The following is a 115,343-nucleotide window of genomic DNA, read 5'->3' as shown; positions in this document are numbered from 1 at the left end:
GTCGCCACGCTCATCGGGTTCGTCGTCATCGGACCGCTCCTCGCGGGCGGTGTGGTGCGCGTCATCAGCGCCGTACTCCTGCGGATGTTCGGCTCGGTCGGCCGCATGGCCGAGCGCAACGCGCTGCGCAACCCGCGCCGCACCGGCGCCACCGGCGCGGCCCTGATGATCGGCCTCGCGCTCGTCGCCTGTCTGTCCGTCGTCGGCTCCTCGATGGTCGCCTCGGCCACCAGCGAGCTCGACAAGTCCGTCGGCGCCGACTTCATCATCGAGGGTCAGAACGGGCTGAAGCCGCAGGCCGCCGAGGCCCTGAAGAAGGCGGGTGAGTCGGGGTACGTCTCCCACGTCACGGAGGTCAAGTTCGTCAAGACGAAGCTGACCACGCCGGACGGCACGAAGGAGGACGAGGCGCTCGTCGCCGCGACGCCCTCGTACGCCCAGGACCTGCGGCGCGAGACGACCGCCGGTGAGCTGTCGGCGGCGTACGGGAAGAACGCGATGTCGGTCGGCTCGGAGTTCGCCAGGAAGAACCACCTCAAGGTCGGCGACACCATGAACGTCGCCTTCGAGCGCGGCCGCACGGCCCACCTGAAGATCGCGGCGATCACGTCGGACGACACGGCGTTCGACAAGGGCGCGATGTACATCAACCTCGCGACCGCGAAGCAGTACGTGCCCGCCGGCCGGCTGCCGCTCAACGGGATGATGTTCGCCAAGGCGGAGTCCGGCAAGGCCGACCAGGCCTACAAGGCGCTGAAGGCGTCGGTCGCGTCCGACCCGACGGTCCACGTCAAGGACCAGACCGACTACAAGCAGACCCTGAAGGACCAGATCGGCCAGCTCCTCAACATGATCTACGGCCTGCTGGCCCTCGCGATCATCGTGGCGGTCCTGGGCGTCGTGAACACGCTGGCCCTCTCCGTGGTGGAGCGCACTCGTGAGATCGGCCTGATGCGGGCCATCGGCCTCTCGCGCCGGCAGCTGCGCCGCATGATCCGCCTGGAGTCCGTGGTCATCGCCCTCTTCGGCGCCCTCCTCGGCCTCGGCCTGGGCATGGGCTGGGGCGCGACCGCCCAGCAGCTCCTCGCCCTGGAGGGGCTGAACGTCCTGGAGATCCCCTGGCCGACGATCATCGGCGTCTTCATCGGCTCGGCCTTCGTGGGCCTGTTCGCGGCCCTGGTGCCGGCGTTCCGGGCGGGCCGGATGAACGTACTGAACGCGATCGCTACGGATTAGCCGCGCGGGGCGATGCGAACGGGGGAGCGTGGGGAAAGAGCACGGCGGCCCCGGAGTGTCCTTCCCGGACACTCCGGGGCCGCCGTGCGCCCTGGGAACCATGCAAGTGATCCGCGAATGATGCGCACGCGGGTGTCGGCGGCACGTCGTAGTCTGGAAGACCCCCGGCCCGTTCGACGTGTCGGGCGGTTCGCGTTGCCCACTCCCCGGGATGGAAGCCCTTCATGAGCCTGCACGGTCTGCTGGACGCCGTAAGCCGAGACCCGGCGCTCGCCGAAGCGGTGAAGGCCGCCACCGACGGACACCGCCCCCACGTCGACCTGGTGGGCCCGCCCGCCGCCCGGCCCTTCGCCGTGGCGGCTCTCGCGAGGCGGACCGGGCGGACCGTGCTCGCCGTGACCGCCACGGGGCGGGAGGCCGAGGACCTGGCGGCGGCGCTGCGCTCGCTGCTGCCCGAGGACGGGGTCGCCGAGTACCCCTCGTGGGAGACGCTGCCGCACGAGCGGCTCTCCCCGCGCTCCGACACCGTGGGCCGCCGCCTCGCGGTCCTGCGCCGCCTCGCGCACCCCCGCGCCGACGACCCCGAGACCGGACCGGTGTCGGTGGTCGTCGCGCCCGTCCGTTCCGTACTCCAGCCGCAGGTCAAGGGGCTCGGCGACCTGGAGCCCGTGGCGCTGCGCACCGGGCAGAGCGCCGATCTGAACGAGATCGTCGAGGCGCTCGCCGCGGCCGCCTACGCCCGGGTCGAACTCGTCGAGAGGCGCGGCGAGTTCGCCGTGCGCGGCGGCATCCTCGACGTCTTCCCGCCGACCGAGGAACACCCCCTGCGCGTCGAGTTCTGGGGCGACGACGTCGAGGAGATCCGCTACTTCAAGGTCGCCGACCAGCGCTCCCTCGAAGTCGCCGAGCACGGCCTGTGGGCGCCGCCCTGTCGCGAGCTGCTGCTCACCGACCAGGTCCGCGAGCGGGCCGCCGCCCTCGCCGAGGAACACCCGGAGCTGGGCGAACTCCTCGGCAAGATCGCCGAGGGCATCGCCGTCGAGGGCATGGAGTCCCTCGCCCCCGTCCTCGTCGACGACATGGAGCTGCTGCTCGACGTGCTGCCCGAGGGCTCCATGGCCGTGGTGTGCGACCCGGAGCGGGTGCGCACGCGCGCCGCCGACCTGGTGGCCACGTCGCAGGAGTTCCTCCAGGCGTCGTGGGCGGCCACCGCCGGCGGCGGCGAGGCCCCCATCGACGTGGACGCGGCGTCCCTGCGGTCCATCGCCGACGTCCGCGACCGGGCGCGCGAGCTGGACATGATGTGGTGGTCCGTCTCCCCGTTCGCGGCCGACGAGGCACTCGGCTCCGACACCCTGAAGCTGGGCATGCACGCCCCGGAGTCGTACCGCGGCGACACCGCGCGGGCGCTCGCCGACACCAAGGGCTGGCTGGCCGACGGCTGGCGCGCCGTCTACGTCACCGAGGCGCACGGACCCGCGGCCCGCACCGTCGAGGTCCTCGGCGGCGAGGGCGTCCCGGCCCGCCTCGACCAGGACCTCACCGAACTCACCCCGTCGGTCGTGCAGGTCGCCTGCGGCTCCATCGACTACGGCTTCGTGGACCCGGCCCTGAAGCTGGCGGTCCTCACCGAGACCGACCTGACCGGCCAGAAGGCGGCGGGCAAGGACGGCCAGCGCATGCCGGCCCGCCGCCGCAAGTCGATCGACCCGCTCACCCTCGAATCCGGCGACTACATCGTCCACGAGCAGCACGGCGTGGGCCGCTACATCGAGATGGTGCAGCGCACGGTCCAGGGCGCGACCCGCGAGTACCTCGTCGTCGAATACGCGCCCGCCAAGCGCGGCCAGCCCGGCGACCGCCTCTACATCCCCACCGACCAGCTGGAGCAGATCACCAAGTACGTCGGCGGTGAGGCCCCGACGCTGCACCGTCTCGGCGGCGCGGACTGGACGAAGACGAAGGCCCGCGCGAAGAAGGCGGTCAAGGAGATCGCCGGGGACCTGATCAAGCTGTACTCGGCGCGCATGGCGGCGCCCGGCCACGCCTTCGGCGCGGACACGCCCTGGCAGCGCGAGCTGGAGGACGCGTTCCCGTACGTGGAGACCCCCGACCAGCTCACGACCATCGCCGAGGTCAAGGAGGACATGGAGAAGACGGTCCCGATGGACCGCCTGATCTGCGGCGACGTCGGCTACGGCAAAACGGAGATCGCCGTTCGCGCAGCCTTCAAGGCCGTCCAGGACGGCAAGCAGGTCGCGGTCCTCGTGCCCACCACGCTCCTCGTCCAGCAGCACTTCGGGACGTTCTCCGAGCGCTACTCCCAGTTCCCCGTCAACGTACGGGCGCTGTCGCGCTTCCAGACGGAGACCGAGTCGAAGGCCACCCTGGAGGGCCTGCGCGAAGGTTCCGTCGACATCGTCATCGGCACGCACCGCCTGTTCTCCTCCGAGACGAAGTTCAAGGACCTCGGCCTGGTCATCGTCGACGAGGAGCAGCGCTTCGGCGTCGAGCACAAGGAGCAGCTGAAGAAGCTCCGCGCGAACGTCGACGTCCTCACCATGTCGGCCACCCCCATCCCCCGTACGCTCGAAATGGCCGTCACCGGCATCCGCGAGATGTCGACGATCACCACGCCGCCGGAGGAGCGCCACCCGGTCCTCACCTTCGTGGGCCCGTACGAGGAGAAGCAGATCGGCGCGGCCGTGCGCCGTGAACTGCTGCGCGAGGGCCAGGTCTTCTACATCCACAACCGCGTCGAGTCCATCGACCGCGCGGCGGCCCGCCTGCGCGACATCGTCCCCGAGGCGCGCATCGCGACGGCCCACGGCCAGATGTCCGAACAGGCCCTGGAACAGGTCGTCGTGGACTTCTGGGAGAAGAAGTTCGACGTCCTCGTCTCGACGACGATCGTCGAGTCGGGCATCGACATCTCGAACGCGAACACCCTCATCGTCGAGCGCGGCGACAACTTCGGCCTCAGCCAGCTCCACCAGCTGCGCGGCCGCGTCGGCCGAGGCCGCGAGCGCGGTTACGCGTACTTCCTGTACCCGCCGGAGAAGCCGCTCACCGAGACCGCGCACGAGCGCCTCGCCACCATCGCCCAGCACACGGAGATGGGCGCGGGCATGTACGTGGCGATGAAGGACCTGGAGATCCGCGGAGCGGGCAACCTGCTCGGCGGAGAGCAGTCGGGCCACATCGCGGGCGTCGGCTTCGACCTCTACATCCGCATGGTCGGCGAGGCGGTGGCCGACTACCGGGCCGCCGTCGAGGGCGGTGTCGAGGAGGAGCCGCCCCTGGACGTCAAGATCGAGCTCCCGGTCGACGCGCACGTCCCGCACGACTACGCGCCCGGCGAGCGCCTGCGCCTGCAGGCCTACCGCGCCATCGCCTCCGTGAACACGGAAGCGGACGTCAAGGCGGTCCGCGAGGAGCTCACCGACCGCTACGGCAAGCTGCCCGAGCCGGTCGAGAACCTGCTGCTCGTCGCCGGCCTGCGCATGTTCGCGCGGGCGTGCGGCGTCGGCGAGATCGTCCTCCAGGGCAACAACATCCGCTTCGCGCCCGTGGACCTGAGGGAGTCGCAGGAGCTGCGCCTCAAGCGCCTCTACCCGGGCACGGTCATCAAGGCGGCGGCGCACCAGGTGCTCGTCCCGCGCCCGAAGACCGCGAAGGTGGGTGGCAAGCCGCTCGTCGGACGCGAACTCCTGGGCTGGGTCGGGGAGTTCTTGACGTCGATCCTCGGGTCGTAGCGGGGGAGCGGTTCAGCGGGTGGCGCCGGCCGGGTCCTCCCGGTGGCATCGCCTGAACGAGCGAATGCGCAGGTGACGGGGCGGCCGATGCGGGCTGTCCGCGTTCCGTGCGCCGGCTGCTTCCACGCGCCTCGGTGCGCCCGCGTGTCCTGCGCGCTCACCCGATACGGTGACACCCGAACCGGACTAGCAGGGGGGAGCGTCGTGATGCGAGGCGCTGGGCGGACAGTCGCCGCCGTAGTCGTGACCGTGGCCGTCGCCACCGGCTGCACCGTGGAGCAGCAGGGCGGGTCCGGGGCCGGGCCCGAGTACAAGGCGGGCAGCGCGCTCGACGCCGTGAACTCGCTGACCGTCAAGGGGCGGGCGCCCAAGACCGGTTACGACCGGGACCGGTTCGGCAGTGCCTGGGCCGACACCGATTCGAACGGCTGCGACACCCGCGACGACATACTCAAGCGGGACCTGACGGGTGTGAAGTTCCGCGACGGGCGGTGCACGGTCGTGTCGGGGACGCTCGCCTCCGACCCGTACACCGGCAAGGAGATCGCGTTCGTGCGCGGTCGCAGCCAGGTCGACATCGATCATCTGGTGGCGCTCTCCGACGCCTGGCAGAAGGGCGCCCAGCAGTGGGCGCCGAGCAAGCGCATCGCCCTGGCCAACGACCCGCTCAACCTCCTCGCGGTCGACGCCGGCCCCAACCGCAGCAAGGGCGAGGGCGATACGGCGACCTGGCTGCCGTCCCGCAAGGGGTACCGGTGCACCTATGTCGCCGGGCAGGTCGCCGTGAAGAAGAAGTACGGGCTGTGGGTGACGGCCGGCGAGCGGGACGCCATGAAGCGCGTGCTGTCGGACTGCCCGGACCAGGCCCTGCCCACGGGCGGCAACCCGACATCGGCGCCGGCGCGTTTCCACGCCGACTGACCGTCCGCACGGGCCTGTTCATCTGCGCGGGCCCGTTCAGCCGCCCAGCTTGTCCAGGTCGACGACGTCCTTGTCGGCCGGCGGCGCGGCCTTGACCGGCTTGTCGTAGTCGGTGAACGTGAGCGCGGCGGGCTCCTTGGCGGACTTGGTGACGAGCTTGAGCACGTACGGCTTGCCCTCGGTCGCGACGTAGAGCGTGTACTCGTCCTTGCCGTCGGTCTCGGTGACCGTGAACGCGGGCGTGCCGTCGACCGTCGTCGCCCTGCCCTTGCGGGCGAGGGTGTCGTTGCTCTTGAACTCGGCGAGCAGCGAGTCGAGGTCGCAGAACTCCGCCATGTCCTTGGCGTCGGGGCTGTCCGCCTTCGACTTCATCCAGCGTCCCGCGAGCATCTTCACGACGGCGTCCGTGTCCGCCTTGGACTCGCCCTCGCTCTGAGCGCGCAGGAACGCCTCGTCGGACTTGAGGTACACGGTCGGGCCCGTCTTGATCAGGTCGACCTTGCCCTGCCCGTTCATGCCCATCGAGCCGGTGCACTCGCCCCGTCTGTCGAGGGCGACGTCGAGCGCGATCTGTCCGCCGTCCCCGTCGGCGGCGTCGCCCTTGATGGTGAGGGACGAGGCGCCGCGGGTGGCCTTCATGGCCTTGTTGGCGATGTCCGGTCCTGACAGGTCGGCGAAGGGGGCCTTGGGCTTGTCGCCCGAGCCCGATGCCTCGCCGGGGCCGCCGGGCCCGCACGCGGTGAGGGAGACGGCGGCCGTGACGACGGTGAGGCAGAGGGCGGCAAGTGTGCTGCGGCGCATGGGAGTTCCCCGGGAAGTGGTTGAGACGGTGGTGGAGGCGGTGCGGTGGTGTACGGCCGTCAGAAGTTGCCGTTGGTGATGATCTCGCCGTCTGCGTCGTAGACCGTGACGAGGCCGTTCTTGCTGTCCTTCCAGTCCGCGAACGCGGAGGCGATCAGCTTGGAGGGGCCGGAGCCCTCGCCCATCAGGCCGCCGGTGAAGTCGGTGTAGACGTCGGCGCTGTCGAGGATGTCGTTCTGCTGGTCGGCGCCCTGGATCTTGAGGACGTGGGCGACGGCGTCCTTCTCCTTGGGTGTGCCGTTCTTCGCCACGAAGGCCTTGAACTGCTCGGCCTGCGAGGCCTTCGACGCGCCCTTGTCGCCGGACTTGTCGCCGTTACCGGCCTTGCCGGCCGAGCCGCCCGCGTTCTTGTCCGCGGCGGCGGAGGTGCCGCCGCCGTTCCCCCCGTTGCCGTCGTTGCCGGAGCCCGAGTTCGCCGACACGGCGCCGATGACGACGATTCCGACGACCGCACCCAGCGCGACCTTGGTCTTCATGCCCATGGCTGATCCCCCCACAGAAGGCGGCCCCTCGATTCCGGCGACCGCTCGTTTCGATGGGTCAATAAGAACAGAGCCTGTGAACCGAGTCAACACGGTTCACGAAGTTGAGTGTGTACACGGTCGTGAATGGGGCGCATACGCGTTCGCGGGTATGCTCGGCGCCACAGTCATGTGGGGGAGCCGAGGGGAGCACGCCGGGTGCAGGACAACGCCACAGAAGTGACCGCGGCCGGGATCGCCCGGCTCGCGGGGGTCGGCCGCGCCGCCGTCAGCAACTGGCGCCGCCGCCACCCCGACTTCCCCAAGCCCGTCGGCGGCACCGAGACCAGCCCCTCCTTCGCCCTCACCGACGTCGAGAACTGGCTCCGGGAGCAGGGCAAGCTCGCCGAGGTGCCCCTGCGTGAACGTGTCTGGCAGCAGCTCGCCGGACACCCCGCGGGCCCCGGCGTCGCCCTCCTGCACACCGGCTGCGTCCTGCTCCTCGTACACGACCGGCCCACCGACTGGCTCGAACTCGCCGCGGTCTCCGACGGGCAACTCGCAGCGCGCCTCCCGGGCGCCCTCGACGACGTCCTGACCCCGCGCTTCGGCCCCCGCGACGAGCGCGCCGTACGCCTGCCCGACGCCGGGCTCGCGCCCTCCGTCCCGCTGCTGCGCGGCGCCGCCGAACTCGCCGCGGAACTGGGCGCCCGCCAGACGTACGAGTTCCTCCTCGGCCGTCATCTCGACGCCAACCCGCGCCAGTACACGCTCACGCCCGCGGGCCCCGCCCAGCTCATGGCCGCCCTCGCCGGATCCGCCCGCACCGTCCTCGACCCGGCCTGCGGCACCGGCGCCCTCTTGCGCGCCGTACGCGACCTCGCACCCGAGCCGGACCAGCGCCTCTACGGCCAGGACAGCGCCTCCGACCTCGCCGCCCTCACCGCGCTGCGCCTCGCCCTCGGCACCCCGGCCGCCGACGGAACCACCGTGCGCACGGCGTCCGGCGACACCCTGCGCGCCGACGCGTTCCCCGACGTCCGCGCCGACGCCGTGCTCGCCCACCCGCCGTTCAACGAACGCAACTGGGGCCACGACGAACTCGCCTACGACGCCCGCTGGGAGTACGGCTTCCCGGCCCGCACCGAGTCCGAACTCGCCTGGATCCAGCACGCGTTGGCCCGACTGCGCGACGGCGGCACCGCCGTCCTGCTGATGCCGCCCGCCGCCGCGTCCCGCCGCTCGGGCCGCCGCATCCGCGCCGACCTCCTGCGCCGCGGCGCCCTGCGCGCCGTGATCGCCCTGCCCGCGGGCTCCGTCCCGCCCAACAACATTCCGCTGCACCTGTGGGTCCTGCGCAGGCCCGGCGCCGGCACCCCGCCCGCGCCCGAACTCCTCCTCGTCGAGACGACCGGGGGCACCCCGGCGGGCTCCGTCGACGGACGCGACAAGCTGCCGTGGGAGCAGGTCCAGCAGACCGTCCTCGACGCCTGGCGGCCCTTCGACCGCGACGGCACGATCGAGGAACTGCCCGGCATCGCGCGCTCCGTACCCGTGATCGAGCTGCTCGACGACGAGGTCGACCTCGCGCCCGCGCGCCGGCTGCCGCCCCCGGCCGCGGGCGGCGGCGCCGAGGAGCTCGCCGCGGTCCGCACCCGCCTCGGCGACACCCTGCGCCTCACCGCCGACCGCGCCCCCGACACCCCGCCCGCCGCGCAGCCCCCGGCCCGCTGGCCCCAGACGACGGTCGGTGAACTCGCCCGCGCGGGCGCCCTGTTGCTCCGCACCACCACGGCGACCCCGGCGGCACCGGGTCCCGCCGCCGGCGGCTCCGCGCGCGTGCCCGTCCTCACCGACCACGACGTCCTCGCCGGAACCGCGCCCTCCGGCTCACCGCAAGGAGGGGACGAGGAACCCGTACTCGTCGAAGCGGGCGACGTCGTCGTCCCCCTGGCCGGCGGCGGCGCGGTCGTCCGCGTCGTCGACGAGGCCACCGCGGGCGCCGCACTCGGCCGCGGCCTGACCCTGCTGCGCCCCGACCGGGCAGCCCTCGACCCCTGGTTCCTCGCCGGGTTCCTGCGCGGCACCGCCAACAACCGGCAGGCCAGCAGCTACGCGTCCACCGCCACGCGCCTGGACGTGCGCCGCCTCCAACTCCCGCGCCTCCCGCCGGCCGACCAGCGCCGCTACGGCGAACGCTTCCGCGCCCTGGCCGAGTTCGAGGACGCCCTGCGCCAGGCCGCGCGCCTCGGCGAACAGCTCGTACGGGGCCTGCACGACGGACTGACGGACGGCACGCTCGGCCCCGAGTGACGCGATCGACATCCGTACGACAACGGTTCCGTACAACCCCGCGCGGGTTGTCGGAGTCGGCCTATACGCTCGACACATAAAGGACCCGTCAGCAGGAGCAGCAGGAGAAGCCATGCACGGCCAGGGCTACATGCCACCGCCACAGCGCCCGTCGCATGGCGTGCAGATCGGGTTGCGCGTCCTGTTCGTGGCGCTCGCCGTGCTCAGCATCGGGTTCCTCGCGTGGACGGCGCTGCTCCGTCTCGCGCTGACGACGCGCAGCAGGACGGACTGGATCATCTTCGCGTCCGTCGCCGCGCTCCAGGCCGGCACGATCTCGCTGCTCGCCACGGACCCGGGCGTCGACGAGTTCACGACGTGGCGCGGCGACGCGGGCATGACGATCCTCCTGATCACGCTCGCCGGAGTCGTCTCGTACTACCTGGTGGCCGACATCCGCCACGGCCGCAAGGAGCGCCTCGCGTTCTACGGCGGTTACGCGAGCGGGTACCAGCCGCAGCAGCCGCCGCTCCAGCAACCCGCGTACGGATATCCGCAGCAGCCGCAGCAGCACTACGCGCCGCCCGTGCCGCCGACCGCGCCTCCGTCGACGCAGCCCGTGCACGACCAGCTCACCCAGACCGCGGGCCCGGCCCCCACACCCGTGCCCACCCCCGCACCGCAGCCCCAGGCGCCGCCCCACCGCATCGACCAGGTCCGCGCGGAGCTCGACGAACTCAGCGACTACCTGCGAAAGCACGAAGGCGGACGGTGACCCAACCCCTGAACGCGTCCGGCGGACAACTCGTCGCCGGGCGCTACGAGCTGTCCACCCTCATCGGCCAGGGCGGCATGGGCCAGGTCTGGACGGCGTACGACCAGCGGCTCGACCGGCGCGTAGCCGTGAAGCTGCTGCGCCCCGACCGCGTCGCCGGCCAGGAGGCCGACGAGCTGCGCCGCCGCTTCGTGCGCGAGTGCCGCGTCACCGCCCAGGTCGACCACCCCGGCCTCGTCACCGTCCACGACGCGGGCACCCAGGGCGAGGACCTCTACCTCGTCATGCAGTACGTCGACGGGGCCGACCTCTCCGACCACCTCGCCGAACACGACCCCTACCCGTGGCAGTGGGCGGTCTCCGTCGCCGCCCAGCTGTGCGCCGTCCTGTGCGCGGTGCACGCCGTGCCGATCGTGCACCGCGACCTCAAGCCGCGGAACGTGATGGTCAAGCAGGACGGCACGGTCACCGTCCTCGACCTCGGCGTCGCCTCCGTACTCGACACCGACACCACCCGCCTCACCCACACCGGCTCCCCCATCGGCAGCCCCGCCTACATGGCCCCCGAACAGGCCATGGGCGGCGCCGTGGGCCCCTACACCGACCTGTACGCGCTCGGGGTGCTGCTGCACGAACTCCTCAGCGGAGACGTCCCGTTCGCGGGCTCCACCGCCCTCGGCGTCCTGCACCGCCACCTCTACGAGCCGCCTCTGCCGGTCCGCCGGCTGCGCCCCGAGGTCCCCGAACCCCTGGAGGCCCTCGTCCTGCGCCTGCTCGCCAAGGACCCGCAGCACCGGCCCGCCTCCGCCCAGGAGACGTACGAGGCCCTGCTCCCGCTGCTGCCCGCGCGCGGCATACCGAGCGGCGGCCCCCTCGACCCCACCCGCCCCTTCCTGCGCCCGCACGCCCCCTGGCCCGACCGCGCCCGCACCCCCGCCCCGCAGCCCGCCGCTCCCACGCCCCACACCGACAAGCCGGACGTCGCGGGCGCCGTCGACGAGGTCAAGCGCCTCCTCGGCGAGGGCCGCATCACGCAGGCCGTCGACATCCTCGGCGCGATCCTGCCCGCCGCCGCGGCCCAGCACGGCGAGCACTCACCGGTCGTCCGGACCCTGCGCAAGCAGTACGCCGCGACGCTCATGGACGACGGCCAGTACCGCCGCGCCCTGCCCGAGCTGCGCCGCCTCGCCGACGAGCGGGCCGCCGAGGCGGGCCAGGCCGACCCGCAGTCCCTCCAGTTCCGCTACGAGGCCGCGCAGTGCCTGGAACAGCTCGGCGAACCGGCCGCCGCACTCGCCGAGTACCGCGCGCTGCTCCCGTACTACGAGAACCAGTACGCGACGACGGACCTCACGCTGCCCCTCGAAGTCCGGCGCCGCATCGGCCACTTGCTCCTCGCGCTCGGCGACCGGGCCGCCGCGCACGACACCCTCGTACGCCTGCTGCACGACGCGGAGCGCGTGCACGGGCCCGGACACCCGATCCCGGCCGAAATCCGCCGCACCCTGCAGTGGCTGGGGCAGGTCCGGGGCTGAGCCGGGACGGGCCGGGAGCGGGGGAGTGCCTCAACTCCCGGCGAATCGTTGGGTCGAATAGGTGGCCGAGAGCACGGCCACTGCCTAACATCGATCACCGCCGGACTTTGTGCGCCCGCCCGTCGCCCGACCACCGCCCCTGGTGGAGGCGCTGTGCGCCGCAGAAAGCCCACAAACTCCTCGCAGGGAGGCCCACCTTGCACGGCCGTAAGAGCAGCAACAGCCGCCGCACCGCGCTCGTCCTCGCCACCGCCGCCGTAGCCGCGGTCCCCCTCCTCACCGCCTGCGGCAACGACGCGCACCCTGGTGCCGCGGCCGTCCTGGGCAGCGACCGCATCACCGTCTCCCAGCTGGAGAACCGGGTGAACGAGGTGCGCGACGCCCAGCAGGCCGCCACCAAGGACGACCAGCAGTACGAGCAGGCCATCGCCAAGTCCGGCAACCTCACCCGGAACACGCTGAACTCCATGGTCTTCGACCGGGTGCTGCACCGCGCGGCCGCCGACGCGGGCGTCACGGTGACCCGCAGGCAGGTCCAGGAGCGGGAGGCCGCGATGGCGCAGCAGGCCGGCGGCGTCCGGCAGCTCGAGCTCGCCCTGCTCCAGCAGTACAACATCGCGCCCGAGCGCATCGCGGACAGCGCGCGTACCGACCTCGAGGTGATGGGCCTGGCCCAGAAGGTCGGCGCGAACATGCAGTCCCAGTCCGAGGCCGACCAGGCCCCCTTCTGGAAGGCGCTCGACCAGGCCTCCAAGGAACTGAACGTCGGCCTGAACCCGCGCTACGGCACCTGGGACATCGCCAAGAGCCACGGCCGCGCCGACGCGAAGACCCCGTGGGTGCGCGAGGTCACCTCCCCGAAGACGGGGGACCAGCAGACGGCGTAGGGCCTCTCGCCCGAGGCGCGGCCGGCGGCCTGGGTTACGTTCGAGACGTGAACCCTGAGAAAGCTGCGAACCCCGAGAACGCAGAGCACGCTGCCGACGCAGAGAACGCTGCGGACGCATCCGGACCCGCCGCCGCCCCGACCGGCCGCGTCGTCCTGCTCACCACGAGCCACCGTGTCGCGCCCGGCCTGCTGTCCTGGTCGGCCTGGCAGCTGCTGCACGCCGCCGACGACGTGCTGTGCGCCGACGCCGCACACCCGCAGCTGCCGTATCTGCGGGAGGCCGGCGTCGAGGTGCGGGAGGCGGCGCCGAGCGCCCACGAGCTCGTCGACGCCTGCGCCGGGGGCCGCACCGTCGTGGTCGTCGCCACCGCCGAGGGCGACCGCCGCCTGACCGACGGTCTGGCCACGCTCGCCGGGTCGGGCCGCGTCGCGATGCCCGACCTGGAACTGCTCCCGGCCTCCTACGACCTGCCGGGCGCCCGCCTCCTCGACCTGGTCCAGGTCATGGACCGCATCCGCCGCGAGTGCCCGTGGTCCTCGCAGCAGACCCACAAGGGTCTGGCGAAGTACGCGATCGAGGAGGCGTACGAACTCGTCGAGGCGATCGAGGACGGCGACCGGGACGAGCTGCGCGAGGAGCTCGGGGACGTACTCCTCCAGGTCGTCTTCCACGCCCGCATCGCCGAGGAGGCGTCCGGTGAGGAAGGGGACGAGGCGTTCTCCGTGGACGACGTCGCGGGCGGGATCGTCGAGAAGCTCATCCACCGCCACCCGCACGTCTTCGGCGACGACACGGCGCTCACCCCCGAGGACGTGAAGGAGCACTGGCTGCGCACGAAGGCCGTCGAGAAGCAGCGCGAGTCCGTCACGGACGGCGTGCCGGTCGGCCAGCCCGGCCTCGCACTCGCGGCGAAGCTGGGCTCCCGCGTCCGCACGGCAGGCCTCGACGTGCCGGCGCCGGGCGGCGAGGGCATCGGCTACGAACTGCTCGCACTCGCCCTGCGCGCCGAGGCCGACGGAGTCGACCCGGAGGCGGCACTGCGGGCGGCGGCCCGCGCGTACCGGGACGCGATCCGCGCAGCGGAGGGGCTGGGCTAGGGCCTCGGTGGGGTCCGGCAGGAGTGGCGCGCCGCGCCGGATACCGTCGACGCGTGACCGACAAGCCCGCGCAGCGCACCGCTCCCGAACTCTTCACCTGGGAGTTCGCCACCGATCCGTACCCGGCCTACGCCTGGCTGCGCGAGCACTCGCCCGTTCACCGCACCACGCTCCCCAGCGGTGTCGAGGCGTGGCTGGTCACGCGGTACGCGGACGCGAAGCAGGCGCTGGCCGACCAGCGTCTGTCCAAGAACCCGGCGCACCACGACGAGCCCGCCCACGCCAAGGGCAAGACCGGCATTCCGGGCGAGCGCAAGGCCGAGCTGATGACGCATCTGCTCAACATCGACCCGCCGGACCACACCCGTCTGCGCCGCCTCGTCTCGAAGGCGTTCACCCCGCGCCGGGTGGCCGAATTCGCGCCCCGGGTGCAGGAGTTGACCGACCAGCTCATCGACGAGTTCGCCGCCAAGGGTGAGGCGGACCTCATCCACGACTTCGCGTTCCCGCTCCCCATCTACGCGATCTGCGACCTGCTGGGCGTCCCGCGCGAGGACCAGGACGACCTGCGGGACTGGGCGGGCATGATGATCCGCCACGGGGGCGGCCCGCGCGGCGGGGTCGCCCGTTCCGTGAAGAAGATCCGGAACTATCTCGTCGAGCTCATCCACCGCAAGCGCGACGAGCCCGGCGACGACCTGATCTCCGGCCTCATCCGCGCCTCCGACCACGGCGAGCATCTGACGGAGAACGAGGCCGCCGCGATGGCCTTCATCCTCCTGTTCGCCGGTTTTGAAACCACCATCAACCTCATCGGTAACGGCACATACGCCCTGCTCACCCACCCCGAGCAGCGCGAGCGCCTGCAACTCTCCCTGGAAGAGGGCGAATCGGGCCTTCTGGCGACCGGCATCGAGGAACTCCTGCGCTACGACGGCCCGGTGGAGCTGGCCACCTGGCGCTTCGCCACGGAGCCGCTGACCGTCGGCGGCCAGGACATCGCCGCAGGTGACCCCGTCCTCGTCGTCCTCGCCGCCGCCGACCGTGACCCGGCGCGCTTCGACGACCCCGACACCCTCGACCTGTCCCGGCGTGACAATCAGCACCTCGGATACGGGCACGGCATCCACTACTGCCTCGGCGCGCCCCTCGCGCGCCTGGAGGGGCAGACCGCCCTCGCGACGCTTCTGACGCGCCTTCCGGACCTGCGACTCGCGGGGGAACCTGCCGATTTGCGCTGGCGCGGCGGGCTCATCATGCGGGGATTGCGCACGCTTCCGGTCGAGTTCACGCCGCAACAGGAAGGCCCGGTCAAAGCCCCGTAACTGACGGGTCGTCAGGACTGTGACTTTCACGTGATCTGCGCTGCATCGACTTGTGACAAGCGTTCGACTCCCGCTACGTTCACCAGTCATCGCGGCACCACCCGCCGCAGCATTCCCCGAGCCCCCGAAAGGCGCCTCCATGCTCACCGGGAACGGTCGTCACCGTCGCCCCCGCCAGGCTCCCGCGCTCATCGTCGCCGCGGGAGTGGCCGGCTCCGCCATCGCGATCCCTCTGCTCGGCGCGACCAGCGCGAGCGCCGCGTCGACGGCCACGTGGGACAAGCTCGCCGAGTGCGAGAGCGGCGGCTCCTGGAGCGCCGATCCGGGCAACGGCTATTACGGCGGGCTCCAGTTCTCCCAGGAGACCTGGGAGAACTACGGCGGCCTCGACTTCGCGCCGCGCGCCGACCAGGCCAGCCGCTCGCAGCAGATAGCCGTCGCCGAGAAGGTCCTCGACGACCAGGGCCCGCGGGCGTGGCCGGTCTGCTCGGTCACCTCAGGGCTCACGGCGGACGACGCCGCGGCCGAGGTCGACCCCGGTGCGGCCCTGCCGACCCCGTCGGCGTCGGCCGGTGACTCCGGGAGTGGCGAGGCGAAGGGCGACGCGAGCGATGAGCCGTCGGACTCCGCGTCCTCGGGCACGAAGGCCGACTCCCGAGAGAAGAATCGCGACAAGTCGGGCGATACCGTAGATAACGCCCGGGATGTCGATGCCTCCGAGGGTGACAAGTCCGGCCAGGACGGCTCGACTTCGACCCCCGGCGAGCCCTCACCGGAGGCCTCCACCGACTCGGACTCCGCCACGCCGCCCACCGCCGGCCGGCACCGCGGTGACGCCGCCGAGGACGACACCGCCGGCTCCTCGCGCGCCGACGACAGCGCGGGCCGCCACGCCTCGCGCGGTGACGAAAGTGGTCGTAAGGCCGCGAATCCGGACGAAGGTACCTATACGGTCCGCGCCGGCGACAACCTCTGGGACATCGCCGACACCCATGACGTGGACGGCGGATGGGCCGCTCTGTACGCCGGGAACGAGAAGACGGTGGGTGCGGACCCGAACCTCATCCTTCCTGGTCAGAGTCTGGATCTTGGGCTCGAATCGGGCGAAAAGTAACGGCAGTTCGGGATTAATGTCCGTTTTGGCGAGAGTGAGAGATGGGTCTCAAAGGCCCTGATCGTCTTTGAAATTAGGGCGATCCGCTGCTTACGGTCATCACCGCTCGCCACAGCGGGCCCCGTCGGATGTCACGCCGAATCCTGCCAATGTCCGTACGGGAACAGTCGTCGCGTAAGCGCCGTAGGCAGGAGCGGGGGACCCAAGGTAAGTGCCGGTCCCGGCCGTTGAAAGACGGCCGGACGACCGGCTTGGGGTTAAGTCGCACGCAAGACGTGCGACCGGGCACTCATCCGGCCCGAACCCGACAGCTCACCTCGTAGGCGTCGGTGAGGGGATCTCTCGATGCTGTTTTCCAGCAAGGGCAAGCACCGCCGCCCGTCCAAGGCCGTCCGTGTCGCCACGCTCGCCGGTGTCACCGGTGCCGCCGTCGCCGTCCCGCTGATGGGCGCCACCGGTGCCTCCGCCGCCACTGCCTCCGAGTGGGACGCGGTCGCGCAGTGCGAGGCCGGCGGCAACTGGTCGATCAACACCGGCAACGGCTACTACGGCGGCCTCCAGTTCTCCTCGTCCACGTGGGCCGCGTACGGCGGCACCGCGTACGCCTCCACCGCCGACAAGGCCTCCAAGGCGCAGCAGATAGCCGTCGCCGAGAAGGTCCTGGCCAGCCAGGGCAAGGGTGCCTGGCCGAGCTGTGGCGTGGGCCTGTCCGCCGCCTCGACCGGCTCCGCCGCCCCCGCCCCGGCCGCCCCGCAGCCGCAGCAGGAGCGCAAGGCCGAGCAGCCGACCACCCGCAGCCAGGAGCGCACGACGCCTGCCGCCCCGAAGCAGGAGTCGAAGAAGACCGTCGAGACCCCGGCCGGCAAGAAGGTCAAGAAGGGTGACGGCGAGTACAAGGTGAAGGCTCACGACACCCTCAGCACCATCGCCGAGGCGCACCACGTCAAGGGCGGCTGGGCGAAGCTCTTCAAGCTGAACAAGGACATCGTCGAGGACGCCGACCTGATCTACCCGGGCCAGCAGCTCCACCTCAAGTAAGCAGGAGAGGAGCGAGCGGCGAGCGGTAGCGCTCAGGCCGCTCGGGTGCCGGCTTTCGGCGGACGGCCGGTACCACGCCAGGTCCCCAAGGACTCCCCGCCCCGGGTGCGCATTCCCCCGTCGCGCCCGGGGCGGGGCTTCGGTGCGTGAGGGGTCCTGGGCTTTCGTCCGTTGTCGGCCGAGACTTTTTGTTCCGTTCGGAAACAATTCGCTCTCGGTTTTGTCCACGGGCCGGTCGGTCGGCAGGGCGATGCCCGGAGCCGGATAGGCTCAGGTGTTGCCGGACCATGCGGCCCGGCGTAGTTGCGTCACATCCCAGAAGGAGATGCTCGTGCCGTCCATCGACGTCGTCGTAGCCCGGGAAATCCTGGACTCCCGAGGCAACCCCACGGTCGAGGTCGAGGTCGGCCTCGACGACGGCAGCACCGGTCGTGCCGCTGTCCCGTCCGGTGCGTCCACCGGCGCGTTCGAGGCCATCGAACTCCGCGACGGTGACCCGAACCGCTACCAGGGCAAGGGTGTCGAGAAGGCCGTCCTCGCCGTCATCGAGCAGATCGGCCCGGAGCTCGTCGGCTACGACGCCACCGAGCAGCGCCTGATCGACCAGGCGATGTTCGACCTGGACGCCACCGACAACAAGGGCTCGCTCGGCGCCAACGCCATCCTCGGCGTCTCCCTCGCCGTCGCGCACGCCGCCTCCGAGGCCAGCGACCTGCCGCTGTTCCGCTACCTCGGCGGCCCGAACGCGCACCTGCTGCCCGTCCCGATGATGAACATCCTCAACGGTGGGTCGCACGCCGACTCCAACGTCGACATCCAGGAGTTCATGATCGCGCCGATCGGCGCGGAGTCCTTCTCCGAGGCCCTTCGCTGGGGCGCCGAGGTCTACCACACCCTCAAGAAGGTGCTGAAGACCAAGGGCCTGTCCACCGGCCTGGGCGACGAGGGCGGCTTCGCCCCGAACCTCGGCTCTAACCGCGAGGCCCTCGACCTCATCGTCGAGGCCATCAAGCAGGCCGGCTACGTCCCCGGCGAGCAGATCGCGCTCGCGCTCGACGTCGCCGCGTCCGAGTTCTACAAGGACGGCAAGTACGAGTTCGAGGGCAAGTCCCGCTCGGCCGCCGAGATGACCGAGTACTACGAGGAGCTCGTCTCCGCGTACCCGCTGGTCTCCATCGAGGACCCGCTGTACGAGGACGACTGGGCCGGCTGGAACGTCATCACCGAGAAGCTGGGCGACAAGGTCCAGATCGTCGGCGACGACCTCTTCGTCACCAACCCCGAGCGCCTCGCCCGCGGCATCGAGGAGGGCTCCGCCAACGCCCTGCTCGTCAAGGTCAACCAGATCGGTTCGCTGACCGAGACCCTGGACGCCGTCGAGATGGCCCAGCGCAACGGCTTCAAGTGCATGATGTCCCACCGCTCCGGTGAGACCGAGGACGTCACCATCGCCGACCTCGCCGTCGCGGTGAACTGCGGCCAGATCAAGACCGGCGCCCCGGCCCGCTCGGACCGCGTCGCCAAGTACAACCAGCTCCTGCGCATCGAGGAGATCCTCGACGACGCGGCGGTCTACGCCGGCCGCAGCGCGTTCCCCCGCTTCAAGGGCTGAGCCACAGGCTCCGCAGGAAGCGAAGCGTCGTACGTACGTCCCCGCACCCGGTCCCGTACCGTGTGCGGGGACGTACGCACGTAAAGGGGAGGCGCGAAGATGGCCGGGAGAGTCCGGGACAGGGAACGTGACCGGTTCTCCACCGCGACCCGGCTGCGTCTGCTCGGCGAGCAGACCGCCGAGCGCGTCTACCGCTCCCAGACCAGACGCCAGGCCCGCCGCTCCCGCCTCACCGGCCGCGCGGCGCTCCTCGCCCTGGTCCTGTGCACGCTGGTCGTCGCGCTCGCCTACCCCATAAGGCAGTACGTCTCCCAGCGCGGGCAGATCGCCGACCTCCAGCGCCAGCGGCAGGAAGCCCAGAGCAGGGTCGACAGGCTGCGCGACGAGAAGGCACGCTGGCAGGACGACTCGTACGCCGAGCAGCGGATCCGCGAACGGCTGCACCTGGTGATGCCGGGCGAGACCGGCTACATCGCGCGCGACCCCGACGCGGCGAAGCGCACCCGCTCCGAGCAGGGCGCGGCGGGCCGGCCCTGGTACTCGAACGTCTGGGACGGCGTCGACAAGGCCGACCGCCCCGACAACTGACCGGCCGCACCGAATTCCCCACCCCCTGAATTCCGTAGTACCCCACCGAAGTTCACTGAAGGAAAGCCCCCAGGCATGGACACGCCCCCGCCCCAGACCGAGCCGACCACGCCCACGGACGCCGACATCCAGGCGTTCAAGGAGCAGCTCGGCCGCCCGCCGCGCGGCCTGCGGGCCATCGCGCACCGCTGCCCGTGCGGCAACCCGGACGTGGTCGAGACGGCCCCGCGCCTCGAGGACGGCACGCCCTTCCCGACGACGTACTACCTCACGTGCCCGCGCGCCGCGTCCGCGATCGGCACCCTGGAGGCGAACGGCGTCATGAAGGAGATGACGGAGCGGCTCCAGACCGACCCCGAGCTCGCGGACGCGTACCGCAAGGCGCACGAGGACTACATCGCGCGCCGTGACGCCATCGAGGTCCTCGAGGGCTTCCCGAGCGCGGGCGGCATGCCGGACCGGGTGAAGTGCCTGCACGTCCTGGTCGGCCACTCGCTGGCCGCGGGCCCGGGCGTGAACCCGCTCGGCGACGAGGCGATCGCGATGCTGCCCGAGTGGTGGGCGAAGGGTCCCTGCGTGTCGGCCGCGCCCGAGGACAGCGAGTGACCCGGGTCGCCGCCGTCGACTGCGGCACGAACTCGATCCGGCTGCTCGTCGCCGACGCCGACCCCGTGACGGGTGAACTCGTCGACCTGGACCGCCGCATGACGATCGTGCGGCTCGGGCAGGGCGTGGACCGCACGGGACGGCTCGCGCCCGAGGCGCTGGAGCGGACCTTCGCGGCCTGCCGCGAGTACGCCGAGATCATCAAGGCGCACGGCGCCGAGAAGATCCGGTTCGTGGCCACGTCCGCGTCCCGCGACGCCGAGAACCGGGACGACTTCGTGCGCGGAGTCATGGACATCCTGGGCGTCGAGCCCGAGGTCATCACCGGTGACCAGGAGGCCGAGTTCTCCTTCACCGGCGCGACGAAGGAGCTGACGGGCCGGGCCGACCTCGACAAGCCCTACCTGGTCGTGGACATCGGCGGCGGCTCGACCGAGTTCGTCGTCGGCGAGGACACGGTCGTGGCCGCGCACTCCGTCGACATCGGCTGCGTCCGTATGACGGAGCGCCACCTGGTGGGGGAGGACGGCAAGGTCACCGACCCGCCGACGCCCGCGCAGATCGAGGCGATCCGCGAGGACATCGTCGAGGCCCTGGACCTGGTCACACAGCTGGTCCCGCTGACCGCGGCCCGCACGCTCGTCGGCCTCGCCGGTTCGGTGACGACGGTCGCGGCCCTCGCGCTCGGCCTGAGCGAGTACGACTCGGTGGCCATCCACCACTCCCGCATCTCCTACGAGCGGGTCGCCGAGCTGACGGACTGGCTGCTGACGTCCACGCACGACCAGCGCTCCCTGAACCCGGTCATCCACCCGGGCCGCGTCGACGTCATCGCCTCCGGGGCGCTGGTGCTGCGCCTGATCATGGAGTGGATCGGCGCCAAGGAGGTCGTGGTGAGCGAACACGACATCCTCGACGGCATCGCCTGGTCGATCGCCTAGCTCGTCCGTCCGGCTCCGGGGCCCTTCCCGCCCCCTTCCCGGCCGCCTCCTGCCCCCTTCCCGGGCCCCTTCCCGGCCCCCCTTCTGACGTTCCGGTACCGCCTGACGGCGACTCCGCTGAGCGTTCAGGACGTCGTCTGAGCGCGGTCAAGGAGGGGGGCGACACGCTCCCGCGACACCCCGTCGGGAAAGTTCGTGAAGTTCTTCACAAGGAATTGGTCCCTGTTGGGCGAGGTTCTGGGTCAGATGGCCCGCGGAAGGGGGTCCTGGGGCCCTGGCGGCTGACGTGCGGGGCGTTCCAGACTTGTTACGGACAGATGAACCGGGCGAGTGGTCCACCCCCGCCGAATGCCTGGAGCGGCAGCTCAACAGGGGTGCGGAACGAGCGGAGTTATACGGTGGTTCCCCGCCGGCGTCATGACCTCCGTCACGTGGGCGGCGAAGTGTAGCAGAGGCCCCACCCGTGCTTGTGAAGGGGCGCACGAGCGACCCCCTCGGGACAGGTGGATACTCGATGGCATGAGCACCACGGAGCGTCCCAGGATCCTCGTAGTAGGCGGTGGGTACGTAGGCCTGTACGCAGCACGACGCATTCTCAAGAAGATGCGTTATGCGGAAGCGACCGTCACGGTCGTGGACCCGCGCTCGTACATGACTTACCAGCCCTTCCTCCCCGAAACCGCCGCCGGCAGCATCTCGCCGCGCAACGTCGTCGTCCCGCTGCGACGCGCTGTGCCCGGAGCCGAGATTCTCACCGGCCGGGTCACCACCATCGACCAGGACCGCAAGGTCGCCACGGTCGCCCCGCTCGTCGGCGAGGCGTACGAGGTTCCCTTCGACTACCTGGTGATCGCGCTCGGCGCGGTCTCCCGCACCTTCCCGACGCCGGGCCTCGCCGAGGTCGGCATCGGTATGAAGGGCGTCGAGGAGGCCATCGGCCTGCGCAACCACGTGCTCGAGCAGCTCGACAAGGCCGAGTCCACGAACGACGAGGAGATCCGCCGCAAGGCGCTCACCTTCGTGTTCGTCGGCGGTGGCTTCGCGGGCGCCGAGACGATCGGTGAGGTCGAGGACCTGGCGCGCGACGCGGCCAAGTTCTACAAGAACGTGAAGCGCGAGGACATGCGCTTCGTGCTCGTCGACGCCGCCGACAAGGTGCTGCCCGAGGTGGGCCCGGAGCTCGGCCAGTACGGCAAGAAGCACCTGGAGTCCCGCGGCATCGAGATCTACCTCGGTACGACGATGCCGTCCTGCGTCGACGGTCACGTCGTGCTCAGCAACGGCCTCGAGGTCGACTCCAACACCGTCGTGTGGACCGCCGGCGTCAAGCCGAACCCGGCCCTCGCGCGCTTCGGTCTCCCGCTCGGCCCCCGCGGCCACGTGGACACCGCGACCACCCTCCAGGTGCAGGGCAGCGACTACATCTGGGCCGCGGGCGACAACGCCCAGGTCCCGGACCTGGTGGCCGTCAAGAACGGCACGCCGGCCGAGCGCGCCTGGTGCCCGCCGAACGCCCAGCACGCCATGCGCCAGGCCAAGGTCCTCGGCGACAACGTGGTCTCCGGCATGCGGGGCTTCCCGCAGAAGGAGTACAGCCACAGCAACAAGGGCGCGGTGGCGGGTCTCGGCCTGCACAAGGGCGTCGCGATGATCGTCATGGGCAAGATGAAGATCAAGCTCAAGGGCCGTCTCGCCTGGTACATGCACCGTGGCTACCACGGGCTCGCCATGCCGACCTGGAACCGCAAGGTCCGTGTGATCGCCGAGTGGACGCTCAACATGTTCCAGAAGCGCGACATCACCGCGCTCGGTGCCCTCGAGTCCCCCCGCGAGGAGTTCTACGAGGCCGCCAAGCCGGCTCCGGCGCCCAAGCCGGCCGCCGAGGCGCCGAAGGTCGAGGAGAAGGCCAAGGCCTCCTGACCTCGGTCCAGGAACACCGGTAGCACCAGTAACACCCCCGAAGGGGCGCTCGCCATCCGTGGTGCGAGCGCCCCTTCGGCGTTCCCGGAACCGTCCCTTCGGCGTCTCGGAGCCGCCCGGAAACCGACCCGGCCGCCGCCCTGACCCGCCAATATGCATGCCCGCTACACGTATTTTGCCGATCCGTAACGCAGTAACGGGACTGCGAGAGCGCCCCGTTGGTGTTTACGTGGTGTTGGACGATTCCGGGATCGTCTCCCATCACGGAGGTGTGCGCCATGCAGGACGCCGCACAGCGGCTGAAGAACCTCGCCGAACAGCTACTCGGAGTACCGCTCCCCGTACGGCTTCGCGCCTGGGACGGCTCGGAAGCCGGGCCGCCCGCCGGTCCCACTCTCGTCGTACGCAACCGCCGCGCCCTGCGCCGTCTGTTGTGGAAGCCGGGGGAACTCGGCCTGGCCCGCGCCTGGGTGGCCGGTGACCTGGACGTGGAGGGCGATCTCTACGACGCCCTGGGCCTGATGGCCGGGCTCATCTGGGAGCGCCCCGAGGACGACAGCAGGAGCCTCGTCGAGGCCCTGAAGGAGCCGCGGGTCAGGGCCGCCGTCGCCGAGCTGGTCAAGCTCGCCGGGCCCTTCCTGCCGCCCGCCCCGCCCGGCGAGGAGATGCGCAGGCACGGCCGCCTCCATCTGCACACCAAGGGCAGCGACCGACGGGCCATCAGCCACCACTACGACGTCGGCAACGACTTCTACGAGCTGGTTCTCGGCCCCTCGATGGTCTACTCGTGCGCGTACTGGGACTCCCCGGACGGCGCCCTCGAGGACGCCCAGCGCGACAAGCTCGAACTCGTCTCCCGCAAGCTCGGCCTGGCGCCCGGTCAGCGCCTGCTCGACGTCGGCTGCGGCTGGGGCTCCATGGCCATCCACGCCGCCCGCGAGTACGGCGTCGGCGTCGTCGGCGTGACGCTCTCGCAGGAGCAGGCCGCGTACGCCCGTAAGCGGGTCGCGGAGGAGGGGCTCACCGACCGGGTGGAGATCCGGGTCCAGGACTACCGCGACGTGCGGGACGGCCCCTTCGACGCGATCTCGTCCATCGGCATGGCCGAGCACGTCGGCTCCGAGCGGTACCTGGAGTACGCCGAGGCGCTCTACGCCCTCCTCAAACCGGGCGGCAGGCTCCTCAACCACCAGATCGCGCGGCGCCCCCAGAAGGACGAGTCGACGTACGAGGTCGACGAGTTCATCGACGCCTACGTCTTCCCGGACGGGGAGCTCGCGCCGGTCGGCACGACCACCGGGCTCCTGGAGCGGGCCGGGTTCGAGGTCAGGGACCTGGAGGCGATCCGGGAGCACTACGCGCTCACGCTGCGCCGCTGGGTCGCCAACCTGGAGGCCCACTGGCCGGCGGCCGTGAAACTGACCAGCCCCGGCCGGGCCCGTATCTGGCGTCTCTACATGGCCGCGTCCGCGCTGAGCTTCGAGCGCAACAAGATCGGCGTGAACCAGATCCTGGCCGTGAAGACGCCCCTGTCGGGCGAGCCCGGTATGCCCCTGAGGGCGCGTACCTGGAACTGACGGCCCGGAAACAACGGATGGGGCGCACCGGCTGTGGCCGGTGCGCCCCATCCGTTGTTCCGTCACTCGGACTTGATGGCCGCGAGCATGTTCAGCCGCGCCGCGCGGCGGGCCGGCCACAGGGCCGCCAGGATGCCGACGAGGGCTGCCAGCGCGAGGAAGATCCCGATCCGGCCCCAGGGCAGGACCAGCTCGTACGTCGTCAGGGACGTCGCCATCAGCTTGCCCGCCGCCCAGCCGAAGAACACGCCGAGGCCGACGCCGAGCACCCCGCCGAACAGCGAGATCACCAGGGACTCCAGGCGCACCATGCGCTTGATGCCCTTGCGGTCGAGGCCGATCGCGCGTAGCATGCCGATCTCCTGCGAGCGCTCGAAGACCGACATGGCGAGGGTGTTGATGACCCCGAGGACGGCGACGATGACGGCCATGGCCAGCAGGCCGTAGAGCATGTTCAGCATCAGCGTGAACATCTTCGAGATCGCGTTGGAGATGTCCTGCTTGTCCTGGACGAGGATCGCCGGGTTGTCGCCGAGTGCCTTCTCGATGCGGTCCTTGGCGGCGGTGGACGTGCCGCCGTCGGTCTTCACCATGACCTGCATGTCGGAGGGGTCCGTGACGTGCGGGGTCAGGACGGCTGTGTCCAGCATGATGCCGCGCATCATGTCGTTGCCCTCGTAGACCCCGGCGACGGTCAGCTGCTGCTTCTTGCCGTCCTCGAAGTTCGTGGTGAACGTCGAGCCGGTGCGCCAGCCGTGGTCCTTCGCGGTCTTGTCGTCCACGACGACGTCACGGCCGCCGATCCGGAAGGTGCCGCTGTCGACCTTGAGATCGGTCAGGGAGCCGATGGTCGCGCCGTTCACGCCGGTCAGGAACTCGGTCTGCCCGTCGATGCGCGAGGGCGAGTTGCTCAGGCCGCTGGTGGCGGTGACGCCGTCGACCTCGGCGAGCTTGCCGGCGACCTCGGGGGACAGGGAGTTCATGTTCGCCATGGAGACGACGTAGTCGGCCTTGAGGGCGGACGACGCCATCTTGTCGATGGCCTGCTGGGCGCTGCCCGCGATGACCGTCATGCCGGTGATCAGCGTGAGGCCGATCATCAGGGCGGAAGCGGTCGCGGCGGTGCGGCGCGGGTTGCGGACGGCGTTCTGGCGGGCCAGCTTCCCGGAGATCCCGAAGACGCGCAGGACCGGTCCCGCGGCCGCGATCAGCGGGCGCGACAGCAGCGGGGTGAGGACGAAGACACCGATCACGAGGAGGCCCGCGCCGAGGCCCAGGGGAGCCTGCGCCGACGTGCCGTCGCTCATCGTCGTCGCGTACAGCGAGGAGGCGATGCCGGCCGCCGCGAACAGCGCGCCGATCGTGTTCCGTACGACGAGGGAGCGGGTGGTCGCCGCGGCGTGCACGCTGCTCATCGCCGCGACCGGCGGGATCTTCGCGGCGCGGCGGCCCGGCAGCCACGCGGCCAGCATCGTGATGACGACGCCGACGACGAGGGACGTGGCGATCGTGCCGGGCGAGACCACGAGCGGTCCGTCGGGGATCTGCGCGTCGGTCGCGCCCATCAGGGAGCGCATCCCGGCGCCGATGCCGATGCCCGCCGCCAGACCGGTGACGGCCGCGACCGCGCCGACGAGGAACGCCTCCGCGAGGACGGAGCGCGTGACCTGCCTGCGCGAGGCGCCGACGGCCCGCATCAGCGCGAGTTCCTTGGTGCGCTGGGCGACGAGCATCGTGAAGGTGTTGGCGATGATGAAGACGCCGACGAAGAGCGCGATCCCGGCGAAGACCAGCAGGCTCGACTTCATCGAGCTCATGCTGGAGGAGATCTGCTCGGCCTGGTCGTCGGCGAGCTGCTTGCCGGTCGTGGTCTCGGCCTGCCCCTTCGGCAGGGCCTTGTCGAGCGCGCTCTGGAGGGCGGCCTGGCTGGTGCCCGCCTCGGCCTTCACGTCGATCTCGTCGTACGAGCCCTGCTTGTGCAGGAGCTGCTGCGCGGTCGCCGTGTCGAACAGGGCGAGGCTGCCGCCGGCCGCGACGTTGCCGTCCTCGGTGGTGAAGATGCCGGTGACGGTGGGCGTCAGGACGGGCCCGTCGATGGACATCCGTACGGTGTCCCCGACCTTGTAGCCCGCGCGCTTCGCGGTCTGCGAGTCGAGCGCGACCTCGCCCTTGCCGCTGGGCGCCCTGCCGCTCTTGAGGGGGTAGCGCGGGTCTGTGCTCTTGGCGGAGCCCCAGTAGTTGGCGCCCTGGGTGGAGAAGCCGTTCCCGACGAGCTTGCCGTCCTTGTCGGCGACGGCCGCGAAGCCGCTGACGACGCCGATCGCGGACGCGGCGCCGGGCGTCTTCGCGGCCCGGTCGAGGGCGGCCTGCGTGAGCTTGGGGTCCTTGGCGACCTGGTCGCCCTTCGACTCGGCGCTCTTGGGGGTGATGGCGACGTCGACCTGGTCGAAGCCCTTGGCGGAGCTCTTCTGGAAGGCGTCGGAGATGGTGTTGGTGAAGACCAGGGTGCCGGAGACGAAGGCGACGCCGAGCATGACGGCGAGCACGGTCATCAGGAGCCTGGCCTTGTGCGCGAACACGTTGCGCAAGGCGGTACGGAACATGGGTTTCTCAGTCCAGGAGTACGTCGACGGGGCGGGCGGCGGCTGTGCGGGCGGGCTTCAGCTGGTCCGGCCCTTCGCGTCGAAACGCTTCATGCGGTCCAGGACCGAGTCGGCCGTGGGGGCGTACACCTCGTCCACGACGCGGCCGTCGGCGAGGAAGATCACGCGGTCCGCGTACGCCGCGGCGACCGGGTCGTGGGTGACCATGACGACGGTCTGGCCCAGCTCGCGCACGGAGTTGCGCAGGAAGCCGAGGACCTCGGCGCCGGAGCGCGAGTCCAGGTTCCCGGTCGGCTCGTCACCGAAGATGATCTCGGGCCGGGAGGCCAGGGCGCGGGCGACGGCCACGCGCTGCTGCTGGCCGCCGGAGAGCTGTGAGGGCCGGTGGCCGAGCCGGTCGGCCAGGCCCACCATCGTGATCACGTTCTCCAGCCACTGCTTGTCCGCCTTGCGGCCCGCGATGTCCATGGGGAGCGTGATGTTCTCCAGGGCCGTCAGGGTGGGCAGCAGGTTGAACGCCTGGAAGATGAAGCCGATCTTGTCCCGGCGGAGCTTGGTGAGCTGCTTGTCCTTCAGGGTGCCCAGCTCGGTGTCGCCGATCCGGACGGAGCCCGACGAGAAGTTGTCGAGGCCGGCGACGCAGTGCATCAGGGTCGACTTGCCGGACCCCGAGGGGCCCATGATCGCGGTGAACTCGGCCTGCCGGAAGTCGACGGAGACCCGGTCGAGCGCGACCACCTGGGTCTCGCCCTGTCCGTAGACCTTGGACAGATCCGTGGCGCGCGCGGCCACTGCGGTGGCCTTGCCGGCGATGGGGGTGGTGGTCACGGAAGGGTGCTCCTGTCGGACGACGGGTGGGGACGGGGGTCCCGTTGGAGGGACCCCTCCATCGTCATGGCCGTCGCGGGCCGTGAAGTCAGCCGCAGTTCCGGTTCCTGGGGGCGACTTCGGGGGGACCGCGGACGCCCGGGTCATACCTGGGGATGACCCGCGACCCTGAGAGCGAAGATCACTTCAGGAGGTGAAATCCCGTCAATCCGTGGTGACGGGGGAGAGGGCGCCGGTGGACGTGGAAGCGCCTGCGGCATGTGCGGATGGCGGCTACCGTGGTCTGATGCACCCTCAGACGTCAATAAAATAAGACAACATCGAACGGGCGCTCCGCTGTTCGGGGGAGCTGTCCCGATAGGCTCAGGATCTCGTTGCGGAGCCCACGGCCTGCCCGGATGGTGGAATGCAGACACGGCGAGCTTAAACCTCGCTGCCCCTTCGCGGGCGTACCGGTTCAAGTCCGGTTCCGGGCACCTCCCACTCCCCCTCCTCTTCGTCTCCCCCCTCCCTTCCCCTCTCCTCTTCCTTCCCGGCTTCGCCGTTTCCTGTCGCCGCGTGCCGATCGATTCCGATCGCCGCGGCGTTTTTCGTACCCCAGGAGCCCGCCGTGCCGTTTTCTCTGTCCGGGGACCGTTGACAGCGGTCCGGGCCGGGCGGAGACTCCGCTGAGCGCATTATGAACGAAAGTTCACCAGGCGAACAAGACTGAGCGAAAAAGAAGGTATCCATGCGCACCACCGTCGGCATCATCGGAGCGGGCCCCGCCGGACTGCTGCTCGCCCGGCTCCTGCACAACGCCGGAATCGACTCCGTCGTCCTGGAGAGCCGCGACCGCGCGTACGTCGAACAGCGCCAGCGCGCCGGGATCCTGGAGCAGGGCACCGTCGACGTACTGCGCGCCGCCGGCGCGGCGGAGCGCATGGACCGAGAGGGCCTCCCGCACGACGGCATCGAGCTGCGCTTCGACAAGCGCCGCCACCGCGTCGACTTCCCCACCCTGACCGGCGGCAGGTCCGTGATGGTCTACGCCCAGACCGAGGTGTGCAAGGACCTCATCGCCCTCCAGCTCGCCGGGGGAGGCCCGCTCCTCTTCGAGGCGCAGGCGCTGGCCGTCGAGGGCGCCGAGACCGAGCGCCCCGGCGTCCGCTTCCGCCACGAGGGCCGCGAGGACGTCCTCGAATGCGACTACGTCGTCGCCTGCGACGGCTCGTGGGGCGTGGGCCGCAAGGCCGTACCCGCAGACGTCTCCCAGGTCTTCGAGCGCACGTACCCCTTCGGCTGGCTCGGCATCCTCGCCGATGTCGCCCCGTCCCACGACGAGTTGGTCTACGCCCGCCACGACCGCGGCTTCGCCCTCCTGTCCATGCGCCCGCCCGCCTCCCGCCGCCACCCTTCCGGGGAAGTCGCTGCGCTCCCCGTCTCTTCCTACATAACTCGCGCCTACCTCCAGGTCCCCGATGCCACGGACGCCGACGACTGGAGCGACGAGGAGATCTGGGACGAACTCGACCGCCGCCTGGAAACCTCGGACGGCTGGCGGCTGGAGCGCGGCGTCATCACCTCCAAGTCCGTTACGCCGATGAGGAGTTACGTCCAGGAGCCGATGCGGCACGGACGCCTCTTCCTCGCCGGGGACGCCGCCCACATCGTCCCGCCGACCGGCGCCAAGGGCCTCAACCTCGCCGTCGGTGACGTTGTCACCTTCGCCCGCGCCCTGACCCACCGCCTCGAGACCGGCTCCACCGAGCGCCTCGACGCCTACTCGCAGACCTGCCTGCGCCGCGTCTGGCAGGCCGAGCGGTTCTCGTACGCGATGACGACGATGCTGCACCGCGCCCCCGACGCGACGCCCTTCGACGACCGCATCCAGCGCGCCCGCCTCGACCGGATCACGGCCTCGCACGCCGCCGGCACCGACCTCGCCGAGGGCTACACGGGATTCCCGCTCGACTGACCACGCACGACTGCACGGCGCGCGACCACCCCGACCGGCGCTCGTTCGGAGGAACACCGGGCGTCCCCCGGACGTTGCGGGTAACAGGATGGGAAAGATCCTCCCTGAGCACTAGGCTGGGGTCTTTGCCTGCCTATTACCCTTGAGCCAAGGCCGCGCAGGGTGGCTATGGAGGAGTGAGATGAGGAGCAGTAACCCGGTCTTCTCGCGACGGGGGTTCAGCCGCGACAACGGCTATGCGGGCTTCAACGCGCAGCCGCAGGCCGGGGGACCCGCAGTCGGCACCCAGGGCAACCCCTACGCCGGCAACGACCCGTACGCGCAGAACCCGTACGCGCAGAACCCCTACGCCCAGCAGGACCTGCAGCACGGCGCTCCGCCGCAGGCCCCGGCCACCACCGGCCGCATGACGATGGACGACGTCGTCATGCGCACCGCCACCACGCTCGGCGTCCTCGTCGTGACGGCCGCGCTCGCGTGGGCGCTGCTGCCGGTCGACACCGCGAACATCAACAAGTCGTACGGCATCGCGATCGGCGCAGGCCTCGTCGCGATGGTGCTCGGCTTCGTCCAGGCGTTCAAGCGCAAGGCGTCCCCGCCGCTGATCCTCGCGTACGCGGCGCTCGAGGGTGTCTTCCTCGGCGTCCTGTCGAGCATCGTCGACAACTACATCGCGAGCGGCGCGGCCATGCAGGCCGTGCTCGGCACGATGGCGGTCTTCGTGGCCGTCCTCGTCGCGTACAAGGCCGGCTGGATCCGCGTCAACCGCCGCTTCTACGGCTTCGTGATGGCCGCGGCCATGGGCTTCATCCTGCTCATGGCGGTGAACCTGCTGTTCGCCGTCTTCGGCGGCGGTGACGGCCTCGGCTTCCGCAGTGGTGGCCTCGGCATCGTCTTCGGCATCATCGGCGTGCTGCTCGGCGCGTGCTTCCTCGCCCTCGACTTCAAGCAGGTCGAGGACGGCATCGCGTACGGCGCCCCGCGCGAGGAGGCCTGGCTCGCGGCCTTCGGCCTCACGATGACGCTCGTCTGGATCTACCTCGAGTTCCTGCGCCTCATCGCGATCCTGCAGGGCAACGACTGATCACTTGGCAGTCGGTCGGGCGGTGAGTCAGGCCGTCAGCAGCAGAAGGGCCCGCGCACCGATGGTGTGCGGGCCCTTTTTCATGGGTGCGGCTGTCGTGGGGACGGTCGGGTCGGGGGTGGAACGCTCAGCCCAGGCGGCGGGCGGCCCGCCGCAGGTCGTACTCGTGAATGATCGCCTTGGCATGGCCGTACGCGAGGTCGTGCTCCCCGCGCAGCCAGCTGACCTTGTCTTCGAAGCGGAGGAAGCACGGGCCTTCCTCGACGGTGCGCAGCCAGTCGGAGATCTCACGACCGGTGCAGTGGGGAATGCGAGCCAGCAGATTCTGGTGGGTCTCCTGCGAGAACACTTGGGACATCGGCGCCTCCGGACGCGTTGCGATGTAGCCGGTCCTTCAGGCCACCGTGCCTGAGCGTTCGGTTGTTGGCAACAGTCGAGGGAAGGCGCATAGGGTCGCGGCATGCTCGATACGACGCCGTTGACGGACGCAGTGGACCGATTCGCCGACCGGCTGCGCGCCGCGCCGCAGAGCCGGCTCCAGCGGGGGGCCGCCGCCGAGGCGCTCGCCCTCGCCAGGGAACTGTCGGCCTGGGCGCAGCGCCTGGAGGACCCCGAGGGACCCGTACGGGAGATGCCGGACGCCGGGATGTTCGCCGGGTCCGACCAGATCACCGTCGCCGCGCGCGACCTGTCCGTCGTCCTTCAGGAACCCGCCCAGCTGACCGAGGCGCTCGCGCTTGTCGAGGAGGCACAAAAACGCGCCGGGGTGTGAACCGACCCGGCGCGTTCTCGATGTGTGTTCTCGATATGTGTTCTTGAACTGCGATCTCGACGTGCGATCTCGACGTGCGATCTCGCTGTGTGGAGCTGGAAGCCGAGCGGGGGCGCTCAGACGGAGGCTATGACCCGGTCGGCCAGGATGTAGACGTTCTCGCGGCCGCAGGTGAACGTGAGCGCGTACGCGCCCGAGACACCCGAGCCGCCCAGCAGCACGGGGCTCTCGCCCTCGCGCAGCGCCGCGGCCAGCTGCTCCGCGGTCTCGCGGTGGCCGGGGGTCATGCAGAGCGTCGTGCCGTCCACGAAGACGTACACGTCGAGCGTGCCGAGCGGGCCCGGGCGCACATCGGCCAGGGCGGTGCGGGCCTCGGCCAGCTCCTCCAGACACGCCACCGTCCGTTCGTGGTTGCTGCTCCCGCCCGAGACGGGCGACTGCACCGGCACGAAGTCGGGGTGCGAGGGGTGACGGCGACGGGCGGCCGCAAGCTCCGCGGACTCCCCGGAGAACTCGTCGGCGCCCGCGTCGGCCGGCTCCACGACGGGCTCGAGGCCCGCCGCGAGACCCGGCTCCAGGCCCGCGAAATCGGCCTGGCGCGGCATGAAGAGATCATCACCGAGACCCAGCGCGCCACCGAGCATGGACGGCGCGTCGGAGGCGTCCCGCGCCTCCTGCGCGGCCCAGAAGGCGCGCGCCTCGGCGAGCTCGCGCTCCCGCTCCTCCGCGAGGGCGTCGGCGACGGCCGCGCGTATCTCCTCGGTGTCGGGCGTGGTGCGCGCGGCGGGCACGCCACGACCGGCGCCGATGGCGCGGTCATGGGCGAGCTCGTCCCGCAGTTCGGTGATCTGCCTGCGCAGTCCGTGGACGGTGTGCAGGGCAGCGGCGCCCACGGCCGTGGCGGCGGCCGTGGTGATGAGCAGAGCAAGAGGCATGGCGCTCACTGACGTACTCCCGGTTTCAAGTCGACCCCCGACTTCCTACATCAGCTTGAAGCCTGGACCATCCCGCTGTCAGTGCATTACGTCACGAAATGGACAGTTCTTTTGGTCGGGTGTTTAGGGGTGTTATGCCCTGGGGACCCTGCTGACCTGCGTAAATCCATTCCCCCAGGAGATACGTCACATCCTGGGGGAGATTGGATCACGATTCAGCAGAGGCGCAACCCGGCCCTCGGGTCACCAGGCTCAGCTGAGGCGCTCGATGACCATCGCCATGCCCTGGCCGCCGCCGACGCACATGGTCTCCAGACCGAACTGCTTGTCGTGGAACTGGAGGCTGTTGATCAGGGTGCCGGTGATGCGGGCGCCCGTCATGCCGAAGGGGTGACCCACGGCGATCGCGCCACCGTTGATGTTCAGCTTGTCCTCGTCGATGCCGAGGTCACGCGCGGAGGGGATGACCTGCGCGGCGAACGCCTCGTTTATCTCGACCAGGTCGATGTCGCCGATGCCGAGACCGGCACGCTTCAGCGCCTGCTTCGACGCCTCGACCGGGCCGAGGCCCATGATCTCGGGGGACAGGCCCGAGACGCCGGTGGAGACGATGCGGGCGAGCGGCGTCAGACCGAGCTCGCGGGCCTTCGTGTCGGACATGATCACGAGGGCCGCGGCGCCGTCGTTGAGCGGGCAGCAGTTGGCCGCCGTGACCAGACCGTCGGGGCGGAACACCGGCTTGAGGCCCGAGACGCCCTCCAGCGTGACACCCGCGCGCGGGCCGTCGTCCTGCGAGACGACCGTGCCGTCGGGGGTGGTGACCGGGGTGATCTCCCGCTCCCAGAAGCCGTTCTTGATGGCCTGCTCGGCCAGGTTCTGCGAGCGCACACCGAACGCGTCCATGTCCGCGCGCGTGACGCCCTTCGTCCGCGCCAGGTTCTCGGCGGTCTGGCCCATCGCGATGTACGCGTCCGGGACGAGGCCGTCCTCGCGCGGGTCGTGCCAGGACGCGCCCTCCGACTCGGCGACGGCGGCCGTACGGGCCTCCGCCTCGGCGAACAGCGGGTTGTGCGTGTCCGGCAGCGAGTCCGAGTTGCCCTTCACGAAGCGCGACACCATCTCGACACCGGCCGAGATGAAGACGTCACCCTCGCCGGCCTTGATCGCGTGCAGCGCCATGCGGCTGGTCTGCAGCGACGACGAGCAGTAGCGGGTGACCGTACATCCCGGCAGGTGATCCATGCCCATCTGCACGGCCACGATGCGGCCCAGGTTGTTGCCCTGCTCGCCGCCGGGCAGACCGCAGCCGAGCATCAGGTCGTCGATGTCCCGCGGGTCGAGCTCGGGGACCTTGGCCAGCGCGGCCTGGACGATCGTGGCGGTCAGATCGTCCGGGCGCAGGTCCTTGAGGGACCCCTTGAACGCGCGGCCGATGGGGGAGCGGGCGGTCGAGACGATCACGGCTTCGGGCATCAAGGCTCCAAGAGGTCTACGCGTACGGGCTGTTCGCCTACGAGCTAAAGGCAGGACCGTCAGGGAAGTTACCTGTACGTACCGTCCAGGTCACCGGTGTGCGCGTGTGATGCCTGACGCATTTTTCTAAGCGCTTGCTCAGGGCGATGCCGGGGTAGGGGCGTCAGTGAAACGGCTGGATGTCCAGCGGCGTCGGATCCTGCGTCGCCACCCGCCTGCGCCTGCGGCGCTTCAGCAGGGCCCAAGGACCCCTCGGGCCCGTCGGCATCGCGGCCGTCACCTCCGTACCGCCCTCGGCCGCCGCCTGAGCCGCAGCCCTGGCCACCGGCAGGAAACCCTCGCGCCGCGACACGTCCGGACGCTCCTCCTCCGGCCACAGCCCCAGCGACGCGCACAGCGTCGGCAGCACCGCCATCGCCGCCGTCGCATACCCCTCGGCCGACGGGTGGTAGTTGTCGGGACCGAACAACTCCCGCGGGTTCGCCAGGAACTCCGGGCCGAGCAGGTCGCCCAGCGACACCGTACGACCGCCCTGCTCCACCGTGCCGATCGTCTGAGCCGCCGCCAGCTGCCGCGAGGCGCGCCGCGCCAGATACCGCAGCGGCTGGTTCACCGGCTCGATCGTGCCCAGATCCGGGCACGTCCCCACGACCACCTCGGCACCCGCCGTACGCAGCCTGCGCACCGCAGCCGACAGATGACGCACCGACCGGGTCGCCGGCATCCGGTGCGTCACGTCGTTCGCGCCGATCATCACCACGCACACGTCGGGCACCCAGTCCGGATCCGAGAGGATCACCGCGACCTGCCGGTCCAGATCGTCCGACCTGGCGCCCGGCAACGCCACGTTGCGCAGCTCCACCGGACGCTCGGCCACCGCCGCGAGACCCGAGGCGAGCAGCGCGGCCGGAGTCTGCCGGGCCCGGTGCACGCCCTGCCCCGCCGCCGTCGAGTCCCCCAGCATCGCGAACCGCAGCGGCTCCGTCTCCGCCACCTCCGTGGCCGGACGCTCGGCGAACACCCTCCCGTACAGACCGTTCGCGGAGGGGACCTGCACGCTCCCCCTGCCGTGATTGCCCACCTGCCGCTTCGCCAGCTGGACCTCCGCGATCACCAGACCGACCGCGGCCGCGCCGACCAGACCGATACCGCCGCCGCCGTACGCCGCGCCCGCGGCGATCCGCCGTGCCACCCTCGCCCTCGACATACGTCGCAGCCACCTGCCTCTGCGTAGTCCTTTTCAGCCGTACATCCAGTCATTGCCCCGTAAGCACCGTCGGCCAATCGCAACGGGCGATGAAGGGGCGGCACTCGGCTTACGCTGACCGCACATCACATCGCGGATCCCTCACAGATCCATCGCAGCCCGGAGACAACGGTGCAATTCCACGACTCGATGATCAGCCTCGTCGGCAACACCCCGCTCGTGAGGCTCAACAGCGTGACCGAAGGCATTCAGGCAACCGTCCTGGCCAAGGTCGAGTACTTCAACCCCGGCGGTTCGGTCAAGGACCGCATCGCCCTGCGCATGATCGAGGCGGCGGAGGAGAGCGGCGCCCTCGAGCCCGGCGGCACGATCGTGGAGCCGACCAGCGGCAACACGGGTGTCGGCCTGGCCATCGTGGCGCAGCAGAAGGGGTACAAGTGCATCTTCGTGTGCCCCGACAAGGTGAGCACCGACAAGATCAATGTGCTGCGCGCTTACGGCGCCGAGGTCGTCGTCTGCCCGACCGCCGTCGACCCCGAGCACCCGGACTCGTACTACAACGTCTCCGACCGCCTCGTGCGTGAGACGCCCGGCGCCTGGAAGCCGGACCAGTACAGCAACCCCAACAACCCCCTCTCGCACTATCACTCCACCGGCCCCGAGCTGTGGGAGCAGACGGAGGGCCGGATCACGCACTTCGTGGCGGGCGTCGGCACGGGCGGCACGATCTCCGGGACCGGCCGCTATCTGAAGGACGCCAGCGAGGGCCGCGTCCAGGTCATCGGCGCCGACCCGGAGGGCTCGGTGTACTCCGGCGGCTCCGGCCGCCCGTACCTCGTGGAGGGCGTGGGTGAGGACTTCTGGCCGACCGCTTACGACCGCACGGTCGCGGACGAGATCGTCGCGGTCTCCGACAAGGACTCCTTCCAGATGACCCGCCGCCTCGCCAAGGAGGAGGGTCTCCTCGTCGGCGGCTCCTGCGGCATGGCGGTCGTGGCGGCCCTCCGCGTGGCGGAACGCCTCGGCCCGGACGACGTGGTGGTCGTCCTGCTGCCGGACAGCGGGCGCGGGTACCTGAGCAAGATCTTCAACGACGAGTGGATGGCCGACTACGGCTTCCTCGCCGACACCGGCACGAGCGCGCGAGTGGGCGACGTGCTCCAGGACAAGGAGGGCGGGGCCCTCCCGTCACTCGTCCACATGCACCCGGAGGAGACCGTCGGTGAGGCCATCGAGGTGCTCCGCGAGTACGGCGTCTCGCAGATGCCCATCGTGAAGCCGGGAGCCGGGCACCCGGACGTGATGGCCGCCGAGGTCATCGGGTCCGTCGTCGAACGGGAGCTGCTCGACGCGCTGTTCACGCAGCGTGCCTCGCTCGGCGACCCGCTCGAGAAGCACATGTCGGCGCCGCTTCCGCAGGTCGGCTCGGGTGAGCCGGTGGAGGACCTGATGGCCGTGCTCGGCTCCGCGGACGCGGCGATCGTCCTGGTGGAGGGCAAGCCCAAGGGCGTGGTCAGCCGCCAGGACCTGCTGTCCTTCCTCGCGAAGAGCGGCGGGAAGTAGCGCGATGTGAACGGGAGCGGGTTCGTGCAATCGGTACGAGCGCGTCACGTGCGCGCAGCACCCGCTTAACACGCGTCCGGCACATTGGTGGGTGTCGGCAGGGGTGGGAGCGGCTCCCCGCCCAGGCCGGCACCGTAGCGGCGTCAGGACCTCCGGAGCGGCTCCCGGACCTCCATGGACGCCTGCGGACGCGGTGACCCGGCCCTGACCCGGTTCCGTGTCCTTCGCGGGGACCGCCGTCGTCCCGCCCCCCGTCAACGGGGGTGCGGCGGTCCCCGCGACATACTTTTGCGGGCCCTCGGCCACTGGCCCTCGGCTACTCGACGAACAGGCCCCGTTCGGTGGCGCGTGTGTCGAATTCCTCCAGGCGGGCCTGTGCCTCGGGCAGGTTGTCGCACATCGCTTCCAGGAGCACGCGTCCGAGCAGCATCGGTGAGCACGCCGTGTCGAAGGCGAGGCCCTCGCCGACCGCGGCGGGCAGGAGCAGGTCCGAGTGCTTCGCGACGGGGGCGAAGGCCGAGTCGGCGACGGTGACCACGGTGAGGCCGGCCGACTTGGCGTAGGCGAGCGCGTCGACGACCTCTTTGGGGTGGCGGGGCAGCGCGAAGCAGAGGAGGGCGCTCGCTCCGGCGCGCACGGCGGCGTCGACGCGGTCGGCGAGCATCGTGCCGCCCTCGTCGAGGAGCCGTACGTCGGGGTGGACCTTCGCCGCGAAGTACGAGAAGCCGTAGGCCTGGGAGGCGGCGGCGCGCAGGCCGAGGACGAGGAGCGGGCGGGAGTCGGCGAGGACGCGGCCCGCGCGTTCGATGGGGGCGGGGTCGGCGAGGAGCTGCGCGAGGTGGCGGAGGTTCTCGATCTCGGCCTCGACGGCCTGCTGGTACTCGTTGGCCGAGGTGGCGGTGGGGGGTTCGGCAGGGGCGACCTCGCGCAGGTGTTTGCGCAGGGCGGGGTAGCCGTCGAAGCCGAGTGCCACGGCGAAGCGGGTGACGGAGGGCTGGCTGACCCCGGCGAGCTCGGCGAGTTCGACGGAGGAGAGGAACGGGACGTCGGCGGCGCGGCGCACCATGCAGTGCGCGATGCGGCGCTGCGTGGGTGTCAGGCGGTGTACCTCGAAGAGCTGCTGGAGTCGTGCGGCAGGGCTGTCGTTCATTGCGTTCCCCCGGTTCCGTCATGTCCGTGTGGTGTGTCTGTTCCGTCGGCGATGCGGGTGAAGCTGTCCAGGAGTCCCGCCGCGGCCCGGGTGACATCTTCCGTCAGGGGGCGGTCGGTGGCGTCGGGGTCGAGGACCGAATCCGCGAGTGCGAAGGCGCGGCCGACCGGGAGTTCGGGGTCGGGGCGCATGTCGCGCTGGCGCAACGCCCTTACCGCGGCGACCAGTTCGCAGCCGACGACGAGGCGGTAGGCCTCGCAGACGCGCAGGGTCTGGCGGGCGGCCAGGGACGCGAAGCTGGCCTGTTCCTCGACGCCGCGGGAGAGGACCGCGTGGCCGAGCGAGGCGGGGGCGGCGAAGGCGCGCAGGTCGCCGAGGGCCGCTCCGGCCGCGTATTCGAGGATCATCACGCCCGACGAGGCGGGTTCGCCGTCGGCGAGGAAGGGGCGCAGGCGGGTGTAGGAGGGTTCGTTGAGGGTGGACAGGCGTGAGGTGGAGAGCCGGGCGACCTGGGCGATGGCGAGCCTGAAGTGGTCGAGCGCCAGAGCGAGTTGGGCCATGTAGAAGCCGCCGTGATGGTAGGCGGCCATGTCCTGGGGGGAGATGAGGGGGTTCTCGGCGGCGGCGTTGATCTCGACGGTGAGGACGTCTTCGAGGGCATCGGCGGCGTCCTGGGCCGGGCCGTGGATCTGGGGGACGCAGCGGAAGCCGTACGGGTCCTGGATGCGGCCGAGCGGCGGGGTCGGGCGTTCGGGGGCGCCGAGGATCGTGCGCATGCGGGCGGCGACGGTGTACGAGCCGCGGTGGTGGCGGGCCTCGTGGACGGGCAGGGCGTACGCCTCGTAGGAGCCGTCGACGGCCAGCAGGGAGAGTGCGGCGACGAGTTGGGTGGCGGAGATCAGGTCGCGCAGTTCGTGGAGGGCGAGTGCGGACTGGCCGAGGGTCAGAGCGTTGCTGCTGATGAGAGCGAGGGCGTCGTTGTTGTCGAGGGGCTGGGCCTCGGGGGCGCCGTCGCCGCGCCAGGGGTGTTCGCCGGCGAGGGCGAGGCCCATCTGGGCGAGGGCGGCGATGTCGCCGGTGCCGACGGAGCCGAATTCGTTGACGACGGGGTAGGCGCCGGTTTCCAGGGCCTCGCACAGGGCTGTGACGACGGTGGGGCGCAGTCCCGCGCCGCCCGCGAGGAGCTGGTTGGCGCGGACGGCGAGCATGGCGCGGACCTGGCGTGCGGGCAGTTCGGCGCCGATGGCTCCGGCGTGGCTGCGCAGCAGGCGCAGGCCGTGGTCGGCGGCGGCCTCGGTGGGCACGTCCTCGTTCCGGTTCGCGCCGACGCCGGTGGAGCGGCCGTAGACGCGGCCCCAGGCGGCGATCTCGCGGGCGGCGTTCCAGGACTCCTCGACGCGTTTCATGGCGTCGGTGCCGGGGACGGGCCTGGCGGCGGAGTCGGCCAGGCGGACGACGTCGGGCACGGGGAGCCCGTGCCCGTCGAGCACGACGACGGGCGTGGGACGCTGGGGGGCCGTCATGCGGGGCTTACCCGCGGTGTCCGCGATGTGAGACGACATGGTGCGCCAAACCCTCCTCAACCGGACGTTTTTTCTCGTCCCTCGGTCGCGTTAACCAGCGATTTACCTGGCGATGTGCGCCGGGGCATTGACAATTTATTCAGATACAGAGAACTCTGCATGACGATATGCAGCCCGGGCAAGGGGACTCCACATGATCCAGTTCGATACGGTCCACAAACGCTTCCCGAACGGCACGACGGCAGTGCACGACCTGACGCTCGACATGCCGGAAGGGGGCGTGACCGTCTTCGTCGGGTCCTCCGGTTGCGGCAAGACGACCAGTCTGCGGATGATCAACCGGATGGTCGACCCGACCTCCGGCACCATCCGCGTCGGCGGCCGTGACGTCCTCGAGCAGGACGCGGCCGAGCTGCGCCGCTCCATCGGGTACGTCATCCAGCAGTCCGGGCTCTTCCCGCACCGCACCGTCCTCGACAACATCGCGACGGTGCCGCTCCTGCTCGGCTGGGGCCGGCGCAAGGCGCGGGCGCGGGCGGCCGAGCTCCTGGAGACCGTCGGCCTCACCGCCGAGGCCGGCAAGCGCTACCCGCACCAGCTCTCCGGCGGCCAGCAGCAGCGCGTCGGCGTGGCCCGCGCCCTCGCCGCCGACCCGCCCGTCCTGCTCATGGACGAGCCGTTCGGCGCGGTCGACCCCGTCGTACGTACCCAGCTCCAGGACGAACTCCTGCGCCTCCAGCAGGAGTTGAACAAGACCATCGTCTTCGTCACGCACGACATCGACGAGGCCGTGCGCCTCGGCGACCGGATAGCCGTCTTCCGTACGGGCGGTCACCTCGTCCAGTGCGCGCCGCCCGCCGAGCTGCTCGCCCGACCGGCGGACGACTTCGTCGCCGACTTCCTGGGCGCCGAGCGCGGCCTGAAGCTGCTGTCCCTGACCACGCTCGCGGACGTCGGCCAGGGGCCGGCCCCCGAGGGCACCGGCTGGGAACTGGTCCTCGACGCGGCCCGCAAGCCGCTGCTGTGGCGCGACGAGGGCACCTCGGCCGAGGTGCCGGTCCGCCCGCTGCGGGACACGGACTCGCTCCTGTCGGCGCTGAACGAGTCGATCGCGGCGCCCGGCGGCCTCGTGGCCCGGGTCGACGCGGACGGCGTCCTGACGGGCGTCACGTCCCGCGACGAGATCCACGACCGCGCGGGCCTCGCCCACATAGCCGCCGGCACGCGCGTGGACACGCCCAAGGACACGAAGGACGCGGACGCGAAGGACACGGCGGACACGGACGTGGCCTCATGACCATCGACTGGTCCTGGATATCGGAGCACACCTCCGACCTCACCACGCTCACCGTCTCGCACCTCCAGGCCGCCCTCTCCGCCGTCCTGCTCGGCCTGGTCATCTCGCTGCCACTGGCCGTCGTCGCCCATCGCGTCAAGCCGCTGCGCGGCTTCCTGCTCGGGTTCTCGAACGTCCTGTTCACGATCCCGTCGATCGCGGTGTTCGTCCTGCTGCTCCCGGTCTCCGGACTCACCCGCACCACCACGGTCATCGGCCTGACGATCTACACGCTCGTGGTGCTGCTGCGGAACACCGTCGAGGGCCTCGACTCGGTGCCGGCGAAGACCAAGGAGGCCGCGAAGGCCATGGGGACGCGCCCGCTGCGCACCCTGCTCACCGTCGAACTGCCCCTCGCGCTGCCGGTGATCATGGCCGGGGTGCGGATCGCGACCGTCATGTCGATCTCCCTGGTCTCCGTGGCGACGTACATCGGTGACGGCGGCCTCGGCCAGCTGTTCACCGACGGGTTCCAGCGCAACTTCCCGACCCCGGTCATCGCCGGCGTCGTGCTGACCCTGCTCCTCGCGCTCGCCGCGGACGCGGTCCTCGTCGCCGTGCAGTACGTGCTGACCCCCTGGACCCGCCGCCGGAGGAGTGCCTGATGTACGAGCTCTTCAAGAACCTCGGCGCGTGGCTGGTCGACGGCGACCAGTGGGCGGGCCCGGACGGCATCGGGCACCGCCTCGCCGAGCACCTCCAGTACTCGCTGCTCGCCACGCTCATCGCGGCCGTCATCGCCCTGCCCCTCGGCCTGCTCATCGGCCACACCGGGCGCGGCGCGTTCCTCGCGATCAACCTGTCCAGCTTCGGCCGCGCGCTGCCGACCGTCGGCCTGGTCGTCCTCGTCTTCCTGGCGAGCGGCCTGTCCATGTGGCCGGTCTACATCGCGCTCGTGGCCCTCGCGGTCCCGTCGATCGTCACCAACACCTACGCGGGCATGACCGCCGTCGACCCGGAGGTCAAGGACGCGGCGCGCGGCCAGGGCATGCGCGGCCACCAGGTCCTCCTCCAGGTCGAGCTGCCGCTCGCGATGCCGCTGATCATGACCGGCCTGCGGCTCGCCCTGATCCAGGTCGTCGCGACGGCCACCATCGCCGCGTACGTCTCCTTCGGGGGCCTCGGCCGCTACGTCTTCGACGGGCTCGCCCAGCGCGACCTCGTGCAGGTGCTCGGCGGTGCCGTCCTCGTGGCGGTCGTCGCCGTCGTACTCGACCTCGGGCTCTCCGCGCTGCAGCGCGCCCTCTTCCGCCACCGTCCCGCCAAGTCGGCCTAGGAGCACGCAAGATGAACCGCAGGACTGTCCTCGGGGGCCTGTTCGCCGCAGCCTCCGTCCCCGCGCTCGCCGCGTGCAGCGGCGGCATCACCTCTCTCGACGGCCAGGGCTCGGGCGGCGGGGGCGGTGGCTCCAGCAAGAACGGCGTCACCATCGGCACCGCCAACTTCACCGAGAACCAGGTGCTCGGCTACCTGTACGCGGCGGCCCTCGAAGCGGCCGGTGTGAAGACGAAGGTGCGCCCCAACCTCGGCACCCGCGAGATCCTCATCCCCGCCCTCAAGGGCGGCGACATCGACCTCCTCCCCGAGTACCAGGGCGCCCTCCTGCACTACCTCGACCCGAAGTCGACGGCCACCGAGGAGGGCGAGATGCAGAACGCCCTCGCCGTCGCCCTGCCCAAGGGCCTGCAGATCCTGCCCTACGGCCTGGCGGAGGACTCCGACGCGTTCGTCGTCACCGCCGGGACGGCGAAGAAGTACAAGCTGACCTCGCTCGCCGACCTGGCGAAGCACAACGGCAAGCTCGTCATCGGCGCCGCCCCCGAGGTGAAGAAGCGCCAGGTCGGTGCGGTCGGCCTGAAGGACGTGTACGGCGTCGAGTTCAAGGAGTTCAAGTCCCTCGACTCGTCGGGGCCGCTCGTCAAGGGCGCCCTGAAGAAGGGCGACGTCGACGTGGCGAACCTCTTCACCACCGACACGGACATCGTCGACAACCACTGGGTCGTCCTCACCGACCCCAAGAACCTCGTCCCCGGCCAGCACGTCGTCCCGCTCGTCGCCGACCGCAAGGCCGACTCGACGGTCCGCAAGGCGCTCGCGCGCCTGGGCAACGTCCTGACGACGGAGCAGCTCACCGAGCTCAACCGGCAGGTGGACAAGGAGAAGAAGGACCCCGAGGACGTGGCGAACGCGTACGCGCGTCAGCACGGGATCAGCAAGACGAGCAAGGACTGAAGGAGAGTCGGATCATGGCCGAAGCACTCGTGGAGCGGCGCTCCATCGACGTAGTCCCCGACGGGGAACGCCACGGCACGGCGTTCTCGCAGTTCACGCTCTGGCTCGGCGCGAACCTCCAGATCACCGCCGTCGTGACGGGCGCGCTCGCCGTCGTCTTCGGCGGCGACGTGGTCTGGTCGCTGGTCGGTCTCGTCGTCGGCAACCTGCTGGGCGGCGCCGTCATGGCGCTGCACTCGGCGCAGGGCCCCAGGCTCGGCCTGCCGCAGATGATCCAGTCCCGCGCCCAGTTCGGCGTGCGCGGCGCGGTGGTCCCGCTGCTCCTGGTGATCCTGATGTACGTCGGGTTCTTCGCCAGTGGCAGCGTGCTCGCCGGGCAGGCGGTCGGTGAGCTCACGCACACCGGCGACACCACGGGCATCATCGTGTTCGCCCTGGTCACCGGCGCGATGGCGACCGTCGGCTACCGCGTCATCCACGCCCTCGGCCGGGTCGCCAGCATCGTGTGCGCCGTCGCCTTCGTCTACCTCGGCATCCGCCTCCTGGACCGGGTCGACCTGTCCGCGCTGCTGCACGACGCGCACTTCGACGCCCCGATGTTCCTGCTCGCCATCTCGCTCTCCGCGTCCTGGCAGCTCGCCTTCGGCCCGTACGTCGCGGACTACTCGCGCTATCTGCCCCGCACGACCTCGGCGAAGGCCACGTTCTGGTGGACGCTGTCGGGGTCGGCGATCGGCTCGCAGTGGTCGATGATGTTCGGCGTCCTCGTCGCGGCGACCGCGGGCGAGAAGTTCCTCGACAACCAGGTCGGTTACGTGGTCGGGCTCGGCGGCGCCGGGATCATCGCCTCGGTGCTGTACTTCGTGATCGCGCTCGGCAAGCTGACCATCAACGTGCTCAACACGTACGGCGGCTTCATGTCGATGGTGACGAGCGTCAGCGGATTCCGGGGCCAGAAGGTCCTCTCGCAGCGCGGCAGGGCCGCGTACATCACGCTGATCATGATCGCGGGCACGGTGGTCGCGCTGGCCGGCAAGGACAGCTTCCTGTCGTCCTTCAAGGACTTCCTGCTGTTCCTGCTGACGTTCTTCACGCCCTGGTCGGCGATCAACCTGGTCGACTACTACCTGATCTCCAAGGAGCGGTACGACATCCCGGCCCTCTCCGACCCGCACGGGCGCTACGGTGCCTGGCGCTGGGACGCGCTCGCCGTGTACGCGGTCGGGCTCCTCGCCCAGCTCCCGTTCCTCGCCACGCACTTCTACACGGGCCCGCTCGTCGCACCGCTCGGCGGCGCCGACGTCTCCTGGATCGTGGGGCTCGTGGTGCCGGCCGTCCTGTACTGGGTCGTGGCCCGGCGCAACACGGCGCACATCCCCGAGCGGACGCTGCGGGAGCCGGTGGCGGCGGAGTAGGGCCCGGCCCAGGGACAAGAGGGGGGCTAGCCCCACTGCCACGGCGGGATCCACTCCGTACCGTAGGCCGGTATGGAAGCCCGTGACGCCGAACTCAAGAAGGAACTCGACGCCACCCTGCACGCGCGCAGGGAACTCGGCGAAGAGTACGAGTCCGCGCTCGTCGACTCGTTCCTGGACAAGGTCGAGCAGCGCCTCGACGGTGCCGTGGACCGCCGCGTGCGGCGGCAGCTGGCGGAGCAGCAGATGGTCGTCGCCCGCGGCGCGCGCTCACCGCGCGGCGACAGCGACAGCTGGGGCGAGCGCTTCGGCTTCGGCGTCGTCTCCCTGGTCCTCGCCATCCCGCTGTCCGCGATCGCCGTCGTCAACGCCGATCTCCCCGGCCTGCTGATCGCCTGGACGGGCATCGTCGGCGTGAACGCGCTGCAGGCGGTGCGGGGGATGCCGAGGTTCGGGTCGCGCAAGGAGCGCGACTCCTCGGACTGGGAGGACTGAGCCCCCGCACGCGCGGGGGACGCCGCACCCGGCGGGGCGCGGCGTCGTCCCTGAGCGGGCGGGAGGGCCAGGAGGCTCAGACGTCCAGCTCCGCCTCGATCTTCTTCAGCTGGTGGCGTGCCATCGCCAGGTTCGCGCGGCTCGAGTCGAGGACCAGGTACAGGAAGAGGCCGTTGCCGGAACGCCCCGACAGCAGGCGGATCAGGTGGTACTGGGTGCCGAGCGTGATCAGGATGTCCTCGATCTCGTCCTTGAGTCCGAGGTGCTCCATGGTGCGGAGCTTCGCCCGTACGACGTCGGTGTTGCCCGCGGCGGCCACTTCGAGGTCGAAGTCCTTGCTGCCGCCGATGGTGCCGAGCGCCATCCCGCTCGTGTAGTCGACGAGCGCGGCGGCGGTGGCGCCTTCGATCGAGGTGACGGCGTCCTTGAGGGAGGCTTCGGTGTTGGCCATGGTCGGTCCTTTCGAGGGATGCGCGTGTGCGGTGGAGTCGGTCAGGAAGCGGGCGGGGGCGGTACGGGGCGTGTCGGCAGCCGCTGTTGCCGGGGCGACGGCCGTGGCTGGCGCCGGTCGGGCGCGGGCCGCGGTTCGACGGGTGTCAGGACGTCCGCCACGAGTTCGCCGATACGCGCCCCGGAGCGGCGGCCCTCCAGGTGCAGGCGGCCGACGCTGACCTGGTCGTCCGCGAGCAGCGTCAGGACGGCTGACGGGCCGGCCGCGTAGGTGGCCACATAGCCGTGCGTGCCGCGCACGAGGAGTTCGCGGAGGTCGCCGCGCCCCGTCGCGTCGGCCATGCGCAGGGCCACGCCGAGCGAGGCGGCGGTGAGCGCGGCGATGGACTCGGCGTCCACGCCCGGGGTGTCCTGGGCGAGGACGAGCCCGTCGACACCCGCCGCGAGCGCACCCGTGAGGCGGGGCATGCGAGCCCTCAACCGGTGCAGTTCTTCGAGGACTTCTGCCTCGGCCGTCATCAGCTGTCTCCTCTCGGCACGCTGGCGGAGCGCGCGTCTCACAGGGCCTCCAGCGCGTCTCTGAGGCGGCGTAACAGGGCGACATCGGCGTCGGCCGACGCCGTGCCCGCCCAGGCGGGCACGGCCGGGGCGGGCGGCAGCGGACGCGGCGCCGCAGCCCGTACGAGGCCGGCGGCGGCGAGCCTGCGCAGATCCACCAGGGTGTGGAAGGCGGGCCTGCCGAGGACGTGGGAGATGTCGGCCGCGGTGCGCGCCCCGTCCACCAGGGCGAGGACCGCGCGCTGGCGCGGCGGCACGGCGGGGCTGTGGCCGCCGCCGTCCCGTTCGAGGGGTGCCGTGTCGGTCGCGGCGTCGGGCCGGATGCCGTGCAGCAGCTCGCGCCGGCGCAGCGTCTCGGCCTCCACGGACGCGACGGAGACGGGGTGGACGGTGCCGAACCAGTGGGCGGCGCCGTAGCGGAAGCGGGCCGGGGCGCCGCTGGGCGCGAGGGCGAAGAACGCGGCGTCGTAGAGGGCGCCCAGGTGGCACAGTTCGAGCGCGCCGTCGGTGAGCCGGCCGCTCTCCACGAGGTAGCGGCCGACCCGCTGCCGTGTCCCGGCCGCGTCGACGGCCTCCCACCAGCCGTCGGGGTGCAGGGTGCCGCCGGTGGTGAGCAGGACGTCGATGCCGGGCGTCGCGGGGCTCTCGGCGTGCACGACCTGTCCGTCGGCGAGGTAGAGCGTGCCGCGGTCGCGCAGCAGGGCGCCGGTGGCCCGCTCCTCGGCGAGGCGGCGCAGCATGGGGGAGACCCCGGCCGGTGCCGTGGTGCGCCCCTCGGCCCTGGCCGCTGCCGTCGCGGTCACCCGAGCACCAGCCGGTCCGCCATCTCGCCGAGCCGGATGCGGGACAGCGCCAGGTTGCCCTGTTCCCGGTCGAGCCAGAGATGGAGGAAGACGCTGCTGTCGAACGTGGTCCGCACGAAGCGCAGCACGTGATAGCCGTCGCGGCTGGTGACGATGACGTCCTCGACCGGCGGCTCGCCGGCGGACCAGTCGGCGCCGCCGGCGGGCGCGAAGGCGCGGTGCTCGGCTGTCATCCGGGCCAGCTCGGCGGCTTCCGCGGCGGTCGCCTCGTGGTCCCCGTTCGGCGAGTCCCCGACGGTGCCGAGGGCGAGCCCGCTGGTCCAGTCGACCACGGAGGCACCCCGCGCACCGGGCAGCCGCATGGCTTCCAGCAGGCACTCGTCGATTCCGGGCACACCGGACTCCTCCCGTACGTGACGTTCGGCCGTGTGCACGACGTTACGCAACGTACGGAGGCCAGGTGAGGGTTCTGGCATTTTCCAGTGGAACATGCGTGGAGCTACTAAAATCCGCCAACCGGCTTGATATCCGCGGGAGTCGGGGGCATCGAGCGTCTCCTGCGGGAGCTCCCGCAGGTCCTTGCGCGCAGGGCGCGAAGAACATCGACCACCTTCCTCGTCCGATAGATTGATGGGCCATCAATCCATGACCGGCAGGGTGAAGGGGCAGATGGTGGGGCACTTCGGTGAGCTGGAACGGGCGGTGGTCCTGATCGATCCCGCGCTGCCGGACTCTGTGCGCGAGGGGCTGGAGAAGATCACCGGCCGCACCGTGGCACGCTACGACGCGTCGTCCGCGCCGGATCCCGGGCAGCCCGTCATCCACGTGGGCCCGGTCCTACCGGAATCGCTGCGCGGAGGCCGACTCCGCTGGTTCCACAGCACCAACGCGGGCATCGACGCGCTCCTCGCCTCCGGAACCTGGCCCGAGGGCGCGCTCCTCACCCGCACCGTGGGCCGCATGGGCGAGCGGATCGCGCAGTACGTACTGGCGTGGATCCTCGCCGAGTGCCAGACCGTCCCCTCCTTCCTGGAGCAGCAGCGGCGCGCGGAATGGCGCCGCGTCCCCTCCGAACTCGCCGCGGGACAGCTCGCGTTGGTCTACGGCGCGGGCCGCATCGGCGAACGCGTCGCGGCATACCTGCGTGGCTGCGGCATCCGCACCCTGAATGTCGCGCGGACCGCCCGCACCCTGCCGGACGGCGGCGAGGTCGTGACGGCCGAGACGGCCGACGCCCAGCTCGGCCGGGCCCGCTGGGTGGTGTCCGCCCTCCCGCTGACCGCCGGTACGGAGAACTACTTCGGCGCCGAGCGCTTCGCCGCCCTGCGCGGCGCCACCTTCCTCAACACCGGCCGCGGGGCCGCCGTCGACCTGGCGGCGCTCGCCGCGGCCCTGGACGAGGGCACGGTGCGTGCGGCCGTCCTCGACGTGCTGCGCGAGGAACCCGCGGCGTCCGACGACGTGGTGTGGCGGCTGCCGCGCACCGTGATCACCTCGCACTCCGCGGGCATCACCGCGCCCGACGACGTGTGTGCCGACTTCGCGCTCTGCTGGGACGAGCTGCGCGCGGGGCGCACCCCCGTGCTCGCCGTGGACCCCGGCCGCGGCTACTGACACCCGCAAAGCCGTACCCGCTGTCCCCCTGTCCGCTGTCGCCACGCGCGTCAGTGGGACAACCCGCCGCGGACATGTATTGACTAGGCCTATTCAGGACGCCAGGATGTGAATAACTACGGCAACAGTTTCTAGGAGGCAGCCATGTCAGGACCCCGCCCCGTACGAGCCCCGCGCGGTACGGAACTGAACACCCTGGGATGGCAGCAGGAGGGCGCCCTGCGGATGCTCATGAACAACCTCGACGCTGAGGTTGCCGAGCACCCCGACAAGCTGGTCGTCTACGGCGGCACCGGTAAGGCGGCCCGCTCCTGGGAGGCGTTCGACGCGATCGTGCGCACCCTCAAGACGCTGGAGTCGGACGAGACCCTCCTCGTGCAGTCCGGCAAGCCGGTCGGCGTGATGCGCACGAACGAGTGGGCGCCGCGCGTGCTGCTCGCCAACTCCAACCTCGTGGGCGACTGGGCCAACTGGGAGGAGTTCCGCAAGCTGGAGGCCGAGGGCCTGACCATGTACGGCCAGATGACGGCCGGTTCGTGGATCTACATCGGCTCGCAGGGCATCGTCCAGGGCACCTACGAGACCTTCGGCGCCGTCGCCCGCAAGAAGTTCAACGGCACCCTCGCCGGGACCATCACCCTCACCGCCGGCGTCGGCGGCATGGGCGGCGCCCAGCCCCTCGCGGTCACCATGAACGAGGGCGTCGCCCTCTGCGTCGACGTCGACGAGACCCGTATCGACCGCCGCATCGGCACCCGCTACCTGGACGTGAAGGCCGACAACCTGGACCACGCCCTCGAGCTGGCGGTCCAGGCCCGCGACGAGCGCCGCGGCCTGTCCATCGGCGTGGTGGGCAACGCCGCCGAGATCTTCCCGGAGCTGCTGCGCCGCGAGGCCCCGATCGACATCGTCACCGACCAGACCTCCGCCCACGACCCGCTGGCCTACCTGCCCGTCGGTATCTCGGTCGAGGACTGGGACAAGGAGCGCGAGGCCGACCCGGCCGGCTTCACCGACAAGGCGCGCCACTCGATGCGCCTCCACGTCGAGGCCATGATCGGCTTCCTCGACCGCGGCGCCGAGGTCTTCGACTACGGCAACTCCATCCGCGACGAGGCCCGCAAGGCGGGCTGCGAGCGCGCCTTCGACTTCCCCGGCTTCGTCCCGGCGCACATCCGCCCGCTGTTCGAGGAGGGCCTCGGCCCGTTCCGCTGGGCCGCCCTGTCCGGTGACCCGGAGGACATCGCCAAGACCGACAAGGCGATCAAGGAGCTGTTCCCGGAGAACAAGCACCTGCACCGCTGGATCGACATGGCCGCCGAGCGGATCGCCTTCGAAGGCCTGCCCGCGCGCATCTGCTGGCTCGGCTACGGCGAGCGCCACCTGGCCGGTCTGAAGTTCAACGAGATGGTCGCCTCCGGCGAGCTCTCCGCCCCGGTCGCCATCGGCCGTGACCACCTCGACTCCGGCTCGGTCGCCTCCCCGTACCGCGAGACCGAGGCCATGAAGGACGGCTCCGACGCCATCGCCGACTGGCCGCTGCTCAACGCCCTGGTCAACACGGCCTCCGGCGCCTCCTGGGTCTCGATCCACCACGGCGGCGGCGTCGGCATGGGCCGCTCCATCCACGCCGGCCAGGTCTGCGTCGCCGACGGCACCGAGCTGGCCGCGCAGAAGATCGAGCGCGTCCTCACCAACGACCCGGCGACGGGCGTCATCCGCCACGTCGACGCGGGCTACGAGCACGCGGCCGACGTCGCGGCCGAGCGCGGGGTGCGCGTGCCGATGCGCGAGGGTGACGACGCGTGACGACTGCTTCCTTCGGCGAGATGTGGCGCGACCTCGCGCCCATCGGCCGCAACGACGAGAGCGGCGGCTACCGCCGCTACGCCTGGACCGCCGCCGACACCGACTGCCGGGCGTGGTTCGAGGCGCAGGCCGAGTCCCGCGGCCTGACCTACGAACTCGACCGCAACGGCAACCAGTGGGCCTGGCTCGGCGACCCCGCCGCGGGGGACGCCGTCGTCACGGGCTCCCACCTGGACTCCGTACCGGACGGCGGCGCGTTCGACGGGCCCCTCGGGGTCGTGTCGTCCTTCGCCGCACTCGACGAACTCCGCCGCAGGGGAGCGGAGTTCACCCGGCCTCTCGCGCTCACCAACTTCGGTGACGAGGAGGGCGCCCGGTTCGGCCTGGCCTGCGTCGGCTCCCGCCTCACCGCGGGCAAGCTCACCCCCGAGCAGGCGGCGCGGCTGCGCGACGGGGACGGCGTCAGCCTCCCGCAGGCCATGGAGCGGGCGGGCTACGACCCGGAGGCGATCGGTCCCGACCCCGAGCGGCTCGCGCGCATCGGCGCGTTCGTCGAGCTGCACGTGGAACAGGGCCGCGCCCTGGACCTGTCCGGCGACGCCGTGGGCATCGCGAGCGCCATCTGGCCGCACGGCCGCTGGCGCTTCGACTTCCGCGGCGAGGCCAACCACGCGGGAACCACCCGACTCGTCGACCGCCGCGACCCGATGCTGTCGTACGCGCAGACCGTCCTCGCCGCCCGCCGCGAGGCGGAACTCGCGGGCGCCGTCGCCACGTTCGGCAAGATCTCCGTCGAGCCGAACGGCGTCAACGCCATCCCGTCCCTGGTGCGCGGCTGGCTCGACTCCCGCGCCGCCGACCAGCAGACCCTCGACACGGTCGTCACGGCCGTCGAGAAGGCGGCCCGCGAGTACGCCGACGCGCACGGCATCGACCTGGAGACGGTGCGCGAGTCGTTCACGCCCGTCGTCGAGTTCGACCACGCGCTGCGCGACGAACTCGGCCGCATCCTCGGCACCGACGACCAGCTCACCGTCCCCGTGCTCGGCACCGGCGCGGGACACGACGCCGGAATCCTCGCGGACTCCGTGCCGACCGCCATGCTGTTCGTGCGCAACCCCACGGGCGTCTCGCACTCCCCGGCCGAACACGCCGCGGAGGACGACTGCCTCGCCGGAGTGAGCGCACTCGCCGATGTACTGGAGGGCTTGGCGTGCAGGTGACGTACTGGCTGGAACATGCCTGGCTCGACCCGGAGGTCGAGCCGGGCGTGATCGTCGAGGTGTCGCAGGACGGCCGCATCGCGGACGTGCGCACCGGCGTCGACACCCCGCCCCCCGGCGCGAGCGTCCTGCGCGGCCTGACCGTCCCCGGCCTGGCCGACGCCCACAGCCACGCCTTCCACCGCGCCCTGCGCTCCACCGTCCAGGTGGGCTCGGGCACGTTCTGGACGTGGCGCGAGGTGATGTACGCGGTCGCCGACCGGCTGACCCCGGACACGTACCACGCGCTCGCCAGGGCGGTGTACGCGGAGATGGCGCTCGCCGGGATCACCACCGTCGGCGAGTTCCACTATCTGCACCACGCGCCGGGCGGCACCGCGTACGACGACCCCAACGCGATGGGCGAGGCCCTGATCGCGGCCGCCGCCGAGGCCGGCATCCGCATCACACTCCTCGACACGGCGTACGTCTCCTCCGGCTTCGGCAAGGAGCCCGACCGCCACCAGCGGCGCTTCTCCGACGGCACCACCGAGGCGTGGGCCGAGCGGGCCACGCTCCTCAAGGACCGCGACCACGCGCGGATCGGCGCGGCGATCCACTCCGTGCGGGCCGTCCCCGCGGACCAGCTCGGCACGGTCGCCGAGTGGGCGAGCACGCGCGGCGCGCCCCTGCACGTCCACCTCTCCGAGCAGACCGCGGAGAACGACGCGTGCCTGGCCGCGCACGGCTGCACGCCGACCCGGCTCCTCGCCGACCACGGTGTGCTCGGCCCGCACACCACGGGCGTCCACAACACGCACCTCACCGACGAGGACATCGCCCTGCTCGGCGGCTCCGGCACGGGCACGTGCATGTGCCCCACCACGGAACGCGACCTGGCCGACGGCATCGGCCCCGCCGTCGCCCTCCAGAAGGCGGGCTCACCGCTCTCCCTCGGCTCGGACAGTCACGCCGTCATCGACCTCTTCGAAGAGGCGCGGGCGATGGAACTGAACGAGCGGCTGCGCACGCGCACCCGGGGTCACTGGACGGCGTCGGCCCTGCTGCGCGCCGCCACGGCCGACGGGCACGCGGCGCTCGGCTGGACCGACGCCGGACGGATCGAACGCGGGGCGCTCGCCGACCTCACGACGGTCGCGCTGGACTCCGTACGCACGGCGGGCCCGCTGCCGCGGCTCGGCGCGGAGACGGCGGTGTTCGCGGCATCGGCGGCGGACGTGCGGCACACGGTCGTGGGTGGCCGTCACGTGGTCCGTGACGGGCAGCACGAGCTGGTCGGGGACGTCGCGGGGGCACTGGCCGAGGCGATCGGGGCGCTGCGGGGGTAAAGCTGTCCTCCACCCCCAGCCCGCCCCTTCCCGAATGTCCTCGAACGCCGGTCGGGCTGAAACATCAGCCCGACCGGCGTTCGAGGATTCCCCACCCGCGGAGAGGAACCATGACCACCACCGTCATCACCAACATCGGCTCCCTGGTCACCAACGACCCGGCCCAGGGCGACAGCCCTCTCGGTCTCGTCGAGAACGCCGCCGTCGTCATCGCAGGCGACCGCGTCGCCTGGGTGGGCCCCACCGCCGAGGCCCCGTCGGCCGACGCCACCCACGACGCCGAGGGCCGCGCCGCCATCCCCGGCTTCGTCGACTCCCACTCCCACCTGGTGTTCGCGGGCGACCGCACCCAGGAGTTCAACGCCCGCATGTCGGGCCGCAGTTACTCCGCCGGAGGCATCCGTACGACCGTCGCGGCCACCCGTGCCGCCACCGACGCGGAGCTGGAGGCGAACCTCACCCACTACCTGGCCGAGGCGCTGCGCCAGGGCACGACGACCTTCGAGACGAAGTCGGGCTACGGGCTGACCGTCGAGGACGAGGCGAGGGCGCTGCGCATCGCGGCGCGCCACACCGACGAGGTCACCTACCTCGGCGCGCACATCGTGTCGCCGGACTACGCGGACGACCCGGCCGCCTACGTCGCGCTCGTGACCGGCGAGATGCTGGACGCCTGCGCCCCGCACGCCCGCTGGATCGACGTCTTCTGCGAGAAGGGCGCCTTCGACGGCGACCAGGCCCGCGCGATCCTCAACGCCGGCAAGGCCCGCGGCCTGCACCCCCGCGTCCACGCGAACCAGCTCAGCTACGGGCCCGGGGTCCAGCTCGCCGTAGAACTCGACGCGGCGAGCGCCGACCACTGCACGCACCTCACGGACGCGGACGTCGACGCCCTCGCGAACAGCGGCACGGTCGCCACGCTGCTGCCGGGCGCGGAGTTCTCGACGCGCGCCGAGTGGCCCGACGCCCGCCGTCTCCTGGACGCGGGCGCGACCGTGGCGTTGTCCACGGACTGCAACCCGGGCTCGTCCTTCACGTCCTCGGTGCCGTTCTGCATCGCCCTGGCCGTACGGGACATGGGGATGACGCCGGACGAGGCGATCTGGGCCGCGACGGCGGGCGGCGCGCGGGCGCTGCGCCGCGACGACATCGGCCGCGTGACGCCGGGGGCGTACGCGGACCTGGCCCTGCTCGACGCGCCGAGCCACGTCCACCTGGCGTACCGGCCGGGCGTACCGCTGGTGTCGTCGGTCTGGCGGCGCGGCGTGCGCGCCGCCTGACCGGGCACCCACGCCGCCTGAGAACACGTGTGAGAACACACACGCCGCCGCCGCGCCGAGTGCGCGGAGGCGGCGGAGGTCGGTCGGCCGGCGGGACGGCTATTCCTCCAGCGTGAGGCCCTTGCGCAGGCGCACCAGCGTCCGCGAGAGCAGCCGGGACACGTGCATCTGGGAGATGCCCAGCTCCTCGCCGATCTCCGACTGCGTCATGTTGGCGACGAAGCGCAGGGAGAGGATCTTCCGGTCCCGGGACGGGAGTTCGGCGATCAGGGGCTTCAGGGACTCGACGTACTCGATGCCCTCGAGCCCGTGGTCCTCGTACCCGATGCGGTCCGCGAGCGCGCCCTCGGAGTCGTCCTCCTCGGGCTGCGCGTCCAGGGAGCTGGCCGTGTAGGCGTTGGAGGCGGCCATGCCCTCGACGACCTCGTCGTTCGTGATGCCCAGGCGCTCGGCGAGCTCGCCCACCGTCGGTGCGCGGTCGAACTGCTGGGCGAGTTCGTCGCCCGCCTTGGCAAGGTCGAGACGAAGCTCCTGGAGCCGCCGCGGAACGCGGACGGACCAGGACGTGTCACGGAAGAAGCGCTTGATCTCGCCGACGATGGTCGGCATCGCGAACGTCGGGAACTCGACGCCACGGCTCAGCTCGAAGCGGTCGATCGCCTTGATCAGGCCGATCGTGCCGACCTGGATGATGTCCTCCATCGGTTCGCTGCGGGAGCGGAACCGGGACGCCGCGAACTTCACCAGGGCGAGATTGAGTTCAACCAGCGTGTTACGGACATACGAATACTCGTGGGTGCCCTCTTCGATGGACTCCAGCCGCTCGAAGAGCGTTTTGGACAGAGCCCGTGCATCCCGGGGAGCCACCTCGTCGAAAGGCGGGATCTCCGGCAGGCCGGCCAGGTTGTCGAAGGCCTCGTGTTCCGGTGGGGGTGTCGACGTCGACGCCTGGTCAGTACGCGATTCGTCGAGCCGGGGTGACATGATGTCCTCCATCGTTCTCGGCATATGGCTGCCGATGCCAATACGTGCACTGCGGTGTGCGGCGCCTCCGTAGCCGGCCGTGGTCGATAGCTGTCCTTACTAGGCCTACCCGCTTTTACGCCTTGCCCGCAAGTGCGTTATGTGGCTAAATGTCCGATTCCTAGGGGTTGTTCGGGTACCGGAGGGCGTAGCAAAGGCGTAGTGTTCGGGGGCGTCAATGAACAGCCACGGCGATCGAGAAGACTCGGAAGAGAGAGACGTCATGGACCGCGGGACAGTCGGCAGCGCGCATCGGGGCCGGCTTCTGGTCGAGGTGCGGGAAGAGGGCGTCAGCGCCGTCGTGACTCCGGTGGGTGAGCTGGACCACCACACCGCCGATCTATTGCGAGAACCCCTGGAGAGCTGCCTCACCGCCGGATTGTCACGGCTGGTGATCGACTGCTCACGGCTCGAGTTCTGTGATTCGACCGGGCTCAATGTGCTGCTCGGTGCCCGCCTCAAGGCGGAGGCCGCCGGAGGCGGAGTCCATCTGGCCGGGATGCTGCCCGTGGTGGCCCGGGTCTTCGAGATCACCGGCGCGGAAGCCGTCTTCACCGTCCATGAGTCGCTCGACGCGGCTCTCGACGACTGACAGGGCGCGTACGCAGGTGAAGCACGGAAGTTACGCGTCAGTTGTCTCTACGTGATCGAGACGTTACCAGCGTCACACCAGCCATGCCGAAGAAGTGGGTGTTCTCACGGATCGGTCGGGCAGGAGACAAGCTGGGTCCCACCCCGGACCACGCCTCCACGGCGAATCTTTTCCACACATCACACGTCAAGAGTCTCGGTGAGGTGAAGTGCTGATGAGCACCACCCGGCCTTACTCGCCGGGCGACCGCGGCCCGGAGCCGGAAGCCACCGGCGATACCGGTGGCACGCCAGGTCTGTCCCCCGCCGACGTCGGGCGGACAGCCGGGCACCAGAGCCGCACGCTGAACCTGGTCGGGGCGGTCGGCATCGTCCCCCTGTCCCGTGACTTCGCCCGCGAGGCGCTGCACGCCTGGGGCTGGATGCCGGCGGGCACCGCCGACCGGCGGGCCGCCGCCGAGGACGTCCTGCTCGTCGTCTCCGAGCTGGTCACCAATGCCTGCCTGCACGCCGAGGGCCCCGACGAGCTGCGCATCTCCTGCGACAGCAAGGTGCTGCGTATCGAGGTCTCCGACCGGGGGGCCGGGCAGCCCGCGCCCCGGACCCCGCACCGCGCCGGCCGGCCCGGCGGGCACGGGATGTTCATCGTGCAGCGCCTGTGCATGGACTGGGGAGTCGTCAGGACCACGGGCGTCCCCGGCAAGACCGTCTGGGCCGAAGTCGGAGCGCCCGCCTGACCGGAGGCCTTGGGGGGCTTGGGGTTACCCCGGGTTCGCACATCTCTTCGCACGCGCCGGATCCCATCGGATCCGGCGCGCACTTATGTCTTCCCTCGACAAGGTCCCCGGCGTACCTTGAGCGCCCAATCTGATGTGCCGTCAGTAACTTGGCGCGTGCAACTCAGGAACTCCCGGCATGAGGGGAACTCGAGGTGTCGTACCGGACGTACCAGAAGCGAACGGCAGCGCTCGCGCTGGCCGCGGCCCTGGCCGGCTCCGGGGTGCTGATGGCCGCCCCCGCAGCCCAGGCCGATGTGCAGGACGTCAACTACCAGTGCAAGACGCCGATCGGGAACAAGGGAGCGGTCTCCCCGATCGACATCAAGGGTGTCAAGAGTGGCAGCGGCTACAAGATCACCATGTCCTTCCAGAAGGGCGTCTCGTCCAGCCCGGTGGAGCTCGGCAAGGGCGCGATGAAGCCCAGCGCCGTCATCAAGCTGGGCGGTGCGGAAACCGGCTCCCTGCCGGTGTCAGGACCGCCGAACGCGGAGGCGATCCCCGCCAACACCCCCATCAAGATCAGCGATCTGTCGGGCACCTACACGCCGGCGAAGAGCGGCAAGGTCACCTTCACCGCCGGTGTCCTCACCATCAAGGCACTCGGCACCACGACGACGTGCACACCCGCGAACAGCCCGAAGCCGTCACTGACGCTGGACGTCAAGTCGGCCGGGGGCGGCGGCACTTCGGGCGGCTCGACAGGCGGTACGGCGGGCGGCTCCGCGAGTGCCCCGTCCGGCGGCGAACTGCCGCAGACGGGACCCGAGGACTCCGCGATCGCGCTCGGCACCCTCGGCGGCACGGTGCTGCTCGCGGGCGCGGCGGGCGTGCTGTGGCTGACGCGGCGCAACCAGGCGGCGCGCTGACCTAGGGCCTCTCGTTTGGATCAGGCCGGGCTCGCGGGGTCTGGCGCCGCACCTCGCGGCGTGTCGGTCCCCGACGATCCGCGTCGACTCCCTCTTCCGCCTTGCGATGCACGGCGCCAGACCCCGCTCCCTGATCCGGCCTGTCCAAACGGAAGACCCTGGGCGGCCGTGCCCGTCCGACACCCGTACGCGATGACCTGGAGCCGCCGATGCCGTCCCCTCCCCGGGCCCGCGCCCGCCTGCGCGCGCTGTGCGGGGCCGCCGTCCTGCTGGCCGCAGTGGCAGGGGCGGCCCCGGTGGCCGCGGCTGCCACGGCGCCCGCCTGGTCCGTCACCCCGTCCGCCGGCGGCGGCACCAGGCCCGCGCAGGACGGCCGCCCCTACTTCTACGCGGAGGGGGTGCCCGGCACCGTGCTCCAGGACAAGGTGGCCGTCACCAACCCCGGCGACAGCCCCCTGACCGTACGGCTGCGCGGCGCCGACGCCGACAACACCGGCACCGGCGCCCTCTCCCTGCGCACGAAGTCGACCGACACGGGCGCGTGGATCACCTTCGCCCGGCGCGAGGTGAAGGTCCCGGCGCGCACCCGCGCCGAGGTCCCCTTCACCGTCACCGTCCCGGCCGACGCCACACCCGGCGACCACCCGGGCGCCGTCGTGGCCAGCGCGAACGGCCGCGACTCCGGAGTCAGCATCCACCTGCGGGTCAGCGGCCCCACCCTCTCGGCGCTCACCGTCGAGCGGGTCCGGGTCACCGGCGGACGGATCTCGTACGACCTCGTCAACCGCGGCAACACCGTTCTGACGCCCAAGCTGGCCGTGCGCGCCGACGGCGTACTCGGCCGGGCCCTCGACCGGCGCCCGCGCACCCTGCCGGTCGAGCTGCTGCCCGGCCGCCGCGTCACCCTCAGCGAGCCCTGGACGAACACCCCCGCCCTCGACTCGGTCCGGGTACGGCTCACGGTCACGGCCGGGGGCGGCGCCCACGACGAGGCGACGGCGACGAAGCGGTTCGTGCCGTGGGGCGGCGTCGCGGGGGCGGGAGCCGCTCTGCTGGCCGCCGGGGCCGGGGCCTTCTGGCTCGTACGCCGACGACGGCGGGCGGGGGAGAGGGACGGGGACGGGGGAAACCCCCCGGGCCAGGGGAACCCCCGGGACCGCGGGAACCCAGAGCAGACCCCAGAGCCCTCCGAGAAGACCCCAGAGATCCCAGAGATTTCAGAGATCCAAGGGAGTTGGTCATGAACCGCCGCCACCGCTGCGGGCCCCGGCTGTGGGCGGCAGCGCTCGTCCTGGTCACCGCGCTCGGCCTCGCCGCCCTGCCGCAGCAGGCCGTCTCCGCCGCCGAAGGGCCGGCCGTCACGCTCTCCAAGTCCCAGGCGGGGACCGGCGGTTCGATCACCGTCAGCGGATCGGGGTGGCGTTCGAAGACGCTGCTCATGATGCTCATCTGCGGCCAGTCCGAACCCGGCAAGGGAGTCATCGGCGGCACCAACTCCTGCGCCAACGCCGACGGCCGGGCCGTCACCACCGGGTCCGACGGCTCCTTCAGCAAGAAGCTCCCGGTCGCCGAGCCGCCCGTGCCCTGCCCGTGCGTCGTCCACGTCGCGACCGTCACCGGCGACAAAGCGCAGGCGGACGCGGTGCTCAAGGTCGCGGGCCATCCCGTCAAGGCGCTCCCCGCGCAGGCGGGCACCGGGAAGCTGTCCGTCCTGACCGACACCCGGCTCGACGGGTCGAGCGGCGTCCTGACCTGGTTCGGCGCCCCGGCGTCACGCACGTTCGTCTTCACCGTCGGCAACGTAGGCTCGGCCCCCCTCAAGGACCCGGTCTTCCAGGTCGGCACCTCCCACGGGGTGTTCGCCCCGCAGTGGGAGGACCAGCAGTGGCGCGGCACGATCGCCCCCGGCCGCAAGGCGCAGATCAAGCTGCCCGTCGAACTCACCTCGGGCGCGCACGGCAACTACCTCGTCTCACTCAAGTTCGGCGGCAAGGTCCTGGCCGAACAGCCGTGGGGCGTGGGCCGTCCCTGGGGGGTCACCCTCTTCTGGATCCTGCTCTGCGTCGTGATCCCGGCGGCGGTGTTCCGGATCGGGATGGCGGTCGTGGACCGCGTACGGCCCCGGCGGTCCGGCGGGGCGGGACGTCACCGCGGCGGGCTGCGCCTGTCCGAAGTGACGGCGCGGCTGCCGAAGTTGACCCTCCCGGAACCGTCGCCCCGCCGCTCCACGGAAAAGGCTTCCGGCCCCACCAAGGCTTCTTCTTCTACTGCTTCTACTTCCACTTCTACGGCCCTGCCCTGGTTCACCCCGGACACGGATCCGGGCGCACCGGCCGGTCAGCTCTCCGCACCGTCAGACAACAGCCCGACAACGAAGGGAAACACGTGAGCACCCAACGGAGAGTGAGCGCGGCCGGCGTCGCCCTGATGCTGGGCGGTGCGGGCCTCCTGCTCGCCGCCGCACCGGCACAGGCCGCCGAGGTCGCGTACAAGACCGAGTGCATCCCGCCCGCCATCTCCGGCCTGCCCGCCGTGGAGGGCACGACCAAGGTGGAGATCACGGCGCCCGCCGAGGCGAAGGTGGGGGACGAGGTGGAGGTCGTCTGGAAGACGACCCAGGCCGCGTCCAGCAACCCCGATGTCCTCGACCTCGACAAGGACACGGTCCTGCCGACCGGCACCGTGAAGGTGGGCGGCGCGCAGACCGCGGACCTGTCGGTGGAGGGCACCCGCACCAATCCGCCGATCAAGAAGAACAGCCCCATGGTCCTGTCCGACATGAAGGGCAAGATCAAGCTGACGGCGCCCGGCGAGGTGACGCTGACCCCGGACAAGTACAACATCAACGTCAGCAAGCCGATCTCGACGGACACCAAGTGCTCGCCCAAGGAGGCCGTCAAGCCCGGCGCGACCATCAAGGTCACCGACGGGGGCGGCGCCACGACGGGCGGCCTGCCCACAGGTCTCCCGACGGGTCTGCCCACCGGGCTCCCGACGGGTCTGCCGACGGGCGGCACCAGCGGTGGCGGCTCCACCGGTACGGGCGGCAGCGACACCGGCGGCAGCGACACGGGTGGCAGCGGCGGCGGGCAGAGCGACTTCACCGGCAAGGAAGTCCAGATCCCCTACAAGTGCAAGACCCCCATCGGCGACAAGGACGCCACCTCGCCGGTGCAGATCAACGCCAAGAAGGACGGCGGGAACTACGGCCTGACGGTCCAGTTCAAGAAGTCCGTCATGGACAGCCCGGCGGACATCCCCGCCGACTCGGTCAAGCCGTCGATGGAGGTCACCCTGGGCGGCGCCGACAAGGGCACGGTCCACGTGGAGGGCCCCACGAACAAGGAGCCCATCAAGTCCGGTGCGCCCATCAACATCCCGGACCTGACGGGTACGTACAAGCCGGGCGCCGACGGCAAGTCGACCCTGTCGCCCGGAGTGCTCACGGTGAAGGCCCTGGGCACGACGACGACGTGCACCCCGTCGAAGACGGAGGTCTCCCTGGAGATCGACACGGCGGCCCAGCCGGGCGGCGCGGCGGGCGGCTCCGGGTCGGCCGGCGGGTCGGCGGGCGGCTCGGACACCTCCGGCGGCCTGGCGGAGACGGGCTCGTCGAACGACGGCATCCTGCGCGCCCTCGGCCTGGTCGCGGGCACGGTGATCCTGCTGGGCGGAGCGGTCTTCACGTTCCTGCCGAAGCGACGCCGGGTGGGGTGAGCTGAGGGGTCCGCCCTCAATCGGCGCCGCGTACGTACGCGGCACCGGGAAACGCCGAAGGGCCGTCCCACCGGATTCGGTGGGACGGCCCTTCGTACGTGTGCGGCCGAGCGGGTGCGACTAGCGCACGTCGCCCATGAGCTCCTTGACCTGCTTGCGGTACATGAACACCGCGCCGCCCGCGATCACCGCGAGTGCGGCTTCCAGGGCCACGACGCCCGTGCCGTTGAGGTCGACGCCGGCCGTCGAGAGCAGGCCCGTCACCGCGTCGCCCGCCGTCACCGCGAGGAACCAGACACCCATCATCTGGGAGCCGTACTTCGCCGGGGCCATCTTGGTGGTCACCGAGAGGCCGACCGGGGAGAGGGCCAGCTCGCCGACCGTCTGGACGAAGTAGATCAGGACGAGCCACCAGGGGCTGACCTTGCCGTCGCCCGCGGCCGTCAGCGGCAGCAGGAAGACGAAGAAGGAGATGCCGACGAGGGCCAGGCCGAGCGAGAACTTGGTGACCGTGCTCGGCTCCTTGCCCTTGCGGGCCAGCGCCAGCCAGATCATGGCGGCGACCGGGGCCAGCGCCATGATGATCACCGGGTTCACGGACTGGAACCAGGAGACCGGGAAGTCCCAGCCGAAGACGCTCGTATTGGCGTGGCTGTCGGCGAAGATCGACAGGGTCGAGCCGCCCTGGTCGTAGATCATCCAGAAGACGGCGGCGGCGGCGAAGAACCAGATGTAGCCGGAGACCTTCGACTGCTCGGTCTTCGTCAGTTCCTTGTCGCGCTTGATGCGGCCGAGGACCATGATCGGGACGACCAGGCCGATCACCATGAGCGGGACCATCACCCAGTTCAGGGTGTACGTGCCGGTGCCCACGACGATGCCGTAGAAGACGACGGCGACGAGCAGCCAGATCATCGACTTCTTCAGCGTCGCGGCGCGCTCGGCGGCGTCCAGCGGCTTCGGGACGACGGAGGACTGCTCCGACAGGTGGCGGGTGCCGAGCAGGAACTGGCCGAGGCCGATCGCCATGCCGACCGCGGCGAGCGCGAAGCCGAGGTGCCAGTTCACGTTCTGGCCGACGGTGCCGATGACCAGCGGCGCGGCGAACGCGCCGAGGTTGATGCCCATGTAGAAGACGGTGAAGCCGCCGTCACGGCGCGGGTCGTCCGGGCCGTTGTAGAGGTGGCCGACCATCGTCGAGATGTTGGACTTCAGCAGACCCGAACCGACCGCCACGAAGAGCAGACCGACGTAGAAGATGCCGTTCGAGGGGACGGCCAGCAGCAGGTGACCAACCATGATCACCGCACCGGCGATCGCGGTCGTCTTGCGCGGTCCCCACACGCGGTCGCCGAACCAGCCGCCGGGCATGGCGAGCAGGTACACCGTCGAGACGTAGACGGAGTAGATGGCGATGGCCGTGCCCGCGTCGAGGCCGAGGCCCTCGGGCGCCACCAGGTACAGCGGGAGCAGGGCGCGCATGCCGTAGTAGGAGAAACGCTCCCACATCTCGGTCATGAACAAAGTGGCCAGGCCGCGAGGGTGGCCGAAGAAGGTCTTGCCGCCGGAGGGTGCCCCGGTGGATTCCTTCGTCAGGCTGGTCGCCATGGAAGTTCCTTGCTGGTACGGGTCGCGGGTCGTGGGTGACCGCGCGGCCAGTGGGGGTGGCCGGCACCGGGACCTGCCGTCCTCCTCCCCACGCCCACGGGGGATCGCCGCCGCGTGCGAAGACGCATACGGAGACCAGGTACGGCTGTCCCGGGATCCACACCCCGTGCGCGTCTTCGCGTCCGGGGTCCGGCCCACAGGTCATTCCTTCAAAGCTGGTGGTGACCAGCTCGCACATGAAAGAGACCTTCGCAGCGCGGTGCGCTCAAAGGCCTTCATTAGTGCATCAGGCGTTCAGTCACCATACGACACGACAGTGCGGCATATGGAAGGACTTGAGAGATGGATCACAGGCCCTGACGGAACCGTTCGCGCGCATTCGAAGGTGTCATCCAGGTTCTCATCCCACAGGCGTAGGCCCGCCCGGCCGGGTCGCTGCCCTGGTGGATCGCCCCCCGGCCGCCGTCCGGCGCGGACTACCATCACTGCATGACCCGTGTACTGCTCGCCGAGGACGACGCGTCCATCTCGGAGCCGCTGGCCCGTGCCCTGCGCAGGGAGGGTTACGAGGTCGAAGTGCGTGAGGACGGCCCGACCGCGCTCGACGCGGGACTGCAGGGCAACATCGACCTCGTCGTACTCGACCTGGGGCTGCCCGGCATGGACGGCCTGGAGGTCGCCCGGCGCATGCGCGCCGAGGGCCACACGGTGCCCGTCCTCATCCTGACCGCCCGCGCCGACGAGGTGGACACCGTCGTCGGCCTGGACGCCGGCGCCGACGACTACGTCACCAAGCCGTTCCGCCTCGCCGAACTCCTCGCCCGCGTACGGGCCCTGCTGCGGCGCGGCGCCGCCGAGCCCCAGCAGCCGCCCGCCACACACGGCGTCCGCATCGACGTCGAGTCGCACCGCGCGTGGATGGGCGACGAGGAACTCCAGCTCACCGCCAAGGAGTTCGACCTGCTGCGGGTCCTGGTGCGCGACGCCGGCCGCGTCGTCACCCGCGACCAGCTGATGCGCGAGGTCTGGGACACCACCTGGTGGTCGTCGACGAAGACCCTCGACATGCACATCTCCTGGCTGCGCAAGAAGCTCGGTGACGACGCCGCCAACCCGCGCTACATCGCCACCGTGCGCGGCGTCGGCTTCCGTTTCGAGAAGAGCTGACGTACTGGTACAGCTATGCGCCGCCGTCTGATCAACTCCACGCTCGCCGTCGTGCTCGTCGTGATCGCTGTCTTCGGGGTCTCGCTCGTCATCGTCGAGACCCGCACGATCACCAACAGCGCCCAGGAGCGGGTGGACTCCGAGGCGGTCCGGCTCGTCAGCATCGTCGACAGCCGGCTCCTCGGTGACGAACAGGTCAGCGGCGCGATCCTGGAGAACCAGGTCGGCCCCGACCGGTACGCCAGGATCGAGCTGCCGGGGCGCGCCCCCATCCAGATCGGGAAGCGCCCCGCAGGGGACGTCATCCAGGCCACCGCCAAGGGCGAGAAGGGCGAGACGGTCACCGTCGAGGAGCCCCGCTCCTCCGTCACCCGCGAGGTCGGCCGCACCCTGCTGATCATCGCCGGAGTGGCGCTGCTCGCCGTCGTCGCCGCGGTCCTGCTCGCCGTACGCCAGGCCAACCGGCTCACGTCCCCGCTGACCGACCTCGCCTCCACCGCGGAGCGCCTCGGCTCGGGCGACCCCCGTCCGCGTCACCGCCGCTACGGGGTGGCCGAGCTGGACCGGGTCGCCGACGTCCTCGACTCCAGCGCGGAGCGGATCGCCCGCATGCTGACCGCCGAGCGGCGCCTGGCGGCCGACGCCTCGCACCAGCTCCGTACGCCCCTCACGGCGCTCTCCATGCGCCTGGAGGAGATCACCGTCACCGATGACCTGAACACGGTGAAGGAGGAGGCGACGATCGCGCTCGCGCAGGTCGAGCGGCTCACGGACGTCGTGGAGCGGCTGCTCACCAACTCGCGCGACCCGCGTACGGGGTCCGCGGTCTCCTTCGACCTCGACGAGGTCATCAAGCAGCAGCTGGAGGAGTGGCGCCCCGCCTACCGCAGCGCGGGCCGCGCCATCGTCTCCTCGGGCAAGCGGCATCTGAAGGCCGTGGGCACGCCGGGCGCCGTCGCCCAGGTGCTCGCCGCGCTGATCGAGAACTCCCTCATGCACGGCGGCGGCACGGTCGCGCTGCGCACCCGTGTCACCGGCAACCAGGCCGTCGTCGAGGTCACGGACGAGGGGCCCGGGGTGCCGGCCGACCTGGGTGCGCGGATCTTCGAGCGGACCATCAGCGGCCGCAACTCGACGGGTATCGGCCTCGCGGTCGCCCGCGACCTGGCCGAGGCGGACGGCGGCCGCCTGGAGATGCTCCAGACGAACCCGCCGGTGTTCGGCCTGTTCCTGTCGCGTACGCCGCTGAAGAAGGCGTCGCCCGGTGAGGAGACGGAGACGGTCCGCTAGCGGACCGGCCGGTGAGCGGCCCCGGCTCGGTCAGCGGTGGGTGCGCTGTACGTCGGAGCGGCGGTCCTCGCGCCCGTCCCGCCCGTCCCGCCCGTCCTGGGACTCCCCCAGGAACGATTCAGCGCCGGCGGCGGTCTTGCGGCCGGGCAGCGTCTTGAAGACCCACGTGCGGTACGACCAGAACCGGAACAGGGTCGCGATACCGATGCCGACGACCTTGAAGACGTTGCGCTGCAGCGAGCTGTCCCAGCCGAAGCCGTAGATCGCCATGTACAGGACGCCGTTCTCGATCACCAGGCCGACCGCGCTGAACGCCAGGAACAGCGTCAGCTCCCGCGTCCGGCCGCTCTTGTCGCGGTCACGGTAGGTGAAGTAGCGGAACCCCACGTAGTTGAACGCGATGGCGATGACCGTGGCGACGATGTTCGCCCGCACGGCCTGAAGGTTCGTGGTGTGCCACAGAAAGTTGGAGACGCCGAAGTTCACGAGGGTTCCGAGCGCGCCCACGGCGCCGAACTTGGCGACCTCGCGGCCCAGCTGGTCGAGTCGCGCACGCCATGCGGCAGGTCCGTTCATCGTGCTCGCCCCAGCCCCCGTAGTTCCGATATATCGACTCGGTCATGCTAACCAGACGGCAGGTCGGGCGCCTGGGGACGCCTAAACCAGGCATCGCGGGGCGGCCGATACCCTGGGGGTGTGACGTTCCCGGTAGTCGGCATGGTCGGCGGGGGGCAGCTCGCTCGTATGACACACGAGGCGGGCATCCCGCTCGGCATCAAGTTCAAGCTCCTCAGTGACACTCCTCAGGATTCCGCGGCTCAGGTGGTCAGCGATGTCGTCATCGGCGACTACCGCGACCTGGACACGCTGCGTGACTTCGCGCGGGGCTGTGACGTGATCACCTTCGATCACGAGCACGTGCCCACGGAGCACCTGCGGGCCCTGGAGGCGGACGGTATCCCCGTGCGCCCAGGACCCGAGGCGCTGGTGCACGCCCAGGACAAGGGTGTGATGCGCGCGAAGCTCATACAGATCGGCGTTCCCTGCCCGCGCCACCGCCTCGTGAAGGATCCCGCCGACGTGGCGGCCTTCGCGGCGGAGGGCGCCGCTGACGGCGATTCCGCCAGTGACGGTTTCCCCGTGATCCTCAAGACGGTGCGCGGTGGCTACGACGGGAAGGGGGTGTGGTTCGTACGGTCCCTGGAGGACGCTGCCGAGCCCTTCAAGGCCGGCGTCCCCGTCCTCGCGGAGGAGAAGGTCGACTTCGTACGGGAGCTCGCGGCCAATGTCGTCCGCTCCCCGCACGGCCAGGCCGTGGCCTACCCCGTCGTCGAGTCCCAGCAGGTCGACGGCGTGTGCGACACGGTGATCGCGCCCGCCCCCGGTCTCGACGAGGGCCTCGCCCTGCGTGCGGAGGAACTGGCCCTGCGGATCGCGAAGGAGCTCGGTGTCGTCGGGCACCTCGCGGTCGAGCTCTTCGAGACCCGTGGACCCGACGGGACTCCCGGCATCCTGGTCAACGAACTGGCGATGCGCCCGCACAACTCCGGCCACTGGACCCAGGACGGGGCCGTGACCTCGCAGTTCGCGAACCACGTCCGCGCCGTCCTCGACCTCCCCCTCGGCGACCCGCGCCCGCGCGCCCCCTGGACGGTCATGTGCAACGTCCTCGGCGGCGACTACCCGGACATGTACTCCGCGTACCTGCACTGCATGGCCCGCGACCCGAAGCTGAAGATCCACATGTACGGCAAGGACGTGAAGCCCGGACGCAAGGTCGGCCACGTCAACACCTACGGCGACGATCTGGACGACGTGCTGGAGCGCGCCCGTCACGCAGCCGGCTACCTCAGAGGAACGATCACCGAATGAGCACGTCCCCTGTCGTTGGCATTGTCATGGGTTCCGACTCCGACTGGCCCGTCATGGAGGCCGCCGCCCAGGCTCTCGACGAGTTCGAGATCCCCTACGAGGTGGATGTCGTCTCCGCGCACCGCATGCCGCGCGAAATGATCGCGTACGGCGAGCACGCGGACGGCCGCGGCCTCAAGGCGATCATCGCGGGCGCCGGGGGAGCGGCCCACCTGCCGGGCATGCTCGCCTCCGTGACCCCGCTGCCCGTCATCGGCGTCCCGGTCCCGCTGAAGTACCTCGACGGCATGGACAGCCTGCTGTCCATCGTGCAGATGCCCGCGGGCGTCCCCGTCGCCACCGTCTCCGTCGGCGGCGCGCGCAACGCGGGCCTCCTCGCGGCCCGCATCCTCGCCACCCACGACGAGGAACTCCTCGGCCGCATGCGGGAGTTCCAGCAGGAGCTGAACGACCAGGCCACGGAGAAGGGCAAGCGGCTGCGGGCCAAGGTCGACGGCGCGTCCGGCTTCGGCTTCGGGAAGTGACCGCGATGACCACCTCCCTGGAGCGGGCCCGCGCGATACTCGCCGACTTCCCCGTCGTCGACGGCCACAACGACCTGCCGTGGGCGCTGCGCGAGCAGGTCGCGTACGACATCGACGCGCGGGACATCGCCGTCGACCAGAGCGCGCACCTGCACACCGACCTGGCCCGGCTGCGGGCCGGCGGGGTCGGCGCGCAGTTCTGGTCCGTGTACGTGCGCTCGGACATGGCCGGTGACGACGCGGTCAGCGCGACGCTGGAGCAGATCGACTGCGTCCAGCAGCTGATCGAGCGCTACCCCGCCGACCTGCGCCGCGCGCTGACGGCCACCGACATGGAGGCCGCCCGCGCCGAAGGCCGTATCGCGTCCCTCATGGGCGCCGAGGGCGGCCACTCCATCGACAACTCGCTGGCCACGCTGCGCGCGCTGCACACGCTGGGCGTGCGCTACATGACGCTCACGCACAACGACAACATCGCGTGGGCGGACTCGGCGACGGACGAGCCGGGCGTCGGCGGACTCTCGCCCTTCGGCCACGAGGTCGTACGGGAGATGAACCGGGCCGGCATGCTTGTCGACCTCTCGCACGTGGCGGCGACCACGATGCGGGCCGCGCTCGATACCTCGGTCGCGCCGGTGATCTTCTCCCACTCGTCCTCGCGCGCCGTGTGCGACCACCCGCGCAACATCCCGGACGACGTCCTGGAGCGGCTGCCCGCGAACGGCGGCGTCGCGATGGCCACGTTCGTGCCGAAGTTCGTCCTCCAGGCCGCCGTCGACTGGACGGCCGCCGCGGACGACAATCTGCGCGCGCACGGCTTCCACCACCTGGACACGTCGCCGGAGGCGATGAAGCTCCACCGCGTGTTCGAGGAGGCGCACCCGCGCCCGGTCGCGACCGTCTCCACGGTCGCCGACCATCTCGACCACATGCGTGAGGTCGCCGGCGTCGACCACATCGGCATCGGCGGCGACTACGACGGCACGGCGTTCCTGCCGGACGGCCTCGGCGACGTCTCGGGCTACCCGAACCTGATCGCGGAACTCGTCGACCGCGGCTGGTCGGCCCCCGACCTCGCCAAGCTGACCTGGCAGAACGCGGTACGGGTCCTCGGCGCGGCGGAGGACGTGGCCCGGGACGAGCAGTCCCGCCGCGGCCCGTCGAACGCGACGCTGGAGCAGCTCGACGGCTGAACGGCCTGACTCAGGGGCCGGGCTCGAGGGCCCTGGCTCGACGGCTGAGCGGCCGGCCGTGCTCGACTGCCCGCAGTCCTGTGCAAGAACCTCCGGAGTTCTTCGGCTCCGGAGGTTTGGGCCGCCCGGTGTCGCCCGAACGCGCCGCCCACCAGGTGGGTGCGGGCCATGCCGTGTGACGGTGATCTTTACTGCCGACACCGTCGATGCCCGGAGCTTTGCCATGGCAGACCTGCAGTCCGAACTGACCGCCGCCACCGAGATAGGTGAGCTCGACGAGCTCAGCTCACCGACGACCGACGAGCTCACCTCACCGACCGACGAGCTCGCCCCACCGATCCAGGAGGCTCCCCAGCCCCCCGCGGACGACCCGCTCGACCGCGCCCGTGCCCTCCTCGCGAACCACCCCGTCGCCGACGGCTACTGCGGTCTGCCCGCAACGCTGCGCACGCTGCCCTGGTACGACCTCGAACTGGGCGAGAGCTCCGTCGACACCGACCTCCCCCGGCTGCGTGACGGAGGCGTCGGCTCCCTCCTGTGGACGCTGCGCCTGCTGCCCGGCACGGCGCACGCCGAACACCCCGTCACCGCGGTCCTCGAACAGCTCGACCTCGCCAAGCACGTCGTGGCCGAGTACCCCGAGGGCCTGCGCCCGGCCCGCTCCGCCTCCGAGCTGTGCGACGCCCGCGACTACGGCCGCATCGGCGTCCTCATGGGACCCGCCCCGGCCGCGGCCATCGGGGACTCCCTCGCCACGCTGCGCGCCCTGCACAAGCTGGACCTGCGCGTGCTCGCGCTCAGCGGCACCTCCTGGGCCACGGAGGCGGGGCTGACCCGGTTCGGCGAGGAGGTGGTGCGCGAGATGAACCGGCTCGGCGTCCTCGCCGACCTCACCGGCGCCTCCGAGCGCACGGTCCGCCGGGTCCTCGCCGTCGCCAAGGCCCCGGTGATCTTCACCCACTCCGGGGCCCACGCCCTCAACAGCCACCCGGACAACGTCCCCGACGACCTGCTCGCCGAACTGGGCGCCGCCAGGGGCGTGTGCCTCGTGCCGTGCTCCGCGGAGCGCACAGGAGCCGAACTCGGCGATGTCGCCGACCATCTGGACCATGTGCGGCGGGTGGCGGGCCCGCAGTCCGTCGGCCTCTCCGGCGCGTACGACACCGGAGCCGTGCACCCGGAAGGCCTCGCCGACGTCTCGCGCTATCCGCACCTCATCGCGGAACTGATCGCGCGGGGCTGGCCGGACTCGGATCTGGCGCAGCTCACGTGGGGCAACGTCCAACGCGTGCTGCGCGAGACGGAGTTCGCGGCGCGGGCCGCCGCGCTGCGCCGCCCGCCGTCGACGGCGAGGATCGAAGGCCTCGACACCTGACGGAGGGGGCGCAGGGAAGCGGACTCAGCAGGCGCACAGGCAGAACGGGTGCCCTGCCGGGTCCGCGTAGACCCGCCAGGTGCGCGAGCGGTCCTCCGCGTCGAGGACCCTCGCGCCCAGGGCCAGTACGCCCTTCTCCGCCGTGTCGAGGTCCTCGACCGTGAGGTCCAGGTGGAACTGCTGCGGCCGGTCGGGCGCGGGCCAGGCCGGCGCTACGAAGTCGGGTGCCGCCTGGAACGCGAGCGGCCGGCTGCCCGGCACCTCCAGGTCGACCCACGTGCCGTCGTCGCTCGTGACGGTCCCGCCGAGCACCGCCGCGTAGAAATCGGCGAGCGCGCGCGGTTCGGGACAGTCCAGGACGACGACACCCAGCGTGGCGAGAGCCATGACATCTCCTCTACAGGGGTTCAGGCGGCTATGGGGGTTCAGGCAGCCGGGCGGCCCATCGCCCGGTACGTCCAGCCCGCCTCGCGCCACAGCACCGGGTCGAGCGCGTTGCGCCCGTCGAGGATCAGCGGCGTGCCGGCCAGCGCGCCGAGCGCCGCCGGGTCCAGCTCGCGGAACTCGCGCCACTCCGTCAGGTGCAGCACCACGTCCGCGCCCCGCACGGCCGCCTCGGCGGACTCCGCGTAGCCGAGCGTGGGGAACAGACGCCGGGCGTTGTCCATGCCCTTCGGGTCGTAGACCGTGACCTGGCCGCCCTGGAGGTGGATCTGGCCCGCGACGTTGAGCGCCGGGGAGTCGCGTACGTCGTCGGAGTCCGGCTTGAACGTGGCGCCGAGCACCGCGACCCGCTTGCCCAGGAACGATCCGCCGCCGAGCGCCTCGCGGGTCATCTCGACCATCTGGCCGCGGCGCCGCATGTTGATGGAGTCGATCTCGCGCAGGAACGTCAGCGCCTGGTCCGCGCCCAGCTCACCGGCGCGCGCCATGAACGCCCGGATGTCCTTGGGCAGGCAGCCGCCGCCGAAGCCGATCCCGGCCCGCAGGAACTTGGCGCCGATCCGCTCGTCGTAGCCGATCGCCTCCGCGAGCTTCTTGACGTCGCCGCCCGCGGCCTCGCACACCTCGGCCATGGCGTTGATGAAGGAGATCTTCGTCGCGAGGAACGAGTTGGCGGCCGTCTTGACCAGCTCGGCCGTCGGGAAGTCGGTCACCACGAACGGCGAGCCCTGCCCGACCGGCGTCGCGTACACCTCGCGCAGCGTCTTCTCGGCGCGGTCGCTGCGCACGCCGACCACGATCCGGTCCGGGTGCAGCGTGTCCTGGACGGCGAAGCCCTCGCGCAGGAACTCCGGGTTCCAGGCCAGCTCGACCTCGCCGCCTGCGGGCGCGAGCTCCAGGATGCGGGCCGCGAGCCGCTCGGCGCTGCCGACGGGCACGGTCGACTTGCCGACGACGAGCGCCGGCCTGGTCAGGTGCTCGGCCAGCGATTCCACCGCGGCGTCGACGTAACTCATGTCGCAGGCGTACTCGCCGTGCTTCTGCGGGGTGTTCACGCACACGAAGTGGACGTCACCGAACTCGGCGACCTCGGCCCAGTCCATGGTGAAGCGCAGCCGCCCGGTGGATCCCTCGATCCCGGCGACGTGCTTGCGCAGCAGCTCCTCCAGACCGGGCTCGTACATGGGGACCTCGCCCCGCGTGAGCATCTCGATCTTCTCGGGCACGACATCGAGCCCGAGGACCTCGAAGCCGAGTTCGGCCATGGCGGCGGCGTGCGTGGCGCCGAGGTAGCCGGTGCCGATCACGGTGATCTTCAAGGCCATGGGAGCTCCAGAGGTGTACGGCTGCAGTGCGGTGCCCGAGCATAGTCGGGCGTGATGCGGCCCCTCACAGGGCAGGTTTCCCCTGTCGCGTAGCTCACGTATCCCTCGGGTGGGCGGGAGCATAAAATTTGGGTTACTTAACGGTAATTAGCGTCCTTGGAGCGTGAGACACCTTGGCAGGATCGCCCGAATTCGACCTGTACCGTCCGGCCGAAGAGCACGACATGCTCCGCGAGTCCGTGCGGGCCCTGTGCGAGGCCAAGATCGCGCCGTTCGCCGCAGCGGTGGACGAGGAGGCGCGTTTCCCGCAGGAGGCCCTCGACGCCCTCGTCGCGAACGACCTCCAGGCGGTGCACGTACCGGAGTCCTACGGCGGCGCCGGAGCCGACGCCCTCGCGACCGTCATCGTGATCGAGGAAGTGGCCCGCGTCTGCGCCAGCTCCTCCCTCATCCCGGCCGTGAACAAGCTGGGCTCGCTGCCCGTCATCCTCTCCGGCTCCGAGGAGCTGAAGAAGAAGTACATGACGCCGCTCGCCAAGGGCGAGGGCATGTTCTCGTATTGCCTCTCCGAGCCGGACGCGGGCTCGGACGCGGCGGGCATGAAGACGCGCGCGGTCCGCGACGGCGACTCCTGGGTCCTCAACGGCGTGAAGCGCTGGATCACCAACGCCGGCGTCTCCGAGTTCTACACGGTGATGGCCGTCACCGACCCGACCAAGCGCTCGAAGGGCATCTCCGCCTTCGTCGTCGAGAAGTCCGACGAGGGCGTCTCCTTCGGCGCCCCGGAGCGCAAGCTCGGCATCAAGGGCTCCCCGACGCGCGAGGTCTACCTCGACAACGTCCGTATTCCGCTGGACCGCATGATCGGCGAGGAGGGCACCGGCTTCGCCACCGCGATGAAGACCCTGGACCACACCCGCATCACCATCGCGGCCCAGGCACTCGGCATCGCCCAGGGCGCCCTCGACTACGCCAAGGGCTACGTCAAGGAGCGCAAGCAGTTCGGCAAGCCGATCGCCGACTTCCAGGGCATCCAGTTCATGCTGGCCGACATGGCGATGAAGATCGCCGCCGCCCGCGCCCTCACCTACCAGGCCGCGGCCGCCTCCGAGCGCCTCGACGCCGACCTCACCTTCCAGGGCGCCGCGGCCAAGTGCTTCGCCTCGGACGTCGCCATGGAGGTCACCACGGACGCCGTCCAGCTCCTCGGCGGCTACGGCTACACCCGTGACTACCCGGTCGAGCGCATGATGCGCGACGCCAAGATCACGCAGATCTACGAGGGCACGAACCAGGTCCAGCGCATCGTCATGGCGAGGAACCTGCCGTAGTCCGGACGATTTGAAGCAGCCCCCGGCGCGCCACGCCGGGGGCTGTTCCGCGTCCGGCCGCAGTGGTCGGAACCGTCAACTCCCAATGCAGCAAGGACCGTACGCGGTCCGTGACGTGTGTCGTACGCTGTGCGCCTGTGGTCGCGCCCTGCGGGGCGCGGGCCGCGTGGGGCCGGGGGGCCGCCGTACCTGCGGGCCGGCTCGTGACGCGCACTCCCGGTGGTTACGAGGGAGTTGGGTGATGGTCATGGGGGGCCTGACGGACCGGCACGTGGTCGGGCAGCGGATCGGTGACCTGGCCGATGAGCGTGGCCTCGCGCCGAGAGCCGAGGAACTCCAGGCGCTGGCCGGGGCGTTGCGCGCCGCCGACACCGACGGCCTCGGCGTCTGGGCAGACCTGGACCTGCTCGCCGCGTACGGGCGGCCGGAGAGCGTGGCGGTCGACCCGGCCGTCGAACACAAGGCGTGGGGCTGGCTGGAGGCCGGGCTCGGCGCGCTGGTCTTCCTGCCGCTGCTGTTCACCTGGCACGGCCTGACCCAGGCGTCCAGCGCGTACGGGGCGCTGACGGGCGACAACCCGAAGGCGGCGGCGCGGCCCTTCCTCCAGCTGTGGCAGTCCGGGTTCGAGGGACACCTCGCCGGGCTCTACACCTTCGGCACGGTCGCGACGAGCGCGACGGTGGCGATCGCCGTGCTGTTCGCGCTGGCGCTCGTGCACAGCTTCCGCAAGGCCGCGGTCGACCGTCGCGAGGAGGACGCGCGCCGTGCCGCCGAGCAGCTGATGGCGCGTCTGGTGCCGGCGCTCAGCCGTGCCCAACTCGTCCTGAACGAACACCGGATGTCGTCCCCGGTCAGGTTCGCCGCCGAACTGACGGGCGCCGCCAAGACGCTGACCCGGCTCGGCAACCGGGCCGCGAAGACCAACTCCGAACTCGCCGCCGCCGCCGAGACCGTCGGCGCCGCGCTGAAGGAGGCGGAGCGCCAGCTGGGAGCGGTCGGCACCTCCGTACGGCCGCTGGAGGAAGCTGCCGGACGGATCGAGACGGCCGTCAGCGGCAGCGGTGCGATGGTGCGCGAGGCGCTTGAGGACGTCCGGTCCGTGAACGGCGAGGTCCGCGACAGCCTGGGCAGGGCCGGGGAGCGGGTCGAGGACTCGGTGACGGTCCTGGCCGCCTCGCAGCGGTCGTTCACCACCGGCATCGAGGTCGCGGCGGATGTGTCGGCGCAGGTTCTGGGGCGCCTCGACGCCGCCGCGGAGGAGTCCGCGCGCCTGTTCGCCGCCGCCGAGGAAGCCGTACGGGAGTCCCGGAAGGCGGCGGAGGAGACGCAGGACGCCGTGCGGGACTCGCAGAGCGCCGCGCAGGAGACCCAGACCGTGGTGCGGGCGATGGCCCAGCAGGCCGGTGCGCTGCGCGAGACGGCCGAGAAGTTCGCCCGGCTCGTGGAACTGGTGCAGAACTCCGGGGGAGTCGGGCTGCCCGTTCCCAGGCCGCCGGAGGGCGCACCGCCGGCGCCGCCCGTACCACCGTGGTCCGCGCGCGGTGTGGATCTGGGCAAGCCCGGCGACGCGAGTGAGGCCGGGGGTTACTCCGTCGACGATGCCGTGCCGGGCCGGACGGGCTCCGCGGGATGAGGGCGCGCAGGTTCAACCCGCTGCATCTGGCGGGCTGGCTCTTCGCCGACATGCTGCTGGTCCTCGCGCTCGTCGCGATGGGCGACCAGGGCGACCCCCAGGCCGCCGAGGCCCGGCCGACGCCCTCGGCGTCCGCGAGCGGCAGGCCCACACCGTCGAAGAGCCCCGAGCACAAGGGCCCGCGCGCGGTGACCCGTACGCCCGTCAAGGTGTCCATCGACGCCGCTCAGGGGGACCGGGCCCGTATCGAGAAGCGGCTGCGTGAGGTGACGGCGAAGTACCGGGGACGCCAGGCGGCGTTCGTCCTCACCTTCGGCCGCAACAGCGATCCGGGAGCCGGCGGCGCGTACGCCCACGAGGTCAACTCGCTGCTGGAGAAGGCCCGTCCGGACATGTTCAGGAACGCGACCACCCGCGACTTCTGGAAGGGCGCGGCCTCCGGGGGCCATGCCGACATCGAGATCTACTTCTACACCTACGCGAACTGACGACAGGCTTTCCGGAGGCACGAGGCCATGCAGATTCTGCCGTTCTACCTGCTGTGCGACGAGTCGGGCTCGATGACGGGAGACCCGATCGAGGCGATCAACAGCGCATTGCCCGAGCTTCACCACGAGATCAGCACCAATCCGACGGTCGCCGACAAGACCCGGTTCTGCCTGATCGGTTTCTCCGACGAGGCGAAGGTGCTCCAGCCCCTGGTCGACCTGAGCGACATCGAGGAGGTCCCGGCGCTCGCCGCGGGCGGACTGACGTCGTACGGCGCGGCCTTCCGCGAGCTGCTGCGCTGCGTCGAGGCGGACGTCGCGTCGCTGAAGGCGCAGGGGCACGAGGTGTACCGGCCGGTCGCGTTCTTCCTGTCCGACGGCATTCCCACCGACGACGGCTGGGAGCAGGACCACAAGGACCTGCTGGGCTCGAAGTACGCCCCGAAGATCATCGCGTTCGGGATCGGTGACGCGGAGCCCGCGACGATCGGCCAGGTGGCGAACTTCCGGGCGTTCATGCAGCAGGACTCGACCGTGTCACCGGCGAAGGCCCTGCGGGAGTTCGCGTCCAGCCTGACCCGCTCCATCGTCCGGTCGGCGAGCAGCATCCCGGCCGACGGCGGATCCGGTTTCACCCTGGCCGTGGACGAGACCGTCCCGGGCTTCTCCACCGTCTCCCTCGACAAGCTGTGAGTGAAGGGCGTACGCGGATGAACGAGAGCGAGGAAGCGGGGCGGCCGCGCTGGGCGGCGACCGACCCGCACGGCTTCGTGGTGTCGGACGGCGCCCCGGCGGTGCGGGACGACTACGAGCTGCCGGCGCCGGTGCGGGACGCCTACGAGGAGCGGGCGCCGGTGCGGGACGGCTACGAGGCACCGGTTCGGGTGCAGGACGTCGACGGTCCGGATCTTCCCGCTGTCGCCGCCCTCGGCGCGCCCGCGCACAGCGGTCCGAAGGCGCCGAGCTATCCGCCGGTCCCGCAGGGACTGCCCGCCGTGGCAGGGGACTTGGCGGCGGCCGTGCTGCCGGACATCGTCCTCGACGGTGCGGCGTACCCGGGAGTGACCGTCCGCGCCGCGTCCGTGCGCGGGGACTCCCACCGCTATGCCGGGGAGCCGCGGCAGGACGCGCTCTGCGTGACCCGCATCGGAGGCGACGAGCAGGGCGGTGAGCTGCTGATGCTCGCGGTCGCCGACGGAGTGGGCTCCGCCCCGCGCTCCCACGTCGGGTCGAACGAGGCCTGCCGGCTGGCCGCCCGCTACCTCGACCGCTCCACCTCCCTGCACGAGGCGATCCGCACCGCCGACGCCGAGGGGTTCCAGCGCGCGGCCGACAACGTGGTGCGCCAGATCGGCAATTTGCTGGGCGACCTCGCGTTGCAGCACGACGAGCGTCCCGATGCCTTGGCCACCACGCTGCGGATCCTGCTGGTCCCCCTGGACCCGCGCATACGCACCCGCGGCTTCCTGGCGGTCGGGGACGGAGGCGCGGCCCTGCTGCGCCGTGGCTTCTGGCACCTGGACTTCATGGGGGACGCGGACGGCGGGAAGGACGGCGACGTCATCGACACGCGCACGGCGGCGCTGCCCCGCGCCCGCACCGCCGTGACCCGCCTGATCCACCCCGCTCAGCCCGGCGACGTCATCGTCCTGAGCACGGACGGCCTGTCGTCCCCGCTGGCGGGCGACGCCGGCATGCGGGACTTCCTGAAGGAGGCGTGGACCGGAGCCGAGGTCCCGGCTCCGGCCGACTTCCTCTGGCAGTTCCAGTACCGGGTCAAGTCGTACGACGACGATCGCACCGCCGTCGTCCTGTGGGAGCACGAGGAGGCGCAGTGACGTTTCACAACGGCGCCGATCTCCCGTACGGCGGGCTCAAGTTGCTCGGCAAGATAGGGGACGGCGGACAGGGCGAGGTGCACTCGGTCGGCGGCCCCGGCGACCTGCTGTACAAGAACTACCGTGAGCCGCACAAGGTCGACGGGTCGTCCCTGGCGGCGCTGGTGGCGTACCGTCAGGCGCTCGCCGCCGCCGACAGGGACCGCCTCGACGCGGAGACCGCGTGGCCACTGTGCCGGGTCCTGGACGGCGGGACGGTCACCGGCTTCCTGATGCGCAGGGCGCCGGCGGCCACCAACTGGCGTACCCCCAAAGGAAATACGAAGCTCATCGAGCTGTCCTATCTGCTCCGTGAGCCCAAGGCGGCCTGGCAGGCCGTGCCGCAGCCGGAGCCTGCGGCCCGGCTCGGGATCGCCGTCGCGCTGGCCGGGCTGTTCGGGCGGCTGCACGCGGCGGGGCTCGTGGTCGGCGACCTGTCGCAGGCCAATGTGCTGTGGACGCTCACGCCCGAGCCCGCTGTCTTCCTGCTCGACTGCGACGGCATCCGGCTCGCCGGCCGGCCGGCCGTGCTCGACCAGGCGGACACCCCTGACTGGCACGACCCGCTCGCCCCGGCCGGTACGGCCACCGTCGACAGCGACCGGTACAAGGCGTCACTGATGCTGGGGCGGGTGCTGATGCGGGACCCGTACGCGCATCCGGGCCAGCCGATGGCGCCGCTGTCCGGTGTCCTCGACGACCGGCGCGAGGCGGCGGTACGCACTCTCTGGGCCCGCGCGGCCGGTCCTTACGGAAGCCGGCCCGATCTCGGGCAGTGGCAGACCGCGCTCGCCGGGCGCGAGACGATCAAGCTGCTCGCAGCCGCTCCGGTGCCCCGCCCCGCGGTCGACCGCTCGAAGTTCGACAGCGGCCGCCGGCGCGGCACGATACAGCTGGGCGGCAGGGGGGAGCCGGGGCAGCCGGCCTGAAGGAGGTCCAACTGCCCCGTTCCTCGCGTCAGTTGCCCGACACCGTCACCGTCTCGTCGTTCTTCAGCTCGCCCACCAGCTGCTTGACCTTGGTCTTGTCCCAGACAAGGTTGCCGTTGACGGAGCCGGAGACCGGCATGTTCATCGACTTGCCGTCGCCGCCGGTGACGCCCTTCATGGCGAAGAACATCGAGCCGAGGTCCCACAGGCTCATGTCCTTGTCGACGACGAGGGAGTCGAGGCCCGCCCCCATCGTCGGGTAGAGCTTGAACGGGTTCAGGACCGTCGACGGGGTGGCCACCTGGTGGGCCAGCGCCGACAGGAACGCCTGCTGGTTCTTGGTGCGCTGGAGGTCGCTCGCCGCGAACGCGTGGCGCGTACGGACGAAGGCGAGGGCCTGCTGGCCGTTCAGCGTCTGCTTGCCCTTCTGGAAGTCGGCTCCGGACCACTTGTCCTTGAAGCCCTCCTTCAGGTTCATCTCGACGCCGCCGACCGCGTCCACGATCTTCGCGAAGCCGCCGAAGCCGATCTCCGCGTAGTGGTCGATGTGCAGCCCGGTGTTGAACTCGACGGTCCGCACGAGCAGTTCGGGGCCGTCCTCCGCGTACGCGGCGTTCAGCTTCACCTGGCGGCCCTGGTTCGGGTAGAGCTTGCCGGAGTCCGAGCCCTTGTAGGACGGGATGGTGACGTTCGAGTCACGCGGCAGGGAGATCATCGTGCTGCCGTTGTCGCCGGTGTGCAGGATCATCATCGTGTCCGTGCGCTTGCCCTCGGCGGACCCCGTGTGGAGCTTCTTCTTCTCCTCGTCGGACATTCCGGCCCGGCTGTCGGTGCCGACGATGAGGTAGTTCGTGCCCTGGCCCGCCTCGGGCCGTTCTATGACCTTGGAGAGGTCGACGTCGCGGTGGAGCTTGGAGTCGGCCCAGAAGTACGTGCCTATGCTCACACCGAGGAACACGACGACGAGGGTGAGGACGGCCCACTTGATGCGCCGGCGCCAGTTCGGCCGCGGCCGCGGGGGCGCGTAACCGTCGGCCGGGTCGTTGTCGTTCGGTACGTAGCCGCTGCCGCCGCGGCGCCCGCCGCCACCGCCGTAGACCTGGCCGGTGTTGTAGCCGCTGTCGTACTGGTCCCCGTGACCCTCGCCGTACGTGGGCTGCGCGGGGACCGTCGGCCGGGGCGGCGCGGAGCGGCGGGGTCCGCCGCCCTGTCCGCGCTGCACGTGCGGCATCGCGCGGGCGCCCTCGGGGCGCGCGCTGCCGCTGCCGCGGCCGTAACCGCGGTCGCCGCCGCTCTGACTGTCGCCCCAACCCTCTGGCCAATCATTCATGGCCACAGTGTGCCGTCCGGTGCTGTGTGCCCCACAAGGGTGGGTGGGGAATCGGACCCGGGCTGTTGCAGAGCTGACACAAAGCAACCCGTGTCCTTGCCCGGCATAAGGTGGAGGCCATGACAGACCAGGCCCGCGGCACGGAATCCGAAATTCCGGGTAAGCCGACCTCAGCTTCCCGTACGACGTTGTCGCACATCATGACCCACCAAGACACCAACCTGCTCGGAACGGTACATGGTGGCGTGATCATGAAACTGGTCGACGACGCGGCGGGCGCCGTCGCCGGACGGCACTCCGGCGGACCCGCCGTCACCGCCTCCATGGACGAGATGGTCTTCCTGGAGCCGGTGCGCGTGGGCGACCTGGTCCACGTGAAGGCTCAGGTCAACTGGACGGGCCGGACCTCCATGGAGGTCGGGGTGCGGGTCCTCGCCGAGCGCTGGAACGAGTCGACACCGGCCCAGCAGGTCGGCTCCGCCTACCTCGTGTTCGCCGCGGTCGACGCCGACGGCAAGCCGCGCTCGGTGCCGCCGGTCCTCCCGGAGAGCGAGCGCGACAAGCGGCGCTACCAGGAGGCCCAGATCCGCCGCCAGCACCGGCTCGCGCGCCGCCGCGCGATCATGGAACTGCGGCAGCAGCGCGCGGCCGACGGCATCGAGGACTGAAGCCCCGGCGTCAGCCGCACATCACCTGGTCCCCGGTGACCGCCCCGAACTCGCCCTGGCGCGAGTCCTCGGCCCGCACACCGCGCACCTCCTTGAAGTCCGGGCCCGCCACCACCTTCAGTACCGCACCCTGTCCCGGCACGGCCCGCAGCTGCGCCCCCGGCAGCGCCGTCGCCAGCGCGTTCGCCGACCGGTCCCAGCGCGGGTCGTAGAGGACCACGGTGTGCTGGGCGGTGCGCTGCGCCGCGGTCACCGGTGCACCGCTCGTGCGGAACCCCGTCCCGCGCAGCCCCGCGTCCACCTTCTTGCCGAGCCCTGGCGTCATCGTGCCGTTCTCGACCTGGACGCGGATCTGCTGCGGGGCGACGCCGACGACCGCCTCCTGCTTCTTCTTGTGCTGCACGGCGAGCGGCTTGTCCTCGCGCAGCGCCTTGAACAGCTTCTGGGACTTGGCCGGATCCCACCTCACCGTCGAGCCGATGCCCTTGACCGGGACGCTGGCGTTCCCGATCGGCACCGTCGCGAACTCCGACGACGAGGGCGAGAACCCCCGCATCGCCTGCCCGAGCTCGACCATCCGGTCCGTGCCGAAGCCCCTGTCCGCGCGCACGGAGCTGAGCAGTGTGCGGGTCACATCACGGAATTTCACCGGGTTCAGGAGCACCCCGGACGACGTGGCCTTCGCGATGAGCGCGGCGAGGAAGCGCTGCTGGCGCTGCATCCGGCCCAGGTCGCCCGCCCCGTCGGTGTGCCGGGCGCGCACGTACTGGAGGGCCTGGCCGCCGTCGAGCCGGTGCGTGCCGACGGCCATGTCCAGCCCGGTGTACGAGTCCTTGAGCGGCTGAGCCGTGCAGATGTCGACGCCGCCGAGCACGTCCACCGTCTTCATGAAGCTGGTGAAGTCGACCTCCAGGTAGTGGTCGATCTTCACCCCGGTCATGTGCTCGACGGTGCGCACGGTCAGATGGGGCCCGCCCTCCGCGTACGCAGCGTTGATCTTCACCGGGTGCTGGTGGTGCTGCTTGCCCGTCGTCAGGTCGGTGTGCGGCGGGATCTCGGCGTACGAGTCGCGGGGCAGGCTGACCACGCTCGCACGGTGCTGGTCGGCGGAGAGGTGCACGATCATGATCGTGTCCGTGCAGTGACAGGGCGCACCGCCCAGCCGGTACTTCTTCTTCTCCGCCGGACTGATCTTGTCGCGGCTGTCGGTGCCGACGAGCAGCACGTTCATCCCGTGACCGCCGGAGGGACGGTTCTTCATGTCCTTGAAGGGGTCGACGCGGTTGATCTCGGTGTCGAGCCCGGTGACGACCGCGTGCCCGATCCCGGCCGCCGCGAGCACGGTGACCGAGACCGATGTCGCCACCCGCATGGCCCACCGTGGCTTCTTCCTCCGTACGGGGGCGGGCACGGGGGGACGGCCGCGCACCTGCCGTGGGGGGCGCGGAGGGCGTGCGGGGGAGCGGGTCGGCGGAGTGGGCACGTGGGGACACCTCCGAGAAGGTGGGTGTGGGATCGCGAGCACCGTAGGCCGATCCGATCTCCTGCCCGCGGCAGTGACCACGGCGGCGCGCGCCGGTGTCCCCCATTAGCGGTAACGTGACGCCTGATGAACGCGAATTCCGACAAGCAGCTTCCGCCCGTATCGGTGATCATGCCCGTCCTCAATGAGGAGCGGCATCTGCGTGAGGCCGTCGAGGCGATCCTGGCGCAGGAGTACGACGGCGAGATGGAGGTCGTGGTCGCCCTCGGCCCGTCCACCGACCGCACGGACGAGATCGCCGCGCAGCTCGTCGCCGAAGACCCCCGCGTCCACACTGTGCCGAACCCGACGGGCCGTACCCCCGCCGCGCTGAACGCCGCGATCAAGGCCTCCCGCCACCCGGTCGTGGTCCGCGTCGACGGGCACGCCGCGCTCTCGCAGGGCTACATCGCGACCGCCGTCCGCCTCCTGGAGGAGACCGGCGCGATGAACGTCGGCGGCATCATGCACGCCCAGGGCACGAACGACTGGGAGAAGGCCGTCGCCGCCGCGATGACCTCGAAGATCGGCGTCGGTAATGCCGCGTTCCACACGGGTGGTGAGGCGCAGGCCGCCGAGACCGTCTATCTCGGCGTCTTCCGGCGCGAGGCGCTGGAGCAGCAGGGCGGGTACAACGTGGAGTTCATCCGCGCCCAGGACTGGGAGCTGAACTTCCGCATCCGCGAGGCGGGCGGCCAGATCTGGTTCTCGCCCGAGCTGAAGGTCTCGTACCGGCCGCGGCCCAGCGTGAAGGCGCTCGCCAAGCAGTACAAGGACTACGGTCGCTGGCGGCACGTCGTCGCCCGCTACCACGCGGGCTCGATCAACCTGCGCTACCTCGCGCCGCCGGCCGCCGTGTGCGCGATCGCCGCGGGCATCGTCGTGGGCGCGCTCGTGACGCCGTGGGGCTTCGTGATCCCGGGCGGCTACCTGGCGGCCATCGCGGCCGGTTCGGTGCCGGCCGGCAAGGGACTGCCGCTGAAGGCGCGCCTGCAGATCCCGGTCGCGCTCGCCACGATGCACATGTCGTGGGGCTGGGGCTTCCTGACCAGCCCGCGCTCCCTCGCCAAGAAGGTCATCGCGTCGCGGCGCCCGGCCGTCCTCAGCGAGGCGTGAGCCGTACGCCCGCTTTCTCCGGGGCCGAGCCGCTCGGCCCCGGAGCTTCGGCCCGCGTCACCAGGTGAAGTTCTTGTTCACCTTCATGCAGGCCTTCTCGTCCGAGCCGTTGAGCGCCAGCGCCGTGTCCGGGGTGGTGTCGTCGTCCTTCGACGCCTTGGGGTAGGAGTTCCCCTCCCGCCAGTCGTCACCGACGATGAGCGTCACTCCGGAGACATCGGTCGACTTCTTCACCGAACTCAGCGGAATACCAAGGGACTTGGCGACCCGCTGGGCATCGCCCTCCAGGTCGACGCTCGGGAAGCGGATGACCGTCTTCTCCTCGCTCAGCAACTGCGACTGGTCGGCTGTCGCCTTCGTGAAGCCCTTCGCGGTCAGGATCTGCGACACCGTGCTCGCCCGGCCCGACGCCGCGGGCAGCTCCGCCGTCCGCGTGCCGTTCTGCACCTGTACCGCGATCTCGTTGTCGGGCGCCGCCGGGTCGTCCGACTCCTTGGGCGGTGACTTCTTCTTGTCCTTGCCGTCCAGGGCCACGTCCTCGCGCACGAGGCGGAAGAGCTTGTCGGCGTCCCCCGGCTTCGGGGCCACTCGCGCGCCCACGTACACGAACGGCATCGTCGTCATCGTGATGCGGTCCGGCGCGGGCTTCTTCAGCTCGTTGCTGAGGTCGTAGAGCTTCTTGACCGTGTCGAGGCCCTCGTCGACGCGGAGCGCCTTGGTGGCCTCCTCTGCGAGGGTGCGCAGCTTGCCGGGGTTGGTGATGGTGGCGTTCTCCCGCATCTGGCGCACCATCGAGTTCATGTACATGTGCTGGGCCTTGGTGCGGGCGATGTCGCTGCCGTCCTCGAAGCCGTAGCGCGTACGCAGCCACTGCAGGGCCTGCTTGCCCTTCACCGGGTGCGTGCCCTTCGGGAGCTTCAGGCCGGAGCCGTGGCCCTGGCTGTCCTTGGAGAGGATGTTGGCGTCCACGCAGACCGGTACGCCGCCGATGGCGTCCGCCATGGAGACCACGCCCGCGAAGTCGACCATCATGAAGTGGTCGATGTGGATGCCGGTCAGCTGTTCCCAGGTGGCCACCGTGCAGCCGGGGCCGCCGCGGCCGAGTGACGTGTTCGTCATCTGCCGCCCCACCGTGGCCGGGTACTCCGTGCCCGTCTTCGGGTCGGTGCACTTCGGCAGCTGGAGCAGGGTGTCGCGCGGCATGCTCACCACCGACATGTTGCTGCGGTCCGCGGAGAGGTGGACCAGCATCTGCACGTCCGCGAGCGGTACGCCGCCGAAGGTCTCCTTGGCGCCGCCCAGCTTCTGGTTGGCCTTGGAGTCCCGCGCGTCCGAGCCGATCAGCAGGATGTTCAGCGGGGTCTGGCCCGCCGCGTTCGGTGTCGGCTGCGCCGCCTGGTGCTCGCCGATGTTGAGCTTGTCCGTCTTGATGTTGCTGTTGAGGTGCTCGTACCAGAGATAGCCCGCTGCCGCGGTGCCGAGTATCAGTACGGCGAGAGTGAAGGAGAACCAGCGCAGTATCCGGTGTTTGCGGCGCCGCGGGCTCTTCCGGGCGCGCCGGTGCCCGCGCGGCTCGCCGCCCTCCCCCTGACTCTGCTCCGGTATGCGGCCCTGCCCGTCGTCCGGCCCCCCGGCCGCGTGCCGACTGTCACGCACACTGCTCTGCCTCATGCCCCCACCCTCCCGCCCCGACCTACACCGCGGCCGCCCCGATCCTGTCTGTTAGACAGTCAAGAGGCGGCCGAGGTTGGTCACTTGGCGCACACAGTCTTGTCCGCCGTCGATTTCTCCACGTTGTCCGGCGCCTTCGACGGGGCGGCTATGGGTGTCCCCGCGCCCTTGAAGTCGCCACCGAGCGTGAGGATCATGGCCGGCAGACCCTGATCGTTCTTCTCGCTCTTGCCGGGCTTCAGCGCGGACGCCGGCAGCCCCATGATGTCGGCCAGCCGCCGTGCCTGGTCGGCCTGGTCGGGGGCGTACTCGAGGGTCGTCTTCGCCGCCTTCGCCGCGTTGCCCAGCTGGGTGGACTTCGTGACGCCCTCGTTGTTCTGGAGCCAGGTGAGGGTCTGCTGCGCGGCGCCCACGGTCTCGCTGCCGTTGTAGATGTCGACGCGCACGTCGGAGGCGGCGGACTTCGGGCCCTTGAGCTTGGCCTGCTCGGCGGCCTTCTCCTTCTTCTTGGTCTCCGTCAGCGAGACATCGCCCTTGATCATCGAGAAGACCTGGGGCGCGGTCGTCGGGTTGACGATGACCGTCTTGTGGACGACCCCGTCGGCCGGGTTGTCGATGACCGGCGTCGTGATGAAGGAGATGTTCTTCGGCGGCACCTTCTTCAGCTCAAGGGCGATGTCCTTGAGATGGCTGAGGCTACCTATGCCCTTGTCGACCGTGAGGGCCTTTGTGGCCGCCTCGGCGAGGCTCGTCAGCTTGGTGGGGCTGGTCAGGGTGTCGCCCGAACTCATCTTGCGCGCCAGCGATCCGAGGAACTGCTGCTGCACCTTGATGCGGTCGAGGTCGCCCTGGTTGCCGAAGCTGTGGCGGGTGCGCAGGAAGGCGAGGGCCTGTTCGCCCTCGACGACGCTGTGGCCCTTCGGCAGCTTGAGATGCGAGTCCGGGTCGTTGACCGGCTTGGCCACGCAGACGTCGACTCCGCCCACCGCGCTCGACAGGGTCTTCACCGCGTTGAAGTCGGCCATCATGAAGTGGTCGGGAGTGATGCCCGTGACCGCCTTGACGGTCGCCATCGTGCAGCCCGCGTCCCGGCCTTCCTGGCCGAGGCTGGTGTTGAAGCGCTGGTCCGGCGTGCCCGAGATCGTCGTGAGCGAGCCGTCCTTCTGGCGCACCTGGCAGTCCGGGATGTCCACGACGAGGTCGCGCGGAATGCTCAACGCGGTCGCGTTCGAACGGTCCTTGGAGACATGGAGCAGGATGTTCGTGTCGGCGTGGCCGACGCTGTTCTTGTCGCCGTAGCCCTCGTTGCCCTTGCCGGTGCGCTTGTCGGTGCCGATGACAAGGATGTTGAAGGCCTCGTCCTTGCTGAAGCCGTTCTTCGCGCCCACGACATCAGTGGTGTTGATGTTGCCGTCGAGGTGGCGGAGGTACAGATACACCCCGCCCGCGGCGGCGACCATGACGAAGGCCATCGTGCCGCCGGTCCACAGCAGCGCCTTCTTCGCCCGCGACTTCTTCTTGGGCCTCGACCTGCGCCTGCCGGGCGGCTCCGGCTGCGGGGCCCGCCGCCTGCGCTGGCCGGGCACCTCACGACTGTCCTGTTCCTCTCGGGACCTGCCGTTCTGCCGGGTCTGTCCGGTCTGTCCCCGTCGCCCCGTGGGGCGTTGGGAAGACCTGCGAGGTCCGGGTACGGCCGACTGCCCAGAGGAAGGGTTCAGTCGCAGTTCGTAATCGCCGGTGTTCGGGTTGAGTACCCACTGGTCTGCGGGATCGATGTTGTCCGCCCGCCCACGGCCTTGCGCGTCCACGGTTGTCTGCATCCTCCGTCGGGGCCACGCGGCGCCTTGTCCCCCTCAAGAAGGCGCTCGGTCAGTCGGTAAGCAGTGCGCGACCGTCGTTGGCCGGGTGCACCGGATCGCTCACACTATCCGCCCAGTTCAGCGTCGAGCGACGACGGTGACAAATTGCACTCCCCTACAACTGGGCAATCCGTCCTATTTCTTTGGACGTGATGCGAACCCCTTGGGTATCGCTTTACTCGCAGCCATCCTGGGCGGCCGTGTTGCCGCGGAAAGTGGGTGCCGGAGTGGGGGAGGAGCCGGGGGAGGAACCGGACGAAATGGAGGCGGTGGGGGGCTTCTTGCCGCTCGGGCCGGCGCCGCTCTTTCCGTCGTCGTATCCGTCGTGCTCGTACGCCCTGTCGTCCGTGCCCGTGGCGTCCGTGCCCGAGCCGTCCGTGCCGGAGCCGTCGGAGGAGCTCCGGGCGGCGCTCTCCTTGGGTTTCCCCTTGGCGACCACCACACGGGCGTCGGTGCGCACTTGCGTGAAGAGCTGCTCGGCCGCGGGCTGGACGAGCTGGTCGCGGTTGGCGTTGTACACGTAACTGCGCCGCGGCACCGTCAGGAACTGGACGTTCTTGGTCGGAATGTCCCGCATGCCGCGTACGAGGTTGTAGAGGTCGCGCAGGCCGGCGAGCCCGGGGTCCGTGGTCAGGGACGAGGTGGCCGCGTCGAGCACGGGGTACAGCTTCGTCGGGTTGAGCAGCACCTTGTTGCTCTTCACCTTGTTCACCAGAGCGCCGAGGAACTGCTGCTGGCGGTCCATCCGGTCGGTGTCGCTGCCGTTGCCCAGGCTCTTGCGGGCCCGCACGAAGCCGAGCGCCTGCTCGCCGTCGAGGGTCTGCTTCCCCGTGGGCAGCTTGAGGTGCGCGGCACGGTCGTTCATGGGCTCCTTCAGGCAGACCTCGACGCCGTCGACCGCGTCGACCATGTCCTTGAACCCACTGAAGTCGACGACCATGTGGTGGTTGATGCGGATGCCGGTGAGCTTCTCGACCGTACGGATCGTGCAGGCCGAACCGCCCTGCTCGAAGGCGTAGTTGAACATCGCGAACATGGCGCCGGTGCGCTTGCCGCCGTGGGCGAGGCAGGTCGGAATGTCGACCATCAGGTCGCGGGGCAGCGACACCGCGATGGCGCTTCTGTGGTCGGCGGCTATATGCAGCAGGATCGTCGTGTCCGAGCGCTGGGTGCCCGAGTCGCGGCCGTACTTGCGGTTGTCGGCGCCGGCCCGCGAGTCGGAGCCGATCAGCAGGATGTTCTGCGCGTCGCGCACGAGCGAGGTGGGCCGCTCCTTCTCGTAGCGGGCGAGCTCGGCGGCCGCGTCGGTGTCCTCGGTGATGTTCCCCTGGAGCTTCTCGTAGACCGCCCAGCCGGCGCCGCCCGCGACGAGCACCACGATGCCGGTGCCTGTCGCTGTGTACCGCAGCCAGCGCCTGCGCCGCCGGGCCGCGCCCGCCCCGGTGGGGGACGAGCCCGCGCCCGGTCCGTGCAGGGCCGGCCCCGCCGTCGCGTCGTCGTCCGGGCGCTGCGGTCCGGGGGGCGTGCCTGCGGATCCGGTCACGTGAGTCCACCCCTCATGGCGACGGTGGTGCGCAGGTGCGCCCCTTCGACCATCGCCCGGCGCGGCGCCCGTGGCCCGGTGGCCCAGGGGTGGACTGGGCCGAACGGGTGACGCCGGCCGGGTGTCTCAGAGCGCGGTCGCCGAGACCCGCTCGTTCTCCACCCGCTTGGCCAGGGACTCCTGGTCCAGGCCGTCGAGGTGGCGGCACAGGACGACGGAACCGCCGGTCGCGAGCGGCGCGTACAGGCCCGCGCTCACGCCGCGCCAGGTGTCGTAGGGGAGTCCGGACAGCAGGCGTGAGCCGGGGCCCGTCAGGCCGAGGTCCGTGGCGTCGGCCCGTGCCTTCTCGACGACCTCGGCGGCGGTGAGCTCGGCCCCCGCGACGACGAGCGCGGGCTCCTGCGGGTCCACGGGCGCGAACGGGGCGAACCGGTCACCCTGCCCCGGTACCTCGACCGCGTAGTCGGCGAAGCCCTCCGGCGGCTGCGGGAAGCGGCCGCCGAGCGGACGCAGGGCGAGCGCCACCCGTTCCCCGGAGCAGGCGCGCGCCCGCTCCAGCGAGTCGGGGCCGCTGACGACGATGTCGGCGGCGGCCGGGTCGCCGCCCACGTCGGCGACGACTCCGACGGACGAGCACGCGAGCAGCCAGACGGCGCTCTGCCAGTGCGCGGGCAGCAGCAGGGCGAGCCGGTCGCCGGGCTGCGCGGCGAGGTCGCCCTGGAGCAGATTGGCGGTCTTGGCCACCCAGTTGGCGAAGGTGGCCACGGACAATTCGACGCGTTCGCCCGTGGCGTCGTCGTAGAAGGTCACCAGTGGGCGTCCTGGATCGGCGGCGAGCGCGGATCGCAGCAGGTCGGCGGGGGTGCGGTCGGTGGCGTTCACGGGCGCAAGGGTACGCCGGGCGCACGGCGGCATGCGGCCGACCGGGGGAACCACGATGCCGTGTCAGCCCGATGTGCCGTCAATTCCCCTGCCCACCAATGACACTTCCCGATGGACAGATATGTAGTGCTATGTCCACGATCGTTGGCATGCGTGGATTCCTAGCTTCTTCGATCGGCGTCACGGCCGCGGCCGTCCTGTCCCTTCCGCTCGCCCTGTCCTCCGGAGCCGGGGCAGCCACGACACCTTCGGCCGCCAGAGCCCTGACCGCCGGAGCCGTCCCCGGCAGCACCGAGTCGCTGCCCCTGTCCGTCCTGCCCCGCGACCGCAGTCTGCGCGCCCCGGGCGAACAGGGCGTCCCCCAACGCGATGTGCACCCCTTCTCGCTCGTCGGAGTCGTCTGGAACGACCCGGCGGCCGAGCTGGAGGGCCGCGTCCAGGTGCGTACGCGCGCCACGGGCACCGGCCACTGGTCCGGCTGGCAGGAGGTCGAGACCCACAACGGCGACCATGCCCCCGACCCCGGCACGGCCGAGCACGACTCGGGCCGGCTGCGCGGCTCGACGGCCCCGCTGTGGGTCGGCGCCTCCGACGGCGTCGAGGTCCGGGTGCGCCCCGACGCCGCCCCGGCACACCGGACCGCCGGATCCGCCGCGAACTCCGCAGCTCCGGCCCCTCTGCCCAAGGGCCTGCGCCTCGAACTGATCGACCCCGGCGAGGAGCCCCCGCCCGGCGACGAGGCCATGTCCGGCGACGGGACTTCGACCGCCGGCGCCCCCGCCCAAGGCGCCCGATCCGGCCTGCTGACCGCCGAGTCCGCGGCCGCGTCCGCTGTCAACGCCGACCTGGCGCCCCTCGGCGCGGACGTCATCCCCGCCCTCAGCAAGAAGCAGACCGAGAGCGACCTGATCGACGCTCGCGGCGGCGAGGTCGACGCGAAGGTCCGCCCGTACATCGGCCCGCGCCCGCGCATCGTCACGCGCAAGGGCTGGGGCGCCGACGAGAAACTGCGCGAGCGCAACTTCGGCTACACCTCGAAGGTCAAGGCGGCCTTCGTGCACCACAGCGCCACGGGTAACAACTACACCTGCGCGCAGGCCCCTTCAGTCATCCGCGGTATCTACCGCTACCACGTGAAGAGCCTGCACTGGCGCGACATCGGCTACAACTTCCTCGTCGACAAGTGCGGCAACATCTACGAGGGCCGGGCCGGCGGTGTGGCGAAGCCGGTCATGGGCGCGCACACTCTCGGGTTCAACACGAACAGCATGGGAATCGTGGTCCTCGGCACCTTCGGCTCCTCGAACCCGCCGGCCGACGCGGTCGACGCCATCGCCCGCCTGACGGCCTGGAAGCTTGGCCTCTACGGGGTCAATCCGAGCGGTAAGACATATCTCACGTCAGCCGGTGGCAATCTGTACCGCAAGGGAAAGAGCGTACGACTGAACGCGATCTCGGGGCACCGGGACGGCTTCGCGACCGAGTGCCCGGGACGCCGTCTCTACAACAAGCTCGGCACCGCCCGGTCCACATCGGCCAGTCTCCAGGGCCGCTGACGCCCGGCCGCACCGCACAGTCTGCATACACTGGCCGGCCGAAAGGCAGTTCGACCGGCCCCAGCAGGAAGCAGAGACGACAGGTGACAGAAGCGATCCTCCTGGTCGGCGGCAAGGGCACCCGACTGCGACCGCTCACCGTGAACACGCCCAAGCCGATGGTCCCGGCGGCGGGCGTCCCGTTCCTCACCCACCAGCTGGCCCGGGCGAGAGCGGCGGGCGTCGAGCACATCGTGCTCGCCACCTCGTACCTCGCCGAGGTCTTCGAGCCGTACTTCGGTGACGGCTCGCGCCTCGGACTGCATCTGGAGTACGTCACCGAGGAGGAGCCCCTCGGCACCGGCGGCGCGATCCGCAACGTCGCGTCCCGGCTCCACTCGGGCCCCGACGAACCGGTCCTGATCTTCAACGGCGACATCCTCACCGGCCTCGACATCCGTGCCCTGGTGCACGAGCACGAGACCACCGGCGCGGACGTCTCCCTGCACCTGTCCCGCGTCGAGGACCCGCGGGCGTTCGGGCTGGTCCCCACGGACGCGACGGGCCGGGTCCAGGCCTTCCTGGAAAAGCCCCAGACGCCCGAGGAGATCGTCACCGACCAGATCAACGCGGGCGCCTACGTGTTCCGCCGCTCGGTCATCGACACGATCCCGACCGGCCGCCCCGTCTCGGTGGAACGCGAGACGTTCCCCGACCTGCTGGCGTCCGGCGCCCACCTCCAGGGCATGGTCGACTCCACGTACTGGCTGGACCTGGGCACCCCGCAGGCCTTCGTGCGCGGCTCCGCCGACCTCGTCCTCGGCCGCGCGCCGTCCCCGGCGGTCCCCGGCCGGCGCGGCGACAGCCTCACGCTGCCCACCGCCTCGGTCGCCCCCGGCGCGAAGCTCACGGGCGGCACGGTCGTCTGCGAGAACGCGACGGTCGGCGAGGGGGCCCGCATCTCGGGCAGCGCGGTCCTCGCCGGTGCGACGGTCGAGGCGGGCGCGGTCGTCACCGACTCCCTGATCGGCCGCGGCGCCCACGTGGGCGCCCGCACGGTCCTGACGGGCGCCGTGATCGGCGACGGCGCGACGGTCGGCCCGGACAACGAACTCCAGTCGGGCGTACGCGTGTGGTGCGACGCCCGCATCCCGGCGGCGGCGGTGCGCTTCTCTTCGGACCAGTAGGGGCCGGCGGCGACCGGACCCGTAGGGGGCTGCCGGAGTCGCGGACGTCCTGCCGGCGGCGGATGTGTCTCTCGTCGGGCCGGCTGGGAGCCTGCGACCCCGGCCTCTTGCGCGTGGCGGTGGGCTTCTTCTCGGACCAGTAGGGGCCGACGAGCCCGACCCCCTACGCTGCAAGGAGCAGCCCAGAGCAGCCCACACCCGACCCACAACCGACCGCAACCGACGAGGACCCCTTGGCCGGCCGATACGCCCCCCGCCCCACGCGCACCACGGTGCGCGGCGGCGAGGCCGTCGTGCCCTGGGCCGTCCTGCCGCGCCCGGCGACCGCGGCGCGGACCCGCCGCTGGCTACCGAGGGGCCCGCTCGACCTGGGCCTGACCCTGGGCCCGTTGCGTCGGGGGCCCGCCGACCCCGCCTTCCGCGTCACACCGGACGGCTCCGTCTGGCGGGCCACCCGCACGCCCGAAGGCCCCGGCACCCTGCGCGTGGCTCTGCGGGACGGAGCGGCCGAAGCGGAGGCGTGGGGCCCGGGAGCGGCCTGGCTCCTGGCCCAACTCCCCGAACTTCTGGGCGAGTTGGACGAGCCCGAGGCATTCGAGCCGCGCCACCGGCTGCTCGCCCACGCCCACCACTACCGGCCGGGTCTGCGCCTGCTGCGTACGGGTCTGGTCATGGAATCGCTGATCCCGTCGATCCTGGAACAGAAGATCACGACGGACGAGGCGTATCGCGCCTGGCGCATCCTGCTGCGCACGTACGGCACTCCGGCGCCCGGCCCCACCGCCGGGCTCGGCCTCCACGTCATGCCGGAGCCCCGCACCTGGTCGCTCATCCCGTCCTGGGAGTGGCACCGCGCGGGCGTGGACAACAAGCGGGCCTCGACCATCCTGCGCGCCGTGAAGGTGGCCCGCCGCATGGAGGAGGCCGCGGCGATGACCCCGGCCGACGCCCGCGCCCGCCTCGAACTGATCCCCGGCATCGGCCCCTGGACCTCCGCCGAGACGGTCCAGCGCAGCAACGGCGCCGCCGACGCCGTGACGACCGGAGACGTCCACCTGCCGGGCATCGTCGGCTACGCGCTGGCCGGCAACCGCGACGCCGACGACGCGGAGATGCTGCGGCTCCTCGCCCCGTACGAGGAGCAGGGCCAGCGCCACCGCGCGGCCCGCCTCGTCCTCCTCAGCGGCCGCACACCCCCGCGCAGGCAGCCGAAGATGCGCCGCACGAACATCGCCGACTGGTAGCCACTCTTCCAGCGCACGGCTCTTCTAGCGCACGACCACGAAGTCACCGGCGTCACGGGCCGGGCGCTCGGCGGGGGCGGCGGCCGCGTGACCCACGGCGACGGCGCCCATCGGGTCCCACTCCTGCGGAAGCCCGAGCACCTCGCGTACGACATCGCGGCAGAACATCGTCGACGACACCCACGCGGAGCCGAGCCGCTCACCGGCGAGCGCGACCAGGAAGTTCTGCACGCCCGCGCCGGCCGCGACCACGAACATCTCCCGCTCGGCGGCGTCCCGGCGCGCATGCCCGTACGTGTGCGACCCGTCCATCACCATGCACGGCACGACCAGATAGGGCGCCTGGCGCAGCACGTCACCGCGGCGCACGCGCTTGGCGACGGACTCCTCGCTCTTCCCGTCGCGCCGCAGGTCGTCGATCCACGCGTCCCGCATCGCGTCCAGCAGCCGGACCCGGGAGTCCTCGGACTCCAGGAGCACGAACCGCCACGGCGTCGTGTGGTGCGGGGCGGGCGCCGTCACGGCCGCGGCGACCGCGCGCCGCACGGCTCCCGGGTCGACGGGCTCGTCCGTGAACGCCCGGACCGTACGCCGCTGGGTCACGGCCTCCCGCACGGCCTCGGACGTGCCGAGCCGGAACATGTCGTCGCGTGCGACGCGCACCAGCTCGCGCGCGCCGGTGCCCTCGCCCACCACGTGCGCGAGCCCGCGCACGACGGCGACAGGAAGCCCGGCCGCCTTGCCCTTCACCAGGTCCCCGGCGGCGGCCAGCTCGTCCGCCGTGGCGACGACGGTGGCGCTGAGCGGATTGCCGTACGCGTCCGTGCCGCCGCGCAGGTCGTCGAGGACGCGCACGCCCGCGGCGCCGATGGCGACATCGGTCAGGCCGTTGCGCCAGGGGCGGCCGAAGGTGTCCGTCACGACGACCCCGACGTCCACACCGAGCGCGTCCCGCAGCCCGTCCCGGATCGCCGCGGCCGACGCGTCGGGGTCCTCGGGCAGCAGGAGCACCGTCCCCGCGGGCGTGTTCGACGCGTCGACACCGGCCGCGGCCATGACCAGGCCCAGCTTGTTCTCGACGATGCGCAGCGTGCCGCGGCGCGCGACCACCCGTACGGTCTCGGCGTCTATGGCCGCCTCGCGGTCGGCCGCCTCGACGATCCGGCCCTCGGCCTTGCTGACGATCTTCGAGGTGACCAGCAGCACGTCCCCGTCGACGAGTCCGGGCTCGGCGGTGGCGATCAGCTTGGCGAGGTCGTCGCCCTCGCGGACCTCGGGGATGCCGGGGAGCGCCCAGGCGCGGAAGGAGGGAGCGGCGGGAGTGCCGGTCACGCGCGGACCTCTTCCGCGAGCGTGAGCGCCTCACGCGCCATCTGCGTCGTCGCGTCCAGGTCGGACATCATCAGCGGCACCGCGCGGCAGCGGATGCCCGCCGCCTCGATGCGCTCCGCGCTGCCCGCGTCCACCGTGTCGACGAGCCACCCGTCGAGCAGCCCCGACCCGTAGTGCTCGGCGACCGCGGCGGCCGTCGAGTCGACACCCACGGCGGCGAGGACCTTGTCGGCCATGCCGCGCACGGGCGCGCCCCCGACAATGGGGGACAGGCCGACGACGGGCACTCCGGCTTCGGCGATGGCCTCGCGGATGCCGGGCACGGCGAGGATGGTCCCGATGCTGACGACGGGGTTGGACGGCGGGAAGAGGATGACGTCCGCCTCGGCGATGGCCTCCAGGACACCCGGCGCGGGCTTGGCCTGCTCGGCGCCGACGGGCACCACGGCGTGCGCGTCCACGGAGGCGCGCAGCTTCACCCAGAACTCCTGGAAATGCACGGCCCTGCGCTCTCCGTCGAGCGTCACCGCCACATGGGTCTCGACGCGGTCGTCGGACATCGGGATGAGCCGCACACCGGGCTTCCAGCGCTCGCACAGCGCCTCCGTGACCGCGCTGAGCGGATAGCCGGCGCCCAGCATCTGCGTACGGACGATGTGGGTCGCGAAGTCCCGGTCGCCGAGACCGAACCACTCGGGCCCCACCCCGTAGGCGGCCAGCTCCTCCTTGACCTTGAACGACTCGTCCGTACGTCCCCAGCCCTGCTCCTCGTTGATGCCGCCGCCGAGCGTGTACATCACCGTGTCGAGGTCAGGACAGACCTTCAGGCCGAAGAGGTGGATGTCGTCCCCGGTGTTGCCGATGACCGTGATGACCGCGTCGTCCGGCGCCGCCTGCTTGAGACCGCGAAGGAACCGGGCACCACCGATGCCGCCTGCCAGAACCACAATGCGCATGCGCCCAGCATCGCAGGCGGGTACGACACTTCGTCAGGCGGTCACGGCATCCCGCATGGCGTCGCTGACGCAGTGGGGGGCGTGCATCGGCATCTCGGTGAGGCCGGGGTAGTACACGTGGAGGCTGACGGCCGGTTCCAGCGCGTCGTTGACGACCTCGTGGACGTATCCGGGGGCGAAGACGCGCTGTGCGCCGGGCGCGAGGGCGCGGGCGCCGCGCTCCGAACGCTCGGTCAACTCGCCCTGGAGGACGGTCAGTATCCCGGAGGAGCGGCCGTGGTCGTGCAGTCCGCTGCCCTGCCCGGGCACCCAGGACAGCAGCCAGACCTCGTAGCCGGGCCCGGTCTGCAGGCGGTGGTACCAGCGGCTGGTGGCGTCGTACTCGACGAGGTGCTCCCACCGGCCGCGGTCGGCGGCGATGGAGCGCGCCAGGCCGGCGAACTCGGCGACGGTGGCCGGGTGCTCGCGTGCGGGCTGGAGCAGGTGGGGTACTTCGAGGATGTCGCCGGCGATCTGCAGGTCGCTGTCACTGTTCATGGGTACGGGGGTTCCTCGGCAAAGTGCGGTGTGCTGGGGGTGTCGCTGGACGGCGCCCGGCACGGATGGACTGCCGGGGGAGTGGAGCGAGGGGGTTCAGCCGGAGCGCGGTGGGCTCAACAGCTGGGACAGCAACAGCAACAGCGCGCGTGGGCAGCACCGAGGGACCCGGGTCGGGTCACGGAAAGCGCCAAGTTCGCGAGCATGCCCACCAGGACACCGGTTCATTCCTGCCCTGTCAACTAGGTGTCCGGATTGTGGGATATGTTTCACCTCATCCGGTTGCGCTGTCAGGCGAAAGGTTTGTGCACCTTCCGGCCGGGACACATGGCGCATCAACCGGGCGCACAAACGCCGTTGCGCTCCCGTGATCCGAATGTGATCCGGAACGCTCCGGCGCCGCTCCCGGAACGAGATCAACGCCTGAGGCGTCCTTCCTTGTAGCGACCCGCGCGAGGCCTGCCGGAGCTCTCGAAGGAACTCTCGGGGGAGCGGTGGCTGGGATAGGCCTCTGGCAAGTGTCAAGGTTTATGCCGATTTGAACACTTTCCGCAAACCCTTGGTTCCGCAGAGTGAATAAGGGACCCAATAGCAGATCTCGGCTTGACTGGCCCGGATCGGCACACTTGTAATTTCACTCGTGTCGTTCAACCGAAAACGGTAACGGCAGCATCACGGGGACGCACAGACGGACGAGGGGCGCACTATGACCGAGTCGTTTCAGCAACTGCTGGTCGAGGACGCGGAAGAGGAACTCGGCTGGCAGGAGCGCGCGCTGTGCGCCCAGACCGACCCCGAGTCCTTCTTCCCGGAGAAGGGCGGCTCCACCCGGGAGGCCAAGAAGGTCTGCCTCGCGTGCGAGGTCAGGTCCGAGTGCCTCGAGTACGCACTCGCCAACGACGAGCGGTTCGGCATCTGGGGCGGACTCTCCGAGCGCGAGCGGCGTCGCCTGAAGAAGGCCGCGGTCTGAGGCGACAAAGACTGCGTAACGCCGCGAGACCGCACCAAGGACCGCACCGATCCGCACCAGGGCCTGCAGCTGGGACCAGAGCTGGGGCCGTCCCGAGGACCACACCGAGGACCACACCGAGGACCGCACCAAGGACCGCAATACGGACCGCAATAAGGACGCCGTCCGAACACTCTTTTCCGCGTAGCGATCGGCCCGTCGCCCTGGGTTGTCCACAGGGGGCGGGCCGCCGTTGTTGTCAGCCGTTAGTGTGGGGCCCCGTCCGAGACGACCCAGCGCCCCCGCAGGGCACAGGCGTCCACCGCAGTCCAACGAACCGGGGCCCGTACCTCGATGTCCGTGCACAGCCATTCGGCAGGCCAATTCGACACTGCCGCAGCCGCGTTCAACCCGGGGCACGCCGCAGGGCCAGACCCGACCAGGCCGCCCGAGTTCCCCAGACACGTCGTCACCGCCGTGCTCGTCTCCCACGACGGAGCGCGCTGGCTGCCCGACGTCCTGTCAGGACTGCTCGGCCAGGAGCGCCCCGTACAGAACGCCGTAGCCGCCGACACCGGCAGCGCGGACGCCTCCGCCACGCTGATCGCCGACGCGATCGGCGACGAGCGCGTTCTCCACCTGGCCCGGCGCACCGGCTTCGGCCAGGCCGTCGACGAAGCGGCGCGCACCGCGGGAGTGCTGACTCCCGAGGAACTGCCGTACCTCAAGCGTCCCAGCGGCTGGGATCCCGTCAGCCGCAGCTGGCGCGACGACGCGTACGACATGCCGGAGCTGCCGCACGGCGAGCCCGAGCAGTGGCTGTGGCTCCTGCACGACGACTGCGCGCCCGAGCCCGACGCGCTCGCCGAACTCCTGCGCGTCGTCGAGAACGAGCGTGAGATCGGCAACGAGGTCGCCGTCGTCGGACCCAAGCTGCGCGGCTGGTACGACCGCAGGCAGCTCCTCGAGGTCGGCGTCTCCATCGCCAACTCGGGGCGCCGCTGGACCGGCCTCGACCGCCGCGAACAGGACCAGGGGCAGCACGACCACGTGCGGCCCGTCCTGTCCGTGTCCACCGCCGGCATGCTGATCCGGCGCGATGTGTTCGAACAGCTCGGCGGGTTCGACCGCAGGCTGCCGCTGATGCGCGACGACGTCGACCTGTGCTGGCGCGCCCAGGCCGCCGGCCACCGCGTCGTCATCGCCCCCGACGCCGTCGTCCGGCACGCCGAGGCCTCCTCGCGCGAGCGCCGCACCGTCGACTGCGTGGGCCGCACGGCGACGTCCCCGCACAAGGTCGACAAGGCCGGCGCCGTCTACACCCTCCTCGTCAACGCCCCTACGGCCGTGCTGCCCTGGGTGCTCCTGCGCCTCGTCATCGGCACGCTCGTGCGTACCCTCGCGTACCTCGTCGGCAAGGTTCCCGGCCAGGCCCTCGACGAGATCACCGGACTCCTCGGCACCCTGCTGCGGCCCGAGCGGATCCTCGCGGCCCGCCGCCGGCGCGGAAAGGGGGTGGTCGACGCCAAGGAGCTGCGGCCGCTCTTCCCGCCGCCCGGCGCCACGGTCCGGCTCACCGTCGAACAGGTCGCGGGCAGCGTCTTCGGCGCGTCCGACCCCGAGATCAACGCCGCGGGACGGCACGGCAGCGCCGTCGAGTCCGGCCCCGGCGGCGACGACGCGGACTTCCTGGAGATCGAGCAGTTCGCCCGCCTCAAGCGCATCGCCCGCAAGCCGGGACCGATGCTCTTCGTGGTGCTGCTGTTCGTGTCGCTCATCGCCTGCCGCGCGCTGCTCGGCGGCGGGGCGCTCGCGGGCGGCGCGCTGCTGCCCGCCCCGGGTGACGCGTCCGCCCTGTGGTCGCGCTACCTCGACGGCTGGCACCCGGCCGGTACCGGCGGCACCCAGGCCTCGCCGCCGTACCTGGCGTTCGTCGCCGCCTTCTCCACGCTCCTGTTCGGCTCGACCGGACTCGCCGTCACCGTGCTCCTCGTCTGCTCGGTGCCGCTCGCCGGCTTCACCGCCTACTTCGCCTCACGCCCCCTGGTCACCTCGCGCCTGCTGCGCGCGTGGGCCGCGGTCGCGTACGCCTTCCTGCCCGCCGCCACCGGCGCGCTCGCCGGCGGCCGGATCGGCACCGCGGTCCTCGCGATCCTGCTGCCGCTCATCGCGCGCGCGGGGTTGTCCGCGAGCGGCTTGATGAACCACGCGGGGGCGCGCGGCAGCTGGCGCGCAACCTGGGCGTACGCCCTCCTGCTGACCGTCACGACGGCCTTCACGCCCATCGTGTGGCCGATCGCGCTCGTCCTCGGCATCGCGCTCCTCGCGATCCGCCGCGGCGACATCACCGCCTACGGCCTCCGCTTCCTGGCCGCGCTCGGCACCCCGCTCCTGCTGCTCGCGCCCTGGTCGCTGACGCTGCTCCCGTTCGGCTTCTTCAAGGAGGCGGGCCTCCCGTACGGCAAGGGGTCGGCGTCCGCGCTCGGCCTGCTCGGCGCTTCGCCCGGCGGCTCCGGCACCCTCGGCGGACTGCTGCTCATCGGCATCGTCCTCGCCGGGCTCGCCGCGCTCCTGCGCACCGAGCGCCGCCCCGCCGTCCTCACCGCCTGGGCGATCGCCCTGGTCGCCCTGGTCTTCGCGGCCCTGTCGAACAGCTCGGCCTGGGCCGGGCCCGCGACCCTCGTCTACGGCATCGCCCTCCTCGCCGCCGCCGTCCTCGGCGCCGACGGGGCACGCTCACGCGTGGCCGAGCAGAGCTTCGGCTGGCGGCAGCCGGTGGCGGCCCTCATCGCGTTCGCCGCGGTGGCCGGACCGCTCCTCGCCGCGGCCGGCTGGATGATCCGCGGCGCCGACGGCCCCCTGGAGCGCCGCGACCCCGCCCAGGTGCCCGCGTTCGTCGCCGAGGAGAGCGACACCCAGGACCAGGCCCGCACCCTCGTCATGGACAGCGACTCGGCCGCCAGGGTGTCGTACACGCTGGTGCGTGGCGCCGGCGCGCGCCTCGGTGACGCCGAGCTGACCGAGGCGGGCGGCAGCAACAAGAAGCTCGACAAGGTCGTCGCCAACCTCGTCGCCGGCTCCGGCGCCGACCAGGCGGACCAGCTCGGCGGCTTCGCCGTGCGCTACGTCCTCGTACGCGCGGGCGCGCCCCGGCAGATGAGCCGCGTCCTCGACTCCACACCCGGCCTGTCCCGGCTCAGCCAGCAGGACGGCACCGCCCTGTGGCGCGTGGACCGGCAGGTCTCGCGCGCCGCGATCGTGTCCGGGTCCGACGAGCCGCAGCCCGTCGCCGCGGGCCCTGTCGAACTGCACACGAAGATCCCCGAGGGCAAGGCCGGCCGCGTCCTGCGCATCGCCGACACGGCCGACGAAGGCTGGACGGCGACGCTGGACGGCGCGCCCTTGACGAAGACGACCGTCGACGGCTGGGCGCAGGGCTTCGAACTGCCCGCCACGGGCGGCCGCCTGGACGTCACGTTCGACGCGCCGGTCTCGCACGCGGCCTGGCTGTGGGCGCAGGGTGCGCTCGCTCTCGTCCTCGTGGTGCTGGCCCTGCCGGGCCGGCGCAGGGACGTGGACGACGACCTTCCCGAGGAGCCCGTCGTGCCCGCGCAGGCCGTCGAGGGCGAGGGCCGCAGGGCCCGCCGCCTGCGCGCCCAGGCAGAGGCCGAACAAGCGGAACAAGCCGCACCCGAGGGCGCCGACGGCGTGGTACCGCCGCCACCTCCTTCAGAGGAGGAGCTCGCCGCGGCCGGTGTGCCGCAGCAGCCGTCGTACGGCGACTGGGACAGCCCCACGTACGCGGCCGCCGACTACGGCCAGTACGCCGCGGACGATCAGCAGCAGCAGTACCAGGGCGTCCCCTACCAGCCGGGCGCGTACGACCAGACCCAGCAGGCGGATCCCTACCAGGCGGACCCCTACCAGGCCGGCCAGTACGACCCGTACGCATACGGGGGCACGTACGACGCCCAGCAGCAGTACGGGCAGCAGGCCTACGACCCGTACGAGCAGCCGCAGCCGCCCGCGCAGCCGCCGCACGGCACCGACAGTGAGCGCCCCGACGGGAGCCAGCAGTGAACCGCACCACCCTGTCCCTGATCGCCGCGACGGTGGCCCTGGCCGCCGTCACCGGCTTCGCGGCGGCCACCGCGCCCGGCGGCGGCGACTCCGAGAAGGCGGCCGCGCGGCTGCCGGTGGAGCGCTCCAGCCTGCTGTGCCCCGCCCCGAGCTCGTCGGACCTCGCCGAGACCGCGTACATGTCGTACACGCCCGTGTCGAAGGAGGCGGGGAGTTCCGGCAAGGCCGCCCTGTCGTCCGCCACGCGCGAGCTGACGGACAGCGCCGGGAGCGGCAAGGGCAAGGACAAGGGCAAGCCTGACAAGCCGGTGCTGTCCCCGCAGAAGCCGGGCAAGCCCGTCGCGGGTGAGTCGTCGGGCGCCGAGTCGCCCGCGCTCGTGGGGAGCGCCGAAGGGAATCTCGCGCCCGGCTGGACCGTGCAGCAGACGACCGAGGTGGCCGCCGGCACCGGCCGCGGCCTCCTCGGGGTGAACTGCTCGGCGCCGGACACCGACTTCTGGTTCCCGGGCGCCTCCACCGCCAAGGAGCGCAGCGACTACATCCACCTCACCAACCCGGACGACTCGGCGGCGGTCGTGGACGTCCAGCTGTACGGGGCGAACGGCGCCATCAAGTCGGACGTGGGCGAGGGCATCCAGGTCCAGCCGCACTCCAGCGTTCCGGTCCTCCTGTCGACCCTCACGGACAAGCCGCAGACGAACGTCACGCTCCATGTGACGGCCCGCAGCGGCCGGGTGGCCGCCGCCGTCCTCGGCGCGGACGACAAGCTCGGCGGGGACTGGCTGCAGGCCTCCGCGGACCCCGCGGACACGGTCGTCCTGCCCGGCATCCCGAAGGACGCCACGAGCGTGCGCCTGGTCGCCTTCACGCCCGGCGACAACGACGCGGACCTGAAGATCCAGCTGGCCTCCCCCAGAGGCCGCATCGCCCTGGCCGGGCACGAGAGCCTGCACGTCAAGTCGGGGATGACGGCCGCCGTCGACCTCGGCGACGTCACGCGTGGCGAGGCAGGATCCCTCGTCCTGACGCCCACGGGCGACTCCGCCCCGGTCGTGGCCGCCCTGCGCGTCGTACGCGGCAAGGGCGACCACCAGGAGACGGCGTTCATCCCGGCGACCCGGCCCGTCGGCGCGCGGGCGACCGCCGCCGACAACCGCGCCAAGGGCTCGACGCTGTCGCTGGTCGCGCCGGGCGAGTCGGGCACGGTCAAGGTGACGGCGTCGGCGGGCACCGAGGGCGGGACCCCGGTCACGAAGACGTACACCGTGAAGGGCGGCACGACGCTGTCCGTGCAGCCGCCGGTCCCGGCCGGGCTCAAGGGGTCGTACGCGCTGACGGTGGAGCACGTGTCGGGCGCGGAGGTCTACGGCTCGCGGATGCTGGACGTGCCCGACCGGGACGTCCCGGGCGTCCCGATGTTCACGGTGCAGACGCTCCCGGACGACCGGGGGACGGTCTCGGTGCCGCACGCGGACCAGGACCTGTCGGTACTGCAGAAATGATCACTGCCGCAGTGATCTCGACGTGATCGGCACTGGTGCAGTGATCTCGACGTGATCGGTACTGCTGCACTGATCTCGATGTGATCGGCACTGCTGCGGTGATCTCGATGTGACCCGGTCCGCCGGGTCACTCCTCGTCGCCGTAGCGCGGATCCACCGTCTCCGGGGACAGGCCGAGGATCTCGGCGACCTGCTCGACCACGACCTCGTGCACAAGGGCCGCGCGTTCGTCGCGGCCCTTGGTGCGGATCTCGACCGGGCGGCGGTAGACGACCACGCGCGCGGGGCGCCCCTCGCGCGCCGCGATGGTGCCGCCAAGGGGCACCGAATCGTCGCTCCAGCCCTCGTCGGCCGGGCCGACCGCGGGCACTTCGAGGATCAGGAAGTCGATGTCGGCGAGCTGCGGGAAGCGCCGCTCGAGCCGTTCCACGGAGTCCTGCACCAGATCGGCGAACCCCTCGGCCCGGCTCGCGGAGAGCGGCACCTGCGGCGGGGCGACGGGCCCTCGCATGCCCCTGCCGTGCCGGTCGCGGCGGCGGGGAGGCTTCGGCTCTGCGGCAGGGGGCGGTACGGGGTTCTCCATCACTGACGCAGCGTAGACCTCCGGCGAGCGCACCCGCCCGCCGTGGCCCGCACGGAACCGGCATGTCGCTTCCTGACCGATCAAGCCAAACTTGGGCGCGATTCGGCATCCCTCCCGGACCGGTGAACTCGCGGCTCCTGTCACTGTTTGTTCCGATGGGTGACCGCGTCCACCACGGACGCGGGACGCACCGCCCCCGGTCCGCGCAGGTCAGCGGCGCGCTCCCGGAACCCCGTGTGCGCCTCTTCACACCACGACACGGTGGGGTGACCTCCCGGGGAGTCGTCGCGGCCCGCTCAAGAGTGCGGTACCGTCCAACGCTGTGAGCCCTGTACGTCGCTGTTCGCGCACCGCCTGCGGCCGTCCCGCCGTCGCGACGCTGACGTACGTCTACGCCGACTCGACCGCGGTCCTCGGCCCCCTCGCCACCTACGCCGAACCCCACTGCTACGACCTGTGCGCCGAGCACTCCGAGCGCCTCACCGCCCCGCGCGGGTGGGAGGTCGTCCGGCTCGCCGACAGCTCCGGCCCCTCGCGCCCCAGCGGCGACGATCTGGAGGCCCTGGCCAACGCGGTGCGTGAGGCGGCCCGCCCGCAGGAGCGCGCGGCCGAGGCGGGCGGTTCAGGCCCTCGCACGGCGGATCCCATGGAGGTCGCACGCCGCGGCCACCTGCGGGTGCTGCGCTCGCCGGACAACTGAGCCGGACCCCGCACGCCGGCCGGGCCGGCGCACGTATTCGGACTTCGGTTTCCCCTTTACGGAATCTCCTTCGTCCCGCGCATTGACCTGAGTTTGTTGCGGACACAACAATTTCGCCACCCAGTGCCCCGGGAGGCGCCCGTGTTCGTCCAGCAGCTCGAGCCCGTGGCCGGATCACTCGGCCTGTCCGCACTCGTCGCGACCCTGCCTCTGGTCACCGTGCTCGTCCTGCTCGGCGCCGTCCGCATGAAGGCCCACCTCGCGGGCCTCATCGGGCTCGCCGCGGCCGCTCTCGTCGCCTGCCTCGCCTACGGGATGCCCGTCGGTCAGACGGTGTCGAGCGCCGCACAGGGCGCGCTGTTCGGGCTGTTCCCCATCATGTGGATCGTCGTCAACGCCCTGTGGGTGTACCGGATGACGGTCCGCACCCGGCACTTCGACATCCTGCGCCGCTCCTTCGGGCGACTGTCCGACGACCCACGCATCCAGGCCCTCGTCATCGCGTTCTGCTTCGGCGCGCTCCTTGAGGCCCTCGCCGGGTTCGGGGCGCCCGTCGCGATCTGCTCCGTGATGCTCGTCGCGCTCGGCTTCGACCCGGTCAAGGCGGCCGTCGTCGCCCTCGTCGCCAACACCGCGCCCGTGGCCTTCGGCGCCATGGGCACCCCCGTCGTCACGCTCGCCCAGGTCACCGGACTCCCGCTCGACTCCGTCGCCTCCGTGGTCGGCCGACAGACACCGCTGCTCGCCCTCGTGGTGCCGCTGGTCCTCGTCTACCTCGTGGACGGTCGGCGCGGCCTGCGCGAGACCTGGGTGCCCGCCCTCGCGTGCGGAGTCGCCTTCGCCGCCGCCCAGTTCGCCGCCTCGAACTACGTCTCCGCGCAGCTCGCCGACATCGGGGCCGCGCTGATCGGCGCGGGTGCCCTCGTCGCCGTGCCGCACGCGCGCAGGCCCGCCACCGAACCCGTACGCGCCGCGGTCCTGACCGGCGTACGCAGCGAGGAACTCGACCAGGACGACCCGCGGCCCGAAGTCCTGCGCGCCTACGCCCCGTACGCGCTCATCGTCGTCATCTTCTCGATCGCGCAGATCCCCGCGGTCAAGGACTGGATCGCCAAGGCGACGCGCGTCTTCGACTGGCCCTTCCTGAACGTCGCGAACCCCGAGGGCAAGCCCGTCGGCGGCAACCTCTTCACCCTCCCGCTCGTCTCCACCGGCGGCACCCTCGTCCTCCTCGCCGGCGTGATCACGGCCGCCGTCATCGGCGTCCACGCGCGCGTGGCCGTACGGGAATGGGCGGCCACCGTCTACGAGCTGCGCTTCGCGATCCTCACCGTGACCAGCGTCCTCGCCCTCGCCTACGTCATGAACCTCTCCGGGCAGGCCGCCACCATCGGCCACTTCGTCGCCGCGGCCGGCGCGGGCCTGGCGTTCCTGTCGCCCGTACTCGGCTGGTTCGGCGTCGCCGTCTCCGGCTCCGACACCTCCGCCAACGCCCTCTTCGGCGCACTCCAGGTCACCGCCGCCCAGCAGTCCGGCCTGTCACCCGAACTGCTCGCCGCCGCGAACAGCTCCGGCGGCGTCCTCGGCAAGATGATCTCCCCGCAGAACCTCACCATCGCCTGCGCCGCCGTCGGGCTCGCGGGCAAGGAGGGAGACCTGCTGCGCAAGGTGCTGCCGTGGAGCGCGGGACTCCTGCTCGTGATGTGCCTGATCGTGATGGCGCAGAGCTCCGCCGTCCTCGGCTGGATGCTGCCCTGACAGCTGACTGTCGGTCCGTACGGGTAGTTTGTGCTGTCCGAAGCGGACTTCAGGAGAGTTGGGTGACCGTGGCTGCTGATCTGTCGCAGATCGTCAAGGCGTACGACGTACGCGGAGTGGTCCCCGACCAGTGGGACGAGCACCTCGCCGAGCTGTTCGGCGCCGCCTTCGTGCGCGTGACGGACGCGGCGGCCATCGTCGTCGGACACGACATGCGCCCCTCCTCACCCGGCCTCTCCCGCGCCTTCGCCCGGGGCGCGGCCGCCCTCGGCGCCGACGTGACCGAGATCGGCCTGTGCTCCACCGACCAGCTGTACTACGCCTCGGGCGCGCTCGACCTGCCCGGCGCCATGTTCACGGCCTCGCACAACCCGGCCCAGTACAACGGCATCAAGATGTGCCGCGCCGGTGCCGCCCCCGTCGGACAGGACACCGGCCTCGCCGAGATCCGCGAACTGGCCGAGAAGTGGCTGGAGACGGGCGCCCCCGAACCCGTCACGACGCCGGGCACGCTCACCCGGCGCGACACCCTCGACGACTACGCCGCGTACCTGTGCTCCCTGGTCGACCTCACCACGATCCGCCCCCTGAAGGTCGTCGTCGACGCGGGCAACGGCATGGGCGGGCACACCGTCCCGACCGTCTTCGCGGGCCTGCCGCTCGACGTCGTCCCGATGTACTTCGAGCTCGACGGCACGTTCCCCAACCACGAGGCCAACCCCCTCGACCCGGCGAACCTCGTGGACCTGCAACAGCGCGTCCGCGCGGAGAGCGCCGACCTCGGCCTCGCCTTCGACGGCGACGCGGACCGCTGCTTCGTCGTCGACGAGCACGGCGACCCGGTCTCCCCGTCCGCCGTCACCGCCCTGGTCGCCTCCCGCGAACTGGCGAGGAACGGCGGCACGGGCACGATCATCCACAACCTGATCACCTCCTGGTCCGTCCCCGAGGTGGTGAAGGAACACGGCGGCACACCGGTACGCACGCGCGTGGGCCACTCCTTCATCAAGCAGGAGATGGCCAACTCCGGAGCGATCTTCGGCGGCGAGCACTCGGCGCACTACTACTTCCGCGACTTCTGGAACGCGGACACGGGCATGCTCGCCGCCCTCCACGTCCTCGCCGCACTCGGCGGCCAGAGCGGCGCCCTGTCCGCCCTCGTCGCCGAATACGACCGTTACACCGGCTCCGGAGAGATCAACTCCACGGTCGACGACCAGCACGCCCGCCTCGCCGCGATCAAGACCGAGTACACCGGCCGGGACGGCATCACGCACGACGAGCTCGACGGCCTGACGATCACCTCCGCCGACTGGTGGTTCAACGTCCGCCCGTCCAACACCGAGCCCCTCCTGCGCCTGAACGCGGAGGCCAGGGACGAAGCCACGATGGCCAAGATCCGCGACGAGGTCCTGGCGATCATCAGAGCCTGACCACGGCCACACCCGCCCGGTCCCCCGTCCGAGCAGCCGTGCCCCCGCCCCCGGCGGTACGCTGACCAGGCCGCACGCACACACATTCACACCCCCGAAGGGACACCTCATGCCGCTCGAAGCCGGCCTCCTGGAGATCCTCGCCTGCCCGGCCTGCCACGCCCCCCTCAAGGAGGCGGACGCCGAGCTGCTCTGCACCGGATCGGACTGCGGCCTCGCCTACCCGATCCGCGACGGCATCCCCGTACTCCTCGTGGACGAGGCCCGCCGCCCCGCATAGGTCCCACCCAGGCCCCGAACGGGCCGTCCCGGAGGCTGACACCATGCTCGACGAATCGCTGCTCGACGCCCCCGAGGCCCTCGCCAGGGTCGACCGCCGCGGACTTCTGCGAGGCGCCGCCGAAGCCGGCGCCCGCGTCCGCACCGCGGTCCGGCACGCCGCGGAGGCCGGGATCACCGAGCTCAAACCGGACGGCCGCCCGCGCGCCGTCCTCTTCGCCGGACCCGGCCTCGCCGCCGGCTGCGTCGCCGACCTGCTCAACAGGCTGGCCGGCGCCTCCTGTCCCGTCGCCCGCCTGCGCCCCACCGGAGTCGCCCCCGCCGCGGGCGCCCTGCGCTGGGAGCTGCCCGGCTGGGCAGGCCCCGTGGACCTCCTCCTGATCGCCACCACCGACGGCACCGAACCAGGCCTCGCCCTCCTCGTCGAGCAGGCCTACCGGCGCGGCTGCACCATCGTCGCCGTCAGCCCCGAGGGCGCCCCGCTCAGCGAAGCCGTCGCCGGGGCTCACGGCCTGTTCGTACCGATGGCGACCGCCCCGTACGAGCAGGATGAACCCGCCGCGGCCTCCGCGCCCGGCGCCCTGTGGGCCCTGCTCACCCCGCTGCTCTCCCTCCTGGACCGCACCGGCCTGCTCTCCGCGCCGGCCGAAGCCCTGGAGAAGGTCGCCGACCGCCTCGACCACACCGCCGAGCGCTGCGGTCCCGCCATCGCGACCTACAGCAACCCCGCCAAGACCCTCGCTGCCGACCTCGCCGACGCACTGCCCCTGATCTGGACGGAAGGGCACGCCGCGGGCCCGGCAGGCCGCCGCTTCGCCGCCGCGCTCGCCGAGCTCGCCGGCCGTCCGGCCCTCGCCGCCGACCTGCCCGAAGCGCTCCCCGCGCACGGCCGCCTCCTCCTCGGCGACCTCGCGGGCGGCGCCGACCCCGACGACTTCTTCCGCGACCGGGTCGACGAGGCGCAGCCGATGCGCGTCCGCGTCGTCCTCCTGCGCGACCGGCCCGGCGGCCTCACCGCCGCGCCCGCCGCCCGCGAGCTGGCCCTCGGCCACGACACCCCGATCAGCGAGCTCGAACCCGAAGAGGGCGACGAACTGGAAACACTCGCCGAACTGATCGCCGTCACGGATTTCGCCGCCGTTTACCTCGCGCTCGCCTCGGGCGCATGACGTGGATCCGGCCGGTCCGAACCACCGGCCGGACCCTGACCCGCGTACGGAGAAGAACACCTGATGGACCGCCTCACCAACACCGTCCGCCCCTACGCCTGGGGCTCGACCACCGCCATCCCGCACCTCATCGGTGCCGAGCCGACGGGCGAGCCGCAGGCCGAGATGTGGATGGGCGCCCACCCGGGAGCCCCCTCCCGGACCGGCCGCGGCCCGCTCAACGAGGTGATCGACCAGGCGCCCGAGCGTGAACTCGGCCCGGGGGCCGCAGCGAAGTTCGGCCCCCGCCTCCCCTTCCTCCTCAAACTCCTCGCCGCGGGCGCCCCGCTCTCCCTCCAGGTCCACCCCGACCTCGCCCAGGCCAAGGAGGGTTACGAGGCCGAGGAGCGCGCCGGCGTCCCCATGGACGCTCCGCACCGCAACTACAAGGACGCCAACCACAAGCCCGAACTGATCTGCGCCCTCACGCCGTTCGAGGGCCTGTGCGGCTTCCGCGCCCCCGAAGAAGCCGCCCGCTTCATCGAGGGCCTCGGCGTCGACTCCCTCAAGCCGTACGCCGACCTGCTGCGCGCCCACCCCGAAGAGGCCGCGCTGCGCGAGGTCCTGACGGCCGTACTGAGCGCGGGACCCGAGGACATGGCGACCACGGTCACCGAGGCCGCGGCCGCCGCCGAGCGCCTCGGCGGCGACTACGCGCCCTACGCCGCACTCGCCCACCACTACCCGGGCGACCCCGGCGTGATCGCGGCCATGCTGCTCAACCACGTCCGCCTCAACCCCGGGGAGGCCCTCTTCCTCGGCGCCGGCGTCCCGCACGCCTACATAGACGGCCTCGGCGTCGAGATCATGGCCAACTCGGACAACGTCCTGCGCTGCGGCCTCACCCCCAAGCACGTCGACGTACCCGAACTCCTGCGCATCGTCCGCTTCGAGGCCACCGACCCCGGCATCCTGCGCCCCGAGGCGTCCCCCGACGGCGAAGAGGTCTACGCGACCCCCATCGACGAATTCCGCCTCTCCCGCTACGTCCTGCCCGAGGGCGCCGCCGCGCACGACGTCACCGCCGAGACCCCGCAGATCCTGCTCTGCACCGCGGGCACCGTCCAGGCCGGCGAACTCGCCCTCACCGCAGGGCAGTCGGCGTTCGTCCCCGCCGGCGAAAAGACCGAAGTGTCCGGAGCCGGCACGCTCTTCCGGGCAACCGTGGTGGCCTGACGCACCGCAGCCGTCCCGGGCTGCAACAATGACCCACCGCAAAGGGTGGGCAAAGCCCGGGACGGCGTACGCGGACAGATCCGTACGAGCTGTGGCCCGGGACCGCGTACGAAGGGACATCGGGAACACATGAGCGCTTCAGGCGGCACAAAAGCGATCGTGGCGGCACTCGCCGCCAACCTCGCGATCGCGGCGGCGAAATTCGTGGCGTTCCTCTTCAGCGGCTCGTCCTCGATGCTCGCCGAGAGCGTCCACTCCCTCGCCGACTCCGGCAACCAGGGCCTCCTGCTGCTCGGCGGCAAGAAGGCCCAGCGCGAGGCCACCCCGCAACACCCCTTCGGCTACGGCCGCGAGCGCTACATCTACGCCTTCCTCGTCTCCATCGTCCTCTTCTCGGTCGGCGGCATGTTCGCCGTCTACGAGGGCTACGAGAAGATCAAGCACCCGCACGCGCTCGAGAACTGGTACTGGCCGATCGGCGTCCTCGTCTTCGCGATCATCGCCGAGAGCTTCTCGTTCCGCACCGCCATCAAGGAGTCCAACGAGCTGCGCGGCAAGCTCAGCTGGACCCAGTTCATCCGCCGCGCCAAGGCACCCGAACTGCCCGTCGTCCTCCTGGAGGACTTCGGCGCGCTGATCGGTCTGGTCCTCGCCCTCGCCGGCACCGGCCTCGCCCTCGCCACCGGCGACGGCCTCTGGGACGGCATCGGCACCCTGTGCATCGGCATCCTGCTCATCGCCATCGCGATCGTGCTGGCCGCCGAGACCAAGTCGCTGCTCCTCGGTGAAGCCGCGGGCGTCGACCAGGTCAGGAAGATCGAGGCCGCGGTCGTCGACGGCGACACCGTCACCGGCATCATCCACATGCGCACGCTCCACCTCGGCCCCGAGGAGCTGCTCGTCGCCGCCAAGATCGCCGTCCAGCACGACGACACGGCCACCGAGGTCGCCAACGCCATCAACGCCGCGGAGGCCCGCATCCGCACGGCCGTCCCGATCGCCCGCGTGATCTACCTCGAACCGGACATCTACAACGAGACGGCCGCGTCCGCCGGCACCAACCCCGCCAAGACCCCGGACAGCCCGGCCCCGGACCGCTCAGCCCCCGACAGCTCGGCCCCGGACGCCGACTGACCTGCCCGCGCACGCCGGACCCGGAGGCGGGCTGGGTCCGGCTGGGCCGATCGGTGTAGATTCGTCACCGAGCCAGACGTCGCTGCTGATGGCGGTCGGGCGGCCCGCACGACGGGCCGGCCGAGGGAGAGAGGGCCTCCGACGGACTGCGCTGTGAGCGCCGGGCACTCGTATGCCCATCGCCGCAGACCAGCCATGCCCACCTCGACCCACCACCACGAGGAGCAAGCTCCCTATGACGACTGTCGACAACCGACAGGACCAGGACTTCAAGGTCGCCGACCTCTCCCTGGCCGGCTTCGGCCGCAAGGAGATCACGCTCGCCGAGCACGAGATGCCCGGCCTGATGTCCATCCGCAAGGAATTCGCCGCCACGCAGCCGCTCGCCGGCGCCCGCGTCACCGGCTCCCTGCACATGACCGTGCAGACCGCCGTCCTCATCGAGACCCTCGTCGCCCTCGGCGCCGAGGTCCGCTGGGCCTCCTGCAACATCTTCTCCACCCAGGACCACGCCGCCGCGGCCATCGCCGTCGGCCCGAACGGCACCCCGGACAACCCCCAGGGCGTCCCCGTCTTCGCCTGGAAGGGCGAGACCCTCGACGAGTACTGGTGGTGCACGGAGCAGGCCCTGACCTGGCCGAACAGCCCCACCGGCGGCCCGAACATGATCCTCGACGACGGCGGCGACGCCACCCTCCTCGTCCACAAGGGCGTCGAGTACGAGAAGGACGGCAAGGTCCCCTCGGCCGACACCGCCGAGTCGGACGAGCACCGCGTCATCCTCGAGCTCCTCAACCGCACCATCACCGAGGGCTCGCAGAAGTGGACCCAGCTCGCCTCGGAGATCCGCGGCGTGACCGAGGAGACCACGACCGGCGTTCACCGCCTCTACGAGATGCACCGCGACGGCACCCTGCTGTTCCCGGCGATCAACGTGAACGACGCCGTCACCAAGTCGAAGTTCGACAACAAGTACGGCTGCCGCCACTCCCTGATCGACGGCATCAACCGCGCCACCGACGTCCTCATCGGCGGCAAGACCGCCGTCGTCTGCGGCTACGGCGACGTGGGCAAGGGCTGCGCCGAGTCCCTCCGCGGCCAGGGCGCCCGAGTGATCATCACCGAGATCGACCCGATCTGCGCCCTGCAGGCGGCGATGGACGGTTACCAGGTCACGACGCTCGACGAGGTCATCGACAAGGCCGACATCTTCGTCACCACGACCGGCAACAAGGACATCATCATGGCCTCGGACATGGCCAAGATGAAGCACCAGGCGATCGTGGGCAACATCGGCCACTTCGACAACGAGATCGACATGGCCGGCCTCGCGCAGACCCCGGGCATCGTCAAGGACGAGGTCAAGCCGCAGGTCCACACCTGGACCTACCCCGACGGCAAGGTCCTCATCATCCTGTCCGAGGGCCGCCTCCTGAACCTGGGCAACGCCACGGGCCACCCGTCCTTCGTGATGTCCAACTCGTTCGCGGACCAGACCCTGGCCCAGATCGAGCTGTTCACGAAGCCCGAGGAGTACCCGACCGACGTCTACGTGCTCCCCAAGCACCTCGACGAGAAGGTCGCCCGCCTCCACCTCGACGCCCTCGGCGTCAAGCTGACGACGCTGCGCCCCGAGCAGGCCTCGTACATCGGCGTAGAGGTCGACGGCCCGTTCAAGCCGGACCACTACCGCTACTGATCCCGAGCGGACCCCGGTGCCACGCAGGCCCCTCGCACTCCGGTGCGGGGGGCCTGCCCCGTACCGGCCCGGCACCCGTACCACCCGACGTCCGCACGACCCCGAAGGACCTCGAGAGCCCCTCATGCCCCGCGGCCGCTATTCGCTCCACGACACCCACGACCACACCCCCCTCGGCGAAGAACACTTCCACTGCGCCCCCGGCCCCTCCGGCTGGCGCTACGTCTCCCAGACCGTCACCCCCTCCGGCGACCACTCCGGCTCCGTCGACCTGGCCATCGACGAACTCGGCCGCCCCATCCGCCTCGAACTCAACTCGGCGAGCTGGCAGGTACGAGGAGCAGCCATCGACGGCGTCACCTGGGTCCGCACCGACCCCACCGGCACCCACGCCACCGAGGGAAACGCCCCCGCCCACGCATTCACCGGCACCTCGCCGGCCTTCCTCGTCGCCACCGCACGCCTGCTGCGTCTCACCCCCGCTTCCCCCGCGACCCGCGTCCGCCTGGTCCGCTTCACCGACCCGGTCCTGGCCCCCCTCACCCTCGACCAGTCCTGGGCCCTGCTGAAAACAGAAACACACGCCACTGACAGTGGCCCCCTGAACGTCGACGAATACCAGGTCACAGACCTGAACACGGGGGAGCAACAGGCCGTCCACCTCGCCGGCGACGTGGTGCTCGCCGCCCCCGGCATCGAGCTCGAACACCTCGAATCCCCGCCGTCGACCTTCGCCTGAGCGACGGGTCCCGCGTCAGGCAGGCGGCACGAAACCGGTGCCCGGCCCCGCGTCCTCGCGAGGAGCCACCGGCGCGACATCGACGGCAGGCGGCACAGCCGCGCCAGCCGACCCCCCGCGCTGCCCAACCGGCGCCCCGGCCCCCGGAAACACCGGACCTGGCCCGGCCCCCGGAAACACCGGACCTGGCCCGGCCCCCGGAAACACCGGACCTGGCCCGGCCCCCGGATACACCGGACCCGGCCCGGCCCCCGGAGCGGCACTCCCCGCCGCCCCGCGGAAGGCCCGCTGCGCATCCCGAGACTGCCGCTCATGCACCACCGCGGCCAGATACGCGGCAGGCGGCACATCCCCCGGCGCCGGAGTACCCGTACAAGCCGCCAGATCACCGGCAAGCCGCTCCGCCATGGCCCAGCCCACCTGCGGATCCAGCTGCCCCATCCGCGTCAGATACGACCGGACCGCCAGCCACAGCCCGTCCGGCACCCCCGACAGATCGAGCCCGGCGAACCGCCCCACCAGCCACGGCGGCGGCGGAGGCACGAACCGCGCCGGCCCCGCCGGCACCCGCTCCCGCACCACCAAGGTCCCCGCGAACACGTCCCCGAGCCGCCGCCCCCGCTCGGACACCAGCGACGCGATACACGCCACCACCCCGAACGTCATGAGGATCTCCACGACCCCGACGGCCCCACGCACCAGCGCATGCCGGAACCGGATCGGCCCCCCGTCGTCCCGCACCACACGAAGCCCGCACGCCAGCTTGCCCAGCGAACGCCCATGGCTCAGCGTCTCCACCGCGATGGGCACCCCGATGAGCACCAGCACGAACGTCGCCACCGCCACCGCGGCGGCCGCCGCCTCGTCCAGGGAAGCGGTCGACGCCACGATCCCTATCGTCACCACGATGTACACGGTGAACGCCACGACGAGATCGATGACCACCGCCAACGCCCGACTGGGCAGCTTCGCGGGGCGCAGCTCAAGAGCCACCGCCTCGCCCGTCACAAGCTCACTCACGCCGGCCGTCCTTCCCTGCCCTGCCCTCGGAACCGCCAGTCTGCCAAGCTGAGGGCACATCGCGCCGCAGAGGTAGCCACAGCAACAGCAGCCGAGGAGCAGCCGACCCGATGGACCTCGACGTCTTCGTGTCCGCCCACCGAGCCGAGTGGGACCGCCTGGACGCGTTGCTGCGCCGCAGGCGCCGCCTCACCGGAGCCGAAGCGGACGAACTCGTCACGCTCTACCAGCGGGCCGCGACCCACCTCTCCCTGATCCAGTCCAGCGCCCCGGACCCCCAGATATCCGGCCGCCTCACACAACTGGTGGCACGCGCGCGTAGTGCGGTGACAGGCACCCGCCGCGCCTCCTGGCGCGACGTGACCACCTTCCTGACCCAAGGCTTCCCCGCGGCCGTCTACCGCTCCCGTCACTGGTGGGTCCCCACCGCACTCCTCTCCACCGCGATAGCCGCACTCCTGGGCTGGTGGATAGGAACCCACCCGGAAGTACAGGCATCGATCGCCGCACCGTCCGAACTGCGCGACCTCACGCGCCCCGGCGGCCAGTACGAGACGTACTACTCCAGCCACCCCGCGGCCTCGTTCGCCGCCCAGGTGTGGACGAACAACGCCCAGGCGGCTGCCATGTGCCTGGTCCTGGGCGTCTTCCTCGGACTCCCCGTCCTCTGGATCCTGTTCCAGAACATGCTGAATCTGGGTGTGGGCATCGGCCTGATGTCCTCGGCCGGCCGCCTCGACACCTTCCTGGGCCTGGTCCTGCCCCACGGCCTCCTGGAACTGACGGCGGTCTTCGTAGCGGCCGGTACGGGCCTGCGCCTCGGCTGGACCCTCATCGACCCGGGCCCCCGAACGCGCCGCGCGGCCCTCGCCGAGGAAGGCCGCGCCGCCCTGGGAATGGCGATCGGCCTGGCGCTCATCCTCTTCATCTCGGGCGCCATCGAAGGCTTCGTCACCCCCTCAGGCCTCCCCACCTGGGCCCGCATCACCATCGGCGTCCTCGCCGAACTGGCATTTCTCGTCTACGTCTACGTCCTCGGCGGCAGAGCGGCCCGCGCCGGCGAGACGGGGGACCTGGACAAGGCGGAACGAAGCGCCTCCGTGCCCACCGCCGCCTGATGTGCGTTCACAGCCTCTGACCTGCTAGTCTCCTCGTCGCCCCACAAAAGCCGTTGACACGGACGGAGTGGGGAGGTAGATTCGAACAGTTGCCCCGGATTCGACAGGATCGGCCGCAACGACTAGGGTCTAGCTCACTTCCGAGAATTCTTCTCCAGAAGTGCACCCCCCGATAAATCGGAAAACGAACGCCGGTCAATCCGGCCGAGAACTTCTGATAAAGTCGGAACCGCCGGAAAGGGAAACGCGGAAAGCCGAAAGGCTGGAGCGGAAACCTGAAAGGCACCGAGGAAATCGGATCGGAAAGATCTGATAGAGTCGGAAACGCAAGACCGAAGGGAAACTGCCCGGAGGAAAGCCTGAGAGAGT

98 protein-coding genes, 1 tRNA gene and 1 riboswitch (1 of these 100 running past the window's edge) are annotated in these 115,343 nt (G+C 71.2%); of the genes, 69 read left to right on the top strand and 30 right to left on the bottom strand.

All coding sequences use genetic code 11. The features are described 5' to 3' along the window. The 3 genes from ACIPWY_RS15935 to ACIPWY_RS15925 all read left to right on the top strand — a co-directional run. Positions 1-1,236, top strand: the 3' end of a protein-coding gene (locus tag ACIPWY_RS15935; protein ID WP_393705430.1) for an ABC transporter permease. 1,344 nt of this gene lie to the left of the window's left edge; the window shows 1,236 of its 2,580 coding nt (coding positions 1,345-2,580); its start codon lies beyond the left edge, outside the window; the stop codon is at positions 1,234-1,236. A gap of 224 nt (positions 1,237-1,460) precedes the next feature. Next, positions 1,461-4,991, top strand: coding sequence for a transcription-repair coupling factor (mfd, locus tag ACIPWY_RS15930; RefSeq protein WP_393705431.1), 3,531 nt, complete (start codon positions 1,461-1,463; stop codon positions 4,989-4,991). 207 nt (positions 4,992-5,198) lie between these two features. Continuing rightward, positions 5,199-5,912 carry an HNH endonuclease family protein gene (locus ACIPWY_RS15925; protein ID WP_362897662.1) on the top strand — a complete coding sequence of 238 codons (714 nt, stop codon included), beginning with the start codon at positions 5,199-5,201 and terminating at the stop codon, positions 5,910-5,912. Positions 5,913-5,948: 36 nt separating this feature from the next. On the opposite strand, the gene ACIPWY_RS15920 is transcribed toward ACIPWY_RS15925, so the two are convergent. Next, a complete protein-coding gene (locus tag ACIPWY_RS15920) occupies positions 5,949-6,713 on the bottom strand; it encodes a hypothetical protein (RefSeq protein ID WP_393705432.1) in 765 nt (254 codons plus the stop codon). A gap of 59 nt (positions 6,714-6,772) precedes the next feature. Continuing rightward, a complete protein-coding gene (locus ACIPWY_RS15915; protein WP_362897658.1) occupies positions 6,773-7,255 on the bottom strand; it encodes a hypothetical protein in 483 nt (160 codons plus the stop codon). 198 nt (positions 7,256-7,453) lie between these two features. On the opposite strand from ACIPWY_RS15915, the gene ACIPWY_RS15910 reads away from it, so the two are divergent. The 14 genes from ACIPWY_RS15910 to ACIPWY_RS15845 all read left to right on the top strand — a co-directional run bounded on the left by ACIPWY_RS15910 (position 7,454) and on the right by ACIPWY_RS15845 (position 24,544). Continuing rightward, positions 7,454-9,547: an N-6 DNA methylase gene (locus tag ACIPWY_RS15910; RefSeq protein WP_393705433.1), complete on the top strand. Its 2,094-nt coding sequence runs from the start codon at positions 7,454-7,456 to the stop codon at positions 9,545-9,547. Between the two features lie 112 nt (positions 9,548-9,659). Continuing rightward, positions 9,660-10,301 (top strand): hypothetical protein, encoded by a 642-nt coding sequence (locus tag ACIPWY_RS15905; RefSeq protein WP_362897654.1) that lies wholly within the window; start codon positions 9,660-9,662, stop codon positions 10,299-10,301. Positions 10,302-10,351: 50 nt separating this feature from the next. Further along, complete coding sequence (locus ACIPWY_RS15900; protein WP_362898390.1) at positions 10,352-11,836, top strand: protein kinase domain-containing protein; 1,485 nt, start codon at positions 10,352-10,354, stop codon at positions 11,834-11,836. 197 nt (positions 11,837-12,033) lie between these two features. Continuing rightward, positions 12,034-12,723 (top strand): SurA N-terminal domain-containing protein, encoded by a 690-nt coding sequence (locus tag ACIPWY_RS15895; RefSeq protein WP_362897652.1) that lies wholly within the window; start codon positions 12,034-12,036, stop codon positions 12,721-12,723. Between the two features lie 155 nt (positions 12,724-12,878). Continuing rightward, on the top strand, positions 12,879-13,823 hold the full coding sequence (locus ACIPWY_RS15890; RefSeq protein WP_393705466.1) for a nucleoside triphosphate pyrophosphohydrolase: 945 nt from the start codon (positions 12,879-12,881) through the stop codon (positions 13,821-13,823). 53 nt (positions 13,824-13,876) lie between these two features. After that, a complete protein-coding gene (locus ACIPWY_RS15885; RefSeq protein WP_393705434.1) occupies positions 13,877-15,148 on the top strand; it encodes a cytochrome P450 in 1,272 nt (423 codons plus the stop codon). 139 nt (positions 15,149-15,287) lie between these two features. Next, complete coding sequence (locus tag ACIPWY_RS15880) at positions 15,288-16,262, top strand: transglycosylase family protein (protein WP_393705435.1); 975 nt, start codon at positions 15,288-15,290, stop codon at positions 16,260-16,262. A 124-nt stretch (positions 16,263-16,386) separates the two neighbouring features. Next, positions 16,387-16,603, top strand: a riboswitch (cyclic di-AMP (ydaO/yuaA leader). A 4-nt stretch (positions 16,604-16,607) separates the two neighbouring features. After that, positions 16,608-17,300, top strand: coding sequence for a transglycosylase family protein (locus ACIPWY_RS15875; RefSeq protein ID WP_362897644.1), 693 nt, complete (start codon positions 16,608-16,610; stop codon positions 17,298-17,300). A 325-nt stretch (positions 17,301-17,625) separates the two neighbouring features. After that, complete coding sequence (gene eno, locus ACIPWY_RS15870) at positions 17,626-18,912, top strand: phosphopyruvate hydratase (protein WP_116512577.1); 1,287 nt, start codon at positions 17,626-17,628, stop codon at positions 18,910-18,912. 99 nt (positions 18,913-19,011) lie between these two features. Next, positions 19,012-19,500: a septum formation initiator family protein gene (locus ACIPWY_RS15865; RefSeq protein ID WP_351986499.1), complete on the top strand. Its 489-nt coding sequence runs from the start codon at positions 19,012-19,014 to the stop codon at positions 19,498-19,500. 75 nt (positions 19,501-19,575) lie between these two features. Next, positions 19,576-20,106 carry a DUF501 domain-containing protein gene (locus tag ACIPWY_RS15860; RefSeq protein WP_362897642.1) on the top strand — a complete coding sequence of 177 codons (531 nt, stop codon included), beginning with the start codon at positions 19,576-19,578 and terminating at the stop codon, positions 20,104-20,106. Then, the gene (locus ACIPWY_RS15855; RefSeq protein ID WP_393705436.1) at positions 20,103-21,047 is read left to right on the top strand and encodes an exopolyphosphatase; all 945 of its coding nucleotides are present in this window, start codon (positions 20,103-20,105) and stop codon (positions 21,045-21,047) included. The genes ACIPWY_RS15860 and ACIPWY_RS15855 overlap by 4 nt, the downstream gene beginning before the upstream one ends. A gap of 519 nt (positions 21,048-21,566) precedes the next feature. Further along, positions 21,567-22,967, top strand: a complete 1,401-nt coding sequence (locus ACIPWY_RS15850; RefSeq protein WP_362897638.1) for an NAD(P)/FAD-dependent oxidoreductase — start codon at positions 21,567-21,569, stop codon at positions 22,965-22,967. Between the two features lie 278 nt (positions 22,968-23,245). Continuing rightward, entirely contained in the window at positions 23,246-24,544 is a 1,299-nt protein-coding gene (locus ACIPWY_RS15845) for a cyclopropane-fatty-acyl-phospholipid synthase family protein (protein WP_362897636.1), read from the top strand. Between the two features lie 62 nt (positions 24,545-24,606). On the opposite strand, the gene ACIPWY_RS15840 is transcribed toward ACIPWY_RS15845, so the two are convergent. Both ACIPWY_RS15840 and ACIPWY_RS15835 read right to left on the bottom strand, forming a co-directional pair. Continuing rightward, entirely contained in the window at positions 24,607-27,147 is a 2,541-nt protein-coding gene (locus ACIPWY_RS15840) for an ABC transporter permease (protein ID WP_393705437.1), read from the bottom strand. A gap of 57 nt (positions 27,148-27,204) precedes the next feature. After that, on the bottom strand, positions 27,205-27,975 hold the full coding sequence (locus tag ACIPWY_RS15835; RefSeq protein ID WP_362897632.1) for an ABC transporter ATP-binding protein: 771 nt from the start codon (positions 27,973-27,975) through the stop codon (positions 27,205-27,207). Between the two features lie 392 nt (positions 27,976-28,367). Here ACIPWY_RS15835 and ACIPWY_RS15830 point away from each other — a divergent pair. The 3 genes from ACIPWY_RS15830 to ACIPWY_RS15820 all read left to right on the top strand — a co-directional run bounded on the left by ACIPWY_RS15830 (position 28,368) and on the right by ACIPWY_RS15820 (position 31,016). Beyond that, positions 28,368-28,451 (top strand) — tRNA-Leu (locus ACIPWY_RS15830). A gap of 254 nt (positions 28,452-28,705) precedes the next feature. Beyond that, positions 28,706-29,932, top strand: a complete 1,227-nt coding sequence (locus ACIPWY_RS15825) for a 4-hydroxybenzoate 3-monooxygenase (protein WP_393705438.1) — start codon at positions 28,706-28,708, stop codon at positions 29,930-29,932. Positions 29,933-30,113: 181 nt separating this feature from the next. Next, positions 30,114-31,016, top strand: a complete 903-nt coding sequence (locus ACIPWY_RS15820) for a Bax inhibitor-1/YccA family protein (protein ID WP_362897628.1) — start codon at positions 30,114-30,116, stop codon at positions 31,014-31,016. A gap of 127 nt (positions 31,017-31,143) precedes the next feature. On the opposite strand, the gene ACIPWY_RS15815 is transcribed toward ACIPWY_RS15820, so the two are convergent. After that, positions 31,144-31,374, bottom strand: coding sequence for a DUF4287 domain-containing protein (locus ACIPWY_RS15815; protein WP_199842040.1), 231 nt, complete (start codon positions 31,372-31,374; stop codon positions 31,144-31,146). A gap of 102 nt (positions 31,375-31,476) precedes the next feature. Between ACIPWY_RS15815 and ACIPWY_RS15810 the strand changes: the two genes are divergently transcribed. Beyond that, positions 31,477-31,788: a hypothetical protein gene (locus tag ACIPWY_RS15810; RefSeq protein ID WP_383881202.1), complete on the top strand. Its 312-nt coding sequence runs from the start codon at positions 31,477-31,479 to the stop codon at positions 31,786-31,788. A 116-nt stretch (positions 31,789-31,904) separates the two neighbouring features. Here ACIPWY_RS15810 and ACIPWY_RS15805 read toward each other — a convergent pair whose 3' ends face one another. The 3 genes from ACIPWY_RS15805 to ACIPWY_RS15795 all read right to left on the bottom strand — a co-directional run bounded on the left by ACIPWY_RS15805 (position 31,905) and on the right by ACIPWY_RS15795 (position 35,403). Continuing rightward, on the bottom strand, positions 31,905-32,723 hold the full coding sequence (locus ACIPWY_RS15805; RefSeq protein ID WP_362898388.1) for a hypothetical protein: 819 nt from the start codon (positions 32,721-32,723) through the stop codon (positions 31,905-31,907). 252 nt (positions 32,724-32,975) lie between these two features. Further along, the gene (locus ACIPWY_RS15800; RefSeq protein ID WP_362897624.1) at positions 32,976-34,196 is read right to left on the bottom strand and encodes an acetyl-CoA C-acetyltransferase; all 1,221 of its coding nucleotides are present in this window, start codon (positions 34,194-34,196) and stop codon (positions 32,976-32,978) included. 163 nt (positions 34,197-34,359) lie between these two features. Next, complete coding sequence (locus ACIPWY_RS15795) at positions 34,360-35,403, bottom strand: SGNH/GDSL hydrolase family protein (protein WP_362897622.1); 1,044 nt, start codon at positions 35,401-35,403, stop codon at positions 34,360-34,362. A gap of 171 nt (positions 35,404-35,574) precedes the next feature. Between ACIPWY_RS15795 and ACIPWY_RS15790 the strand changes: the two genes are divergently transcribed. Beyond that, positions 35,575-36,966 carry a cystathionine beta-synthase gene (locus tag ACIPWY_RS15790; RefSeq protein WP_362897620.1) on the top strand — a complete coding sequence of 464 codons (1,392 nt, stop codon included), beginning with the start codon at positions 35,575-35,577 and terminating at the stop codon, positions 36,964-36,966. 316 nt (positions 36,967-37,282) lie between these two features. On the opposite strand, the gene ACIPWY_RS15785 is transcribed toward ACIPWY_RS15790, so the two are convergent. After that, a complete protein-coding gene (locus tag ACIPWY_RS15785; protein ID WP_362897618.1) occupies positions 37,283-38,116 on the bottom strand; it encodes a MurR/RpiR family transcriptional regulator in 834 nt (277 codons plus the stop codon). Continuing rightward, entirely contained in the window at positions 38,113-39,678 is a 1,566-nt protein-coding gene (locus ACIPWY_RS15780; protein WP_393705439.1) for an aromatic amino acid ammonia-lyase, read from the bottom strand. The genes ACIPWY_RS15785 and ACIPWY_RS15780 overlap by 4 nt, the downstream gene beginning before the upstream one ends. A 154-nt stretch (positions 39,679-39,832) precedes the next feature. Between ACIPWY_RS15780 and ACIPWY_RS15775 the strand changes: the two genes are divergently transcribed. The 6 genes from ACIPWY_RS15775 to ACIPWY_RS15750 all read left to right on the top strand — a co-directional run bounded on the left by ACIPWY_RS15775 (position 39,833) and on the right by ACIPWY_RS15750 (position 45,117). Continuing rightward, positions 39,833-40,936 carry an ABC transporter ATP-binding protein gene (locus tag ACIPWY_RS15775; protein ID WP_401533521.1) on the top strand — a complete coding sequence of 368 codons (1,104 nt, stop codon included), beginning with the start codon at positions 39,833-39,835 and terminating at the stop codon, positions 40,934-40,936. Next, on the top strand, positions 40,933-41,580 hold the full coding sequence (locus ACIPWY_RS15770) for an ABC transporter permease (protein ID WP_362897614.1): 648 nt from the start codon (positions 40,933-40,935) through the stop codon (positions 41,578-41,580). The genes ACIPWY_RS15775 and ACIPWY_RS15770 overlap by 4 nt, the downstream gene beginning before the upstream one ends. Further along, the gene (locus tag ACIPWY_RS15765; protein ID WP_362897612.1) at positions 41,580-42,251 is read left to right on the top strand and encodes an ABC transporter permease; all 672 of its coding nucleotides are present in this window, start codon (positions 41,580-41,582) and stop codon (positions 42,249-42,251) included. Before ACIPWY_RS15770 ends, ACIPWY_RS15765 begins: the two co-directional genes overlap by 1 nt. 11 nt (positions 42,252-42,262) lie before the next feature. Further along, positions 42,263-43,207: an ABC transporter substrate-binding protein gene (locus ACIPWY_RS15760; RefSeq protein ID WP_393705440.1), complete on the top strand. Its 945-nt coding sequence runs from the start codon at positions 42,263-42,265 to the stop codon at positions 43,205-43,207. Between the two features lie 14 nt (positions 43,208-43,221). Then, positions 43,222-44,622, top strand: coding sequence for a purine-cytosine permease family protein (locus ACIPWY_RS15755; RefSeq protein WP_401533518.1), 1,401 nt, complete (start codon positions 43,222-43,224; stop codon positions 44,620-44,622). Between the two features lie 72 nt (positions 44,623-44,694). After that, on the top strand, positions 44,695-45,117 hold the full coding sequence (locus tag ACIPWY_RS15750; protein WP_362897606.1) for a hypothetical protein: 423 nt from the start codon (positions 44,695-44,697) through the stop codon (positions 45,115-45,117). A 76-nt stretch (positions 45,118-45,193) separates the two neighbouring features. Here ACIPWY_RS15750 and ACIPWY_RS15745 read toward each other — a convergent pair whose 3' ends face one another. The 4 genes from ACIPWY_RS15745 to ACIPWY_RS15730 are packed head-to-tail and all read right to left on the bottom strand — an operon-like array spanning position 45,194 to position 47,323. Beyond that, positions 45,194-45,568 (bottom strand): hypothetical protein, encoded by a 375-nt coding sequence (locus ACIPWY_RS15745; protein WP_326775408.1) that lies wholly within the window; start codon positions 45,566-45,568, stop codon positions 45,194-45,196. A 41-nt stretch (positions 45,569-45,609) separates the two neighbouring features. After that, on the bottom strand, positions 45,610-46,086 hold the full coding sequence (locus tag ACIPWY_RS15740) for a roadblock/LC7 domain-containing protein (protein ID WP_401533514.1): 477 nt from the start codon (positions 46,084-46,086) through the stop codon (positions 45,610-45,612). A gap of 38 nt (positions 46,087-46,124) precedes the next feature. Next, positions 46,125-46,928, bottom strand: coding sequence for a transcriptional regulator (locus ACIPWY_RS15735; RefSeq protein WP_393705442.1), 804 nt, complete (start codon positions 46,926-46,928; stop codon positions 46,125-46,127). Further along, positions 46,925-47,323 carry a hypothetical protein gene (locus ACIPWY_RS15730; protein ID WP_100597931.1) on the bottom strand — a complete coding sequence of 133 codons (399 nt, stop codon included), beginning with the start codon at positions 47,321-47,323 and terminating at the stop codon, positions 46,925-46,927. The genes ACIPWY_RS15735 and ACIPWY_RS15730 overlap by 4 nt, the downstream gene beginning before the upstream one ends. A gap of 250 nt (positions 47,324-47,573) precedes the next feature. Here ACIPWY_RS15730 and ACIPWY_RS15725 point away from each other — a divergent pair, with 250 nt between their 5' ends. From ACIPWY_RS15725 to hutI, 5 genes are all read left to right on the top strand, one after another. Further along, entirely contained in the window at positions 47,574-48,542 is a 969-nt protein-coding gene (locus ACIPWY_RS15725) for an NAD(P)-dependent oxidoreductase (protein ID WP_362897602.1), read from the top strand. Between the two features lie 144 nt (positions 48,543-48,686). Beyond that, entirely contained in the window at positions 48,687-50,351 is a 1,665-nt protein-coding gene (gene hutU / locus ACIPWY_RS15720) for a urocanate hydratase (RefSeq protein WP_393705444.1), read from the top strand. 20 nt (positions 50,352-50,371) lie between these two features. Then, positions 50,372-51,574: an allantoate amidohydrolase gene (locus tag ACIPWY_RS15715; protein ID WP_393705467.1), complete on the top strand. Its 1,203-nt coding sequence runs from the start codon at positions 50,372-50,374 to the stop codon at positions 51,572-51,574. Then, on the top strand, positions 51,565-52,902 hold the full coding sequence (locus ACIPWY_RS15710) for a formimidoylglutamate deiminase (protein WP_393705445.1): 1,338 nt from the start codon (positions 51,565-51,567) through the stop codon (positions 52,900-52,902). Before ACIPWY_RS15715 ends, ACIPWY_RS15710 begins: the two co-directional genes overlap by 10 nt. A gap of 110 nt (positions 52,903-53,012) precedes the next feature. Then, positions 53,013-54,182: an imidazolonepropionase gene (gene hutI, locus ACIPWY_RS15705; RefSeq protein ID WP_393705446.1), complete on the top strand. Its 1,170-nt coding sequence runs from the start codon at positions 53,013-53,015 to the stop codon at positions 54,180-54,182. Between the two features lie 99 nt (positions 54,183-54,281). Here the strand turns inward: hutI and ACIPWY_RS15700 are convergent, their stop codons facing one another. Beyond that, a complete protein-coding gene (locus tag ACIPWY_RS15700; protein ID WP_362897594.1) occupies positions 54,282-55,166 on the bottom strand; it encodes an RNA polymerase sigma factor SigF in 885 nt (294 codons plus the stop codon). Between the two features lie 262 nt (positions 55,167-55,428). On the opposite strand from ACIPWY_RS15700, the gene ACIPWY_RS15695 reads away from it, so the two are divergent. From ACIPWY_RS15695 to ACIPWY_RS15670, 6 genes are all read left to right on the top strand, one after another. Beyond that, the gene (locus ACIPWY_RS15695) at positions 55,429-55,797 is read left to right on the top strand and encodes an STAS domain-containing protein (RefSeq protein WP_362897592.1); all 369 of its coding nucleotides are present in this window, start codon (positions 55,429-55,431) and stop codon (positions 55,795-55,797) included. 214 nt (positions 55,798-56,011) lie between these two features. Further along, on the top strand, positions 56,012-56,533 hold the full coding sequence (locus ACIPWY_RS15690; protein ID WP_362897590.1) for an ATP-binding protein: 522 nt from the start codon (positions 56,012-56,014) through the stop codon (positions 56,531-56,533). A 194-nt stretch (positions 56,534-56,727) separates the two neighbouring features. After that, positions 56,728-57,441 carry an LPXTG cell wall anchor domain-containing protein gene (locus ACIPWY_RS15685; protein WP_393705447.1) on the top strand — a complete coding sequence of 238 codons (714 nt, stop codon included), beginning with the start codon at positions 56,728-56,730 and terminating at the stop codon, positions 57,439-57,441. A gap of 209 nt (positions 57,442-57,650) precedes the next feature. Further along, positions 57,651-58,685 (top strand): hypothetical protein, encoded by a 1,035-nt coding sequence (locus tag ACIPWY_RS15680; RefSeq protein ID WP_393705448.1) that lies wholly within the window; start codon positions 57,651-57,653, stop codon positions 58,683-58,685. Next, the gene (locus ACIPWY_RS15675) at positions 58,682-59,830 is read left to right on the top strand and encodes a hypothetical protein (RefSeq protein WP_362897584.1); all 1,149 of its coding nucleotides are present in this window, start codon (positions 58,682-58,684) and stop codon (positions 59,828-59,830) included. The genes ACIPWY_RS15680 and ACIPWY_RS15675 overlap by 4 nt, the downstream gene beginning before the upstream one ends. Positions 59,831-59,868: 38 nt before the next feature. Then, the gene (locus ACIPWY_RS15670; protein WP_362898380.1) at positions 59,869-61,158 is read left to right on the top strand and encodes a hypothetical protein; all 1,290 of its coding nucleotides are present in this window, start codon (positions 59,869-59,871) and stop codon (positions 61,156-61,158) included. Positions 61,159-61,278: 120 nt separating this feature from the next. On the opposite strand, the gene ACIPWY_RS15665 is transcribed toward ACIPWY_RS15670, so the two are convergent. Continuing rightward, positions 61,279-62,766 carry an oligopeptide:H+ symporter gene (locus ACIPWY_RS15665; RefSeq protein WP_362897582.1) on the bottom strand — a complete coding sequence of 496 codons (1,488 nt, stop codon included), beginning with the start codon at positions 62,764-62,766 and terminating at the stop codon, positions 61,279-61,281. A gap of 489 nt (positions 62,767-63,255) precedes the next feature. On the opposite strand from ACIPWY_RS15665, the gene ACIPWY_RS15660 reads away from it, so the two are divergent. Beyond that, complete coding sequence (locus ACIPWY_RS15660) at positions 63,256-63,933, top strand: response regulator transcription factor (protein ID WP_362897580.1); 678 nt, start codon at positions 63,256-63,258, stop codon at positions 63,931-63,933. 15 nt (positions 63,934-63,948) lie between these two features. Further along, entirely contained in the window at positions 63,949-65,223 is a 1,275-nt protein-coding gene (locus ACIPWY_RS15655) for an ATP-binding protein (protein WP_362897578.1), read from the top strand. Positions 65,224-65,253: 30 nt separating this feature from the next. Here ACIPWY_RS15655 and ACIPWY_RS15650 read toward each other — a convergent pair whose 3' ends face one another. Further along, the gene (locus ACIPWY_RS15650) at positions 65,254-65,799 is read right to left on the bottom strand and encodes a GtrA family protein (RefSeq protein WP_393705450.1); all 546 of its coding nucleotides are present in this window, start codon (positions 65,797-65,799) and stop codon (positions 65,254-65,256) included. A 120-nt stretch (positions 65,800-65,919) separates the two neighbouring features. Here ACIPWY_RS15650 and ACIPWY_RS15645 point away from each other — a divergent pair, with 120 nt between their 5' ends. The 4 genes from ACIPWY_RS15645 (at position 65,920) to ACIPWY_RS15630 (ending at position 70,187) form a co-directional block, all read left to right on the top strand. Continuing rightward, the gene (locus tag ACIPWY_RS15645; protein WP_389548032.1) at positions 65,920-67,095 is read left to right on the top strand and encodes a 5-(carboxyamino)imidazole ribonucleotide synthase; all 1,176 of its coding nucleotides are present in this window, start codon (positions 65,920-65,922) and stop codon (positions 67,093-67,095) included. Continuing rightward, the gene (gene purE, locus ACIPWY_RS15640; RefSeq protein WP_362897574.1) at positions 67,092-67,619 is read left to right on the top strand and encodes a 5-(carboxyamino)imidazole ribonucleotide mutase; all 528 of its coding nucleotides are present in this window, start codon (positions 67,092-67,094) and stop codon (positions 67,617-67,619) included. The genes ACIPWY_RS15645 and purE overlap by 4 nt, the downstream gene beginning before the upstream one ends. Before the next feature lie 5 nt (positions 67,620-67,624). Continuing rightward, positions 67,625-68,812 (top strand): dipeptidase, encoded by a 1,188-nt coding sequence (locus tag ACIPWY_RS15635; RefSeq protein ID WP_362897573.1) that lies wholly within the window; start codon positions 67,625-67,627, stop codon positions 68,810-68,812. A gap of 223 nt (positions 68,813-69,035) precedes the next feature. Beyond that, entirely contained in the window at positions 69,036-70,187 is a 1,152-nt protein-coding gene (locus ACIPWY_RS15630) for a dipeptidase (protein ID WP_393705451.1), read from the top strand. A 24-nt stretch (positions 70,188-70,211) separates the two neighbouring features. Here the strand turns inward: ACIPWY_RS15630 and ACIPWY_RS15625 are convergent, their stop codons facing one another. Further along, the gene (locus ACIPWY_RS15625; protein WP_362897569.1) at positions 70,212-70,574 is read right to left on the bottom strand and encodes a VOC family protein; all 363 of its coding nucleotides are present in this window, start codon (positions 70,572-70,574) and stop codon (positions 70,212-70,214) included. A gap of 38 nt (positions 70,575-70,612) precedes the next feature. Continuing rightward, entirely contained in the window at positions 70,613-71,956 is a 1,344-nt protein-coding gene (locus tag ACIPWY_RS15620) for a UDP-glucose/GDP-mannose dehydrogenase family protein (protein ID WP_362897567.1), read from the bottom strand. 173 nt (positions 71,957-72,129) lie between these two features. On the opposite strand from ACIPWY_RS15620, the gene ACIPWY_RS15615 reads away from it, so the two are divergent. From ACIPWY_RS15615 to ACIPWY_RS15590, 6 genes are all read left to right on the top strand, one after another. After that, the gene (locus ACIPWY_RS15615) at positions 72,130-73,287 is read left to right on the top strand and encodes an acyl-CoA dehydrogenase (protein WP_362897565.1); all 1,158 of its coding nucleotides are present in this window, start codon (positions 72,130-72,132) and stop codon (positions 73,285-73,287) included. A 247-nt stretch (positions 73,288-73,534) separates the two neighbouring features. Further along, positions 73,535-74,920 carry a hypothetical protein gene (locus ACIPWY_RS15610; RefSeq protein ID WP_393705452.1) on the top strand — a complete coding sequence of 462 codons (1,386 nt, stop codon included), beginning with the start codon at positions 73,535-73,537 and terminating at the stop codon, positions 74,918-74,920. Continuing rightward, positions 74,917-75,408: a hypothetical protein gene (locus tag ACIPWY_RS15605; RefSeq protein ID WP_362897561.1), complete on the top strand. Its 492-nt coding sequence runs from the start codon at positions 74,917-74,919 to the stop codon at positions 75,406-75,408. Before ACIPWY_RS15610 ends, ACIPWY_RS15605 begins: the two co-directional genes overlap by 4 nt. A gap of 27 nt (positions 75,409-75,435) precedes the next feature. Continuing rightward, positions 75,436-76,101 carry a VWA domain-containing protein gene (locus tag ACIPWY_RS15600; RefSeq protein WP_362897559.1) on the top strand — a complete coding sequence of 222 codons (666 nt, stop codon included), beginning with the start codon at positions 75,436-75,438 and terminating at the stop codon, positions 76,099-76,101. A gap of 17 nt (positions 76,102-76,118) precedes the next feature. Continuing rightward, positions 76,119-77,246, top strand: a complete 1,128-nt coding sequence (locus ACIPWY_RS15595; protein WP_393705453.1) for a protein phosphatase 2C domain-containing protein — start codon at positions 76,119-76,121, stop codon at positions 77,244-77,246. Continuing rightward, positions 77,243-78,214, top strand: a complete 972-nt coding sequence (locus ACIPWY_RS15590; protein ID WP_362897556.1) for a hypothetical protein — start codon at positions 77,243-77,245, stop codon at positions 78,212-78,214. The genes ACIPWY_RS15595 and ACIPWY_RS15590 overlap by 4 nt, the downstream gene beginning before the upstream one ends. Positions 78,215-78,242: 28 nt before the next feature. Here ACIPWY_RS15590 and ACIPWY_RS15585 read toward each other — a convergent pair whose 3' ends face one another. Next, positions 78,243-79,544, bottom strand: coding sequence for an LCP family protein (locus tag ACIPWY_RS15585; protein ID WP_389547999.1), 1,302 nt, complete (start codon positions 79,542-79,544; stop codon positions 78,243-78,245). Positions 79,545-79,663: 119 nt separating this feature from the next. On the opposite strand from ACIPWY_RS15585, the gene ACIPWY_RS15580 reads away from it, so the two are divergent. Next, a complete protein-coding gene (locus ACIPWY_RS15580) occupies positions 79,664-80,212 on the top strand; it encodes an acyl-CoA thioesterase (protein WP_362897553.1) in 549 nt (182 codons plus the stop codon). 10 nt (positions 80,213-80,222) lie between these two features. On the opposite strand, the gene ACIPWY_RS15575 is transcribed toward ACIPWY_RS15580, so the two are convergent. Next, positions 80,223-81,584 carry an LCP family protein gene (locus ACIPWY_RS15575; RefSeq protein WP_362897551.1) on the bottom strand — a complete coding sequence of 454 codons (1,362 nt, stop codon included), beginning with the start codon at positions 81,582-81,584 and terminating at the stop codon, positions 80,223-80,225. A gap of 237 nt (positions 81,585-81,821) precedes the next feature. Here ACIPWY_RS15575 and ACIPWY_RS15570 point away from each other — a divergent pair, with 237 nt between their 5' ends. After that, entirely contained in the window at positions 81,822-82,850 is a 1,029-nt protein-coding gene (locus tag ACIPWY_RS15570; RefSeq protein WP_393705455.1) for a glycosyltransferase family 2 protein, read from the top strand. Positions 82,851-82,907: 57 nt separating this feature from the next. Here ACIPWY_RS15570 and ACIPWY_RS15565 read toward each other — a convergent pair whose 3' ends face one another. From ACIPWY_RS15565 to ACIPWY_RS15550, 4 genes are all read right to left on the bottom strand, one after another. Then, positions 82,908-84,521, bottom strand: a complete 1,614-nt coding sequence (locus ACIPWY_RS15565; RefSeq protein WP_393705456.1) for an LCP family protein — start codon at positions 84,519-84,521, stop codon at positions 82,908-82,910. Between the two features lie 80 nt (positions 84,522-84,601). Next, positions 84,602-86,329, bottom strand: a complete 1,728-nt coding sequence (locus ACIPWY_RS15560) for an LCP family protein (protein WP_362897546.1) — start codon at positions 86,327-86,329, stop codon at positions 84,602-84,604. 226 nt (positions 86,330-86,555) lie between these two features. Continuing rightward, positions 86,556-87,923 (bottom strand): LCP family protein, encoded by a 1,368-nt coding sequence (locus tag ACIPWY_RS15555; protein WP_393705457.1) that lies wholly within the window; start codon positions 87,921-87,923, stop codon positions 86,556-86,558. Positions 87,924-88,049: 126 nt separating this feature from the next. After that, complete coding sequence (locus ACIPWY_RS15550; RefSeq protein WP_362897544.1) at positions 88,050-88,805, bottom strand: TIGR03089 family protein; 756 nt, start codon at positions 88,803-88,805, stop codon at positions 88,050-88,052. Between the two features lie 149 nt (positions 88,806-88,954). Between ACIPWY_RS15550 and ACIPWY_RS15545 the strand changes: the two genes are divergently transcribed. The 3 genes from ACIPWY_RS15545 to ACIPWY_RS15535 all read left to right on the top strand — a co-directional run bounded on the left by ACIPWY_RS15545 (position 88,955) and on the right by ACIPWY_RS15535 (position 92,771). Continuing rightward, the gene (locus ACIPWY_RS15545; RefSeq protein ID WP_393705458.1) at positions 88,955-90,361 is read left to right on the top strand and encodes a peptidoglycan recognition protein; all 1,407 of its coding nucleotides are present in this window, start codon (positions 88,955-88,957) and stop codon (positions 90,359-90,361) included. Positions 90,362-90,444: 83 nt separating this feature from the next. Next, positions 90,445-91,527: a sugar phosphate nucleotidyltransferase gene (locus ACIPWY_RS15540; RefSeq protein WP_401533500.1), complete on the top strand. Its 1,083-nt coding sequence runs from the start codon at positions 90,445-90,447 to the stop codon at positions 91,525-91,527. A 233-nt stretch (positions 91,528-91,760) separates the two neighbouring features. Beyond that, positions 91,761-92,771, top strand: a complete 1,011-nt coding sequence (locus tag ACIPWY_RS15535; RefSeq protein ID WP_401533498.1) for a DNA-3-methyladenine glycosylase family protein — start codon at positions 91,761-91,763, stop codon at positions 92,769-92,771. A 24-nt stretch (positions 92,772-92,795) separates the two neighbouring features. Here ACIPWY_RS15535 and ACIPWY_RS15530 read toward each other — a convergent pair whose 3' ends face one another. Genes ACIPWY_RS15530 through ACIPWY_RS15520 form a run of 3 tightly spaced genes read right to left on the bottom strand, consistent with a single transcriptional unit; the run spans position 92,796 to position 95,596 of the window. After that, positions 92,796-94,103 carry a coenzyme F420-0:L-glutamate ligase gene (locus ACIPWY_RS15530; RefSeq protein WP_401533496.1) on the bottom strand — a complete coding sequence of 436 codons (1,308 nt, stop codon included), beginning with the start codon at positions 94,101-94,103 and terminating at the stop codon, positions 92,796-92,798. Beyond that, positions 94,100-95,059: a 2-phospho-L-lactate transferase gene (gene cofD / locus ACIPWY_RS15525; RefSeq protein WP_362897535.1), complete on the bottom strand. Its 960-nt coding sequence runs from the start codon at positions 95,057-95,059 to the stop codon at positions 94,100-94,102. Before cofD ends, ACIPWY_RS15530 begins: the two co-directional genes overlap by 4 nt. Before the next feature lie 33 nt (positions 95,060-95,092). Then, positions 95,093-95,596 carry a cysteine dioxygenase family protein gene (locus tag ACIPWY_RS15520; RefSeq protein ID WP_362897533.1) on the bottom strand — a complete coding sequence of 168 codons (504 nt, stop codon included), beginning with the start codon at positions 95,594-95,596 and terminating at the stop codon, positions 95,093-95,095. Between the two features lie 706 nt (positions 95,597-96,302). Between ACIPWY_RS15520 and ACIPWY_RS15515 the strand changes: the two genes are divergently transcribed. The 3 genes from ACIPWY_RS15515 (at position 96,303) to ACIPWY_RS15505 (ending at position 102,127) form a co-directional block, all read left to right on the top strand. Continuing rightward, entirely contained in the window at positions 96,303-96,566 is a 264-nt protein-coding gene (locus tag ACIPWY_RS15515) for a WhiB family transcriptional regulator (RefSeq protein WP_093617031.1), read from the top strand. Between the two features lie 333 nt (positions 96,567-96,899). Further along, positions 96,900-100,625 (top strand): glycosyltransferase, encoded by a 3,726-nt coding sequence (locus tag ACIPWY_RS15510; protein ID WP_393705461.1) that lies wholly within the window; start codon positions 96,900-96,902, stop codon positions 100,623-100,625. Further along, on the top strand, positions 100,622-102,127 hold the full coding sequence (locus ACIPWY_RS15505) for a DUF5719 family protein (RefSeq protein ID WP_393705462.1): 1,506 nt from the start codon (positions 100,622-100,624) through the stop codon (positions 102,125-102,127). The genes ACIPWY_RS15510 and ACIPWY_RS15505 overlap by 4 nt, the downstream gene beginning before the upstream one ends. Positions 102,128-102,254: 127 nt before the next feature. On the opposite strand, the gene ACIPWY_RS15500 is transcribed toward ACIPWY_RS15505, so the two are convergent. Next, positions 102,255-102,710 carry a metallopeptidase family protein gene (locus tag ACIPWY_RS15500; protein ID WP_362897527.1) on the bottom strand — a complete coding sequence of 152 codons (456 nt, stop codon included), beginning with the start codon at positions 102,708-102,710 and terminating at the stop codon, positions 102,255-102,257. A 322-nt stretch (positions 102,711-103,032) separates the two neighbouring features. On the opposite strand from ACIPWY_RS15500, the gene ACIPWY_RS15495 reads away from it, so the two are divergent. The 9 genes from ACIPWY_RS15495 to ACIPWY_RS15455 all read left to right on the top strand — a co-directional run bounded on the left by ACIPWY_RS15495 (position 103,033) and on the right by ACIPWY_RS15455 (position 112,836). Beyond that, the gene (locus ACIPWY_RS15495) at positions 103,033-103,410 is read left to right on the top strand and encodes a DUF3499 domain-containing protein (RefSeq protein ID WP_362897525.1); all 378 of its coding nucleotides are present in this window, start codon (positions 103,033-103,035) and stop codon (positions 103,408-103,410) included. A 141-nt stretch (positions 103,411-103,551) separates the two neighbouring features. Then, complete coding sequence (locus ACIPWY_RS15490; protein WP_393705463.1) at positions 103,552-105,168, top strand: L-lactate permease; 1,617 nt, start codon at positions 103,552-103,554, stop codon at positions 105,166-105,168. A gap of 68 nt (positions 105,169-105,236) precedes the next feature. Then, complete coding sequence (locus ACIPWY_RS15485; protein WP_393705468.1) at positions 105,237-106,601, top strand: phosphomannomutase/phosphoglucomutase; 1,365 nt, start codon at positions 105,237-105,239, stop codon at positions 106,599-106,601. Positions 106,602-106,710: 109 nt separating this feature from the next. Further along, positions 106,711-106,881 carry a Trm112 family protein gene (locus tag ACIPWY_RS15480; protein ID WP_100597970.1) on the top strand — a complete coding sequence of 57 codons (171 nt, stop codon included), beginning with the start codon at positions 106,711-106,713 and terminating at the stop codon, positions 106,879-106,881. 43 nt (positions 106,882-106,924) lie between these two features. Continuing rightward, complete coding sequence (locus tag ACIPWY_RS15475) at positions 106,925-108,049, top strand: SIS domain-containing protein (protein ID WP_389547962.1); 1,125 nt, start codon at positions 106,925-106,927, stop codon at positions 108,047-108,049. Positions 108,050-108,112: 63 nt separating this feature from the next. After that, a complete protein-coding gene (gene manA / locus ACIPWY_RS15470; RefSeq protein WP_362897519.1) occupies positions 108,113-109,264 on the top strand; it encodes a mannose-6-phosphate isomerase, class I in 1,152 nt (383 codons plus the stop codon). Between the two features lie 129 nt (positions 109,265-109,393). Continuing rightward, the gene (locus tag ACIPWY_RS15465) at positions 109,394-110,398 is read left to right on the top strand and encodes a cation diffusion facilitator family transporter (RefSeq protein ID WP_393705464.1); all 1,005 of its coding nucleotides are present in this window, start codon (positions 109,394-109,396) and stop codon (positions 110,396-110,398) included. A 235-nt stretch (positions 110,399-110,633) separates the two neighbouring features. Then, positions 110,634-112,097, top strand: coding sequence for an adenosylhomocysteinase (gene ahcY / locus ACIPWY_RS15460; RefSeq protein ID WP_390016100.1), 1,464 nt, complete (start codon positions 110,634-110,636; stop codon positions 112,095-112,097). A gap of 124 nt (positions 112,098-112,221) precedes the next feature. Next, positions 112,222-112,836, top strand: a complete 615-nt coding sequence (locus tag ACIPWY_RS15455; RefSeq protein ID WP_383896759.1) for a hypothetical protein — start codon at positions 112,222-112,224, stop codon at positions 112,834-112,836. A 15-nt stretch (positions 112,837-112,851) separates the two neighbouring features. On the opposite strand, the gene ACIPWY_RS15450 is transcribed toward ACIPWY_RS15455, so the two are convergent. After that, positions 112,852-113,856 carry an RDD family protein gene (locus ACIPWY_RS15450; RefSeq protein WP_393705465.1) on the bottom strand — a complete coding sequence of 335 codons (1,005 nt, stop codon included), beginning with the start codon at positions 113,854-113,856 and terminating at the stop codon, positions 112,852-112,854. A 110-nt stretch (positions 113,857-113,966) separates the two neighbouring features. On the opposite strand from ACIPWY_RS15450, the gene ACIPWY_RS15445 reads away from it, so the two are divergent. Then, positions 113,967-114,974 (top strand): stage II sporulation protein M, encoded by a 1,008-nt coding sequence (locus ACIPWY_RS15445; RefSeq protein WP_362897510.1) that lies wholly within the window; start codon positions 113,967-113,969, stop codon positions 114,972-114,974. The last annotated feature ends 369 nt before the right edge of the window (positions 114,975-115,343 follow it).

The organism is Streptomyces sp. NPDC090032 (assembly GCF_044748025.1).
Classification (GTDB): Bacteria; Actinomycetota; Actinomycetes; order Streptomycetales; family Streptomycetaceae; genus Streptomyces.
This window is presented reverse-complemented; position numbering and strand designations above follow the sequence as displayed.

Coding starts and splice junctions, on each gene's coding strand:
- mfd (WP_393705431.1), top strand. CDS start 1,461: ATGAGCCTGCACGGTCTGCTGGACGCCGTAAGCCGAGACCCGGCGCTC.
- ACIPWY_RS15925 (WP_362897662.1), top strand. CDS start 5,199: ATGCGAGGCGCTGGGCGGACAGTCGCCGCCGTAGTCGTGACCGTGGCC.
- ACIPWY_RS15920 (WP_393705432.1), bottom strand. CDS start 6,713: ATGCGCCGCAGCACACTTGCCGCCCTCTGCCTCACCGTCGTCACGGCC.
- ACIPWY_RS15915 (WP_362897658.1), bottom strand. CDS start 7,255: ATGGGCATGAAGACCAAGGTCGCGCTGGGTGCGGTCGTCGGAATCGTC.
- ACIPWY_RS15905 (WP_362897654.1), top strand. CDS start 9,660: ATGCACGGCCAGGGCTACATGCCACCGCCACAGCGCCCGTCGCATGGC.
- ACIPWY_RS15880 (WP_393705435.1), top strand. CDS start 15,288: ATGCTCACCGGGAACGGTCGTCACCGTCGCCCCCGCCAGGCTCCCGCG.
- ACIPWY_RS15875 (WP_362897644.1), top strand. CDS start 16,608: ATGCTGTTTTCCAGCAAGGGCAAGCACCGCCGCCCGTCCAAGGCCGTC.
- eno (WP_116512577.1), top strand. CDS start 17,626: ATGCTCGTGCCGTCCATCGACGTCGTCGTAGCCCGGGAAATCCTGGAC.
- ACIPWY_RS15865 (WP_351986499.1), top strand. CDS start 19,012: ATGGCCGGGAGAGTCCGGGACAGGGAACGTGACCGGTTCTCCACCGCG.
- ACIPWY_RS15860 (WP_362897642.1), top strand. CDS start 19,576: ATGGACACGCCCCCGCCCCAGACCGAGCCGACCACGCCCACGGACGCC.
- ACIPWY_RS15850 (WP_362897638.1), top strand. CDS start 21,567: ATGAGCACCACGGAGCGTCCCAGGATCCTCGTAGTAGGCGGTGGGTAC.
- ACIPWY_RS15845 (WP_362897636.1), top strand. CDS start 23,246: ATGCAGGACGCCGCACAGCGGCTGAAGAACCTCGCCGAACAGCTACTC.
- ACIPWY_RS15840 (WP_393705437.1), bottom strand. CDS start 27,147: ATGTTCCGTACCGCCTTGCGCAACGTGTTCGCGCACAAGGCCAGGCTC.
- ACIPWY_RS15825 (WP_393705438.1), top strand. CDS start 28,706: ATGCGCACCACCGTCGGCATCATCGGAGCGGGCCCCGCCGGACTGCTG.
- ACIPWY_RS15820 (WP_362897628.1), top strand. CDS start 30,114: ATGAGGAGCAGTAACCCGGTCTTCTCGCGACGGGGGTTCAGCCGCGAC.
- ACIPWY_RS15815 (WP_199842040.1), bottom strand. CDS start 31,374: ATGTCCCAAGTGTTCTCGCAGGAGACCCACCAGAATCTGCTGGCTCGC.
- ACIPWY_RS15810 (WP_383881202.1), top strand. CDS start 31,477: ATGCTCGATACGACGCCGTTGACGGACGCAGTGGACCGATTCGCCGAC.
- ACIPWY_RS15805 (WP_362898388.1), bottom strand. CDS start 32,723: ATGCCTCTTGCTCTGCTCATCACCACGGCCGCCGCCACGGCCGTGGGC.
- ACIPWY_RS15800 (WP_362897624.1), bottom strand. CDS start 34,196: ATGCCCGAAGCCGTGATCGTCTCGACCGCCCGCTCCCCCATCGGCCGC.
- ACIPWY_RS15795 (WP_362897622.1), bottom strand. CDS start 35,403: ATGTCGAGGGCGAGGGTGGCACGGCGGATCGCCGCGGGCGCGGCGTAC.
- ACIPWY_RS15785 (WP_362897618.1), bottom strand. CDS start 38,116: ATGAACGACAGCCCTGCCGCACGACTCCAGCAGCTCTTCGAGGTACAC.
- ACIPWY_RS15780 (WP_393705439.1), bottom strand. CDS start 39,678: ATGTCGTCTCACATCGCGGACACCGCGGGTAAGCCCCGCATGACGGCC.
- ACIPWY_RS15775 (WP_401533521.1), top strand. CDS start 39,833: ATGATCCAGTTCGATACGGTCCACAAACGCTTCCCGAACGGCACGACG.
- ACIPWY_RS15770 (WP_362897614.1), top strand. CDS start 40,933: ATGACCATCGACTGGTCCTGGATATCGGAGCACACCTCCGACCTCACC.
- ACIPWY_RS15765 (WP_362897612.1), top strand. CDS start 41,580: ATGTACGAGCTCTTCAAGAACCTCGGCGCGTGGCTGGTCGACGGCGAC.
- ACIPWY_RS15760 (WP_393705440.1), top strand. CDS start 42,263: ATGAACCGCAGGACTGTCCTCGGGGGCCTGTTCGCCGCAGCCTCCGTC.
- ACIPWY_RS15755 (WP_401533518.1), top strand. CDS start 43,222: ATGGCCGAAGCACTCGTGGAGCGGCGCTCCATCGACGTAGTCCCCGAC.
- ACIPWY_RS15750 (WP_362897606.1), top strand. CDS start 44,695: ATGGAAGCCCGTGACGCCGAACTCAAGAAGGAACTCGACGCCACCCTG.
- ACIPWY_RS15745 (WP_326775408.1), bottom strand. CDS start 45,568: ATGGCCAACACCGAAGCCTCCCTCAAGGACGCCGTCACCTCGATCGAA.
- ACIPWY_RS15740 (WP_401533514.1), bottom strand. CDS start 46,086: ATGACGGCCGAGGCAGAAGTCCTCGAAGAACTGCACCGGTTGAGGGCT.
- ACIPWY_RS15725 (WP_362897602.1), top strand. CDS start 47,574: ATGACCGGCAGGGTGAAGGGGCAGATGGTGGGGCACTTCGGTGAGCTG.
- hutU (WP_393705444.1), top strand. CDS start 48,687: ATGTCAGGACCCCGCCCCGTACGAGCCCCGCGCGGTACGGAACTGAAC.
- ACIPWY_RS15715 (WP_393705467.1), top strand. CDS start 50,372: ATGTGGCGCGACCTCGCGCCCATCGGCCGCAACGACGAGAGCGGCGGC.
- hutI (WP_393705446.1), top strand. CDS start 53,013: ATGACCACCACCGTCATCACCAACATCGGCTCCCTGGTCACCAACGAC.
- ACIPWY_RS15700 (WP_362897594.1), bottom strand. CDS start 55,166: ATGTCACCCCGGCTCGACGAATCGCGTACTGACCAGGCGTCGACGTCG.
- ACIPWY_RS15695 (WP_362897592.1), top strand. CDS start 55,429: ATGGACCGCGGGACAGTCGGCAGCGCGCATCGGGGCCGGCTTCTGGTC.
- ACIPWY_RS15690 (WP_362897590.1), top strand. CDS start 56,012: ATGAGCACCACCCGGCCTTACTCGCCGGGCGACCGCGGCCCGGAGCCG.
- ACIPWY_RS15680 (WP_393705448.1), top strand. CDS start 57,651: ATGCCGTCCCCTCCCCGGGCCCGCGCCCGCCTGCGCGCGCTGTGCGGG.
- ACIPWY_RS15675 (WP_362897584.1), top strand. CDS start 58,682: ATGAACCGCCGCCACCGCTGCGGGCCCCGGCTGTGGGCGGCAGCGCTC.
- ACIPWY_RS15670 (WP_362898380.1), top strand. CDS start 59,869: ATGCTGGGCGGTGCGGGCCTCCTGCTCGCCGCCGCACCGGCACAGGCC.
- ACIPWY_RS15665 (WP_362897582.1), bottom strand. CDS start 62,766: ATGGCGACCAGCCTGACGAAGGAATCCACCGGGGCACCCTCCGGCGGC.
- ACIPWY_RS15660 (WP_362897580.1), top strand. CDS start 63,256: ATGACCCGTGTACTGCTCGCCGAGGACGACGCGTCCATCTCGGAGCCG.
- ACIPWY_RS15655 (WP_362897578.1), top strand. CDS start 63,949: ATGCGCCGCCGTCTGATCAACTCCACGCTCGCCGTCGTGCTCGTCGTG.
- ACIPWY_RS15650 (WP_393705450.1), bottom strand. CDS start 65,799: ATGAACGGACCTGCCGCATGGCGTGCGCGACTCGACCAGCTGGGCCGC.
- purE (WP_362897574.1), top strand. CDS start 67,092: ATGAGCACGTCCCCTGTCGTTGGCATTGTCATGGGTTCCGACTCCGAC.
- ACIPWY_RS15635 (WP_362897573.1), top strand. CDS start 67,625: ATGACCACCTCCCTGGAGCGGGCCCGCGCGATACTCGCCGACTTCCCC.
- ACIPWY_RS15630 (WP_393705451.1), top strand. CDS start 69,036: ATGGCAGACCTGCAGTCCGAACTGACCGCCGCCACCGAGATAGGTGAG.
- ACIPWY_RS15625 (WP_362897569.1), bottom strand. CDS start 70,574: ATGGCTCTCGCCACGCTGGGTGTCGTCGTCCTGGACTGTCCCGAACCG.
- ACIPWY_RS15620 (WP_362897567.1), bottom strand. CDS start 71,956: ATGGCCTTGAAGATCACCGTGATCGGCACCGGCTACCTCGGCGCCACG.
- ACIPWY_RS15610 (WP_393705452.1), top strand. CDS start 73,535: ATGGGGGGCCTGACGGACCGGCACGTGGTCGGGCAGCGGATCGGTGAC.
- ACIPWY_RS15605 (WP_362897561.1), top strand. CDS start 74,917: ATGAGGGCGCGCAGGTTCAACCCGCTGCATCTGGCGGGCTGGCTCTTC.
- ACIPWY_RS15600 (WP_362897559.1), top strand. CDS start 75,436: ATGCAGATTCTGCCGTTCTACCTGCTGTGCGACGAGTCGGGCTCGATG.
- ACIPWY_RS15595 (WP_393705453.1), top strand. CDS start 76,119: ATGAACGAGAGCGAGGAAGCGGGGCGGCCGCGCTGGGCGGCGACCGAC.
- ACIPWY_RS15585 (WP_389547999.1), bottom strand. CDS start 79,544: ATGAATGATTGGCCAGAGGGTTGGGGCGACAGTCAGAGCGGCGGCGAC.
- ACIPWY_RS15580 (WP_362897553.1), top strand. CDS start 79,664: ATGACAGACCAGGCCCGCGGCACGGAATCCGAAATTCCGGGTAAGCCG.
- ACIPWY_RS15575 (WP_362897551.1), bottom strand. CDS start 81,584: ATGCGGGTGGCGACATCGGTCTCGGTCACCGTGCTCGCGGCGGCCGGG.
- ACIPWY_RS15570 (WP_393705455.1), top strand. CDS start 81,822: ATGAACGCGAATTCCGACAAGCAGCTTCCGCCCGTATCGGTGATCATG.
- ACIPWY_RS15565 (WP_393705456.1), bottom strand. CDS start 84,521: ATGAGGCAGAGCAGTGTGCGTGACAGTCGGCACGCGGCCGGGGGGCCG.
- ACIPWY_RS15545 (WP_393705458.1), top strand. CDS start 88,955: ATGCGTGGATTCCTAGCTTCTTCGATCGGCGTCACGGCCGCGGCCGTC.
- cofD (WP_362897535.1), bottom strand. CDS start 95,059: ATGCGCATTGTGGTTCTGGCAGGCGGCATCGGTGGTGCCCGGTTCCTT.
- ACIPWY_RS15520 (WP_362897533.1), bottom strand. CDS start 95,596: ATGAACAGTGACAGCGACCTGCAGATCGCCGGCGACATCCTCGAAGTA.
- ACIPWY_RS15515 (WP_093617031.1), top strand. CDS start 96,303: ATGACCGAGTCGTTTCAGCAACTGCTGGTCGAGGACGCGGAAGAGGAA.
- ACIPWY_RS15510 (WP_393705461.1), top strand. CDS start 96,900: ATGTCCGTGCACAGCCATTCGGCAGGCCAATTCGACACTGCCGCAGCC.
- ACIPWY_RS15500 (WP_362897527.1), bottom strand. CDS start 102,710: ATGGAGAACCCCGTACCGCCCCCTGCCGCAGAGCCGAAGCCTCCCCGC.
- ACIPWY_RS15480 (WP_100597970.1), top strand. CDS start 106,711: ATGCCGCTCGAAGCCGGCCTCCTGGAGATCCTCGCCTGCCCGGCCTGC.
- ACIPWY_RS15475 (WP_389547962.1), top strand. CDS start 106,925: ATGCTCGACGAATCGCTGCTCGACGCCCCCGAGGCCCTCGCCAGGGTC.
- manA (WP_362897519.1), top strand. CDS start 108,113: ATGGACCGCCTCACCAACACCGTCCGCCCCTACGCCTGGGGCTCGACC.
- ACIPWY_RS15465 (WP_393705464.1), top strand. CDS start 109,394: ATGAGCGCTTCAGGCGGCACAAAAGCGATCGTGGCGGCACTCGCCGCC.
- ahcY (WP_390016100.1), top strand. CDS start 110,634: ATGACGACTGTCGACAACCGACAGGACCAGGACTTCAAGGTCGCCGAC.
- ACIPWY_RS15455 (WP_383896759.1), top strand. CDS start 112,222: ATGCCCCGCGGCCGCTATTCGCTCCACGACACCCACGACCACACCCCC.
- ACIPWY_RS15445 (WP_362897510.1), top strand. CDS start 113,967: ATGGACCTCGACGTCTTCGTGTCCGCCCACCGAGCCGAGTGGGACCGC.